The sequence below is a fragment of the Aurantiacibacter flavus genome, assembly GCF_039710615.1.
Classification (GTDB): Bacteria; Pseudomonadota; Alphaproteobacteria; order Sphingomonadales; family Sphingomonadaceae; genus Alteraurantiacibacter; species Alteraurantiacibacter flavus.
Genome location: NZ_JBDLBR010000003.1, coordinates 217,969 through 329,093, shown reverse-complemented (window position 1 = coordinate 329,093; position 111,125 = coordinate 217,969). Strand labels below are relative to the sequence as shown.

Here is a 111,125-nt window from a genome sequence, read left to right as displayed (position 1 = left end):
AGCGTGTTGCGGATCCACGGGCCGGTGCTGACGTGGTCGATGTCGAGCAGGTCAAGCTGGTCGATCCCGGCAGCGTCGATCTTCTCGAGATTGTCGGGCGTCACTTCCTCGCCCGCCTCGATGTAGATGCGGCCGGTGCTGTCTTCGACCAGATCCTGGCTGGCATAGCGGCCGAAGATTTCCTCGGTCGGGATCAGCAGCGTTTCGAGGCCGTCCTTGGCCGCCTTGTTCGCAGCGCGCGGGCTGACCTTCTGGCCAGCCGGGAACACTTCCTCGCCGGTCTTCGCGTCAACCAGGGCAAAGCCCGGCTTCTGACCGCGCCATTGCTCGGGCACGAACGGGATTTCCCAGCCGCCCTCGCCACGCTTCCAGGTCACAGTGTTGTAGAAGTGCGCGAGGATTTCTTCGTGATCGAGGCCCAGCGCATAGAGCAGCGCGGTGACCGGCAGCTTGCGCTTGCGGTCGATGCGGACGTTCACGATATCCTTGGCGTCGAACTCGAAATCGAGCCACGAACCGCGATAGGGAATGACGCGCGCGGCGAACAGGAACTTGCCCGAGGAGTGGGTCTTGCCGCGGTCATGGTCGAACAGGACACCCGGCGAACGGTGCATCTGCGACACGATCACGCGCTCGGTGCCGTTGATGATGAAGGTGCCGTTGCCCGTCATCAGGGGCATGTCGCCCATGTAGACGTCCTGCTCCTTGATATCGAGGACCGAGCGGGTTTCGGTTTCCTGGTCCACCTCGAACACGATCAGGCGCAGCGTGACCTTCATCGGCGCGGCATAGGTGATGCCACGCTGGCGACATTCGACGATGTCGTACTTCGGGTCTTCCAGCTCGTAATGCACGAAATCGAGCTCGGCGGTGCCGGCGAAGTCGCGAATCGGGAACACCGAACGCAGCGTCTTCTCAAGGCCCGAAACATAGCCGATCGAAGGATCGGACCGCAGGAAGAACTCATAGCTCTCGCGCTGAACCTCGATCAGGTTCGGCATCTGCACCACTTCGTGGATGTCGCCGAAAATCTTGCGGATGCGCTTTGCCTTGCTGCCAGCCTTCGCCGGTGCGTTCGCCTTGGTCGCCATAGGGGACTTGTGCCTCTTGCCTTGAAATTTCGAATCGGGCGGGAGGGCCATGAGACGACGAAAAGCCACAAGGCCAGCCACCACTACCGGTGGCCGCATTGCAGCGTTCCCTCAGGTCTCACGGATTGCCGGAGCTTCCTTCCGATGCGCACCCCCGCGTAAGGCGCGCCTTGCTCGAAGCTTTCGGTGTGGAGGCGATATAAGGCGCGGCCCCGCCGCCGTCAAGCAGGGCCGGTGGCGGCCCTCTGCGCGCCCCGCCGCGCAAGGCCGTTGCCACCGGGGCGGAGCGCGGCCATGCTTGCGCCAGCCTTGCCATCGCACGGAGGTGCGCTTGCCTATCAGCCTTGCCGGGATCGTTGCGCTGCTTGCGTTTGCCCTCCTCATTTCCACCAACCGCCGGAAGATACGCCCGCGCATTGTGCTTCCGGCTTTCGCCATGCAGGCGGCCATGTCTCTGCTGATTCTGCGCACACCCTGGGGGGCGGACTTCATGGCGGCGCTCACGCGCGGGGCCTCGAACCTGCTCGGCTATTCGCGGGTGGGCACCGGATTTATCTTCGGAAACCTCGCCAGCCCCGAGCTCGGCGGCGCTTCCTTCGCGCTGCAGGCGCTGACCGTGATCATCTTCTTCGCCTCGCTGGTTGCCGTGCTCGACCATATCGGGCTCATCGGCCTGATCGTGCGCTGGGTCGGCGGCGCGATCCGCATGATCACCGGGGTCAGCCGGGTCGAATCGCTAGGCGCGGCAGCCAATATCTTCATCGGCCAGGGCGAGGCGCCGCTGGCGGTGAAGCCCTATCTCGCCAACATGACCCGCTCGCAGCTGTTCGTGCTGATGACCGTGGGCATGACAAGCGTCGCCGGATCGGTGATGGCAGCCTATATCGCGATGCTCGGGTCAAGCCTCGCGCCCTACCTGCTTGCCGCCGCACTGATGAGCGCGCCCGCCGGAATCCTGATGGCCAAGCTGGTGGTGCCCGACGAGGAAGACGAGCCCAGCGAACCCGAGCGGGTGGCAGTGAGCGCCGAAGATGAGGACACCCCCGTAAACGTCATCATGGCCGCCGCAAACGGCGCGATCACCGGCCTCAAATTGGCCGCCGGCGTTGGCGCGATGCTGCTAGCCTTCGTCTCGCTGGTGGCGCTGGCCAACGGTCTGCTCGGTTGGCTGGGCACATCGGCTGGGATCGATGGCCTCACCTTCGAGCGCCTGCTCGGCTATGTGTTCTCTCCTGTGATGTACCTCGTCGGCGTGCCCTGGAGCGAGGCGCCGGTTGCGGGCGGACTGTTCGGGCAGAAGGTGGTGCTCAACGAATTCGTCGCCTTTCTCAGCCTGCAGGAAATGGACGGCCAGCTCGGCCCGCGCAGCACGGCCATCGTGACCTTTGCCCTGTGCGGCTTTGCCAATATCAGCTCGATCGCGATCCAGATGGCGGCCTTCGGCGTACTGGCGCCTTCGCAGCGAGCCAATGTGGCGGCACTGGGACTGCGCTCGCTTGCCGCCGCTTCGCTCGCCAACCTGATGAGCGCGGCGCTGGCGGGGCTGTTCCTGACCGGTGCGTGACCGGAAGCGGAACCGCCGAACGTTATAAACTTGCATCGTTTCCGGAACCATCGGTCCTGCGGGCAGTTTCACCCCAATCCAACCACCCCAGGGGGAACTACCGATGAAGAAGATTTTGCTCGCCGCACCCGCCGTATTGCTCGTCGCTGCCTGCGGCGGTTCGCCGGCTGAAGAGGCCGAAGATGTGCAGGAAGAAGTGATCGAAGCTCAGGGCGACGTGCTCGACGAGCAGGCCGAGGCGCTCGACGCCCAGGCCGACGCACTGGAAGACGCCGGCATGGAAGCCGAAGCCGAGGCCACCGAAGACCAGGCCGAAGCGATGGAAGACGCTGCGGACGAAATGTGATCCCGATTTTGCCACCCGCGGCCACTCGGCGCGCGGCTGGCTCAGTTGCAGGAGAGGAAGGCTCGCCCACGAAGGCGGGCCTTTTCCTTTTTGCGCGGACCCTTGGCGCGCAGCGGACCGGGGCGAATCGCTTGACCTTTTGCGCCATCTCTCTATGAGCCCGCTCCGATCACCTCGTGTGATCATCCGTCCGAGACAGTTGGTGACCGGGATCTGCCGGTCTTAATGTCCAGCCTAGACGGGGACAGAGATTTTCGGGCCAGCCCCTGCGGCTGCTCCCGTTCGCGCTATTCGCGCTCCTCCTTCCCCATCACGGACCAATACCATGCCGCACGAGCGGTGTGGGAGTATGAGCCGGTCGCGGCTCCGCTTTGGCGGGTTCGCGGCCATAGTGAAGGAGTAAGGCATGGATCGTTCGCAGAAAGCCGACGCGGTCGCCCAGCTCAATACGGTCTTCAACGAGGTCGGCGTGGTGGTTGTCACCCGCAACCTCGGCTTGTCGGTGGAACAGACCACCGACCTGCGCAACAAGATGCGTGATGCTGGTGCGTCCTACAAGGTTGCGAAGAACCGCCTCGCCAAGCTCGCCCTGAAGGACACCGACTACGAAGGCATTGGTGAGTATCTCACCGGCCCGACGGGTCTCGCCTGGTCGACCGACCCGGTGGCAGCCGCCAAGGCTGCGGTGGAATTCGCCAAGACCAACGACAAGCTTGAAATTGTCGGCGGTTCTCTGGGCGATGTGAAGCTCGATGAAGCAGGGGTCAAGGCGCTCGCCGCGATGCCCAGCCTCGACGAGCTGCGGGGCAAGATCGTGGGTCTCGTCAACGCGCCGGCAACCAAGGTTGCTCAGCTCGTCAACGCGCCTGCGGCCAAGCTTGCCCGCGTCTTCGGTGCATATGCCGCCAAGGACGCCGCATAAGCGGTTTCTCGCATTTCGAAACGAAACATCTTGGGGCGCATCTTTTTCGCCCCGCCCAATTTGGAGTGAAGCACAATGGCCGATATTGCCAAGCTTGTTGAAGACCTTTCCGCGCTGACCGTCATGGAAGCCGCTGAACTTGCTACTGCCCTGGAAGAAGCATGGGGCGTTAGCGCCGCTGCTGCCGTGGCCGTGGCTGCCCCCGGCGGTGCCGGTGGCGATGCCCCCGCCGCTGAAGAGAAGGACGAATTCGACGTCATCCTCACCGGCGACGGCGGCAAGAAGATCCAGGTGATCAAGGAAGTCCGTGGCATCACGGGCCTCGGCCTGACCGAAGCCAAGGCGCTCGTCGAAGGCGCGCCGAAGGCCGTCAAGGAAGGCGTGAACAAGGCGGAAGCCGAAGAGATCAAGAGCAAGATCGAAGCTGCCGGCGGTACCGTTGAGCTGAAGTAATCATCTGCCCCTCTTGGGCGATTACGCTTCGATCCAAGCGGATCAAACAGAAAGGGCGGCACCACGCGGTGCCGCCCTTTTTTGTTTATCCGGCCTCTTCCGAGGCCGAGGCTGTGCGGCGCCCGAAGGCCGCCACAACCCGTGAACTAAAGCGTTTTCAGATAGGCGGTGATTTCGCCTGCCTGCTGCGCATTGATGCCGGGTGCCGGCATCGAGCCGCCGGGAACAACGGCATGCGGATCGACCAGATAGCGGCGAAGGTTCGCCTCGTTCCAGGTGATGTCGCTGCTCTTCATGCCCGCGCTGTAGGCGAAGCCCGAAACGGCACCGGCCTTGCGGCCAACCACACCAGCGAGCGAGGGGCCGACCATGTTTTGGCCCGGCGTGACCGAGTGGCAGACCGTGCAGATCGTGAAGCTGTCGGGCGGACCAGCGGCCGCAGCAACCTGAGTCGGCGCGGCGCTCGGACGGGCGCTGGCCGATGCGCTCGGCGTAGGCGACGGCGTCGCACTCGCGGTTGCAGCGGGCTCGTCCGCTTCGACTTCGGCGGCATCTTCGTTCGTCGATTCGGCATCAGCGGCCACATCTTCGGGCAGGACTGTTTCAGCCACCGAATCGTCGACCGCGACCTCTTCAACCTCAGCCTCGTTCGCGCTCTCCGGCGGGCCGCCACAGGCGGCGAGCGCCAGGGCCGCAAGCGAAACGGTGGCAAGCGAAATTGCAATACGCATGAAAAGGATACCTCCGACTGTTTGCTCGCCCTTAGGCCGCAAGAGGCACCTTGGGCAAGAGGCCGCAGGTTGACTGTGTCCGCCAAGCCTCTGCTGGCGAAAAATCACGCCGAAATCCCCGCTTTTGTGATTTCGCTTGCAACAATCTTCGCCTATCCGGGCCGGCTGCTTTTGCCATGAGACCCACTGCTCTCCCCTCCACGCCCGGCTGGAAAGCCGAAAGCGCCGAAACCTTCCGCCTCGCGGTGCCGCTGGTGCTCGCCAACCTGCTGCAGATGCTGACCTATGCGGTCGACGTGATCTTCATCGCGCGCCTCGGGGCCGAAGAGCTGGCCGCATCCTCGCTGGCGGTCTCGATCATCGGCTTCCTGCTGTGGAGCCTTTCGGGCCTGACCGGAGCGGTCGCGCCAATGGCCGCCGCCGAGCTGGGCGCACGCGGACCGGCGCTGCGGCCGATTCGGCGCGCGGTGCGCATGGCGCTGTGGCTCGCCATCGCCTCTGGCGCAGTGGCCAGCGTGCTCTGTGCCTTTGCCGAGCCATTCATGCTGCTGACCGGGCAGGAGCCGCAGATCGCTGCGCTCGCAGGCAGCTACATGAACCTGCTGTTGTTCTCGCTCATCCCGGCGGTGGCTGGCAGCGTGCTGCGCAGCTTCGTGTCGACGCTCGGCCGCCCGTTCTTCGCGACAGCGATCACCGGGCTTGGCATCTTCATCAATGCCGCCGCGAACTACGCCTTCATCTTCGGCAACTGGGGCGCACCAGAGATGGGCCTTCAGGGCGCGGCTATCGCCACGCTGCTCACCACCAGCCTCACCTTCCTTGTCTATGTGATCGCCATCGCCCGCGATCCGCGGCTGGCGCGCTATCATGTGTTCGGCTTCTTCTGGCGGGCCGACTGGAAGCGGCTGGGCGAACTGGTGCGGATCGGCACGCCGATCATGCTGACGATCATGGCCGAAAGCGGCATCTTCGCGGCGGCAGCCTTTCTGGTCGGCCTGTTCGGCGCTGCACAGCTGGCCGCCCATGCGCTGGCCCTGCAAATCGCGGCGCTCGCCTTTCAGGTGCCGTTCGGGATCGGCCAGGCGGCGACCATCCGCGTCGGCTATTTCCACGGGGCACGCGATGCACTCGGCGTGGGCCGCGCGGGCTGGACCTCGATCGGGATGTGCCTCGCCTTCGCGGTGCCCTCGGCGCTGGTGTTGATCGGCGCGCCCGAGCTCTTGCTGCGCATCTATATCGACCCCGAGCTGCCCGAAAATGCCGCGCTGGTGACGCAGGCGAGCATCTTCCTCGTGGTCGCCTCGGCGTTCCAGCTTTCGGACGGGTTGCAGGCGGTCGCCGCTGGAGCGCTGCGCGGGCTCAAGGATACGCGCGTGCCGATGTGGATCGCAATCTTCTCCTACTGGGTGCCCGGCTTCGGGCTGGCCATGGGACTTGCCTTCATGCTTGGGCTGGAGGGCGAAGGCGTGTGGTATGGGCTCGCCCTCGGGCTGAGCGTGGCGGCGGTGCTGCTTTTGTGGCGCTGGCACCGGCGCGGGGCGCTCGGGCTGGTCACCTACGCACCGCCCGCTTTGTGACCGCGCAAAATTTTTCCTGACCAAAGGTGTTGACGGCCCGCCAGCCGCCAACCATATCCGCGCCGCTGGCACTCTCGTGGTGAGAGTGCCAATCGACACATCCAACCTTTTTGGGAAAGGTCACACACATGGCATTTCGCCCCCTGCACGACCGCGTTCTGGTTCGTCGCCTCGAAGCTGAGGAAAAGACGGCCGGCGGCATCATCATCCCCGACAGCGCCAAGGAAAAGCCGAGCGAAGGCGAGATCGTCGCCGTTGGCACCGGCGCCAAGGCCGACGATGGCAAGGTCACCCCGCTCGACGTGAAAGCGGGCGACCGCGTTCTGTTCGGCAAGTGGTCGGGCACCGAGGTCAAGATCGACGGTGAAGACCTGCTGATCATGAAGGAAAGCGACATCATGGGCGTGATCGGCTGAGCCGAACCGTCACTGCTTTCCACATTCTAACGATATTCCAGGAGAAACGATAATGGCTGCCAAGGACGTCAAGTTCGGTCGCGACGCGCGCGAACGCATCCTCAAGGGCGTGGACACGCTCGCCAATGCCGTGAAGGTCACCCTCGGCCCCAAGGGCCGCAACGTCGTGATCGACAAGAGCTTCGGTGCCCCGCGCATCACCAAGGACGGCGTTTCCGTCGCCAAGGAAATCGAGCTTAAGGACAAGTACGAGAACATGGGCGCGCAGATGCTGCGCGAAGTGGCCTCGAAGGCGAACGACAAGGCTGGCGACGGTACCACTACTGCCACCGTGCTTGCTCAGTCGATCGTGCGCGAAGGCATGACTGCGGTTGCTGCCGGCATGAACCCGATGGACCTGAAGCGCGGCATCGACCTCGCCGTCAACAAGGTCGTTGCTGACCTGAAGGCCCGCTCGAAGGACGTTTCCGGCTCTTCGGAAATCGCCCAGGTCGGTATCATCTCGGCCAATGGCGACAAGGAAGTCGGCGAGAAGATCGCTGAAGCCATGGAAAAGGTCGGCAAGGAAGGCGTGATCACCGTGGAAGAGGCCAAGGGCCTCGAATTCGAACTCGATGTCGTCGAAGGCATGCAGTTCGACCGCGGCTACCTGTCGCCCTACTTCGTTACCAACCCCGAGAAGATGACGGTCGAACTCGAAAACCCGTACATTCTCATCCACGAAAAGAAGCTCTCGAACCTGCAGGCCATGCTGCCGGTGCTCGAAGCGACCGTTCAGTCCAGCCGTCCGCTGCTGATCATCGCCGAGGACATCGAAGGCGAAGCGCTGGCGACCCTCGTGGTCAACAAGCTGCGCGGCGGCCTCAAGGTTGCAGCCGTGAAGGCTCCGGGCTTCGGCGACCGTCGCAAGGCCATGCTGCAGGACATCGCGATCCTCACCAACGGCGAGATGATCTCCGAAGATCTCGGCATCAAGCTCGAAAACGTCGGCCTCTCGATGCTGGGTGAAGCCAAGTCGGTTACCATCGACAAGGACAACACCACCATCGTCGACGGTGCCGGTGAAGGCGATGCGATCAAGGCCCGCGTCGAGCAGATCCGTGCCCAGATCGAGTCCACGACTTCGGACTACGACCGCGAGAAGCTGCAGGAACGTCTGGCCAAGCTGGCTGGCGGTGTTGCCGTGATCAAGGTCGGCGGGGCTTCGGAAGTCGAAGTGAAGGAGCGCAAGGACCGCGTGGACGATGCTCTGCACGCCACCCGCGCAGCTGTCGAAGAGGGCATCGTCCCCGGCGGCGGCACCGCGCTGCTCTATGCCACCAAGGCGCTCGAAGGCCTTACCGGCGACAACAACGACCAGACCCGCGGTGTGGAAATCGTGCGTCAGGCGATCCTCGCACCCGTGCGTCAGATCGCTGCCAACGCTGGCCATGACGGCGCCGTGGTTTCGGGCAACCTCCTGCGCGAGGGCGACGAGAGCCAGGGCTTCAACGCTGCGACCGACACCTACGAGAACCTCGTGGCTGCCGGTGTGGTCGACCCGACCAAGGTCGTGCGCACCGCGCTGCAGGACGCGGCTTCGGTTGCTGGCCTGCTGATCACCACCGAAGCGGCGATTGCCGAAGTGCCCGAAGACAAGCCTGCCGGTGGCGGCATGCCCGACATGGGCGGCATGGGTGGAATGGGCGGCATGGGCGGCATGGGCTTCTAAGCCTGCCCTGAGCGGGTCGAAGGGCCCGCCACCAGCCGAACACACATATAGGGGCCCGGCGGAGCGATCCGCCGGGCCCTTTTGCTTGGCCACCTGCCCCCCTTGCGATAGCCTCGCGCGATGACAGGGGCCTCGACGCTAAACCAACCGCACCGTGCCATCGGCCTCTCAGGCGCGGTGCTGATCAACCTCAACGGCGTGGTCGGCTCGGGCATCTTTGCCCTGCCCGCGCTGCTCTATGCAGGGGCCGGGGGCTATGCGCCGCTGGTGGTGCTGGCCTATGCGCTGCTCGTGGCCGGGCCGTCGCTGGTCTATGCCCGGCTCAGCACGATGCACGAGCAATCGGGCGGGCCGCAGCTCTATGTCGAGCATGCCTTCGGGCCGTTCGCGGGGTTTCAGGCGGGCTGGTTCCTGCTCGGCCAGAATCTTGCCGCGCGGGCCGCAAATTTCCACGTGCTGGTGAGCTATCTCGCCGCGCTTTTCCCGCTGTTCGACAATCCCGTCATCCGGCTTGGCACCATCGCGGCGCTGATCGCGCTGTTCACAGGGCTTGCCGCAATTGGCACACGCAGCTCGATCCGGGCCTTGTGGCTGGGGACATTGCTCAAGCTCGGGCCGATTGTGTTGATCTGCGGCGCTGGATTGCTCGCCAACGGAGTGCCCAGCACCTTCGCCCTGCCCGAATTCGGCGAGGTCGAATCGATCGCGCTGCTGCTCGCCTATGCCTATTCGGGCGGCGCGCTCTCCACCATGGTGGCGGGCGAGGTGCGCGAGGCACGGCGCACCGTCTATCGCTCGATCTTCGTGAACCTCGCCATGATCGCGCTGCTCTATGCCTTCGTCCAGTGGGCCTATATCGCCATCGACCCGCAGCAGGTGAACGCAGACCGCCCGCTGGCCTCGGCGGGGGAGGCTGTGTTTGGCTCGCTGGGTGTGGCGCTGATCAGCGTGGCGGCGATCTTCTCCACCGGCACCAACCAGCTCAGCTACTTCGTCTCGATGCCGCGCCTGGTCTACGGCATGGCGACGCGCGGCCTGCTACCGGCGGTGCTGGCGCGGATTTCGCAGCGCTTCGGCACGCCTGCCCCGGCCATTATCGCCTATGGCATGATCGTCCTCGCGCTGGCGCTGAGCGGAACCTTCGCCACGCTTGCCACCTATATGGTCGCGCTTGAGACGCTGGTGATCATCCTCACCGTGCTGGCGCTGCCGATGCTGTGGCGCGCCGGGGAAGACCGCCCGCAAGGCGCGATGCTCATCGTGTGGGCCGCGCTGGTGGTGTTTGCGCTGGTATTCAACCTCTGGCTGCTGGCGCAAGTGCCGCTGTCCTCCGCTCTGCCGACGCTCGGGGTGTTGGCGGCTGGCACCGCGCTATACTTCCTTGCCACCCGTCGCCGCTGAGCTTGCGCTTTGTCTGTTTCGGACTAGCCTCCCCCTCAACAACAACGAGAGGGGATACGAAATGCGCAAACTTATGTTCGCGGCGCTGGCCGCCACGGCTCTGGCCTCCTGCGGCAGCGAAGAGCCCACGCCCGAGCCTACGCAAGATCCGGCCCGCCAGTATATGCAGGCCGTTACCGACATCTCGCGCGGCGACGATCAGCAGTACGACGCCAAGCGCAAACCCGCCGAGCTGCTCGCCTTCGCGCAGATCGACAAGGGCGAGGCCGTGGGCGACTATATCATGGGCGGCGGCTATGTGACGCGCCTGCTCGCCACCGCCGTGGGGGCCGACGGCAAGGTCTATGCCTTCCAGCCGACCGAGTTCATCGACTTTCGCCCAGAATATGCCGATGAGCAGGACGCTGCGGTCGCTCCCTACGCCAACGATCAGGGCGAACCGGTACACGTGTTCCCCCTGCGCGGCCCCATCGCCGAGCCGGGCTGGCCCGAGCCACTCGACACGATCATCACGGTCATGAACCTGCATGACCTGTTCGTCCCCGAAATGCCCGAAGGCACCGCCGAGAAGGCGATTTCAAACCTCTATGCTTCGCTCAAGCCCGGCGGCACGCTGGTGGTGGTCGACCATGTCGCGACCGATGGAGGCGGCCTCGATGCGGCGGGAAAACTGCACCGGATGGACGCCGAACTGGCGCTCAATGCACTGACCGCCGCCGGCTTCGTGCTGGAGGAGGAAAGCGACCTTTACGCCCAGCCCGACGATCCGCACGACGCCAATGTCTTCGACGATGTTATCCGCGGCAACACCGACCAGTTCGCCTGGCGCCTTCGCAAGCCCGAATAAGGCGCTGGCAGCGACCATTAAGCGGAAAATCTCGGACCCCTTCGGCCTGCCGACCGTTGATTACGGCACAGCAGACCGAAGGAGAGACCCGATTATGAAGTGTCCGCACAAGGCCCATGTCGCACTCGTCGATGGCGAGCGGTTCGTGCTCGCGCGTAACGAGGGCCAGCTGTTCGAACCGAAGCTGAGCGTGGTCGCCACGCCCGAGCTGGAAACGACGAACTACAGCGCCGGCGTGCGCGATCAGGATGACGCCGGACGGCGAAGCGGCAGCAGCGATCTGGAAGAGCTGGCCCATGCCGCAGCAGTCGCCGAATGGCTTAACGGGCAGGCTATCGACGGCAAGTTAGGCGAGATCATCATCGTTGCCGATCCCAAGTCGCTGGGCGAAATGCGGCGACATTATCACAAGGAGTTGCAGTCCTGTCTGATCGGCGAGATCGACAAGGCAATCGCCAACGAAAAGCTCGAAGCCGTCGCCCAGGCGATCGAGCGCGCGTGATTCACAAGCTGATTCGCAAGGGGCCGATAAACAGCAATTTATCGGTCCCTGCTATCACATTCCCGTCATTCCGACGAAATTTCGGCTCGATTCGTCGTACCGTGGGATTTGCGGCCCTCCTTGTTAAGGTATCGACAAGGCGTCACGTGGAAACTCACTATATGACCAGAAACCTGATTACCCGCCTCGCAGCCATCGCCTCGCTCGCCGTCGCGCCGCTTTCGGCGGCGCAGGCAAATAATTTCGAGAACGCGTTCGACAGCGCGTTCGGCACCGAGATACGCGAGCCGCGCGAGTTCAATCCCGACTATGCCGATCCGCTCGCTCGCCAGATCGCCCAGCTTGCCGATGGCAGCGAGGGCCGGATCGGCGTCGCTGCGCTCGATCTTTCGACCGGGCGCGAGATTTCGATTCTCGGCGATCAGCGCTTCCCCATGGCCAGCACCAGCAAGATCGCCATCGCCGCGACCTATATGGAAGGCGTGGAACAGGGAAAATGGAGCCTGACCAGCGAGTTTCCGCTCCTGTGGTCGGTCCGCTCGACGCCGTTCTCCACCGCCACCGCGCCGGTGCGCAAGGGCGAGTATATGTCGGCGCTACAGCTCATTGACCTGATGCTCACGCGCAGCTCCAACCCGGCCACCGATGCGCTGCTGGCAGCGGTCGGCGGGCCGGATGCCGTGAACGACTGGGTTCACCGTGCCGGGCTCGAAGACTTCGAGCTGACCCGCGATATTGCCACGCTGGTGCGCGACGATGGCGAATTCGATCCCGCCCAGCATATCGACATGCGCGATAGCGCCACGCCCGAAACCATGGTGGAGCTACTGACCGGACTTTATCAGGGCCGGTGGCTCTCGGCGGAAAGCCGCGAGGTCATTCTCGATGCGATGGCGCGCTGCCGCACGGGCGTGCGCCGTATTCGTGGCCAGATGCCCGACGATGTGAGCGTCGCGCACAAGACCGGCTCGCTTAACAACACATCAAGCGACATCGGCATCATCACCGCGCCCGATGGCCGTTCCTACGTCGTGGCAATCTATGTCACCGGGCAAGGCTCGCGCGGAAACCGCGAGCAGCGTATCGCCTCGATCGCACGCGCGATCTACGATGGCTATTCGTCCACCGGCCCGCAATTCGCCAACGCTTCTTACGGTAGTGCTGCAAACGCGAACTAAAGCGCCGCTTTAGCCCGGGCCGTGATCGGCCAAGGTCACATTTAACGCCCACAAACGAAAAGGGGCGCGACCCGCAGGTCGCGCCCCTTCGCGTAACACGCTGAGTAAGAAATTACTCGGCAGCGCTGTCCACGGCTTCAGCAGCCGAGTCGACCATTTCCATGGCGCTGTCAGCAGCCGAATCAACCATTTCCATGCCAGCGTCGGCAGCCGAATCAACCATTTCCATGCCGGCGTCGGCGTTGGCTTCGGCGTCAGCCATCGAGCTGTCGACGGCTTCGTCGGCGCCTTCCGAGCAAGCCGAAAGGGTCAGGGCAGCGCCAGCAGCGGCGGCGGCGAGGATGATCTTGCGCATAATAATAAATCCCCAAAAACAGAGAAATCATGGCCAGGCAGGTGCCGGGCCAGAGCGGCAAAGCGCTCGCTCTGATTGCCCCAATAAGGCCACAATCTGCCCCGCGCAAGAAGATTAGGGCAAGAATGCGGCGAGCTGAGTGCCAAATGTGGCTGAAATATGGCGCAAATGGCGCAAATCCGCCATTCCTCATACGCCACATTCTTTGCGGCTGACCGGCCTCGAACCGCGTGCTAGCACCGCGCTCATGGCCGAAAAACAACATCTCTATCTGGTCGACGGTTCGGCCTATATCTTCCGCGCCTATCACCGGCTCCCTCCGCTCACCAACCCCGAGGGCACGCCCGTGGGCGCGGTCTATGGCTATACCACCATGCTGTGGAAGCTGGCCGACGATCTCGACAAGGCGGTGGGGCCGACGCACATGGCGGTGATCCTCGACAAGTCGAGCCACTCGTTCCGCAACGACCTGTACGACCAGTACAAGGCCAACCGCCCGCCCCCGCCCGAAGACCTGCGCCCACAGTTCCCGCTGATCCGCGACGCCACCCGCGCCTTCTCGCTGCCCTGCATCGAGGAAGAAGGCTACGAGGCCGACGACCTGATCGCCTCCTATGCCCGCGCCGCGCAGCGCGAAGGCTGGGACGTGACCATCGTCTCCTCCGACAAGGACCTGATGCAGCTGGTGGGCGAGGAGAACGGCGCGCGCATCGACATGCTCGACACCATGAAGGACGCGCGGATCTACATCCCCGAGGTGGAGGAAAAATTCGGCGTCGGGCCGGAGCTGGTCGGCGACGTGCTCGCGCTGATGGGCGACAGCGTCGACAACATTCCCGGCATCTACGGCATCGGCCCGAAGACCGCGACCAAACTGATCGCCGAGAACGGCTCGCTGACAGCGGCGCTCGATTCAGCGCCGGAGATGAAAAAGTCGAAGCTCAAGGAGCGGCTGCTCGAAGGGCGCGACATGGCCATGCTCAGCCGCGAGCTGGTCGAACTGAAGAGCGACTGCGCACTGCCGGTGCCGCTCGAAGACATGAAGCTGGGCGGCATTCCCGCCGATCCGCTGGCCGAGTTCCTCTCGCTGCACGGGTTCAACTCGCTGCTCAAGCGGCTCGGCGCTGGCTCGGGCAGCCCCGGCAGGCCCACCAACCTCAATCCCGTCACGGCCGATCGCCCCGGCGAGGCCGCTTCGGCCAGTGGCAATGCGCAGGACTTGCCCGAGTGGCCCGCGGTCGACCGTTCGGCCTACGAATGCGTGCAGACGATGGAGCGGCTCGAACACTGGATCACCCGCGCCTTCGCCGCGCGCGAAGTGGCGGTGGACACCGAGACCTCGGCGCTCGATTCGATGCAGGCCGATTTGGTCGGCGTCAGCCTCGCGCTTGGCCCGAACGATGCCTGCTATATCCCGTTCGCCCATGGCGGCAGCGACATGTTCGATGAAAAGCCTGAGCAGATTGCGCTTGATGAGGCGCTCGCCGCATTGAAACCGCTGCTCGAAAGCGATGCCGTCCTCAAGGTCGGGCAGAACATCAAGTACGACATCACCGTGCTCGCACGCCACGGCATCACGGTCGCGCCGATCGACGATACCATGGTGATGAGCTTCGCGATGGACGCGGGCCGCTCGGAAGACGGGATCGGCGGCGGCCACGGCATGGACGAACTGTCCGAACGCCACCTTGGCCACACCACCATGAAGTTCAAGGACGTCTGCGGAACGGGCAAGAAGGCGATTCCCTTCGGCGAAGTCGCGTTGCCGCAGGCGACGCAATATGCAGCCGAGGATGCCGACGTGACCTGGCGGCTCCACCAGATCATGCGCCACCGCCTGCCCGGCGAAGGCGCGACCCGGATTTACCAGCGCGTCGACCGTCCGCTGATCGCCGTGATCGCTGGGATGGAACGTGAGGGCATCAAGGTCGATCGCGCGGCGCTGGCCAAGCTGTCCGAGCGCTTCGCCACCGAGATCGCGCGGATCGAGAGCGAGGTCCATGAGCTGGCCGGGCAGGAATTCACCATCGGCAGCCCCAAGCAGCTAGGCGATATCCTGTTCGACAAGCTCGGCTACAAGGGCGGGCGCAAGGGCAAGAGCGGGCAATATTCGACCGATCAGGCCATTCTCGAAAAGCTTTCGGGTGAAGGCGCGGAGATCGCCGACAAGGTGCTTGAGTGGCGCCAGCTATCGAAGCTCAAGTCGACCTATACCGACGCCTTGCAGGCCGCGATCAAGCCGAACACGGGCCGCGTGCACACCAGCTACAGCCTCGTCGGCGCACAGACCGGGCGGCTTTCCAGCACCGATCCGAACCTGCAGAACATCCCGATTCGCACCGAGATCGGGCGCGAGATTCGCAAGGCTTTCGTGGCGGACGAAGGCAACGTGCTGCTGGCGGCGGACTATTCGCAGATCGAGCTGCGCCTCGCCGCGCATATGGCCGACGTGCCCGCACTGAAAGAGGCCTTCGCCAACGGAGAGGACATCCACGCCCGCACCGCGCAGGAGATGTACGGCGAAGTCACTCGCGACACCCGCGCCGCCGCCAAGACGATCAACTTCGCGATCCTTTACGGCATTTCGCGCTGGGGTCTGGCGGGCCGGCTGAAGGTCGAGCCCGACGAGGCGCAGGCGATGATCGACCGCTATTTCCAGCGCTTCCCCGGCATCCAGCGCTACATTGCCGAGACGCTCGAAAGGGTGCGCGAAAAGGGCTATTCGGAAACACTGTTCGGTCGCAAGACCTGGTTCCCGCGCATATCCTCGAAGAACCAGGCCGAGCGGCAAGGCTCCGAGCGCGCCGCGATCAACGCGCCGATCCAGGGCACCTGCGCCGATATCATCAAGCGGGCCATGGCCCGGATGATGCCCGCTCTGGCCGAGGCAGGCCTTCCGCAAGTGCGGATGCTGTTGCAGGTCCACGACGAACTCGTTTTCGAACTGCCCGAAGGCGACGTGGAAGCCGCCAGCGAGGTCATTCGCGAGGTAATGGAGGGCGCCGCTGCGCCTTCGGTGAGCATCAGCGTTCCGCTCGGGGTCGAGATCGGCCACGGGACAAGCTGGGACGCCGCGCACTAGGCGAAGGCGCAGGCCCGGGTTGATGTTGCAGCGCAACATGCTTAGCTTGGCGCAATGCAACAGCTAGCCGACAGGTTCTCCGTAAGCTGGCCGCAGATTGGCGAGGCGCTGATTTACGGGTCCGTCGGCATTGCCGTGGCCCTGATCGTGCACTGGCTGATCTTCGGCGTCCTCACCCGCATCACACGTTCAAGCAAGAGCCTGTCCGACGGAGCAATCGTCAGCTCGCTGCGCAGCCCGTCGCGCTGGTCGATGGCCGCGCTTGGCCTCGTGCTGGCCGCGCGCGAGACGGCTGTGCTCGAGAGCGCGTGGGAGAAAATCGCCGGCTTCGTGATGCCCGCGCTGATCGGATGGATGGCGCTGGCAATCATGCGCGCACTGGTGAAATCGGCGGAGATGCACCTCGACCTCGATGTCGAAGATAACTTGCGCGCGCGCCAGCGGCAGACGCGGCTGCGCATCCTGTCGCGCATCGGCACCTTCGTGGTGATCTTCATCACCGTGGGCCTGATGCTGCTGTCGATCCCCGGCGTGCGCGATATCGGGGTGACGCTGATGGCCTCGGCGGGCCTCGCTGCACTGGCCGTGGGCGCGGCGGCGCAACCGGCGCTGAAGTCGCTGATCGCGGGCGTGCAGATGGCGCTGACCGAGCCGATCCGGCTGGGCGATGCGGTAATCGTCGGCGGCGAATGGGGCTGGATCGAGGATATCCGCACCACCTACGTGGTGGTGAAGGTGTGGGACGAGCGGCGGCTGGTGGTGCCGACCTCCAAGTTCCTCGACGAGATTTTCCAGAACTGGACCAAGACCACCGCGCAATTGCTGGGCACAGTCTATCTCTATGTCGACCCGGCGACCAGGCTCGACCCGATCCGCGAGAAGTTCCTCGAGCTGGTGGAGAGCAACACCCGCTGGGACGGGCGCGTGAAGCACATGCAGGTGACCGACCTGACGCGCGACGCCATCGAGGTCCGCCTGCTGATGACGGCGAAGGATTCGCCCACGCTTTACGACCTGCGCTGCGACGTGCGCGAGGCGCTGATCCAGTGGCTGGCCGCCGAAATGCCCGAGGCGCTGGTGCGCAGCCGCGTTATCTCCGTGGGCGCGGATGGCCAGCCGCTGGGCGCGCCCTCGGCGGAGGCGCTTGCGCAGATGGGTGGGGAAGGTTGAAGCTTATCTGGTGACGTCCGTTTGCGACCCGAGTTCTGCCGTTGAGATGCCAAGGCCGCCGCCTTGGACACGGTCTCTTAAGACACACCCAAATATAGACGCATCATGTCAATGCTTATCCAGCAGGCCGAGCTGCCCTGTCGCGCGCAAACCGAGCCACCGCCGACCTTGCTGGGAGGCCAGCCTGCTAGGATCGATCCGCTACTCGACCGTGCCATGGCCTCGGCTAAGGTGGGGGCTTGGTCCTGCAACCTTTCCGACAACAGACTGATGTGGACCATGGGTGTCTACGATATCTTCGGGCTACCACACGAAACCGCTGTCGATCGGCGACAGGTGCTTGATTTCTACACCGAGGAGTCCCGCGATGAGCTGGAAAGGCTTCGCGCCGAAGCGATAGATCAAGGCGGCATCTTCATTCTCGATGCTCAAGTTAAGCGTCCGGATGGTGAAATGCGGTGGATGCGTATCCACGCAGAGATGGTCCGTCCGGCCGACGCCGCTCCCATCCTCCATGGGTTGAAGCAGGATGTAACCGAGGAAAAGCTGCGTTCGGAGGCGCTGCGGCGCCTGGCTGAGAACGACGCGCTTACCGGCCTCGCCAACCGCGCTATCTACGAAAGCCGTTTCCTTAATGCGGGGCGCACTCGCTCAGCCGTGACATCACTCGGCGCGCTTGTTCTTTTCGATCTGAACGATTTCAAGGGGATCAACGACCGATGGGGCCATTTGGCGGGAGATGCCTGTCTCAAGGTATTCGCGGAACGGTTGTCCTCGTTCTTTCCAGATGCACTGCTGACCGCAAGGATCGGCGGCGACGAGTTCGCGGTGATCCTTGACAATGATGAGCCAGCAGAGGCAATTGAGGCGCGCGTCAACCGCTCCCTGATCCGCTTGCGTGCACCCATTCTGTGGCAGGAGCACATGTTCACCGTCAGCGCCTCAAGCGGTATCGCGTTTCCCACCGATCCCTATTTCTACGATGCCGAAGAACTGTTCGTCAGGGCTGACGCGGCTCTTTACGCCACCAAAAGAAGTTTTCGGCGAAAGCGGGAATCTAACCGCTGTTGAAACCGGGCATAGCTTCTGATCGATCCACTCGACGCGCAAGGCCACGCTCGCAAGCATCTGCTGCGTCGATCCGCAGAGGCATCGTTCTTCGGCGAATTTGCGTTTTACCATCGAGCACGCCCTAAGAAGGCTATCCGCTTTCCACCCCACTTCGAACAGCGAGCATCGCCAGCCAGCCCGCCACAGGCAGGGCCAGCTGGCGCTCACTCGCTAATGCTTCGAATCGCGCGTGCTCTCCACCATGCCATCGGTGATGAAGCCGATCGGACGCACCTCCAGCGCCTTGCGCTTCAGCTCGCCCTTCATCTTCGCATATTCGGCGTCCATCTGCGGCGTTACCGTGGGGCGCGAAGCCTTGAGGGCTTCGGCGAAGTCTGCCGCACTCACCGTGTCGGGCGCAGTGCTCGACCGGCGGATGGCGGCAAGACCGGCCCGGCGCACCACATCCTCGAGGTCCGCGCCGGTGTACCGCTCGGTCTCGCCTGCCAGTGCGGCAAGGTTGACGTCGTCGGCCAGCGGCATGTTGGCGGTGTGGATCTTGAGGATATGCTCGCGGCCAGCCTCGTTGGGTGCGCCGACATAGACCAGTTCGTCGAACCGTCCGGGCCGCAACAGCGCCGGATCAACCAGCGTCGGGCGGTTGGTCGCGCCGATCACCACGATGGACGACAACTCTTCCATCCCGTCCATCTCGGCCAGGATCGTGTTGACCACGCGCGCCGTCACCTGCGGCTCGCCCGCACCTGAGCCACGCGCCGGGACCAGCGAATCGATCTCGTCGATGAAGATCACGCAAGGCGCCACAGCCCGCGCACGGGCGAACATCCTGGCGATCTGCTGCTCGCTCTCGCCATACCACTTGGACAGAAGGTCGCTCGACTTCATCGAGATGAAGTTCGCCTCGGCCTCCTTGGCCACGGCCTTGGCCAGCAGGGTCTTGCCGGTGCCGGGCGGGCCATAGAGCAGGAAGCCCTTGGCCGGGCGAATACCCAGCCGCTCGAAGGCCTGCGGATTGCGCAGAGGCAGTTCCACGCCTTCCTTGAGCGATTCGATAGCTTCATCAAGGCCGCCCAGATCGGACCAGCCGACCTTGGGCGCCTGCACCATCACCTCGCGCATGGCGCTAGGCTGCACGCGCTTCAGCGCCTCGCGGAAGTCGCCCTTTTCGACGCACAGCTCTTCAAGAACCTCGGCCGGAATCTCGCGCGCGTCGAGATCGAGCTTCGGCATCAACCGCCGCACCGCCTCGATAGCCGCCTCGCGGGTGAGCGCGGCAAGGTCGGCCCCCACGAAACCGTGGGTCGAACGCGCCAGCTCCCTGAGGTCCACGCCCTCACCCAGCGGCATGCCGCGGGTGTGGATCGCCAGAATCTCACGCCGCCCCCCCTCGTCAGGCACGCCGATCACGATCTCGCGGTCGAAGCGGCCGGGGCGGCGCAGCGCCTCGTCCACCGCATCGGGGCGGTTGGTTGCGGCGATCACCACCAGATTGGTGCGACTTTGCAAGCCATCCATCAGCGTCAGCAACTGCGCCACAAGCCGCTTCTCGGTTTCGCCCTGCGTGCGCTCACGCTTGGGCGCAATCGAATCGATCTCGTCGATGAAGACGATGGCAGGCTGGGCGCGCTCGGCTTCTTCGAACACCTCGCGCAGGCGCGCCTCGCTTTCACCATAGGCCGAGCCCATGATTTCCGGGCCGTTGATGGCGAAGAACTCGGCATCACTTTCGTTGGCGACAGCCTGCGCGAGCCGCGTCTTGCCGGTGCCGGGCGGGCCATGCAGCAACACACCGCGCGGCGGATCGACGCCCAGCCGGGTGAACAGCTCGGGATAGCGCAGCGGCAGCTCGACCATCTCGCGCAGCTGCTTGATGGTGTCTTCCATGCCGCCGACATCGTCGTAGTTGACCGTGCCGCGCCCGCGCTTGGGCTCCTCGAATTCGGCGCGCAGTTCGATTTCGGTGTCGGCGTCGATGGCGACGATGCCCTTCGGGCTGGTCGAGACGACCTGCAGGCGGATTTCGGTCAGTGCGTAGGCTGGGGTGTTGAACAGGCGGCGCACTTCGGGCGGCACGTTCTGGACCGGCTGCTGGCCATGGGTCGCGACAAGGTCGCCCGCAGTCAGCGGCTTGCCCGCGAACACACGCTTCAGGGCCTCCGTCGGGCCTTGCAGGCGCATCTGCTTTTGCGCAGGCGCGAAAACCACACGAGTGGCCGCGCGCGGCTGGGCGCGACGCACCACGACATGTTCGCCCGAACCGGCTTCGGCATTGCCGCGCTGGAGGCCGTCGAGCCGGATCACCTCCAGGCTCTCGTCTTCGGGATAGGCGGCCATGGCGATGGCGGCGGTGGTGCGCTTGCCCTCGATCTCGACCGGATCGCCTTCGGTTATGCCGAGCGCCTGGAACGCCGAGCGCGGCATCCGCGCAACCCCACGGCCCGACTCCTCCTGCCGCGCTGCCGCGACCTGCAATCGCGCCGTGCCCGCTGCGGTGTCGAGCGTGTCTCCATCTGCCATGCTGTGAAAAGCCTTCCCGTTCGCTACTGATGTCAGAAAGCTAGGAAGCGATGCAGCCCATTGCAAACGCGCCGCCGGCAGGCACGCCCGAGAGGGGCAGAAAAAAAGCCCGGCTGTTGCCAGCCGGGCTTGGAAAGTCTTGGGAGAGGATGCCTGAAAGGCAGTTCGTATTTGCAACCGACCGCACCATTTCGCAAGTGCGAAAAGCGCAAGGCGAGTTGCATGGAACGCAACATTGCTCGGAATGCGCACTCCTGCTCTGTTGTTGTGCCTCTTCGGCAAGGCGCGTCCGACCGATTACCTGCCAATCGGGCATTAAAGGGAGATTTTTTGCTGCAGCACGGTATCGAAATGCCTATGACGCATAACCAGTCGCCCAAGATGAAAACCAACGCTTCCGGAGCAGCCTGTGAACAAACTTTATCCTTCTGCCGAAGCTGCGCTTTCGGGCCTGCTGCATGACGACATGCTGATCGCCTCAGGCGGTTTCGGCCTCTGCGGCATCCCAGAACGCCTGCTCCAGGCGATCCAGGCATCGGGGGTGAAGGGCCTTACCTTCGCCTCGAACAATGCCGGGATCGACAACGAAGGCATCGGCATGCTGCTGCGCACGCAGCAGGTGAAGAAGATGATCGCCTCCTATGTTGGCGAAAACAAGGAGTTCGAGCGCCAGTATCTCTCGGGCGAGCTGGAGGTGGAGTTCTGCCCGCAAGGCACGCTGGCCGAGCGGATGCGCGCCGCCGGGGCGGGCATACCCGGGTTCTACACCAAGACCGGCGTCGGCACGCTGGTGGCCGAAGGCAAGGAGGTGAAGCAGTTCCCCAATCGCGAGGGCGAAATGGAGGACTTTATCCTCGAACGCGGCATCTTTGCGGACCTCTCGATCGTGAAGGCGTGGAAGGCCGATGAAACCGGCAACGTCGTGTTCCGCAAGACCGCGCGCAATTTCAACGTGCCCGCCGCCACCTGCGGCAAGGTCTGCGTGGTCGAGGTGGAGGAGGTGGTGCCGGCGGGCACGCTCGATCCCGACCAGATTCACCTGCCGGGCGTTTACGTCCAGCGCATGATCGTGGGCGCGCCCTACGACAAGAAGATCGAATTTGTGACCACCCGCGAAACGGAGATGGGATGATGACCATGCATGACGGCCTGACCAAGGGCTGGACCCGCGACCAGATCGCCGCCCGCGCCGCCAGAGAGCTGGAAGACGGCTTCTACGTCAACCTCGGCATCGGCATCCCCACACTGGTGGCGAACCACATCCCCGACGACATCCACGTCACGCTGCAAAGCGAAAACGGGATGCTCGGGATCGGCCCCTTCCCTACCCCCGACAAGGTCGACGCCGACCTCATCAATGCTGGCAAGCAGACGATCTCGGAATTGCCCCACTCGGCCTATTTCGATTCGGCGCAGAGCTTCGCGATGATCCGCGGCGGCCATATCGACCTCACCGTGCTGGGCGCGATGGAGGTCTCCGAAGGCGGTGACATCGCCAACTGGATGATCCCCGGCAAGCTCATTAAGGGCATGGGCGGCGCGATGGACCTCGTCGCGGGCGTAAAGAAGATCATCTGCGTGATGGAACACGTCTCCAAGCACGGCGATCCCAAATTCATCCCCGAATGCTCGCTGCCGCTGACGGGCAGGAACGTGATCGACATGCTGATCACCGACCTTGCCGTGTTCCAGAGGCCCGACCATTCCTCGCCGTTCAAGCTGATCGAGCTGGCACCGGGCGTGACCGCAGACGAGGTGGCGGCGAAGACGACCGCCCACTACGTCACCTGACCCGCGCATGACATACACGCTGATCACGGCCAACCGGAACTATTCGAGCTGGTCGCTGCGCCCCTGGGTGCTGATGAAGGCGCTCGGCATCGCGTTCGAAGACCGGATAGAGCCGTTCACAAAGCCGGTGAACTATGAGGCCTTCCGCGAATTCTCGCCCACCGGACAGGTGCCGGTGCTGCTCGATGGCGAGCGGACGGTATGGGATTCGCTCGGCGTGGTGCTTTATCTTGCCGAGCGCCATCCCGGCGTCTGGCCGCAAGACGAAGCGGCGCGCGCCTTCGCCATGTGCGGGGTAGCCGAGATGCACGGCGGCTTTTCCCCCTTGCGCAACGAGTGCCCGATGAACGTCGGAGTACGGGTCAACAAGGGTCGGCTATCCCCGGCGTTGGCGAAGGACGTGGCGCGGCTGCGCGAACTGTTCGAAGAAGGCCTCGATCGCTTCCGCGGGCCGTGGCTGGCAGGGCAAGTGTTCACCGCGCTCGATGCTTTCTTCGCGCCGGTCGCCTATCGCATCCGCACCTATGGCCTGGATGTCGGCCTGGGCGCGGCTTGGGTCGATCAGATGCTTGCCCATCCGGCGATGCACGAGTGGGAACAGGCTGCGCTTGCCGAGAGCTGGCGCGAAGCGAGCCACGAGGAGGAACTGGCGGCCTCGGGCACCCTGACAGCGGACTATCGCCAGCACGCTTAGGCCATGTCCTAAGGTAATTGTTATAGGGCATTGCATTTCTGCGCGGTGCCATGCGACAAGGCGGCAAAAGGGAGAGAGGACCCGCCACCGCATGTTTACGCGCAGCAAATCGCCATGGCTGGCGCTCGTCGTCATGGCCGGCATCACGACCATCGGATTTATCGACCGGATCGTGGTCAACGTGCTGGTCGAGCCGGTCAAGGCCGAGTTCGGGCTCAGCGATAGTCAGGTCTCCTTGATGGCGGCGGCCTTCACCGTGCTCAACATCTTTGCCGGCATCCTCATCGCCCGCAAGGCTGAGAGCGCCACACGCACGCACCTGATCGCGCTGGGCACGGTGATCTGGTCGGCCGCCACGGCGCTGTGCGCAGCGGTGGGAAGCTGGTTCCAACTGCTCGCCGCGCGCATGGGCGTTGGGCTTGGCGAGGCGATTGGCCTGCCTTCGGTGCAATCGGTGGTGGCCGACTATTTCCCCCCGCGGCGGCGCGGATTCGCGATGTCGGTGCTGATGATTGCGCCGCCGCTCGGCGCGCTGATCGGCTATGTCGGTGGCGGGGCCATCGCGCAGGACTTCGGCTGGCGCTACACCTTCCTGATTGCCGCCATTCCCGGCTTGGTGCTGGCGCTGCTCGTATGGCTGTTCGTCTCCGAGCCCCGACGCGGTGTCCACGATGCGGGCGGCGCCGAGGCGCTGGGCGATGACGTGCCCAGCTTCCGCGAGGTGCTCGCTCGCCTGCTGGCGCTCCCCAGCGCACGCAACATGATCTTCGGCTCCACCTTTGCCGCGATGCTCGGCTTCGGGATGAACTACTTCTTCACCTCGCTGATGATCCGCCGGTTCGGGCTCGGGCTGGCCGAAGCGGGGATGTATTCGGGCCTGATCGCCAGCGCGCCGGCGATGTTGTCGGTGCTGGTCTCGGGCTGGCTGGGTGACAAGTTCGGCGAGAAGACCCCGGCGGCCTATGCGCTGGTGCCTGCTGTCTGCCTTCTGCTTGCCGCGCCCGCCTACCATTTCGGGCTCAGGCTGGAGGAGCTTAGCCTGCTACTGGCGGCGGTCAGCGTGGCGACTTTCCTCGGCTTCGGCTATCTCGGCATCACCTATGCCGCACTGCAAAACCTTATGCATCCGCGCATGCGGGTGACGGGCTATGCGGTGCTGCAGGTGTTCTATGGCGTGGCAAGCGCGGTCGGGCCGATCATCGTCGGCACGCTCAGTGACACGCTAAGCGCCGAGCTGGGGCCGGAGCAAGGGCTGACCATGGCCATGGCCTTTACGGGTGCGCTCTATGTGATCGCATCCGGGCTCTATTTCCTCGCCGCACGCACCTCCGCGCGCGATCTTGAACGGGTCAACGCGGCAGCCTGAACGGGAGCGGCCTTAACGCCGCAAGCGAGCGCCACAGCCACTCGGCGGGGCCTTGCCGGAAGTGCCTCAACCACAGCGGCGAGACGACCAGCATCAACGCCACCGGGATCAGCCCGAGCGCGAGCGCCTGCCCGCGCGAGACCATGCCAAACAGACCGACGCCCCATGCCGCGAACAGGGCGGCGAAGACAAGGCTGGTGCCGAGGTAGTTGGTCAGCGCCATCCGGCCCACTGCGGCCCAGCGGCGGGTGGAGGCGCGCCCGGCCAGCGGCCCGCCGAACATGGCCATGGCGAGCGCGGCATAGGCGACGCCCAACAGCAGGTCGAACGGTGCGGAGAGGACCAGCGCATTGAAAGCGGTGACGATCGCGTTGAACCCTGTGACAATCGACCACGCGGCCATGGCCGCCAGAGCGACAAGGCTCGGCAGGCCCAGCCACGCGGCGAGCCTCAACAAGCGCCGCTGCGGCCACTCGCCCGCGAGCAGGCCGCTGCGCCAGGCCGCCACGCCCGCCAGCATGGCCGCGAGCGTGGACGGAATCTGCGCGACGATGGAGGCGAACTGCACAGGCCAGTCGTTCGCGCGCCGCGCGATCCGTTCGGGCAGGCTCTCCTGCCATTGCGCGATGCTGGCGGCGATCACCTGCGGATCGGCGCCAAACCGGCGCTCGACATCGGCCATGCCGGACATATCGAAGGTGAGCCCCGTCGCCAGCGCGTGCCAATATCGCAGCCAGCCCCAGGCAACATAGCCCGACACAGCCAGTTGCCCGGCAATCAGAGCCGCCGCTCCGGCCAGTAGCAAGCGCAGCGGCAGGCGAATGAGCAAGGGCAGGAGGCAGCCGATCACGGCATAGGTTCGCAGCACATCGTTATTCGCGAGCAGCACCGCATGGGCCATCGCGATCACGAACAGCGCCGCCATCCGGGCATAGTGCGCGCGCCACGGATGCGCACCGCCGCGCTCGATCAGGATCGTCACGCCGGCACCGAACATCATCGCGAACAGCGTGCGGAACTTGTCCTCGATCAGCAGGAAGCTCAACGCCCACAGCACGGTGGCGAGCGGCCCTTCGCCGCCATAGGCGCGCGGGTTGATATAGGCGGCGGCGGGCATCGCATAGGCGATGACATTCATCGGCACGATCCCCGCCACGGCCACGCCGCGCAGGGCATCGAGCGCCGCGATACGGTGGCGGATCATAGAGCCCGCCACCGCGCGTTCCTCAGGCGAGCGCAGCCTTGAGATCGTCAACGAGGTCGGTCTTTTCCCAGGGGAACAGATCGCCCTCAGCCTGCCGACCGAAGTGGCCATAGGCAGCCGTCTGGCGATAGATCGGCTTGTTGAGGCCGAGCCCGGTGCGGATACCGCGCGGGGTCAGCCCGCCGAGACGGGCCTTGGCGACTTCCCACACGGCTTCTTCGATCTGCTCGTCGGCCACGGTGCCGGTGCCGCTGGTGTCGATGTAAAGCGAGAGCGGCTCGGAAACGCCGATCGCGTAGGACACCTGGATCGTGCACATCTTGGCAAGGCCAGCGGCAACCACGTTCTTGGCGAGATAGCGCGTCACGTAGGCGGCCGAACGGTCGACCTTGGTCGGGTCCTTGCCCGAGAAGGCCCCGCCGCCATGCGGAGCAGCACCGCCATAGGTGTCGACGATGATCTTGCGCCCGGTGAGGCCGGCGTCGCCATCGGGACCGCCGATCTCGAACTTGCCGGTCGGGTTGATGTGATAGACGGTCTCGTCGGTGAGCAACTCGGCGGGGATTACCGAGGCAATCGCGCCCTTCACATAGTCGCGCAGCTCGGCATATTTGGCTGCATCGCCGCCGCTCTTGCCGTCCTTTTCCCAGGGCTCGCAATAGTCCTTGGCGTGCTGGGTCGAGACCACGATCGCGGTGGCGCAGACCGGCTTGCCCTCGGCATAGCGCAGCGTCACCTGGCTCTTGGCATCGGGCTCGAGGAAGGGCGCTACTCCCGAGTGGCGGTCTTCGGCCATCTTGTGCAGGATCTTGTGGCTGTAATCGAGCGTGGCCGGCATCAGATCGTCGGTCTCGTCGTTGGCGTAGCCGAACATGATGCCCTGATCGCCCGCGCCTTCGTCCTTGTTGCCGGCGGCATCAACGCCCTGCGCAATATCGGCACTCTGCGGGTGGAGGTGATTTTCGAAGGTCAGGTTCTGCCAGTGGAAGCCGTCCTGCGCGTAGCCGATTTCCTTGACCGTCTGGCGCACGACACGCTGGATTTCCTCCTGCGCGCCCGGCTCCCAGTTGCCGTTGGTATCGATCATGCCCTTGCCGCGCACCTCACCGGCCAGCACCACAAGCTGGGTGGTGGTGAGCGTTTCGCAGGCAACGCGCGCCTCGGGGTCTTTCGACAGGAACAGATCGACGATAGCGTCGGAAATCTGGTCGGAGACCTTATCCGGATGGCCTTCGGAAACGCTTTCGGAGGTGAAGAGATAGGTGGCACGCATTGTCGATAGAGCTCCCGTGAGACTATGTTTCGCTTTGGCGACGAGCGGCTCTAACCGGCTCGTCGTCGCATGGCAATCAGCCCTGCAAGTAAGGCCACTGCTGCCCATGCCAATCCCAAGGCATTGCCAAACCGGGAAAACAGCGTGGGCGCAGCGGCGGCGGGCACCTTTCCATCGATCCGCCCCTCAATGCGCATCCCCAGATGCTGGCGTACCACGCCGTGCGCGTCGATCACGCCGCTGATGCCGGTGGTGGTCGAGCGCAGGACCGGCAGCCCCTCTTCGATTGCGCGCATCCGCGCCTGGGCGAAGTGCTGCGGCGGGCCGAAGGCGCCGAACCAGCCGTCGGTCGAATCGTTGAAAATGTAATCAGGCCGGGTGCCTTTCTCGACCACTTCGCCCGAGAACACGATCTCGTAGCAGATCTGGATCGCCGCCTTGCCATAGGCCCCCAGATCGAGTGTGCGCAGCCCCGGTCCCGGCCAAAAATCAATCGCGCCGGGCACAAGCCGCGACAACCCCAGCGGTTCGAGCAACCAGCGCATCGGCAGATATTCGCCAAAGGGCACCAGGTGCGCCTTGTAATAGCTGCCGACGATGTGCCCCTGGTCGTTAAGCACGGTCACCGCATTGCGCGCCCCCAGCGCCCGGGTCAGGCCGTCCTTTTCGCCGATCTCCAGATCGACCGCGCCGGTCATCAGCAGGGAATTCTCGCCTATTACACCGGCCAAACGCCGCCGCGCCAAAACCGGGCTGCCAAAGGCCGTGGTGCTGTCATAGTAGCGCTGCGGATAGCCTTCGCGCAGGTAGTCGACCATCCCGCTTTCGGGCCAGAGCACTATGCGGCGCTCACCGGGTGTCTTCGGCAGCGAATTGGCCGCGAGACGTCGGAAATGGTCTTCGTAAAGCGCGGGCTCGTGGACATCGCTCTGTTCGATATCAGGCTGAGCGATGGTGAGCGAAAGGTCAGTTTCGCGCAAGGCGGGTTGCGGCAGATACATTCCCGCCGCCAGCACCGCCACACCGCTCGCAAGCACGGCCCAACGCCGCGCCCGAGCCGCTGCGACCAGCGCCCAGCCAAGCAGCATGGCAAAGCCCGACAGCGCATAGGTGCCCATGATGGGAGCCAACAGCGCAAGCCCCGGCCGCTCGAACGGGCCGAGCAGCACCATTGCAAAGGGGTTCCACGCATAGCCGGTGAAAACCCAGCTGCGCAGCCATTCGGCCACGATCCAGCATCCAGCGAAGACCAGCGCAAAGTCCCAGCCCGGCCCCTTGCGGGCTAAGGCTCGGGCAGCACCCGCGGCAATCGCCGGATAGATTGCGAGGTAGACCGACAGCAACGGCACCGCGAGCCAGCCAAGCACCGTGGGCATTTCGGCCTGATAGGTAAAGGCCGTGGCGATCCAGCTGTTGCCGAACGTGAAATGACCCATGCCGAATAACCAGCCCAGCAGGGCAGCTTCGCGCCAGCCCGAAGTCCGGGCGACGATCAACGCGAACAGCCCGGCGGCCAGCAGCGCCAGCGGCCACAGCCCGAGCGGCTGAAATCCTGTGGCGGCGAGCACGCCAAGAGCAAGCGCCCACCAACCGGCACGGCGCGGCTGGCTTGCAAGCAGGACCAAGCCGCCCTCAGCCTGCGGTGTGGACACGGCCATCGCCGAGGTCAGCCGACGGCTTCGAGCGCCTCTTCGCCGCCGTCGTCACGCGGGGTGCGCGGACGACGGGCGCGGGTTGCGCGCGGCTTGGCCTTGGGCTTCTCGGCCTTGCCATCGTCGGCAGGCTTCGCGTCGTCCGACTCGCTGTCGTCATCATCGGAGTTGCGGGCGATAGCGGGCGGCAACATGCCGGGATCGAGGCCGTTGTCCTCGTCCTCATCGCTCTTGCCGTCATCGCTATCGTCGCTCTCGGCAGCGCGGGTGCGGCGGCGTGGCGCAGCCTTCTTCGCCTTGCGTTCGGCGCGGGCGGGGGTGAACGGGTTCTCACCCTCGTCTTCGTCGCCCTCCAGCCCCTCGTTGCCTTCCTCGGAGCTCTTGTCCGATCCGCCTGAGGGCCGTTCGCGGCGCGAGCGGCGGGCGTTGTCGCGGCCACCATCGCGCTTGTTCTGCTCGTCCTCGCTGCGCTCGTCCTCGTTCTCGTCGTCCGAGTCGCGGTCGTTGCTGTTGCGGGCGCGCTGTTCGTCCTTCTGCGCCTTGGTATCGGCGATGACGCGGAAATAATGATCCGCGAACTGAAGGTAGTATTCGGTCTGCACCCGGTCGTCATTCAAGGAGGCGTCGTGCGCCAGCTTCTTGTACTTCTCGAGCATCTGGGGCGCATTGCCGCGAGCGCGCGAATCGATCCGGTTGTTCGCGTTTCCACCATTTCCGCCACCGCGATTGTTATTACCGCGACCGCGCCGACGATTGTTGTTTCGATTTTGATTCAAGAGAAATCCGCTTCCTCAATTCGGCCAAGTCTGAAAAGCTGTTCCATGTTGAAAGCTAGTCTGCCCTGCGGCCACATGACCCTTTGTGCTGGCACCACCCGTGGTGCGCATTCCCGCTGTTATTCTTCTGCCTGCGCTGCGATCAGGCAGCATTTGCAGAGAATGTCTGGGTTGGCCTGTCAGGAGCAGGAATTATCCTCTGCACCCAAGGCTTGAAGAAATGGTTAGAGGTTCACGACGCCTTTGCCAAGCCCCTATCGCAGGATCAATGCACGCGGCCGGTCGGCAAGATCGCGGCGCAGCTCGGCGGCAAAGCCTGCGGCCTCGGCCAGCAGGCTCACCGCTTCGGCCTGCTGCCAGCCGATCTCGAACACAGCCAGGCCGCCGGGAGATAGAAGATCGCCCAGCTGCGGAATCAGCAGGCGATAGTCGTCGAGCCCTTCGGCTCCGGCAAACAGCGCCTCGGCAGGCTCCCAATCGCGCACTTGGCGGTCGAGTGTGGCATCGGCCTCGACATAAGGCGGATTGGCAATAACGAGATCGAAGCGACCGAGATTGTCGGCCCAGCTTGGCTTGCTCCAGTCCGCCGCGAGCACCTGCGCCCGCTCCGCCAGACCGAGCGAGGTGGCATTGGCCTCTGCGCAGGCCCGCGCCACTGGCGAAGCGTCGATACCGATGCCGCACGCGCCGGGGCGCTCGGCCAGAAAGGTCAGCAACAGCGCGCCAGAGCCTGTACCGCAGTCGAGCACCCGCGCATTGGGGCGAGCACTGTCGAGCGCAGCCTGCACGGTCGTCTCGCTGTCGGCGCGCGGGATCAGCACGCCGGGGGCAACCGCAAAGGGGCGGCCGTAGAACTCCTGTTCACCGATGATGTAGGCGACCGGCTCGTGCGCCGCGCGCCGCTCAATCATCGCGGCAAAGTGGTGCGGCTCCTCCGCCTGCATGTGGCGCAGGAAAAGGTCCGAACGGCTGATGCCCAGCAGATGCGCCATCAGCAGCTCGGCATCGAGACGGGCAGTATCGCTGACCTCGGCCAGCCGCGCCGCCGCCGCGCGCAGCGCCGCGCCGATCGTGCTCATTCACCCATCGCGGCGAGCCGCTTGGCCTCGTCTTCCGCCGTCAGCGCGTCGACCACTTCGCCCAGCGCCGTGCCCGCCAGCACCTCATCGAGCTTGTGCAGTGTGAGGCCGATGCGGTGGTCGGTCACGCGGCCTTGCGGGAAGTTGTACGTGCGGATGCGCTCCGAGCGGTCACCGCTGCCGACCATCGCCCGGCGCGCCGCGGCTTCCTCGCCCTGCGCTTCCTCGCGCATTTTTTCATAGAGCCGCGCGCGCAGCACCTGCATCGCCTTGGCGCGGTTCTTGTGCTGGCTGCGCTCGTCCTGCTGGATCACCACAAGGCCGCTCGGCAAGTGGGTGATCCGCACGGCAGAATCGGTGGTGTTGACGTGCTGACCGCCCGCCCCGGAGGCGCGATAGATGTCGATCTTGAGGTCATTGTCGTTGATCTGGACATCGACCTCGGTCGGCTCGGGCAGCACGGCCACGGTCGCCGCCGAGGTGTGGATGCGTCCGCCGCTTTCGGTGACCGGCACGCGCTGGACGCGGTGGACGCCGCTCTCCCACTTGAGCTTCGCGAACACCCCCTGCCCGGTGACGTTGGCGACGATTTCCTTGAACCCGCCCGCGTCGCTGGCGTTCATCGAGACCGGCTCGACCTTCCAACCGTTCTCGCTGGCAAAGCGTTCGTACATGCGGAACAGGTCGCCCGCGAACAGCGCGGCCTCGTCGCCGCCGGTGCCGGCGCGGATTTCGAGCATGGCGGGCCGCTGGTCGGCCTCGTCCTTGGGCAGCATGGCAATGGCGAGCGCGTGTTCGGCTTGCGGAAGTGCCTTTCTTAGATGGTCGAGTTCGTCCTCGGCCATGGCCTTCATCTCGGGATCGGCGAGCATCTCGGTCAGCCCGGCGATCTCCTCGCGCATGGCTTGAACCTCGCTGGCGGCCTTGGCGACCGGCTCCAGCTCGGAATAGTCGCGGCTTGCCTGCACGAAAGCCTCGCCCTCGAGCTGGCCCGAGGCCATGCGCGCCTCAAGCTCGGCGAAGCGTTCGGTGATCTGGCGGAGGCGTTCTTCGGGTATCTGCACTGCTATCTCTTACAACGTCATCCCGGACCTGATCCGGGATCCCGCTTGTTTAGGCGCAGGCGGGAGAAAAGGAAGCTGGACCCCGGATCAAGTCCGGGGCGACGATGGTGGCTAATTGATCGCAGCGACGATCCGACTGGTATCACCCTCGCCAGACATGCCATGATAGCCGCTCTCGTTCACGCGCAAGATGTGCTGCGGGTTCTGCTTTACCGTCTTGTCATAACGCTTTTTCACCGAACCGGTGGCCATGATATCGGCAACTACACCTGCAGCACGCAGCTTGGCCAACAGTTCGTTAGCAGCGGCAAGGCCGTCGTCATGCTCGACGAGTACCATCGCTTCGAGCACGGGCTCCACCTTCTCGCCCACCAGCATCGCCAACCGCTCGATCCCCGCCGCCCAGCCCACCGCCGGAGTGGGCGCGCCGCCAAGACTCTCCATCAGGCCATCGTAACGCCCACCGCCAAGGATCGTGCTTTGCGAGCCTAAGGCCGCAGCCGCCGCCGAACCCTCGTCAGGAATAAACTCGAAGGCGGTGTGGCGATAGTAGTCGAGCCCGCGCACGAGGCTTTCCGCGCGCGCCCACTTCACGCCCGCCGCATCCAGCCCGCTGGTCACGGCATCAAAGAAGGCGCGTGCGTCGTCCGACAGGAACTGGTCGATCCGCGGCGCATCGCCGACGAACTTGCAGTCGCGCGGGTCTTTCGAATCGAGAATGCGCAGCGGGTTCTTCTCCAAGCGCTCCTGCGAATCCTCGCTCAGCTCGCCGCGCACCGCCGCAAAGTACTCGATCAGCGCCGCGCGCCAGGCTTCGCGGGAATCGCCGTCGCCCAGCGTGTTCAAATGCAGCGTCACACCCTCGATCCCCAGCTCCTTCAAAAGCTGGTCGGCCATGGCGAGCAATTCCACATCGGCCTGCGGCTCGCCCGCGCCCAGAATCTCGGCGTCGATCTGGTGGAACTGGCGGTAGCGGCCCTTCTGCGGCCGCTCGTAGCGAAACAGGGCCCCGTGCGTCGCCACCTTCAGCGGCGCGTGCTGCTGCCAGCCGTTGGTGAGGAATGCGCGCGCGATTCCCGCCGTGAACTCGGGGCGCAGCGTGAGCGATTCCCCGCCGCGATCCTCGAACGAATACATCTCCTTCGAGACCACGTCGGTGGTCTCGCCGATAGCGCGACTGAACACCTCGGTCTTCTCGAACACCGGCATCTCCACCCGGCGGAACCGATACAGCTTGCGTACGCGCTCGAAGGTCTCGACCACGAAGGCGAAGGCCTCGGCGTCGGGTCCGAAAATGTCCTGCGTGCCGCGAATGGCCTGCGGCGTTTTGATCTTGCTCATGGGACGCGGCACTTACGCCGCGCCCCCGCAACGCGCAACTACTCCGCCGCCTCCATGAACCTCTCGTCGATGCTCTGCTCGGCTTCCCAGCTCTTCACCTCGGGCATGACCTTCTCGGCGAACAGATGAATCGCACGCACCGCATCGTCATTGGGCATGCCGCCGAAGTGGAGGTGCGGGAAAAAGCCCTGCGGGTTGTAAATCTCCTTCAGCTCCCACATCCGGTCGAGAATCTGCTGCGGCGTGCCGGTCACGGCGTTCTGGCCGAACTTCTCGCAATAGGCGTCGATCTCCGCTTCCGAGTGCAGCATCATCTTCTCGTAGTGCTCGTAGCCCGTCACCTTGGCGAAGGCCCCCGGCCGATCGAGCGAATAGTTCTTCACCGCGGCACGCATCGTGGCGGCGAGATACTTGCGGCCCTGCTCCTCGGCATAGGCGCCATCTTCGTGGATGTAGAAATTGCCCGAGACCATCGGCGGTGGCGGCTCGCTGCCTGCTCCGTGCACCTCCTGCCACACCTCGCGATACTGGTCGGGCGGCGTCTCGGCCCCGCGCTGCGGCAGCATCAGCACCATGTTGCCGAACCCGTGCCGGGCGGCGGCATACATCGAGCTGCCCGATAGCGAGCCGCAGAACTTGCGCCCGGCAAAGCTCTTGATCGGGCGCGGGCGCAGCTCGCTGCGCGGGATGGAGCCATAGGCGCCCTCGCCCTCCAGCACGCCCGTCTCCAACGCCCGGATCACCACGTCGAGCGTATCGTTATAGAGCGCGCGGCTGTCGTTCTGGTCCACGCCGAGCCCGGCAAATTCGTGCGGCGCCAGCCCGCCGCCGAAGCCGAGGATGGCCCGCCCGCCCGACAGGATATCGAGGTTGACGATCTTCTCCGCCAGCCGCGCCGGGTTGTGCCAGGGCACGATGATGCACTGGGTGCCGAGCTTCACATGACGTGTGCGCCCGGCAATATAGGTGAGCAGCTGAAGCGGATCGTTCGACATCGAATAGTCGGAGAAGTGATGTTCGGTGATCCAAACCGAATCGTATCCCAGTTCGTCTGCCAGGATGAGGTTTTCCACCTCGTTGCGGATGAATTGATCATCCGAACCATGCGGGCCGCCCTGAAAAGCGAAGCCGCTCGCCAAACCTACGTGCATCGATTCTCTCCTGATTTTATTAGTATGCGAAGAGAGTGCCGCATTCCGGGTCACAGGGCAATTGCCTCTCGCATTCGCATAAGCCATCGGCTAGTCGGCTGCGCGCATTCACCAGAGAACACTCAAGTCTTGCCCGCTTTCTTCACCAGAGGAACCTCATTTTCATGCGTATCGAACACATCCCCACCGGCGATAATCCGCCCGAAAGCCTGAACGTTCTGATCGAGGTGCCGGTCGGCGGGGAGCCGGTGAAGTATGAATTCGACAAGCAGTCAGGCGCGCTGTTCGTCGACCGCATCCTCCACACACCGATGCGCTATCCGGCCAACTACGGCTTCGTGCCGCACACGCTTTCGCCCGACGGCGACCCGCTCGATGCGCTGGTCGTGGCGCGCAGCCCGTTCATTCCCGGCTGCGTGGTTCGTGCCCGCCCGATCGCAGTGCTGAACCTCGAAGACGAGCACGGCGGCGACGAGAAGCTGCTATGCGTGCCGGTCGATTCGACCTTCCCCTACTACCGCGACGTCACCGAAAAGGGCGATCTGCCCGAAATCGTGCTGATGCAGATCGAGCACTTCTTCACCCACTATAAAGACCTCGAGAAGGAAAAGTGGGTGCGCGTGGGCACATGGGGCGGTGCCGAAGAGGCCCGCCAGGTGGTCCTCGAAGCGATCGAACGCTACAACAACGCCAAGTAATCCTGTATATCAGGCAATCACGAAAAGGGGCCGGAGCTGAACTCCGGCCCCTTTTTCATTCCACGGGCCGAGAAGTATCGAGCAGGTCGTTGTCGGCCGGAGTGGTGGCGCGCTCTTCCTCGACCATGCGCGCGATCTCGTCCTGCGGGCCGAGGTCTTCGGCCTGGCTTGCGACCGGGGCGGGAACGGGCGCAGGCGCCGCTGGAGCGGGGCTGGCCGGCTCGGCGCGGCGGGTGCTCTGCAAGGGCAGCGGCTCGGTGCGCTGGTCGAAGCGCAGGCGATAGATCGGCTCGGGCAAGCCAAAGCCCGCCCCTTCCAAAGCCGCCTTCACCTCGAGGATCGCGCGGCTGCGGGCACGATACCAGTCGCTTGCACGCTGGTCGACCCAGCCGAGAAAGCGCACCTGCACATTCGAATCGCCCACATCCACCAGCCGCGCTTCCGGCCCCGGGTCATCGAGCACGAAGGGCAGACCAGCCAGCACCTGCCGCCCCAGCACGCGCGCGGCCTCGACATCGTCGTCGGCATCGACGCCGAGCACGAAATCGAACCGCCGCTGCGGGTTGGTGGTGAAGTTGAGAATCACCGCCTTGAACACCGTGGAGTTGGGAATGCGCAGGTGGTTGCCGTCGAGCGTCATCAGGATGGTGGCGCGGCTGGTGAGGCGCACCACGCGGCCCTCGCGGTCGTCGATCACCACCCAGTCGTTGGGGCGGAACGGCTGGCGCAGGCTCAGCATCAGCGAGGCGACATAGTTCTCGACCGTGTCGCGCATGGCAAAGCCCAGTGCCACGCCGATCACACCCGCCCCGCCGAGCACCGCGCCCATCAAGGCCCCGGCCCCGATCATGTCGAGCGCCACCACCACGCCGCCGAGCACGAAGATGAAGCGCAGCGCGCTGGATATCAGTTCGGCAAGGAAGGCATTGGGCATGACCCGACGCCAGAAGCGGCCAAAAGACGCGAGCAGATAGCCGAAAGCGCCGATGGCCAGCCCGGCGAGCACGGCAATACCCACCAGCGGCAAGCTGCGCAGCAGGCCGGTCAGACGATCCTGCAGGCCCTGCGCCTCGGCCCCGACATCGATCGAGACATCGCGCTCGATAAGGTTCTCGACCGTCACCACGCCATCGACGCCCGTTGCAATTGCTTCAGCCCGCGCGATAGCGGCATTGTCTGGCGCGAGGCCGCCAAGCGTTACCACGCCTTCACTGGCGCTGACCTCGACCCCGGCAAGGCTCGGCACATTGGCGAAGATGTCGGACAGGCGGGCTACGATCCGCTCGTCCTGATCGGCTTCGCGCTCGAGCGCTATCGGAGCGACAGGAGGCGTCGGCTCGCCCCCATCCGGAGCGCCAGTTTCCTCGCCGGTGAAGACCTGCGCACCGCTGACCGGTGCAGCCATGCCGGGGGCGGACAGAATGGCCAGAGCCAGCACGGCGAAAAGCCTGGCGAAAAGCGTGTGAACGAACGTCATCGCCAAGGGTCTAGCAGACAATCGCGCGATGCCCAGCGGCACCGGTGGGTGCTCAGAACAGCGCCAGCATTGCCTTGGCAAAAAGGGTCAGGATCACCGGCAGGGCGAGCGCGCCGGCCCAGATCATCGCCACGTCGCGGCGGAAAGCACCGGCCAGTGCCGGATCGCCCGCTTCCACGTCGCTCAGACCTTCCCAACGCTTCTCGAACCAGCGGCAGGCGGGAATGATCGCGGCGACCAGCACGATGAGCGAGAAATAGGGCAGGATATTGCCGTTGCCCGTCTTCAGCGCGCCCATGGTAACGAAAATATGCAGGCCGGTGTAAACCAGCAGCGCGAAGGCGACATGGTCGCTGATCCGCTTGCGGTAATCGATTGCGCCTTTCGCGTGGCCGTCTGGTGCGGCCCGTTTGCGAGCGAGGCTGTTTGCCGGAACGTCGACCATGACGTGCTCCTTTCCCACTATCTGACCAAGCTGTCAGATTCGCGGCATTCTTGCAAGCCTATCAACCATATGTTCAATCACCTGCCTTAGGTGATGGCGAATGGCCATGCACGAACCCTGCCAATTGCCCTTCAATGGCACACAATTCATGCTAGAGGGCAGACATGAGCGCGACTGACGACAGCACCATCGACCCGCGGGATCTGGCCGAAAGCATGCCCGATGGCCCCTCCAACGCCGCCCCCGATCTGCCGCCGCAGGGCGGGCTCGAAGTGGTCTCCATCGCCAAGAGCTACGACAAGCGCAGCGTCCTGTCCGACATCTCGCTGACCGTGGCGAAGGGCGAGGTGCTCGGCCTGCTCGGGCCGAACGGCGCGGGCAAGACGACGTGCTTCTATTCGATCATGGGGCTGGTGAAGCCCGACTCGGGCCGCATCCTGATGGATGGGATCGACGTCACCAAGCTGCCGATGTACCGCCGCTCGATCCTTGGCCTCGGCTATCTGCCGCAGGAGACCAGCATCTTCCGCGGGATGACGGTCGAACAGAACATCATGTGCGTGCTCGAAATGGTCGAGCCCGACAAAGAGGTGCGCAAGGCAGAGCTGGAGCGCCTGCTCGAAGAGTTCCACATCACCCGCCTGCGCGACAGCCCGGCGATGGCGCTTTCGGGCGGCGAGCGGCGGCGCTGCGAGATTGCCCGCGCGCTGGCGGCAAACCCCTCGATCATGCTGCTCGACGAGCCCTTCGCCGGGATCGACCCGCTCTCGATCAGCGATATTCGCGGGCTGGTGAAGGATCTCAAGAGCCGCGGGATCGGCGTGCTGATCACCGACCACAATGTGCGCGAGACGCTCGACATCGTCGACCGCGCCTGCATCATTTACGGTGGCCAGGTGCTGTTCGCGGGCTCGCCGCAGGAGCTGGTGGCGGACGAGAACGTGCGCCGCCTCTATCTCGGCGAGGATTTTGCGCTTTGATCAACCGGCCAATCACCGCTCGTCCTGAGCCTGTCGAAGGACCGCTTTTTCTTCGGGCACAACCCGTGAAGGAAGGGCGACCCTTCGACAGGCTCAGGGTGAGCGGGCGTTGAGAGAAACACCATGGCTCTAGGGCCAAGGCTCGACCTCAGGCAGTCGCAATCGCTGGTGATGACGCCGCAGCTGCAGCAGGCGATCAAGCTGCTGGCGCTGTCGAACCTCGAGATCGAGACCTTCATCGGCGAGGCGCTCGAAGCGAACCCGCTGCTCGAAGCAGGCCAAGTGAGCCGCGAGGACGGCAGCGACGCCCCCTCCGGCGAAACCCCGTCCGAGCCCACCACCTCCGACGACCTCATCCGCGAAGGCGCGGGCGAGGCCGATGCCCCGCTCGACCTCGACCCGACCGCGCTCGACAGCGACCGCGATACCGGCGACGGAGACAGCGGCGGTGACCGGGGCGACTGGTCGGCCAACGACTTCGGCGCAGGCGCCGGCGAAGCGCCCGACCTCGAAAACCGCAGCGACGATGCCACCTCGCTCGCCATGCATCTGGAAGCACAGGTCGGCTCGGTCGCGCCCGCTCCGCAGGTGGCCTTCGTCATGCGCCACATCATCGGCATGCTCGACGAGGCGGGCTACCTCACCGCCTCGCTGCGCGACCTCGCCAGCGACCTCGGCCTGCCCATCGCCGAGGTCGAGCACGCGCTCGAACTGGTGCAGATGCTCGAACCGACCGGCGTTGGCGCACGCGGCTTGAGCGAATGCCTCGCACTGCAGGCGAAGGAGGCCGACCGCTACGATCCGTGCATGGAAGTGCTGATCAACAACCTCGAATTGGTCGCCAAGGGCGCCTTCGCGCACCTCCGCCGCATCTGCGGGGTCGACGAGGAAGACCTGGTCGACATGCTCGGCGAACTGCGCAGCTACGATCCGCGCCCCGGCCTGCAATTCGGCGGCTCGGCCAGCTCGGCGGTGGTGCCCGATATCCTGCTGACACCGGGCCGCGACGGCGGCTGGGACATCCAGCTGAACGAGGACACCCTGCCCCGCCTCGTGGTCAACCGTGGCTACTATCTCGAAGTGCGCGGCGGCTGTGCCAGCAAGGAGGCGCGCGGGTGGCTGTCGGAAAAACTGGCCGATGCCAACTGGCTGATCAAGGCGCTCGACCAACGCCAGAAGACGATCCTCAAGGTCGCCGCCGAGATCGTGAAGCAGCAGGACGGGTTTTTCCGCCGCGGCGTCTCCGAACTGCGCCCGCTGACGCTGGCCAGGGTGGCCGAGGCGATCGAGATGCATGAGAGCACGGTCAGCCGGGTGACGAGCAACAAGTACCTCCACTGCGAACGCGGCACCTTCGAGCTGAAGTATTTCTTTACGTCAGGCGTAGGAGGCGGCGCGGACGGCGAAGGCGCGAGCGCCGAGGCGGTTAAGGCCCGCATCAAGGCGCTGACCGACGCGGAAGATCCCGCGAAGATCCTCTCCGACGATACGCTGGTGGACATGCTCAAGGCGGAAGGCTTCGACCTCGCCCGGCGCACGGTAGCGAAATACCGCGAGGCTATCGGGATCGGGTCGAGCGTGCAGCGAAGGCGGGCGAAGAAGCTGGCGGCTATGGGGTGATCTTGTTGGCCGTTCACCAGCCTATGTAGAGCAATAGGGCGGCGGGACACCCGCCGCCCTATTTTCAACTCCGGGCGCTAGCCTGTCGCCCGGACATCATTGTTACCGCTGAGGTGCGCCATCAGGAATGGGCTCGCCGGTGATGTCATCCACACCGTCCCCATCCTCGTCAACCGGGGCAGGCGCGGGATCGGCCGGGGGCGGCGGCGCTGCCTCGGTCGGCATTGGCTCGGGTGCTGGATCGGCGGGAACGGCCGTATCCGGGCCGTCAGTGTCTTGCGCGTAAAGGGCCGTGCCGCCCATTGCGAGGGTGAGGGCGAGCGTGGCGCTGGCGAAAGTTGCAGACATCTTTTTCATTGGTCTCTCCTTTGTATTCGTAGCCAGTGACTGGCCTGAGACCTCATTGACTTGCGACAGGACTTTTGGCTCCCCGAATTGAGGCGAAATGATGGCAATAATCGGCCATCCGTTTGGGTTAATCCGGGGTTCAGCACAGAATTGCGGTGAACCGAAAAATGGGGCTGTGAAGGAGCGCGAAGAAGCTGGCGGCTTTGGGGTGACCTTGCCGCATGCACCAATAGTATGATACATTCCCAGTCATGAGCACGATCCGCAAGACCATCACCCTGAGCGACAAGCAGGACGCCTGGATCAAGTCGCAGATCGCGCGCGGCGCTTTCACGAACGACAGCGAATATATCCGCGACCTTCTCCGCCGCGATCAGGAAGCGCAGGACAAGCTTGCCAACCTGCGTAGTGCCATCGCCGAAGGTCTCGACAGCGGCGTGAGTGCGCGTTCGCTCGACGAGATATGGGCGGAGGGTGAGAAGCGCGCACGCGCCTCCGATGCGTGAACTGCACCTCAGCCGCAGGGCTGACAACGATCTGCTCGACATAGCGCACTATACCGTCGTCGAATTCGGCCCGGAGCAGGCGCGCAAGTATCGCGATCAGTTCCGCGCCTGCTTCGCCTCATTGCTCGACAATCCGCTCTTGGGGCGCAGTGCGGAGGATATTGCGCCGGGGCTGCGCCGCATCCGTCAGCAGGCGCATGTGGTGTTTTACGTCCCGTCCGACGCGGCCATCCTGATTGTGCGTGTGCTGCATCACAGCATGGATTTCGAGCGGCACTTCTGAGACATGCGCAAAGATTGGAAGATGGCCCCCGGATCAAGTGTGCAAGCACAGCTTCGCTTCTCGGGGTGACGAGACTAAGGAATATGCGAAAGCAAAACGCAAAAGCCCTTAGCCAAAACGCGAGCGCAGCGAGGACAAGCCTGTCCTGAGCCTTTCGAAGGAGGCGAACGCCAGCCCGGAGGGGCAGGCATGAAGCCAAAAACTGTCACTCAAAAGACTCATGCGAAAAGTCTTAACGGGGGTAACGCGTTATTAACCTTTTTTGGTGACAAGTTGCGTGGTTAATTTACGGCAAGAAGCCCACTAAGGGGTTCATTCCGCAGCAATTGGGGTGTGACGAACATGCGCGTTCTGTTGATCGAAGACGAGCCGACGACCGCCAAAGCCATCGAGCTGATGCTCACGACCGAAGGCTTCAACGTGTACTCGACCGACCTGGGCGAGGAAGGCCTCGATCTCGGCAAGCTGTATGATTACGATATCATCCTGCTCGACCTGAACCTGCCCGACATGCACGGCTACGATGTGCTCAAGAAGCTGCGTGTCGCCAAGGTGCAGACGCCGGTGCTCATTCTCTCGGGCATTTCCGAAATGGATTCGAAGATCCGCTCGTTCGGCTTCGGCGCTGACGACTATGTCACCAAGCCGTTCCACCGCGACGAGCTGATCGCCCGCATCTATGCCGTGGTGCGCCGTTCGAAGGGCCACAGCCAGTCGATCATCCGCACCGGCAAGCTGGCGGTGAACCTCGATGCCAAGACCGTGGAAGTCGATGGCGCGCGGGTGCATCTCACCGGCAAGGAATATGCGATGCTCGAGCTGCTCTCGCTGCGCAAGGGCACCACGCTGACCAAGGAAATGTTCCTCAATCACCTGTATGGCGGGATGGACGAGCCGGAACTGAAGATCATCGACGTGTTCATCTGCAAGCTGCGCAAGAAGCTTTCGAGCGCGTGCGGCGGCGACAACTATATCGAGACGGTCTGGGGCCGCGGCTATGTGCTGCGCGATCCCGATGAAGAGACCTCGGGCGAATCCGAAGCAGCCTGAGTTAAGGTTATCCGGTCCCCCAAGTGGCGCCCCGTCGGTTCATGCTGACGGGGCGTCCGCTTGTTGGAGATCGGTCGGACGGCCAGCCAAAGAGGCCAGATCAAGTCCGCTCGGTTCCTGGAACAGCCGCAGGCCAAATTCGGGCAGGATCGCGATCAGGTGATCAAACAGGTCGGCCTGGATGGCTTCGTATTCGGGCCAGTCTGTGGTGCCGGCGAAGCAGTAGACTTCGAGTGGCAAGCCCTGCGGGGTCGGCGGCAGTTGGCGGACCATCAGGGTGAAGCCCTTGCTCGCCACCCGCGGATGGGCGCGTAGCCAGGCGATAACGTAGGCGCGGAAGGTGCCGATATTGGTGAACCGCCGCGCGTTGACGGGATTAACGTCGCCAGAGATTTCGCGGGCGTTCCATTCCTCGATCTCGTCATTCTTGGCCGCGAGGTAGGGCTGGAGCACACGGAAGCGGTGGAGGTCTGCCACCTCCTGGTCGGTGAGGAAACGGATCGCGTTCTGGTCGAGCGGGAGCGCGCGCTTGATCCGCCGTCCGCCCGAATCCTGCATCCCGCGCCAGTTGCGGAAACTGTCGGAGATCAGCTTGTGCGTCGGAATGGTGGTGATGGTCTTGTCGAAGTTCTGCACCTTCACCGTGTGCAGTGCGATGTCGATCACGTCGCCGTCGGCGTTCATGCCGGGCATTTCGATCCAGTCGCCCACACGCAGCATGTCGTTGCTGGAAAGCTGCACCGAGGCCACCAGCGACAGGATCGTGTCCTTGAACACCAGCATCAGCACCGCCGCCATCGCGCCAAGGCCCGACATCAGCAGCAAGGGCGATTCGCCGATCAGCACGGCGATGCCGAGGATTGCCCCCGCGCAATAAACGACGATTTTGAGCACCTGCAGATAGCCCTTGATCGGGCGGGCTCTGGCTTCCGGGCGGCGGCGATACAGCTCTTCGAGATAGTCGAGCGACTTGCTGATCGCCATCGCCACCGCGAGCACGATGCAGCAGCGCGCGACGGCGATGATCACCGAGTCGAGGTCGTCGGGCACGAAAGGCACCAGCTCGATCCCGCGCGACACGACCAGCAGCGGGATCACCTTGGCAAGGCGGGCGACCGCACGGTCGGCGGTCTTGCTGCGCGCGTCGAGGAACGGCGTCGCCATTCTCAACAGAACATGCTTGATCAACCAGTCGACCGCGAAAGCGACAAGCGCAAGCATCGCGAGCCCGATCACCGTCTGCAAGGCGGGCGCGAGCTGGGCGAACTGGTCAAGGAGTGTCTGCATGGCGGAAGGAGAGCTAGGGACTGGAACGTCCCAAACCAACCCCTGCCCGCATATGCGGCATAGCAGGGCACTGGACAAGACCGCGCAAATCCGCCTAGCGGGCCCGCCATGAGTGCACACAAGGAAGGCGATCCCACCACGCTGAAGCGGCTTTATGGTCGCAGCCAGGGCAAGAAGCTGCGCGCCGGGCAGCAGGAGCTGGTCGACACGCTCCTGCCCCGCATCGCCGTGCCCGAAGAGGGGCCGATCACCGCCGAGCGTCTGTTCGGGCACGACTGCCCGCTGCATTTCGAGATCGGCTTCGGCGGCGGCGAGCACATGGCCTACCGCGCCGACCTTCTGCCCGACCATGGCTTCATAGGGGCCGAGCCCTTCATCAACGGCGTGGCCCAGGCGCTCAGCCATATTCACGAAGGCAACCTGGGCAATGTACGCGTCCACAACGGCGATGCGCTGCAAGTGCTCGAACGCATCCCCGATGGCTCGCTGACCATGCTCTATCTGCTCCACCCGGACCCCTGGCCGAAGGCCAAACATGCCAAACGCCGGATGATGAACGACGGCCCGGTGCAGATGATCGCCGACAAGCTGAAACCCGGCGGCGAGTTCCGCTTCGGCACCGACCACCCGGTCTATGTTCGCCACGCGCTGATGGTGATGCAGCGCTTCACCGACCAGTTCGAATGGCAGGTGACAGGCCCGGAGAGTTTCCAGAACCGCCCCTCGGGCTGGCCCGAAACGCGTTACGAACACAAGGCCCGCACCACTTACGGCCACGAAGTCTGGTATTTTCGCTGGAAGCGCACTGAGGCGTAGCTTCACGTTGATTTTTCGGCCTTTTCCCAGGCCTTACTGCGCTACACTAGCAGTCTCTTGGCGGCTTTTTCCGCTTCGGTGATTGCTGGAAAGCACCTGCTGGAGGCTCGAAAATGGCTACAGGAAGAATAGGTAAGCGCGCGGTAGAACCGATGCGCTCGGTCGGCGTTGTCGGCTTCTTATGGGACAAGGATATCAAAAGGCTTCGGCATGAAGGTCACTTCATCCGGCGCGGCATCCTGCGTCCTGCAATATCGAATGGGTGGGCGTGAATCCAAGACGCGCCGGTATACGATCGGCGGACATGGTTCTCCCTGGGCACCTGCTGCGGCACGAGCAGAAGCTGAGCGGCTCAGTTTTCTCATTGCGCAGGGTAGCGATCCTTACCGAAGCGGAAAGTGCCGCGATCCTCGTAGAACAACCCGCCACGCACCGCGACATCGCCGCCGAGCGGCGCATTGACCTGCGCCGAATCGCCGAAACGGTCCTGGCGATCAGCTTGACCTGTCCGTCAAGGCAGCGCTGGTCGGGCTTCTTGGTAATAGAGTTGAACAAGCCGCCGGGCGCGCCGGGGCCGTAGAGCATGCCGGTGGGCCCTTGAGGAATTCGACCCGCTCGACATTGAACAGTTGCGGCACCGGGAAGCCGGTGTAGGGATCGCCGCGCAGCCCGTTGTAGAGATCTCTTCCTGGCGAAATCCACGCGCCGTGACGCCAGCGTAGCTGAAGAAACCAACCCCCGAAATGTTGCGATAAAGGTCCTGCGCATCGCGCGCGCTGATCCTCGATCAGCTGTTCCGTGATAGTCGTAATAACCTGGCTCGCCTGGAGCGGTGAGGTGGCTAGCTTACCAAACGTGATTTCTTCAACCCGGTACAGCTTTTGCGCAAGCCCGGTGACGATAATCGTACTCTGTGCCTCGGCTGCGGGAGGTACATCGGCAGGATATGTCTCACCTGTAGATGAACTTTCAGTCGGTGCCAGCACAGGCGTGGTCATGAGGCTGCTTGCGAGCAGCACGAACTTCAGGCGAGAAAACACGGATGCAGACACAAACCCCTATTTGCGAATCGCTCGCAGAGGGATGCGGATTTTATGCAATTGCAACTCAATCTTTATACGTCCGACTGCGCCAACAAAGCGACCATTGCCACTGAGGCAGATGTAGTTGTCGTCGCCACCCGTTTGGATCGCTTGCAACGTGCTGGTTCGCCGCGTTTCGCCATGCCTTCAAGCCTACGTGCCAGCATATATGACAGCACCCCCCCTCAAGGTTTGTGCAGGTGCATCGAGTCCAGCAGTGCTCCAGTTGCATCATAGGCGCGGTAAGTCAGGTCAACCCCGTCGACGTCGATCACTTGGTAGGCCTGCGTGCGCTCGGCAGTGCGGCGCGCCCAGACAAGATCGGCGACTTCGTACATTTTCGGACCTGCTACCGAAACTACATAGGTCGTGCCCGCATCGTCGGGCGATGGGCCATCAGGGCCTATCGCACCACGCGCATAGCCGTGATCGTGCCCCTGAAGCACAAGATCGACACCATATCTGTCGATCAGCGGCTTGAGTGCCGACCGCACCTTGGGGTTGTCGCGGTCAGGGTCGCTCGAAAAGAGCGGGAAGTGCAGGAACAACACCGTCCAGCGGTTGGGATTATCACGCAGAAGCTCGTCGAGCCATGCTATGGTTTCCGCGCGCGCCACCTCGTTCCTATCAAGCTGAGGGGAGTCAATCGAGATCAAGCGTAGCCCCTGGTAATCGGTATACCAATGGGTTTCGAGTGCTTCGGGAACTGAGGGCGGGCCGTTCTCGGGCAGGGTAAACTGCCGCCGCCACTGGCTGGTGACTGAGGATCCCGCTCGCGCAGCGCCATCCCGGCCATATTCATGATTGCCCGGTGTCGGCATTTGCGGCGTCTGGGAATAAAGGAACCCGCCCGCTGCAAACCATTCGCCCCATTCGCGGTCCGAGTTGTGACGATTGATCAGATCGCCTGCATGGATGGTGAAGGCCGCATCGCCCGCCGTTCGAAAGGCCATGCGCAGCGTTCGCGATGCCTGCGAGAGGACATCGTTTTGCATATCGCCCATATAAATGAAGCGAAATGGCTTCGCGTCGACCGCCGCAGTCCGAAACTGGAACCATTCGGACCAGCGCGCGCCATCGCCCACACGATAGGCATAGACCGTATCGGGTTCGAGCCCGGTCAGCACCGCCGAATGATAGGCGGCCGAGAACGCCGGGTCTTCCTCGATTGCGAAGGTGGCATCATCGGTAATTGCCTCCTGCGTTTCGGGGTCTTGCACGAAGTCCGGGCCGGGGGTCGCGCGGGCATATTGCACCAGCCCGGCAAGGCCCGGCGCGCTGCGCCAGGTGATCGCCATTTCATGCGCGGTATCGGCGGTGAGGTTGAGAACGATCCGCTCGGGCTGGGCGGTGGCCGGGGCAAGCACCGGGGGCGCCACGTCCTGCGCCGCCACCGGGGCGGCGCAGGTTGTGAGAAGGGCGGCGGCGAAGAGAGCTTTACGAATGATCATGATCGGCTCCATCAGAAGATCAGGTTGAAGCCGAGCGAGATCGTTCGCCCGTTTTTGATGTAGGCGCGGCTGGCCCCTTCGCTGCTCGACACGGTTTGCCAGTAGGTGTGCGCATCGAACAGGTTCTGCACCTGCAGCTGCACCGACGACTTCTTCAGGAAGCTTCGACGGAAGGTCAGATCGACGAAGCTGTAGGCCTGCTCGTAAGGATCGTTGCCGAAGTCGTTGATGCCGGACATGAACCGCGATTGGTAGTTCCACGCGCCATAGACTTCCCAGCCATTGCGCTCCCAGAACAGCTGGAGGTTGGCAATGGTCTCGGGCGTTTCCATCAGCGGCAGGGTGTAGCCCTCGGGATGCCACGACAGCCCCGTCGCAGCCTTCGAGCGTTGCAGGGTGACGTTGCCGCCAATGCCGAGCGAACCGAGCACGCCGGGCAGCCAGTGCAGCAGTTGCTGGCCACTGATTTCCACGCCGTAAACCTCGGCCCACTTGCCGTTGTTGGGCCTGGTAATCGCGACGCCTTCCGGGTTCACGTTCATGCCCGCTGTGCCGTTACGAATGTTGCTGGAGGACGAACGGAACAGGAAGTTCTCGATATCCTTGTAAAACACGGCAATCGAGTAAGCGCCGGTGGTGCCGTTGTAGCGTTCGAGCGAGATGTCGAAGTTGGTGGACCGCAGCGGCTCGAGATCGGGGTTGCCCATCTCGATCCCGGTCAGGATCCACTCGCTGGTGGGGTTCTCCACACCGTCACCATCGGGATCGCGATCGTAAGAGTATTCGCGGGCCGAGCTCATGCGGGCGATGTCGGGCCGGGCAAAGCTGGTCCAGATCGCCGCACGCAGCTTGGTCTTACGGTCGATGTCGTAGTTGACGTGTACCGAGGGCAGCCAGTTGGTGAAGCTGGTGCGGTCGCGAGTATAGCGCTCGCCGTTGACCGGGTCGGTGTTCCAGGCGTCGATGGTGTTGCGCGTGTTCTCCATTCGGACACCGGCGATGATCTGCGCCCGCCCGACATAGGCGGTGCCCATCAGGTAGCCCGAGATCACCCGCTCCTCGAAGGTGAAGCTGTCCTCGTCCGAGATCTTCGCCTGCGAGGGATCGACTGCGAAGCCATCGAACAGGCTGCTCTCGCCATTTTCGGCGCGTTGCAGCTCGGCCATCATGGCATCGTTGTCGAGCGTGGTGCCGAGGCGATAGTCGCCGGTGTAGGCTCCGCCGAACAGGCTGGTGATCTCTTCGCCATAAAGGTCGGAGAAGTCGGCCAGCGTGCCGTCGGAATTGAGGTCGAGGAATGAGCCTTCATAGGTGTGGCGGCGCGAATTATAGTACTTGGCGCCGGTGCGGATCGTGTCCAGCAAGTCCGAACCGATCTCCCATTCGAGGTTGGCCTGACCCTGCCACAGCTTCTCGCTCGATCCGCCGATTTCGCCTTCCAAGCCGCTGAAGTCGTATTCGGACGGGTCCTGCACCCCGGCAAGCCCGGCCGGGTTCAGCAACCACTTGGGAAAGCGCGTATCTTCCGACGCCGAAAACAGCACACCGCGATTGCCGAGCCAGCCATATTTGTCGCTGCGGAATTCCAGCTCGTAGCCATCGTCGAGGTTGTCTTCGGACTGCGAGTAGGAGACGTCGTAGTCGATCGTCACCGCGTTGAAGCGCGAGACGCCGCCGAAGTTGGCGGAGGCGAGGCTGCCGGTCTCGTTCGAGCCCTCCCAGAACCGGCGCAGGCGGAAGCCCGCCGGATCCCAGGTGCCCGACTTGCCGGCAAGACTGTAGGTCGAGCGTTCCGAACGGTCGGCATCGGTGATGCGGCCGTCCTTGTCGCGGTCGACGATCTGGTCGGTGGTGTAACCGTAGATCCGGCCCAGATCGTCGTCGAAGCCGATGACGGTGTCGTCCGGCTGCACGAGGTTCGCCTCGTCACGGTTGACCTGCGAGAGGCGGGCCGAATTGCGGCGGGTGTCGTTACGGAAGTTCAGGCGGTTGAGAAACTGCGTCTTGCGGAACTTGTTATACTGACCGCGCACGTGAAGGTCATGGTTGTCCGAGCGGAAATCGAGGCTCGAATTGACGCCCCAACGCTCTACCTCGGTCTCGCCGAAGCCCAGGTTCATGCCGCGCAGCACGAAGCGGTTGGGGTCCCAGCCTAGCGTTTCGCTGTCTTCATACCAGGTGTCGGGCTGGTTATCGCCATCGACGCCGTTCTGTTCGAACCGCGACTGGCGGCGGCTCCAACTGCCCGAAACGAACAGGCCGAGCTGGTCCGAAAACTGGCGCGAGGCTGCGCCCGAGAACTGGCCGCTGAACGGGTTGTCGTACTTGTCGAGCATGCTGACTTCGCCCGACAGGCGCAGGTAAGTCGGGTCCTGATCGAAGGCCGTGGGGGTGGAGATATCGACCGAACCGCCCAGCGCGTCGCCGTCCCGATCGGGCGTGAGCGTCTTGAAAACGGTGATTTCCTTGATCCCGTCCGGCGGCAGGACCGAAAGGCGAACGCCGCGATAGAACACGTCGTCGCGCGAGCCGGCGCCTCCAAGGCGCACGCCGTTGATCGAGTAGTTGTTCAGCTCGGTCGAGAGGCCGCGCACGGTGATGCGGTCGCCCTCGCCGGTGGTGGCATCGCGCACCGCGTTGACGCCGGGCAGGCGGGCCAATGCTTCGGAAACGTTGTTTGCGGGCAGGTCGCCCATGTCATCGGCGCTGATGGTGTCGGAAATGACATCTGAATCGCGCTTCTTGCCGAGCGAGGCCTGTACGGCTTCGAGATAGCCGGTCACGACGATCTCGTTGCTGTCGCCCGGTTCCACGGTCTGCCGGGGGTTGGCCGAGGCACGGGCGGGGGTTGTGCGGGCTGGTGCAGCGGCAGTCGGCTGCGAAGCGCGCTCCGGGGCAGGGCCAGCAAGGGTGACGATAATGGTCTGCCCCTGTCGACGCGTTTCGACACCGGCACCCGACACAATCCGGGCGAGCGCCATTTCGGGGCTCAGCCTGCCGGCGACCGCGCGGCTGGTGCGACCACGCAGCACGTCGGAAGAAGCGGCGACCTGAATGCCGGTGACGCGCGAATAGGCCCGCAGCGCGCTGGCCAGATCCTGTGCCGGGATCGAAAAGGTGTAAGCACTTCGCCCCGAGGCATAGGCCGGGGTTGCGGCTATGGTGAGCGGAAGGATGGCGCACGATAGCGCAAGCGCCGAAAGTGTGGCGCGACGAGATTTTGAGCGAAACATTATTTCCCCTGTCCTTGTGCTTGAAAGCATCTGGATGACGGTGGGAAAGATAAAAACCCGACAAAATATTTTTGTTACAATTATGTGAAGTTATTGCATAAATTCGATGTATCTGCTTGCTACCGTCAAGAGCGCGAGACGACCAATTGCTTCCCATCGTCTTGCCAGCGTAGTCCATGGATCGCTGCGAGCGTGTCGAGCACTTCGCGAGGGCTCCCCAGCTGGAACCGGCCAGAGATCCGTAGCGCTCCTATGTCGGGATCGGCCAGCAAGATCGGTCGGTCGGACTTGCGGTTCAGCTGCTCGATCAGATCGTCGAGCGGGGTGTCGTGCGCATCGAACCAGCCCTCGCGCCAGCCCGGTCCGTCGCCTTCCACATCGTCGAGGCTGCGCATGTGCGAGCCCATGATGGCCACTCCGACGCCCGCAGGAACTCGCCATTCACCATTGCCGGCCTCGACGTTTACGAGGCCGCGATAGACGCGCACCTCGCGCTCGCCGTCGTCGCGCAGATTTATGTCGAAGGCAGTCCCAAGCACCGAGACGCTGGCGCCGCCGGTATCGACGGTGAAGCTTCTCAGCGTTTCATGCGCGACATCGAAATAGGTCTCGCCGCGCGCGATTGTCACCGTGCGTGCCCAAGGCGTGATGCGCACCGATAGCTTTGTCCCGCCGCTGAGATGCAGGCGCGACCCGTCGGCAAGATCGACGATCCGATCCTCGCCGCGGGGCGCTGCATATTCGGTGACGGGGGCAAGGGTTCCCTGCGCGAATAGCACAACCGGCGGGATCACCATGAGCGCGATCGCCGCCAGTTGCGAACCACGCTTCAGCGAAGCGATCGCTCGGGGCGCGGTTTGTTCGTTGGCCTCGGGCAGGTCGTGCTGCCCCTCGTCGTTGTCGTTATGCGGCACGCCAGCTTCGAGCGCCCCGGCAAGGCCATCGGATTGCCACACCGCCGCCAGACGCGCATAGCTTTCGAGGTGCCGGGGATCTTGCCCAACCCAGCGGTCAAATTCCGCTGCGACCTCGCTATCGAGCACCGGGCGGCTCATCTTTTCGATCCAGATCGCTGCCTGGCTCTCGAGATCTGGCGTATCTCGCAGTATCATCCGTCCCATCCTGGCCGGTCAATGCCAGCCTTCTCCATTGCGCGGCGCAGGTCGACCAGTCCGCGAGTGATATGTTTTTCCACCGCCTTAGGGCTTAGCGACAATGCCTCGCCAATCGCCTGGCAGCTTTCTTGCCGCAACCGACGCCGCACCAGCACCTCTCGACGCAGCCGGGGCATGCGGTTCAGGCACCGCTGGAACACCTCGATTGCCCGGCGAGAATCAACCACGCGGTCGAGCGATGGAGCGTCGCCAAGGATTTCGCAGTCCAATGCCAGCCCGTAGCGGCTGTCCCGGCGGTGCCGATCCACCAGGAGATTGTCCGCAATGCGGAAACCTAAGGCAAAGGGACTGACGATCTCCTTCTCGCGGCTGATCGCGATCAGCCGTGCAAGCGTCTCCTGTGCAATATCTTCCGCTATATCGACGTGCGCACCTTGCGCACGCAAATAGCGCAAAAGCCCCGCTTGGACGTGAGCCCAATCCAAGACCCGCCCAGATTCGCCGGTGACAAGCGATGTGGTCTCATTACGCAGCAGAAGTCGCCCCTTCGGGATCATCGACGGAGCCGCTGTCGCTAATAAGAAAACATGACAGTTAGGCGAAACGTATCCCGGTCAGCTGCGCATAAAGGCGCTGTGCCGCCTCAAGGCTGCCGCAGAAGGATTCTATGTCGAACCGGAATTGGGGCAAGGATGGCCCGAGAGCCGGGTCCATGCAGCGATAAACATCTGCTTCGTACGTGCTTGCCATCACATTCCCTGCCCTCACAATTCGATAGCGGTCTTTCTGAAGCTGTCGGGACCCCAGCTAAAAGCATAAGCCGCAGGCAGCTCGTCGAAGTCGAAAGTCCTGCCGATCGGCGGCTTTACGCCATGCACTTCAACGAAGGCATTGAGCTTTTCTGCCATGTGGCGCGACCCGCAGAAGATGCCGCGCAGCGACCCGCCTTTCAGCATCAGGGGATGCGTATTGAGCGGGTCGCCTTCTGCCAGAACGCCGATCAGGGCAATCTCGCCATCGAAGCTAAGCGCCTCCGTCGACTGCCGTTGAAATACTTTCCCTGCGCGCCGGCGAAATCGTAGTAGTTAATCGACCACGCGCGCGACGCGATCAGCACTTCGCCGGAGCCGGCCGAGGGATCGGGCAACTCTGCCAGATAGAGCTCATCGAAGCCCTGCGAACCAGCTGGCAGTATCCATGCGCTTATTATTCTTTCCGTTCAGGCGGTTTGCCTGCCATCTTTTCAGTCGCCGGCCTTATCCGCCGGCAGGGCAAAGGTGACGTAACGGCTTGGCCCCGGTTCGGGGAGGCCAAGCCCGTCGGCAAAGAGCCCCATGCCGCCCACGGGCACGGTGATGAACTGCCGCCCGTCCGCCTCGTAGATTGCCGGCACGCCCTCGGTCGCCGCGTCGAACCGGTGTTCCCACAGGACTTCTCCGGTATCGGCGTCGCGCGCGCGGAAGGCGCGGTCCGTTGCCGTGCCAACGAACAGCAGGCCGCCGGCAGTCGCCACGGGGCCGCCGCGCGGTGTTTGCGACCCGACACCGGTAACGCCCTGCTCTTCCAAAGTCATGATCTCGCCATTCGGTATGCGCCAGATCTGTTCGCCGGAGTTCATGTCGTAGGCCGTCAAGAACGAAAACGGCGGCTTGATCGCCACCATACCGTTCGACTGCAGCAGGAAGTTGGTCGGCCAGCGATAAGGAATGATATCCTCCCCCTCGCCATTGGGCATTGCGTCCTTCGCTTCGGGACGCACGTCGGGGTTAAGCTTGACGAGAAGCGGCAGTTCGCGGCTGACCACGTAAATGCGTTGACGCTCGGGATCGGAGGCGACATTGCCCCAATTCGCCCCACCATTGGCCCCGGGAAAACTGATCGTACCGCGCGTGCTGGGGGGAACGTAGGGCCCTTCTTCCCAGCGAGAGGTTGCAAACAGTTCGCGCAGGGCCTGCTGATCCTCCTCGGGCAGCAGCGGATTGATGTCATCCGGCGTGAAGCTCATGCGCGTGTAGGGCAGCGGCCAGGTCGGGATCGGCTGGGTCGGGGAGGCCTTTTCGCCCGGAATGTCGGATGCTGGAACAGGCGTTTCCACGATCGGCCAGACCGGCTCGCCAGTTCGCCTGTCCAGGACGAACAGCCAACCCTGTTTCGTCGGCTGAACCAGGACCGGAATCCGTTCGCCGATCGCAGCACCTTCTTCGGGACCGCCGCTTTTGGTGATTGTCATCAGCTTGGGCGCCGTGGGCAGATCGAAGTCCCAGATGTCGTGGTGCACGGTCTGGTAGTGCCAGACGCGCTCACCGGTCTGGGCATCGAGCGCCACGATCGAGTTGGCGAACAGATTGTCGCCCTCGCGATTGCCGCCGAAATAGTCGTAACGCGCGGTGCCGGTGGGAATGTAGACCAAGCCCAGCTCGCTATCGACCGTGCTTTCCGACCAGTTGTGGACACCGCCGAACTTGCTGCGATCGGGCGCGTCGGGCCAGGTGTCGGCGCCGAACTCGCCTTCGCGCGGAACCACATTGAAAGTCCACTTCAACGCGCCGGTCACCACGTCATAGGCATGGATGTTCGCTGGCGCGGACGCGTAATCATAGGCGCCTGCTGGCAGGGAGACGATAATCGTATCGCGATAGATGCGCCCCGGATTATCGGTCTGAAGCGGGCTGCCCGGTGTGGCGATATCGGCTGGCAGGGCGTCGCGCAAATCGACGCCGCCATCATTGCCGAAGTCTTCGATCACCTGGCCGGTCGCGGCATCCACTGCGCGAAGCATGCCATTGTTGATGATCAACAGACGCTCGTCCGCGCCATCGTCGCTGCGCCAGTAATTAACGCCGCGCATGCCGATGCGCCCTTCGAGCTCGCTACGCCACAACTCGGCGCCCGTCGCAGGATCGAGCGCCGCGAGTTGCCCGCCGCCGTGAAGGACATACATCCGCCCGCCTGCGACCACCGGATTGAAACGCGGCGGTTGCCCCTCGCCAGTGGCATATTCCCAGACCACTTCGAGTTGAGCGACATTCGACCGGTCGATCTGGTCGAGCGAGGAATATTGCGCGCTGTCCGCCCCGCCCAGATAGGCATCCCACCCGGCATAGTCGAAGTCCTCCACCGGCAAACCCGTGGACCCTACGCCGATTGCCGGCACTTCGACGACAGTGGAGCAGGCGGAGAGCAAGGCAATCAGCCCCAGCGAGAACAGCGATCTTTTCATTCTGTACTTTCAGGGGGTTTGGCCAGTTCGGCGCGCAAGGCGTCTGCCAGTCGTGCCGCGTCGAGCGTGTCGGGATAGTGCGCTCGGTATTGGAATTGTGGGTCCATCAGATAGGCAAGCGAGGAGTGCGGCATATCGTAGCCTTCCGGATCGTCGGGGTCGGCTACCTTCGTGGCGAACACCTTGAAGGCAGTGCGAACTTCGTCGATGTCTGCGCGACTGCCTGTGAGCCCGGTAAAGCGTGGCCACCCGTTCTCCAGGAAGGCCCGCATCACCTCCGGCGTGTCGCGCTCGGGATCGACCGTGATGTAGAGCGGCCGGATAGCCTCGGCCTGCCCGCCCAGCAGATCCAGCGCTTCGGAAATCCGCGTGAGGGCGCGCGGGCACACCATCTTGCAATGGGTGAAGCCGAAGAAGATCAGTGCAAACCGCCCTTCGTGGTCCGCCTGGGTAACCGGTTTGCCAAAGTGGTCGGTGAGTTCGAAATTGCCGCCTATTGCTGTGCTGGTCACGACGCCCTGTCCGGCACTAATTGCAGATCGGTTTGCCTCTCGATTGTCATGTGCAGTTCGATGCGCTCGCCTTCCGCCGCTTCCAATACGTCGCCGTCGCGCAGGATCGTGCAGCGGCCGCCACCGGGGTTGGCGAGGACCAGCCTTGCTTCAACGCCGTCTCTCACTGCGGGGCGCAGCGTGAGCGACAACGTAACCTCGTCGTCGTCATAACGCGCCTGCAGGACATCCACTTCGAACGGACATTCGGCCAGATGTGGCTGGCGAAAATGCTCCTCTCCCCAAGGATGGTTATACAGCTTCCAGAGCCCGTCGGGCACGTTGAGCCGGGCATATCCGGCCAGCACATTGCCCATCAGCGGCTCGACGAAAGTGAGGTTGCCATCCTCGTCATAGCTGCGGTCGTTGCGCGGATAGTACAGCCCACCCTTTTCCCAGCTCGGGTTCATGTGCGTATCGGCATGGGCGAGCATGCCGGACAACGTGTTTTCGTCGCCCAGCTCGGACAACCACATCAGCACCGTTCCGAAATCCGGCGTCGACCATTGCACCGCCAGTTCGTCCAGCGCCGCTTCCTCGCCGACCTGCTCATAGGACTCCGCAGTGCCCGGCAACATCGCCAGCGGGCGAAGCGAGATGGTGCCGTCCTCAGCCGTCTTGAGTGCATGATAGACCTGGCTGCGGCGATGCTCGCGCACGAACTCGCGGTTCCAGGCGTGCATGATCGCGCCTGTGTGCGAATCCGTGGCGGGACCGCCGGGGACGAGCACATTCTGCCGCATCATCAGCATCATCGGCATCGTGCCGGGCCGATCCAGCACATCGCGGTCCGCCCAGGCCTGGCGGTATCCGGCTGCGGCTTCCTCGGCGATGCTCGTGCCCTTGCGGATATCGTGGAAGCGGAAGCCCAGCATCGGAAACTGGTTGCACACCAGAAAGATGCAATTGGGCTCGCAAGCAACGCCCAGCCAGCCATTCTCGACCATCTGCCAGTAGATGATGTCGTTGATCGAGGAGAAGTCGTATTCAAACTCCATCTCCTCGCCAACGAACAGCGGCGAGTGGCGAATGGTCAGCCCGCCTTCGCGCTCGTAACGGTCATCATCGAACAGCACGCCATACATCCCCGCCATGGCATGCAGGTGGCCGGAATACATGATGTTCTCTTTCACCACCGGATCGTGCCACTGCTCGCGGCGTTCTTCGAGATCCGGATCGATCCGCTTGTCGGACTGGCTCGCTTCGTACCAATAGCCCCAGACCTCGCGCCGACGCATCTTGCGGATCGCGGCCTGCATTGCGTCCCTAAACACGCACGGTGCGGCGGGCAGGTGGTGATAATGCGCAAGGCCCAGCGCATAGACGATATGGCCAAGCTGGTAGCGGTAAGAAGACAGACCTTCCTGCCCCGCTTCCATCGAATCCATATGCGACCAGTCGCCATCGGGCTGCGCCATCAGATTGCGCATATGCCGGATGTGCCCTGCCTGCTTGTCGGTCAGCATGGCTCAGATTTCCGTCAGTTCGTACATTAGCGAGCGCGCAGGCGTGGGTGAATAGTTGGGAACATCGGCTCCGGCTGCTGCAGCTTCTGGCGTCGCGAGAGCGGCCATCAAAGCCTCTTTGCTTTCGTAATCGGCCTCGAACACGCAAAAACAATCGAGGTCGCCGTTGATCGTGATGTCGGGCGCAAAAGCGTAACCGCGCCGGATCGCTCCGGGAACATTTGCGCCGAGCGGCAGATGCACATCGACGAAGTAGCGTTTGAACTCCTCTGGATCTTCGGGCCACGGATAGAGATTGATGAGACGGTACATGCGGAATCCTTCCAGTCGAGTTCGCCGGGTCAGAGGCGTTCGATGATTGATGCGCCGGCGAGGTTGATATCGAGGCGCGTCCAGCTCTCCTGAATCTTCCCGCGCACCGGCAACTGGTGCCACGGGTCGAGGTCGGACACGCCGGTGTAGTGGCAATTGCCTTCGCCCAGCCACGCGAACTTCGGACGGCATTCGAGTTCGCCAAGAACCAGTTCCGCCAGCGAATAGGGCTCATCGGGATCGGGGCTCTGGATGACCCGCAGGTTCAGCCCCTTGAGCATGAAGCTCTCGGGTATTTCCATCGGGCTGATGCCGCGGAAGACGCCGTTCATGATCCTTAGGCCCTGCGGCCGTTCGTAATACATGCCGACGAGGTCTTCGTGCTTTTCGAACGTAATGTGACCGATCTTCTTGGGAAAGCCGTAGCCTTCGCGCCCCGCCATCAATGCAATGCTCTGGCTGACGCCCGCCTGCGTGAAGTAAGCGTATTCCTCCCCGTCATAGACGACGCTGATGCATTGCAGAATCTCGCGATAGGGGCCGCCGGTGCTCCATTCGTAATCCGCAAAGATCAGCCGGACATGAGTCGGGTCGGTCAGTTGGAGCTGTTCCGGCACGATGGCGGCGGCGGCCTCTGGATCGGTGCGATACTCGAACGTGTACCAGTCCGCATTGCGCCAGTAGGATGGCTTCTCGACATAGGCGGCCGATTGGACCGGCATGGTGAGGCCGAACTGCTCCTTGGTGAGCCTGCCCTGCATGTTATCTCCTGTAATCGGGAGTCTTCGACCTATTCAGCGGCTTCGACGAACGCTGTCGCGCTAGCATCGGCTGTTGCCTGCCTGGTAGGAAACGGCTCAACTGGCGTACCTTCTTCCCGCATCAACTGTGCCATTAGTTGCCGGAACATGCCCGGCCCCTTGTCGGCATCAATCCAGGCCATTCGTTCGCCTGGATGGTGGTCGATAATCTTCTGCTGCGCTTCGATCATGTCGAGGTCTTCATCGAAAGCCGCGCTGGCGACCTTCCACATGCCTTCCGCTTCGTCGTCGGTCACATCAGCCTTGCGGGGGCCGGAGGAGAAGAAATAGCGCGTGGTCCGCTCGGTCATTGGGGTAACAGCCTGGCAGCTGGTATTGTCGCTGAGCGGTTCGACATCGGCGGGCGGCGTGCCAAAATCGCATTTCTCGGCCGTTCCTGCCGGATAGGTCGCCACGCGCGAAATAAAGACGCCCGGCACGACGTAGTCGAGCCGCGACCAGACATCGCCCGTCCCGCCCGACTTGGCTTGGATTACCGCCCGGCCGAAATCGCCGACACGCCAGTTTTCATAGCGCACGCCGGTCTCGATCCGCTTGCCAGCAGAACCGCCTGCGGACTGGCCCGTCTTCTTGTCCCCCGGCTCACCTTCGGGCGGGGCGGCTAGCGTTTTTTCGTGCAGGAAGCCGACGTGCGACAAGTCGAGCAGATTGTCGCTGATCAGCGCATGATGCGCTTGGTAATCGAGCTGGCCGGTCTTGAACCGGCGCGCCGGTTCATCCAGGTAGCCGCAATCGGGGATTGCCGCCGGGTCCGCCAATGCCGGATCACCCAACCAGATCCACGCCCATTGGTGTCGCTCGACCACCGGATAGGGCTGCAGACAAAGCTGCGGCGAGATCTTTTCCTGCCCCGGCACCTCGACGCAGCCCCCCTCGGCGTCGAACTTGACACCATGATACATGCAGCGGAGGTCGTCGCCTTCGAGCCGCCCTTTCGAGAGCGGGGCCCAGCGATGCGGGCACCGATCGGGCAATGCCGTGAGCGCGCCATCCTTCTTGCGGAAGAATACTACCGGCTCGCCGGCGATAGTTCGCGCGGCGAGCTCGCCGGGTTCAAACTCGGTCAACCAGCCAGCGACATACCAGACGTTCTTCAGAAACATCCTGTTCTCCTCTGCAGTCATGTACCGCGCAGGGGTTCTAGGCGCCCCGTCATCGCCCCCATGTACACCTCTAACGATTTCGAGTCAAAAGCATGCAATGGGCGAGGGACACACGTGATATCTGTCCAAGCGTGGTGCCCGCTTTGCATTCCAGACAAGGTTTTCGTACCGCCTTTGGCGTGGGGTAATGCACCCTGACAGACACCTGATTTTATGGGGCGGATCGGATTGACGAAAGAAGGCTCATCAGAACCGATCGATCTGGCGGATCGGCATGAGGCCTTCGAAGCGCATATGTATTCGCCCGCCCACCTTATCGCGCGTGCGAACCAGATGGTAAGCGCGGGATATCTGGGGCGGTGCCGTTCGGACGGGTTGAAGCTCACCTTGCCCCAATTACTCTATCTGTGCGCCGTAGCCGCCAATCCCGGCGGCCATCAGGCAGCAGCGGCCCGAATGGTGGGGATGGACACGCCCACCGGCGCGCTGGTGATCTCCGCCCTCGAACGCAAAGGGCTGGTCGAACGGCTCCAGAGCGACACCGACAAACGCCGCAAGAACGTATATTGCACGCGGGAGGGTGAATGCGCCCGGACCAGAGGACACGCGCTTTTCGCCGCTTCCACGCGCGACTTTATGGAGCCTGCCTCACGCTCGGATCGCCGAGAGCTCCAGAGAACACTAGAGATAATTGCAGCGCACAAGGAGTCCGCGCCCCCTCCCTTGTGCGATGCCGACGGCAAGCCGATCACGGTCCCTGGCTACCTGCCGGCAGACGTTCTTCCAGGTTACCTCTTTGGTCGCTGTCTGCAGATCGCGGTCGCGCTTGTCACACCGGCGCTTGCCCCGTTCGACCTTACTATTCGGCAATATGTCGTGCTCGCGATGCTTGGCATAATTGGCCCGTGCAACATGACCTTGCTCACCCGGGCTATGGGATCCGAACGCTCAGCGATGGCCGTGGTCCTGCCTACGCTCAAGGAGCGCCGACTGCTTAGCATCCATCGCGAAACCGATCGTTCGCTGTCCATCGCACTGACCGAATCCGGGCGCGTACTTCTCGCCCGGGCAAGACCAGTCGCTGAAGCCGCCAATCGACATATTGCCTCAGGTCTTGACGACGCCGAGAGACAGCATTTTGCCGGAACGCTAGCAAGAATCCTCGACCACCGCGGCGAACTCCTCAGGTTCGAGGGTGTGGCGGCAGCTTGAGAGGACAGGATCTCAATGCGAACTGCTCAAGTCGGCGCTCAAGCGAAAAGGGAATTGAATGATCAAGAGGGCGCTGTCGTTACTCGGCGTGCCTCACATAGGTGTCGAACCAGTCGAACGCCTCGGCAAGCGTGTGCAGGCGACTTTCGCGCGCGACATAGGCGTGATCCTCGTAGGGCATCATCTCCAGCTTGGCGGTCGCCCCCAGCCCCTTCAGCGCGTGATAGAAACGCTGCGACTGGATCGGATAGGTGCCGGTGTTGCTGTCGATCTCGCCGTGGAACAGCAGGATCGGCTCGTTGATGTCGGGCGCATGCATGAAAGGCGACATCGCATAGTAGACCTCGGGCACCTCCCAGTAGGTGCGCCGTTCGCGCTGGAACCCGAACGGGGTCAGCGTGCGGTTATAAGCTCCGCTCAGCGCATAACCGGCGGCGAAGATATCGCTGTGCGCGAGCAGGTTCGCAGTCATAAAAGCGCCGTAGCTGTGCCCGGCGATACCCACCGTCGAGCGCTCGGTGACGCCCGCGTCGACCAGCATATCGACCGCCGCCTGCGCATTGGCGACCAATTGCTCGACATAGGTGTCGTTTGCCTCAAGTCCGCCGACGATCGGCATCGCCGCATCGGCCAGCACCGCATAGCCCTGGGTGAGGAACAGCAGATAGTCGCTCGACACCCGGTTCGAGCGGCCCGAATAGCGATAGGGCGAACCGCGCACCTGCCCCGCGCCCTGCTTGCTCGCAAACTCGCGCGGGTAGGCCCAGACGATTGTCGGCACCTTGTCGCCCTCGCGGTAGTTCGGCGGCAGGTAAAGCGTTCCGCTCAGCGGCACGCCATCGGAGCGGGTGTAGTTCACCAGCTGCTTGCTTGACCAGCTCAGCGCATGTTCGGGCTGCGCGATCCGGGTCAGCGCCATTTGCGAACCACCGGCAAGGTCAAGCATGCGGTAGTTCGCAGGCGTGGTGCCCGTTTCATAGCGAGTGACGATCCGGCGCGCGTCATCGTCAAGCACGGCGACGACCGTCTCGTAGCTTTCACCCTCGGTTGAGAACAGCCGTTCGGTCTGCCCGGTGGCGAGGTTGAAGCGGTCGAGGAACGGGTGGTCGCCCGCTGGGGAGCCGCCCTCACCCGTCAGATAAATCCAGTCGCCGTCCTGACGCAGCAGCGCGCCGCCCGCCAGCGTGACAGGTTCGCCCGGATCGCCATACCAGTCGTCCGAATTGTGCGACCACAAGAGACGCGCTTCGGAGCCATTCGCAGTGGCATCGGCAAGCCACATCTGCGTGTCACGCGTAGCCCAGCTGAACTGCCCCGCCATCACCTTCTCGCCTCGCGCGGTGAAGGCAAACTGCCCCCGCGAACCGCCGTCGGGCGCGGTCGGAACGATGCGGTCCTCGGTGCGCAGAATTTCGCGCGGATCGTCGGTGAAGGGAGCTTCGAGCACCAGCAGGCGGTCGCGATAGTCGGCCTCGACCGCCGGATTGCCCGCGTCGAGCGGCTCGACATAGACCAGCGCGGCGAGCGACGAAGGCCGCCATTGGTGCCAGCGCTCGCCCGGTTGCGCCCAGCCCATGTTTTCAGGGCCAGCGGTGTTGAGCGGCAGGCTGGCAAGCTCGCGCACCAGCGTTCCATCAGCCGCCAAAATATCGACCTGCTTGGGGAACCGGCTGGCGGGCACGAGATAGGAATAGGGCCGCACGATCCGCGTGGCGAGCACATAGTCCCCATCTGCCGAAGGGGTGAGAGCCTCGTAAATGCCCGGTTCGCCGAAGGGCTTTTGCTCGCCGCTGGCGACATCGACCATCATCGGCTGCGCAGTCATGTAATAGTCGAACAGGCGCTCGTCGTATTCGTCGGTGAGCAGGTTGGTGTAGGTCCAGACCGGGGCCTTCTCGCCATCGGTCTGCTGCACGGCAGGCCCCGTTGGCACACCGCGCTTCGGCGCAGGGCCACGGTCGGCGGGGACGAACTGGCAGAGAATACGTCGGCTGTCGGAAAGCCACGTGCAAGGCGCATCGGACGAAGAGGCAATACTGCTGGCGACATTGATCGAGGGGCCGGTAAGGCGGCGCACCGTGCCGTCCGTCGCATTGGCGAGCCACAGCTCGATGCCGTGGTCGGCGGTGTGCAGGAAGGCAAAGCTCTCGCCATCGGGCGACCACATGGGCGGCCCGAGGTTCGTTGCCGGCGCGGCGAGATCGCGCTCTTCGCCGGTGCGCAGGTTGATCAGGTGATAGCTCGTGCCCCGCCCGGTATAGGTCGAGTGCCGGTCATAGACCTTGGTGTCATAGGGCCCGTTGGTTTCGACATTCACGCGCACCCCGCCAAGACGCACCATCTCCACGGCACGTTCGGCTATTCCCGGCATGCCCTGCAACGTGGTCAGCACCATCCAGTTGCCATCCGGGCTGGCGCTGGCGGCAGGCGGCGGCGGGATGTCGAGAATGGCGCTCGCCTCGGCCGAAGGCTCGCGATAGCCCTCCTGCGCGACGGCAACACTGGGCAGGATCGCTCCGCTTACGGCGAGAACAAGCGCAAGAATGCCGGTGAGTTTCATGGACAATGGCTCCGGAACCGGGTGGCGACACCGCCGAGACGGCGCGAAATCAGCGTAGGATGCGGCGGCGGCCCCGCTGAAGGACCAGCCGCCGCATCAGCGGTCTATCAGAAGCTCTTGGTGAACCCGAGATAGAAGAACGTGCCGACGTTATCGAACAGCGACGCGCCCGAGGCCCCCGTATAGGTCGAGGGGGTGCGCGGCGGATGCTCGTCGAACAGGTTGTTCACGCCGAACTGCACGGTTTCTCCACTGTCGAAGTCGTAGGAGAACGACAGATCGTGGTAGAACCGTTCGTCGACGGTCACCCCGCCATAATATTCATCGCTGCGCTGCACGTTGATCTTCGAGCTGCCGATGTAGCGCACCGTCCAGTTCGCACGCAGCCCGCCCAGCGAATAGCCAAGGTTGAGGTTGCCGCGCCAGGTCGGGTTGCCATACTCGCCGTCGCTGATGAGGAGCGTGTCGAGATCGGTGGTGTCGACCAGCTCTTCCAGCTTGTCGAGATAGGTGGCGGTCAGCCGCATATCGAGACGGCCCGGCAGATCGGCGGAAATCCGGTCGAGATAGGTGCGATAGCTTGCCGCCATGTCCAGACCGCGCGCTTCGAGCGCACCGATGTTCACCTGACGCAGGTCGATCGACGAGATCACATAGGGATCGCTGATGCCCGTGAAGTTGCCGCGCGTAACAAGCGGACAGAACGGGTTGTCGATCGTTTCGGAATCGACGCACTTGTCGACGATGTCGTTGCCGCTGAGGGTCTGGATCGCGTCATCGATCTTGATCGTCCACCAGTCAGCCGAAAGCCGCAGGCCATCGAATGGCGACGCGACCACACCGAAGGTCCACGAATTCGAGGTCTCTTCCATCAGGTCGGGGTTGCCGCCAAGCCGTGTGGTCAGCGCCAGCGACGATGCCGGGTCGACCCAGCCAGCGGGGATGCCCAGCGCGCGGCAGTTCGCCTCACGGTTGGGATTGAGGTTGATCTCCGCCGCATCGCACGGGTCGGCGGTAATGTTCAGCACGCCCAGCGTTTCGGGCGCGAAGAACTCGACCAGCGTCGGCGCGCGCACGCTGCGCGAGCGGGTGACGCGGAAGGTCAGATCGTCGATCGGCGCCCATTCGCCAGCCAGCTTCCAGGCCCAGGTATCGCCCACGGTGTCATAGTGCGAATAGCGCGCGGCGCCTTCGAACTGCAGCGACTTGCCGATGATGCTGTCCCTGAGGACCGGCACGACCAGCTCCACGAAGGCTTCCGACACATCGCTGCTGGCATCGACCTCGCCGCCGCCATTGTCGGTGCGGTACAGCAGGCCGCGCGAGCCCAGCGCGTCATCGACACTCTTGAGCGAATCCTTGCGGTACTCCGCGCCCAGCGCCACGCCGAGCGGCCCCGCCGGAAGTTCGATGGGGGTGCCCGTTACCTGGAAACCGGCGAGGAACTGTTCGTTGGTGACGTCGCGCTGGAAAGTGGCCTCGAAATAGGACTTTTCCTCGTCGGTCAGCATGCCGTCGAAGACGCTGATCGGCGTGCAGCCTGCATCGCGCGCTGCTTCGCTGCGGCATACGATGTCGCCCGAAACCGGATCGCGCACGGCATCGACCGCCTCGTAGAAGCGGCTCTCGATACGCGAGTTGCCGCGCTTGTAGCGCTGGTCGCGCCGCCCGTACTGGGCAAAGGCCGTCCAGTCGAAGCTGCCAAGCTCGCCGCGCAGTCCGCCAGCGATGGTGTAGGTCGTGCGCCGGTTGCCGTGCTCGCGGTTGCCGTAGATGTATTCGCCTTCGTAGCCCACCTTGATCGACGACAGGTTGTTGGCATCCATCAGTGCGGTGACTTCATCAGGCAGCGTGGGATTGTCGCGGCTGAGGGTCAGCGCGGAATCGAAGAAGCCCTGGCCGTTCGTTTCGCTCTCGGCGAAGGAGAACTCGAAATCGGTGAAGGCGGTGATGCCGCTGGTCAGCTCGTACTGAAGGCCGGCGATGGCGGAAACGGCCTCGCGCGGATTGCGCAGGTTGCGCTCGCGCGTGTCATAGCCAAAGTCGCCGCCGACACATTTCGAGCCGTAGCAGGTGATATCGTCGGGCTGCTCGATCAGGCCCTGATCGTAGAAATAGCGCTGCCCACCGACTACGAAGGTCGGCTCGTAGGGCGTAGTGATCGTGCGCGGATTGTTGATGACGATGCGATCAGGAATCCCGTCGTTGGGGCCGGTGTTGTCGGGGTTGGTCACGAAGTCCAGCTCACCCGCGCCGTAGGTATAGCTGCGATCCGCGTAGCGCAGCGTGTCGCTCTTGCTGTAGGTGAGGCCGAAGCGCGCCGATCCGCGCCCGTCGTCGAACTGGCCGCCGCCGCTGGCCGAGACCCGGTAGGTTCCGGCATCGCCGCGCGACGACAGACCCAGGCGGCCCGACAGGGTCAGGCCTTCCATATCGTCCTTGAGCTTGATGTTGACCACGCCCGAGACGGCGTCCGCACCATAGACGGCCGAGGCGCCGCCGGTGATGATGTCGACACCCTCGATCATCGAGGTCGGGATAGCGGAGACGTCGACCTGCGCCCCATCGCGCGAGCCGGACACGCGGCGGCGACCGTCAACCAGCACCAGCGTGCGGTTTTCACCCAAGCCGCGCAGGTTGATGAAGGTGGCGCCGATGTCGCGCTGGAAGGTGTCGTTGCCCGCCCCGAGGCCCACCGAAATCTGCGGGCTCTGCATCAGCACTTCGCCGATGTCGTTGAGGCCGGTGTTCGAAATCTGCTCCGCAGTCACGACCGTGGTCGGGGTCGGATTGTCGAAGCCGGTGCGGGCGATGCGCGAGCCGGTGACGACGATGCGGCCTTCGGTCTCTTCGCTGGCGGCTGCGGTGCTGGTTTCCGGGGCGTCCTGCGCATGAGCAATGGACGGAGCAAGGCACAGCGCCAAAGCTGTACCGCCGACCAGAAGTCGTTTCAAATCCAAGCCTGATTCGCCAATGGCGGTGCGATTGAGCCCCGAATACCTCATAATTATCTCCGTTTTGAAACCTTATCGATCCGAGAGACAGTCTTGCGACAAAGGAAAGCCCTGCGAAGCAATATTGGTTCGCGTACCTATAACCATGCGTTATGATGCGAGCTTCGGTGCGACCCCTCAGCTGACGCCAGATCTGCCAGACTGGCGCGCTTACTGGAGGTCGGTGCTTCCTGCCAGCGAGGCAGGACGACTATCCTCGGTTCAAATTCCATGCCGTTTGGTTATGCTGCCTGCGGTTGCACCTGGCACGGAGCCCAATATGCGTTTGCGGCACATCGAAGTTTTTCACGCCGTTTACGAGAATGGCTCGATCAGCGGCGCGGCGCGCATGCTCAATGTCTCGCAGCCGTCGGTCAGCAAGGTGCTGCGGCACGCCGAAGATCAGCTGGGATACGAGCTTTTTCAGCGCACCAAGGGAAGGCTTGTCGCCACCCCGCAAGCGCATGAGCTCTTCTCCGAAGTGGCCGAGGTCTACACCAGCCTCAGCAAGCTGAGCCGCACCGCGCACAACATCGGCAACCGCAAGGGCGGACATTTGCGCATCGCCGTCCTGCCTGCCATCGGCCTGGCGGTGGCCCCGCGCGCAATTGCCCGGTTGTGCGAAGGCAACGCGGAGATCACCTCCGAGATCACCACGCTGCACAGCCGCGAGATGGATCGCTTCCTGCATGAGCGCGCCTGCGACGTCGCGGTCGGCTTTCGGCTGAACAGCAATGCCGGGATCGCGCAGACCGAGCTGGGGCGGCCAAGGCTCGTGCTGGTGACCCCGCACGATGCTTTCGGCCCCCCTGACCAGCCCGTCGCGATCGAAGACCTGCATGAGGTCAACTTCATCGGTGTGCGCGATAGCGGCCCCTTGGCCGATGCCTTCGTGAACGAACTGAACCGCTACGAAGTCGCCCCGCGCGAGGTCGTCACCTCGCACACCTATTATGCCGCGCTGGCGCTGGTGCGCGAAGGGATGGGGATCACGGTCGCCGACGAATATACGGTCTCGGCCCTGGGCACGCCGGACCTGTCTTACTACCAGCTGGTGCCGAACGTGCAGGCGCCGATTTATGCGGCCACGCTCGAGAACAGCCCGAACGCCGACCTCGCCGACCGCTTTATCGAAAACCTGCGCGCGGCGCTCACGGAGCTTTCCGGCCCGAACACGCCCGAGCAGGCCGCGACGCCATAACGCAGAGCTATGACTCGGTTGACGACTTGACATTGTAATGCGGTTTTTGCGCCTGCACTCCTTGGGTTCGAGATCGCCATAGCAAGTTAAAGGAGACGGCAAGTTGGCAACGGCCACCCGAACACAGCCAGCGTCCAGGCCCTGTTTGCTCGCGGCTGCCGCTCTGGGCGTGCTTGGCGCTCCTGCTGCGGCGCAGACCTCGGATGCCGCCATTCGCGCGGCTCTGAGCGATCCCGCGCACAATGTGGCGCCCGGTTGCGTCGCCGGCACCTTTGCCCATGGACAGCCAACCGGGCTGGTGGCGCAAGGCTATGCCGACCTTGCCGAGCAGCGGCCGCTCGATGGCGACAGCCTGTTTTATGCCGCCTCGATCTCCAAGCAGTTCACCGCCCTTGCCGCGGCAACGCTTGTCGCGCGCGGCGAGCTTTCGCTCGGCGACGATGTGCGCCAATACCTGCCCGAACTGCCGGCCTACGAAGCGCCGGTGACGGTTGCGATGCTGATGCATCACACCTCGGGCATTCGCGATTCGTTGGGCCTGCTGCGCATGGCGGGGGTCAGCGATGTCGGAACAGCATCGAAGGACGAGGCGCTCGGCCTGCTGTTCCGGCAACAGCAGACGCAGTTCACCCCTGGCACGCAGTACAAATATTCAAACGGCGGATATCTTCTGCTGGCCGAGATCGTCGAGCGCGTCTCGGGTGAGGCCTTTGCCGACTATGCCCAGCACGCGATTTTCGATCCGCTGGGCATGGAGCGCAGCTTTTTCCTCAACGACAATAGCCCCGCCAAAGGCACCTTCGCCCATGGCTATGGGCCCGAGGGCGACGGCTTTGTCCTGCGTGACAGCTTTCCGCGGTTCAGCGGCTCGGGCGGGCTGATGCTGTCGATGAACGACCTTGCCCGCTACGAATACGATATCGAGCAGGGCCACCGGGTCTGGACCCCGGAGGTGACGCAGATCATGCTCGCGCCGGGCCGCTATACAGATGGCTCGCTGATCGATGACGGCGGGGGCCTCGCCTATGCCGGCGGCCTGCACCTTGGCGAGAAGGGCGGCCAGCAGGTGATCGTTCACACCGGCTCGGCCGAGGCGTTCAAGCACGCCTATCTGCGCCTGCCCGGCCAGCACAGCGCCTTTGCCGTGCTCTGCAACCGGGGCGACTGGAAGGCCACCGACCGGCTGAAAGCGGTGATGGCGGCAAGCGATGTGCGCTATCCGGGCATGCCGTTGAGCAGCCCTGAGGGCCGGTTCTATTCCTCCGAGCTGAACACCTACTTCCGCCTCACGCCGGTGGATGACGGCATCGCGGTGGAGGTGACTTCTCCGTTTATCGCCGCGCCGGTGGTCCAGCATTACGAGGCCGACGACGATGGCGGGTTTCATCATGAGACCATGTCCATCGCCACGACCGACAATCCCGATCACCTGCGGCTGAAGCGCGGCACCACCGCCGAACTCACCCTCACCCGCGTAGACCAAGGGGCAGGGCAATGAGCTTCGCCAAGACCATCGGAGCAACCTTAGCCCTCCTCGCCAGCACCGGCCTTGCCGGATGCGCCACCGCGCAAGGTCCGCTGCCCGACGCAACGGTTCTCGCGGGCGGCACGATCTACGACGGCAGTTCGGACACGCCCGTTATCGGCGATGTCGTGATCAGCGGCGACGAAATCGTCTACGTCGGCCCGAGCCGCGCTGCGCCCGCCGGGGCCCGCGTGATCGACGCCAGCGGCATGATCGTCGCGCCCGGCTTCATCGACCCGCATACCCACGCCCAGCGCTTCCTCGAAGCGACTGACAGCGAAGGCCGGTTGAACCTGCCGTGGCTGATGCAGGGCGTGACCACCATCTTCACGGGCGTCGATGGCGGCGGCACGCCCGAGGTCGGGGCCTTTCTCGATGACCTCGAAGAGCGCGGCTTCGGCACCAATGTCGCGGCCTATGTCGGCTTCGGCCCGGTGCGCCGCGCGGTGCTGGGCGATTCGGGCCGCGCCCCCGACGAGGCCGAGCTGACCGCGATGAAAGCGCTGGTCGCCCAGGGCATGTGTGAAGGCGCGCTCGGCCTTTCGACCGGCCTCTACTACGTGCCGCAGAACTTTGCCCGAACCGAAGAGGTCGTGGCTCTGGCGCGCGAGGCAGCGCTGCGCGGCGGTATCTACGACACCCACCAGCGCGACGAAGCCACCTATACCATCGGCGTCGAGCAATCGGTGCAGGAGGTGCTGACCATCGGGCGCGAGGCCGGGCTCCCCGTCCACATCGCGCATATCAAGGTGCTGGGCGTCGACTTGCACGGCACCTCGGGCACGATCATCCAGGCGATCAACCGCGCCCGCGCCGAGGGGCAGGACGTCACCGCCGACCAGTATCCGTGGGAAGCTTCGGGCACCAGCCTGCAGGCCGCGCTGCTGCCGCCGTGGTCGCAGGAAGGTGGGCGCGAGGCTCTGCTGACGAGACTTGCCGATCCGGCCGAGCGCGGAAAGATCGAAACCGAGATGGCCGAGAACATGCGCCGCCGTGGCGGGGCTCAATCGTTGCTGCTGGTGGCGCAGGGCCACGAGTGGACCGGCCGGCGGCTCGACGACGTAGCCGCGCAGTGGAACGTCGACCCGATCACGACAGCGATCCGCATCATCGAGGACGGCGACCGCAGCGGCAAAACCGTCTCGTTCAACATGGCCGAGCGCGACATCACCGCCTTCATGCGCGAGCCGTGGGTCGTCACCAGCTCCGATGGCTCGGAAGGCCACCCGCGCATGTATGCGACCTTCCCCCAGAAATACCGCAAATATGTGCAAGAAGCAGCGGCCATCGACCTCGCCACCTTCATCAACAGCAGCACCGGCCGCACCGCTGACATGTTCGGACTGACGGACCGGGGTCACCTGAGGGCGGGCTACAAGGCCGATGTCATGATGTTCGATCCCGCACGCTACGGCCCGGTCGCGACCTATCTCGAACCGCGCGAGCTGAGCGAGGGCGTGGAGGCGCTGTTCGTGAACGGCAAGGGCGTCATTCTCGATGGCGCGCCGACCGGTGTCGCTGCGGGGCAAGCGCTGCGCCATCGCCCGCCGCCCGGATCCTGCCCGAGCTGAAGCAATCCGTCTGCCCGGCGCGGACCACGCGCTGACCGAACGACATAATGAGGAAACAGATGACCCAACCGCAGCCGGAATCCGGCCGAACACGCGCGCACCCAGCGGGCACGGCCGGACCCGAGGCCGACATCATGGTGCTGGGCGCGGGCGTCGTCGGCGTCACCACCGCCTATGCGCTGGCCCGGCGCGGCTATTCGGTGGCGCTGGTCGACCGCGCTGACGGTCCCGCGCAGGGCAGCTCGTTCGCCAACGGCGCACAGCTCTCCTACGCCTACACCGACGCGCTGGCACAGCCCGGCCTGCTTGCCTCGATTCCCGCCATCGTCGCCGGGCTCAATCCCGCGTTCCGCATGCGCTTTTCGCTCGACCCGGATTTCCTGCGCTGGAGCCTGGCATTCCTGCGCAATTGCACCAAGGCGCGCTTTGCCGAGAACACCCGCGCCGCGCTGGCGCTGGGGCTGGAATCGCGGCTGGCCATGGCCGAGCTACGGGAAGAGCACCGCTTCGATTTCGGGCACACCCGCCCCGGAAAGATGCATATCTTTCGCGACGAGGCCAGCCTGCAAGGCGCACGCGATGCCATGGCGATCAAGCAGAAAGCCGCCATCGCACAAGAGCTGCTGAACCCGGCACAGGCCATTGCGATAGAACCCACCCTCAGCGAAATCGGCAGCTTTGCCGGGGCCTTGTGGACCCCTTCCGAAGAGGTGGGCGATCCCTATCGCTTCTCGCTCGGCCTGCTCGACGTGCTCCGCAAGCACTATGCGGTGAAGATGGCCTTCGGGTTCACCATTGCCGCAGTGGAAGAGCATGACGGCAACGTCACCGTCCGCAACCGCGAGGGCATGAGCCTGTCGGCCCGCAACGTCGTGGTCTGCCTCGGAGCTGAGGCATCGGCGGTGCTTGGCTCAATGGGCATTCGCGCCCCGATCCTGCCGATGAAGGGATACAGCTTCACCGCCCCGCCCGGACCCGATGCGCCCAGTGCCAGCATCACCGATTCAGCGCGCAAGATCGTCTGCTGCCGTCTGGGAGATTCCATGCGCGTGGCGGGGCTCGCCGAACTGAACAACCGCGATCCGCAGCCCGATCCCGCGCGGCTGCAGCTGCTGATCGACAATGCCCGGGCGGCCATGCCCAAGGCAGCCGCTTATGACGAGGCAAGCGCAGGCTGGGCTGGCCTTCGCCCGATGACAGCCAATTCCAACCCCATCATCAAGCAGGCCCGCAAGCGCGTGTTCGTGAACATCGGACACGGAATGCTGGGCTGGACCTTTGCCGCAGGCACCGCCGAACGGGTCGCCGCGCTGGTCGATGCCACGGCCGACATACCCCATCACCAAAAGGAGTTCGTTTGAATGAGCCCGCCCTCTGCCCCGCCGCTCAGCCGCTATCGCCGCGCGGGCGATCTTGTCTTCACCTCGGGCCAGCTTCCCCGCATGGCCGACGGTTCGATCATTCCCGGCGACATCGAAGCCCAAACCCGCCAGGCGCTCGCCAACCTCGAGGCGGTGCTGGCGGAGGCCGGCGCTCGGCTCGATCAGGTGGTCAAGGTCACCGCATGGCTTACCGATACCTCGCTCATGCCCGGTTTCAACGCCGTCTATCGCGAGGTCTTCGCTGCCCCCTTCCCCAGCCGCTCGACGGTGATTTCGGGCCTTGTGGCAGGCGATGTCGAGATCGAGGCGGTCGCCTGCCTCACACCGGACGGCAATTGATCCGACGAAAAGGCACCTTCGGCTTGGCCACCGCAATTGTCACAAGCGCGAACGGCCTGCGATAACCCAGGCCTATGGCCGACATGATTGTTTGAAGTCTGATGACCCGGCCGATTGCTGTCTAATCGCTCTGAAACCGCCCCCATCACAAGGAACACCTTAGACGATGCTACGCGCCTGGTTCGCTTCTGCCCTGTGGAAACGCGTGTTGTTCGCGATGGTCTGCGGGGTCATCGTTGGCAGCCTGATGGGGGAGAGCGCGGAATCGCTCAAGTGGATCGGCGACCTGTTCATCCGCGCGATCAAGATGCTGGTCATCCCGCTGATCTTCTTCTCGCTGGTTTCGGGCATGACGGCGGTGGGCGACATCGGCCGCCTGGGCAGCGTGGGCGGCAAGGCGCTGTTGATCTTCATGACCACCGCGCTGATCGCGGTGTCGCTCGGCATGGGTCTTGCAACGCTGTTCCAGCCGGGAGTCGGCCTGGAGATCAGCCTATCTGCCGAAACCGAGATTCCGCCTGCGCCCGATCAGTCGCTGATCGAGATGATCATCGCTCTGGTGCCCGACAACCCGATCATGGCCATGGCCGAAGGCGCGGTGCTGCCGGTGATCATCTTCTCGGTCCTGCTTGGCATGGCGATCCTCGCCTCGGGCGAGGAAGGCGCGCCAATTGCCAGGGCGATGAACGCGGGCTCGGTGGTTATGCAGAAGATGACCATCTTCGTGATGGAGCTTGCCCCGCTTGGCGTCTTCGCGCTGATTGCATGGGTGGCGGGCACCTTCGGCTTCGAGGCGCTGATCCCGCTGAGCAAGCTGGTGGCGCTGAACTACGGCGGCTGCGCGATCATCCTGCTGGTGGTCTACCCGCTGATCCTGCGGCTGATCGCGCGCCTGCCGGTGATCGACTTCTACCGCGGCATCATCGACGCGCAGGCCGTGGCCTTCTCCACCGCGTCATCCAACGCGGCTCTGCCGGTGACGCTGCGCTGCGTGGAGCGCAACCTCGGCGTTTCGCATGCAGTGGCCAGCTTCACGGTGGCACTCGGGGCCACGATCAACATGAACGGCACGGCGATGTATCTCGGCGTCATCGCGCTGTTCGGCGCGCAGGCCTACGGGATCGAGCTGAGCTGGGTCTCCTATGGCCTGATCGCGCTCACCTCCACGCTCGGGGCGATTGGCGCCGCGGGCGTGCCGGGATCGGGGCTGGTGATGATGAGCCTCGTGCTTTCGTCGATCGGCGTCCCGCTTGAAACAATCGCCTTCGTCGCCGGGATCAATCACATTCTCGACATGGCCCGCACCATGACCAACGTATCGGGCGATGCCGTAGTCGCCGTAGCAGTCGGGCGCCTATCGGGCGAAATCGACGTCGAGGAATATGTGTCGGCTGACGATGTCTGACGCTTTTCCCCTCTCAATCCCAGCAAACTGGAGAACCTCATGAAGCCTTTCGTCCCGCTAGCCCTGGCGGCCCTGTGCCTGCCGTGCATTCCCGCCGCCGCGCAGGAGGCGTTCGATCCCGCCGCTGCCGTCGATGCCGAATTCGACCACACCGCGAGCATCGCCCAGCAGATCTGGGACTTTGCCGAGCTTGGTTACCTTGAGCGGTCGTCCTCGAGCCTGCTGCAATCCGAAATCGAGGCCGAGGGTTTCACGGTCAAAGCGGGCGTCGCGGACATCCCCACCGCCTTCATAGCCGAGTGGGGCGAAGGCGGCCCGGTGATCGGCGTGCTGGCCGAATTCGACGCGCTGCCCGGCATTACCCAGTCCGCCGAGCCGACCCGCGATCCGATTGCCTCCAAGCATGCAGGCCACGCCTGCGGGCACAACCTGTTCGGAGCCGGTTCGCTGACCACGGCCATCGTCCTCAAGCGCTGGCTTGAGGCGACCGGCACGCCGGGGCGGATCCGGTTCTATGGCACGCCCGCCGAAGAGGGCGGCTCGGGCAAGGTCTACATGACCCGCGCGGGCCTGTTCGACGATGCCGACTTCGTCCTCGACTGGCATCCGGGCGACCGCAATGCCGCTCCGTCATCGAGCAGCCTTGCCAACCGCTCGGCCAAGTTCCGCTTCCACGGGATTTCCTCGCATGCATCCTCCGCGCCTCAGAACGGGCGTTCGGCGCTCGACGGGGTGGAGGCGATGAACATGATGGTGAACATGATGCGCGAGCACACCAGCATGGATACGCGCATCCACTATGCCATCACCGATGGCGCCTCCGCACCCAACGTGGTGCCCGACTTCGCCGAGGTGTTCTATTACGTCCGCCATTCGGACCCCGACGAGGTCCGCGCACTGTGGCCGCGCATCGAGGGCGCCGCCAAGGGCGCGGCCATGGGCACCGGCACGACGGTGGAATGGGAGATCATCCACGGCAACAATCCGACCCGGCCCGTCCCCACGCTTCAGCGCCGGATGACGCAGATCCTCGAGGAGATCGGCGGCATCAGCTACTCGGCGGAAGAACAGGCCTGGGCCCAGACCTTGCGCGAAAGCCTTGGCGAAGATGCGCCCCCGGTTACGGCTGCCGAGACGGTCGCGCCCTATGCGGTCATCACCAACTATGGCTCAACCGATGTCGGCGATGTTTCGAGCGCAGTCCCGACCGTCAGCGTGCGCACCGCAACCTGGGTGCCGGGAACGAGCGCCCACAGCTGGCAGGCGGTCGCGGCGAGCGGCATGTCGATCGGGTTCAAGGGCGCAAACCATGCCGCCAAGGCGATGGTGCTGATGGGCGTCGAACTCTATTCGAACGCCGACCTGCGCGAGCAGGCCAAGACCGAGTTCACCTATCTGCTCGGGCCGGATTACCAGTATGAATCTCTTCTAGGCGACCGTGAGCCGCCGCTCGACTATCGCCAGTAAGGACAGGCGGTCGCCCTGACCGTCAAAACTACAAGTCCCCCCGTTCGGGCAGGGAGCCACAACCGGCTCCCTGCCCGAATTCGATTTAGCCCAGCACCCCGGCGCTCGCCAGCACGGCCAGCGTCAGGATATCGGGTGCGATCGAGGTCATCGGCGCAATCTGGACGGGCTTTTCCGAACCGATCAGCATCGGCCCGATGGTCGCATCGCCGCCCAGTTCGCGCAGCAGCTTTGCCGACAGGTTTGCGCTCTGGAGGCCAGGCATGATCAGCACGTTGGCCGGGCCCGACAGGCGGCTGAACGGATAGAGCTTCATCACCTTGGGGTTAAGCGCGGCATCGGGCGCCATCTCGCCTTCATACTCGAAACCCGGCTCCTCGGCATCGAGGATCGCCACGGCGTCGCGGATGTTCTCCAGCCACTGGCCCGAGGGGTTCCCGAAGGTGGAGTACGACAGGAAGGCAACGCGCGGTTCGTGCCCCATGCGGCGCGCTACAGCGGCAGTTTCCTTGGCGATGTGCGCCAGTTCCTTCGCCGTGGGCCGCTCGTTCATGGTGGTGTCGGCAAGGAACGTGGTGTGGTTCTTGCCGATCATCATGTGCACGCCGAAGGGGATCGCGCCCGGCTTCGGATCGAGCACGCGGGCAATTTCGCGCGCGGTCTGGCTGAAGGTGCGGGTGAGGCCCGAAATCATCCCGTCGCCATGGCCGAGCGCCACCAGCAGCGCGGCGAACACGTTGCGCTCTTGGTTGACCATGCGGCGCACATCGCGCTCGGTATAGCCGCGACGCTGGAGGCGCTTGTAGAGGTACTCCACCATCGGCTCGATATGCTGCGAAGTGTAGGAGTTCTCGATGATGTAGCTATCGGGATCGTCCACCGCGAGTTCGACCAGCTTCTCGCGCACCTTCTCGGTGCGGCCGACGAGGATCGGCGTGCCATAGCCGAAATCGCGGAACTGGATCGCAGCGCGCAGGGCCACCTCTTCCTCGGCCTCGGCGAAGACCATCCGCCCCGGATTGGCCTTGGCCAGCGAGTAGATGTTGGTGAGCGCCGCCGTGGTGGGATTGAGGCGCGCCTTGAGGCTGTGCGCGTAGAGGTCGAAGTCCTCGATCGGGGCCAGCGCCACGCCCGAATCCATCGCCGCCTTCGCCACCGCTGAAGAAACAACCTCGATCAGGCGCGGATCGAACGGGGCGGGGATGATGTAATCGGTGCCGAACTGGTGGTTGATGCCATAGGCCGCCGCAACCTCCTCGGGCACTGGCCTACGCGCGAGTTCCGCAATCGCATGGGCCGCCGCGATCTTCATTTCCTCGTTGATCGTGGTTGCCTGCACGTCGAGCGCCCCGCGGAAGATGAACGGGAAGCCAAGCACATTGTTGACCTGGTTCGGATAGTCCGACCGGCCCGTCGCCACGATGGCATCGGGGCGCACGGCCTTGGCCGCATCCGGCGTGATCTCGGGGTCGGGGTTGGCCATGGCGAAGATGATCGGCTGGTCGGCCATGTCCTTCACCCATTCGGGCTTGAGCGCATCCTTGGCCGAGAGACCGAGGAAGATATCCGCGCCCTTCAGTGCATCCTCCAGCGTGCGGCGGTCGGTCTCGACCGCGTGCGCGCTCTTCCACTGGTCGACATTGTCGCGCCCCGGGAAGATCACCCCCGAGCGGTCGCACATCAGCACGTTCTCGTGGCGCACACCCATCGACTTGATCAGCGCCGTACAGGCAATCGCCGCCGCCCCCGCGCCGTTGACCACGACCTTTACATCCTCCAGCTTGCGCCCGGTGAGATGGCAGGCATTGACGAGACCCGCCGCGGTGATGATCGCGGTGCCGTGCTGGTCGTCGTGCATAATCGGCACGTTCATCCGCTCGCGCAGTTCCTGCTCGATGATGAAGCATTCAGGCGCCTTGATGTCCTCAAGGTTGATGCCGCCGAAGCTCGGCCCCATCAGCGCCACCGCGTTGATGAAGGCCTCGGGATCTTCGGTATCGAGTTCGAGGTCGATCGCGTCGACATCGGCAAAGCGCTTGAAGAGCACGGCCTTGCCTTCCATCACCGGCTTTGAAGCCAGCGCGCCGAGATTGCCCAGCCCGAGGATGGCGGTGCCATTGGAGATCACCGCAACGAGGTTGGAGCGCGCCGTATACCTTGCCGCCAGCGAGGAATCTTCGGCAATCGCCTTCACCGGCGCTGCTACACCCGGCGAATAGGCCAGCGACAGGTCGCGCTGGGTCGCCATCGGCTTCGACGCCACGATCTCGATCTTACCGGGGCGGATCGTCTCGTGATAAAACAGCGCTTCGCGGGTAGTGAAGTCCTGGTTGGTCTCGTCGTCTTTCACGTCAATCTCCATGTGCTGGCATCGCCATAAAGGGGTGAGCCGCGCGGCGATAGGGGAAAGGCTGTCTGCGAGCCTTTCCGAATCGCCTCAGGCAAGGCTAGGCGTCACCGCGATCATGTCTTCCGCCCCGACCCCGATGATGGCGCAATATCTGGCGCTGAAGAAAGAAGCGGGCGAATGCCTGCTGTTCTACCGCATGGGCGACTTCTTCGAACTGTTCTTCGAAGACGCCCGCCGCGCTGCCGCAGTGCTCGATATCGCGCTGACCACGCGCGGCGAACATGGCGGCGAGCCAGTGCCGATGTGCGGGGTGCCGGTCCATTCGGCGGAAGGCTATCTCGCGCGGCTGATCCGGGCCGGATGCCGGGTGGCCATCGCCGAACAGGTCGAGACGCCCGACGAAGCCAAGGCGCGCGCCAAGCGCGAGGGAACGCCAGTGTCCAAAGCGCTGGTGAAGCGCGACATCGTTCGCTTCGTCACCGCCGGAACGCTGACCGAAGAGGCGCTGCTCGAACCGCGCCGGGCGAACATGCTAGCTGCTGTCTGCGAGGTTCGCGGGGTCTGCGGGATTGCCGCCTGCGATATCTCGACCGGGCGGATGGAGCTGGAAGAATGCGACCCGCTGGCGCTCAATGCAGCGCTGGCGCGGATTGGGGCGAGCGAGGTGGTCGCGCCCGAGGACTGGGGCAGCGCCCCGGCAGAGCACGTAACGCGGCCCGCCGCCGACTTTGCCAGCGAGAAGGGCGAATCGCGGCTCAAGGCGCTGCATCAGGTGGCGACGCTTGACGGCTTCGGCCAGTTCAGCCGCGCGATGCTGGCCGCTGCTGGCGGCCTGGTGGCCTATCTCGACCATGCTGGACGCGGGCAACTGCCGCTGCTGCTGCCGCCGGTGGCCCGCGAAAGTGGCGGACATCTGGCGATGGACGAAGCCACGCGCACCAGCCTTGAAATCCTCGCCAGCCAGTCGGGCGGGCGCGAGGGCAGCCTGATCGCCGCGATTGACCGCTGCTCGACCGGCGCGGGCGCGCGCCTCTTGGCCGACGACCTCGCCGCCCCGCTGGCCGAGGCGGCTGCGATCAATGCGCGGCTGGCGCTGGTTGGCTGGCTCCACCGCGACCCGCTGCTGCGCGGCGACCTGCGCGAGGCGCTTCGCGCCCTGCCAGATATCGGCCGCGCCTTGGGCCGGGTGGTGGCAGGCCGGGGCTCGCCGCGCGACCTTGGCCAGATCCGCGACGGGCTCGATCGGGCACGGCAGATCGGCGAGCTGCTCGCCGGTGCGCCCGACAGCCCGGCCCTGCTCACCAGCCTGCTGCCTTCGCTTGGCGGCCATGCCGAGCTGGTCGACCTGTTGGCGCGCGCGCTGGTCCCCTCACCGCCGACCGAGCGCCAGTCAGGCGGCTATATCGCTTCGGGCTACGACGCCTCGCTCGACGAACTGCGCGACATCTCGGGCAATGCCCGCCGCGCCATCGCTGCGCTGGAAACGCGCTATCGCTCTGAAACCGGCATTTCGGCGCTCAAGATCAAGCACAACGGCGTGCTCGGCTACTTCATCGAAGTGCCCGCGCGCCATGGCGACGCGCTGATGGCGCAGGGCAGCGGCTTCACCCACCGCCAGACCATGGCCGGTGCGGTGCGGTTCAACTCGGTGAGCCTGCACGAGGAAGCCACCCGCATCGCCGAGGCCGGCGGACGCGCGCTCGCCGCCGAGGAAGCCCATTTCGAAGAGCTGGTCGAAGCGGTCGCAACCAGCGCCGAACCCATCGCCGCCACCGCCGCCGCGCTCGCCCGTATCGACGTCGCTGCCAGTCACGCCACCCGCGCGGTGGAGGGCGAATGGTGCCTGCCGCAGATCGCGGAGGGCACAGACCTTGCCATCGAAGCGGGGCGGCACCCCGTGGTGGAGCAGGCGCTCGAACGCGCCGGCGAACGGTTTGTCGCCAACGATTGCACGCTCTCGGCGGCAGACCGGCTATGGCTGGTGGGCGGGCCAAACATGGGCGGCAAGTCGACCTTCCTGCGGCAGAACGCGCTGATCGTGCTCCTAGCGCAGGCGGGCAGTTTCGTGCCTGCGAAGGCCGCGCGGATCGGGCTGGTCGACCGCTTGTTCAGCCGCGTAGGTGCAGCCGACAACCTTGCGCGCGGGCGCTCGACTTTCATGGTCGAAATGGTCGAAACCGCCGCAATCCTCAGCCAGGCGGGCGAGCGCAGTTTCGTCATACTCGACGAGGTCGGACGCGGCACCTCGACCTACGACGGGCTCGCCCTGGCCTGGGCCGTGGCCGAGGCGATCCACGAGACCAACCGCAGCCGCTGCCTGTTCGCCACGCACTATCACGAGATGGCTCGGCTCGCCGAAAGCTGCCCTGCGCTCTCGCTTCACCATGTGCGGGCGCGCGAGTGGAAGGGCGATCTGGTGCTGCTGCATGAACTGGCCGAAGGCGCCGCCGACCGCTCCTATGGCCTTGCTGTGGCCAAGCTGGCGGGGGTTCCCGCTCCGGTAGTCAAACGCGCGCGCGATGTGCTGGCGCGGCTCGAGAAGGGCCGCGACGAGACAGGCGGCCTCGCCGCAGGCCTCGGCGAACTGCCACTTTTTGCTGCCTCGATGGCGCAGGAAGAAGAAGCGCCCGACCCGATACGCGCGCTGCTCGATGAGGTCGATGTCGATGCGCTTTCGCCGCGCGAGGCGCTCGATCTGCTCTATCGCCTGAAACAGGAAGCCGGAACGAGCTGACGCCAGTCAACGTTATAGAAGGTATGCCGGAAAGCGATTCCAACGATCAATCGAACGGCAAGAACGAACTTGCCGAGTTTCGAACCAATCTTGCTGAAGACCGCAATATCATGGCGATGGAGCGCACCTTTGCGGGATGGATACGCACCGCTTTCGCCGCCATCGGCATCGGCATCGGCTTTCGCGCCCTGTTTGGTGAATTCGACCCGCCATGGCTGGCGCGTGCCATCGCAACAGCCTTCATTCTTGCAGGCGCTTGGCTAGCGCTGGTAGCGCAGCACCGTGCGAGCAAGACTCTGTCCCGGCTGGATCCTCACGAACTCGAACGCCTGTCGCCGCCCAACTTCCGCGTGCTGGCATGGTTGGTAGCGGCAGGCGCTCTTGCGCTGACTGCGGGGCTCTGGATCCTTAACGATGGGAGCCTCGGGCCAGGCGGTTAAATCGGCCTAGCTATCGTCTTCAGGGCGGGCCGAAGGTTTGTAGAGACTCTCGTCGTCGTCATGCGCGGGCTCGCCGCGATAGGCATTCATGTCGATCCGGCCTGAGCTTTCCATGTCGCGCATGTGGTCGACCAGGTCCTGAGTGGAATCGCCGAGCACGTCGGTTTCGTTCGGACCCTTGGTGCTTTCGGTGGGGCTGCGCAGCTGCTGACGCAATTCGCCCGCACGATTGGCGACGCTTTGCGCCTGCGTCGAGGCATCGTCCTGCTCGGAATTGTGCACTTCGGGGGCAAGTTCGCTCTTGTCGGTCATAGAATTTCTCCTTTGCCAACAAAACGGACGAGCGGCGCGCACCGTTCCCGACAGGGGCGCACGAAAACCACAAGTTAACCTGCCACTGCTAAGCGCTCAGACCATGCAAGGTGGGTTTCTCAAGCTTGTAGCCGGGGCGCTGGTGATCGGCGCGCTGATGATGTTCGCAGCCCTGCAACTGATCGGCACCGAAACGAACAAGGGGCGCCTCGCGCAGATGGCCGATCAGCCAGCCGCGCCCGAGCCCATGATCCCGCCTAGCGCTGCCCCCATGCCGCCACCGATGTCTCAGCCGACGCCACAAGCCATGCCGGAAACGGTTTACGAGGACGATGGCTGGTATGGCGAAGAGAGCGTCGGCCGGGGCTTCTCCCCCGAACCGTTCGACCCGAGCCCCCAACTCGACGACCTTCCACCCGAAAACCTGCGGTTCGATCCGCTGCCCGAACCAGGAGTGGGCCAGCCCCAGATAGTGGCACCCGATGGCGCTGCGCCTGTTGAGGCACCGACGCAATAACTCAGCGGCGGGCCCCCGGCACCCACAAGACGTCGCCCGCGCCACCCTGATTGGCGAGCCGCGCAAGCACGAACAGATAGTCCGACAATCGGTTGATATAGGCCAGCGCCTGCGGGTTGACCGGCTCCCCTGCCGCCAGCGCCGTCATTGCGCGCTCGGCCTGCCGCGCCGCCGCGCGGGCGAGGTGGAGCCGTGCCGCAGCCTCGCTGCCACCGGGCAGGACGAAGCTGGTCAGCGGGGCAAGCTCGGCATTTTCGGCGTCGATGCGCTGCTCCAGCCACTCGGTCTGGACGGCGACGATGCGCAAGGTCATCTCAGAGGGAGTAAAATCCTCACCCGGCGTGGCGAGATCCGCGCCGAGATCGAACAGGTCGTTCTGGATGCGCCGCAAGTGCTCGGCCAGGCTGCCATCGAGCACGCATATCGCAAGGCCGATGGCGCAATTGGCCTCGTCCACCGCGCCCACGGCTTCCAGCCGCGGGTGATGCTTGGGCAGGCGCGAGCCATCGACCAGCCCGGTCGTGCCATCATCGCCCGTGCGGGTATAGATGCGGTTCAGGCGAACCATGCGCCGCTGCGCAACCAGATCAGCTGTTGATCGCGAGAAGGACCAGAACCGCCACGATGGCGAGCGCCTGATACTTGATGCGCGACATCATGGCCTTGTTCTGCCGCATCTGCAGCTCGGCGGAGTTGGTGCCGCCGTTTTCCAGGTCCACCTTGGTCGTCTGCAGGAACGCAACAACGCCGCGCACCAGACTGACAACCACCATGAGCGACAGCCCGACGATCAGGATAACGAGAAGGACATTCATAAGTCGCTATGTAGGCCCTCTGACAGCGAAATGCCAGCGGGCAGCTTTCCGGCGCGCAGATGCTCGGCCAGCACGCGCCCATCTTCACCCGCTTGCCTGAGTTCGGCGAGCGCGGGCGAACCTCGACGCTTCGCCAGCTTGCGCCCATTTGCGTCGAGCAACAGAGGATGATGGTGCCAGGTTGGAACCGGCAGGCCGAGCAGGGCCTGCAACAGGCGATGGACATGGGTGGAATCGAACAGGTCCATCCCGCGCGTCACCAGCGTCACCCCATCGGCGTTGTCGTCGATGGTCGCGGCGAGGTGATAGCTGGCAGGCGCATCCTTACGCAGGATCACCACATCCCCGAACAGCTCCGGCCGCGCCTGCTGTTCACCCGCCAGTTCGTCTACCCAGGTGAGCGGCCCGGCGATTTCGCATGCCTGCGCCATATCGATCCGCCAGGCGCAGTGGCTGGTATCGCCGATGACGGGATGCTCGCGACAGGTGCCGGGATAGACCTGTGAGCCATCGGGCGCAGTTTCGCGCGCGGCGGCAGCTACTTCTGCGCGGGTGCAGCGGCAAGAGTAGAGCACTCCGAGCGAGCGATAGAGCACCTCCTGCGCCATCCAATCGTATTGGACCACGCGCGTCGACTGCGCGGGCACCTCGTCCCATTCGAGACCCAGCCATGCGAGATCTCGGCGAAATTCGTCTGCCAGTTCGGGCCGCGAGCGGGCACCGTCGATATCCTCGATCCGCAGGAGGAAGCGGCCTCCTCGCGCCACGGCCAGATCGTGCGCAACGATTGCGGAAAAGGCGTGGCCGAGATGCAAGCGCCCGTTGGGGCTGGGGGCGAAACGGGTCACGATCATGTCATCACTCGGCCCCACTCTGCTCTCTCTTGCAGCGCCCATGCCATGCGACTCGCGAAAATTCCTGTGGATTCGATTTTTGTAACAGGCTTGACGCTTTCCTGCGCAAATGCTCCTTTCGACCGCATCAGGGAGGACACAAGCCGTGTTCAATGCCGAACTGATCGAACGGGCCGCGCGCTTCCGCAGCGCCGATGAAGACCCTACGCGCAGGCTTGAATCCTGCCCCGCACTGGTGCTCAACGCGGACTACACCCCGCTCTCTTATTATCCACTCAGCCTGTGGCCGTGGCAGACCGCGATCAAGGCGGTGTTCCTCGAACGGGTGGACATCGTGGCGAGCTACGAGCGCGCGGTGCATTCGCCCTCGCTCGACATGAAAATCCCCTCGGTGATCGCGCTCCGGCAATTCGTGAAGCCGAGCGAATTTCCCGCCTTCACGCGCTTCAACCTGTTCCTGCGCGATCGCTTCGCCTGCCAGTATTGCGGCAGCGAGAAGCATCTCACCTTCGATCATGTCGTGCCGCGCCGCCTCGGCGGGAAGACGACCTGGGAAAACATCACCACCGCCTGCGCCCCGTGCAACATGAAGAAGGGCGGGCGCACGCCGAAACAGGCAGGTATGCGGCTGCAATACGAGCCGATCCGGCCCACCAGCTGGCAGCTGCAGCAGCAGGGCAAGGGCTTTCCCCCGAACTACCTGCACGAAACCTGGCGCGACTGGCTCTATTGGGACATCGAACTGGAGGCCTAAGCCTCTCGCAGCCTATTGCTCGATAACCTGCGTTTGCGGGTGATGCTTGTCGAGATGCTTCTTCACGATCCTGAGGTTACGCGTGTTGGAGCGGAACAGGAAGTCGAACAGGTCGCCCGCCACCGGCACCGCGCCCACCGCGCCATCGAAGGCGACATTGCCCGCCATTCGCATCAGCTTCCACTTCGGCATGCCCAGGTTGCGCGCCTCCCACACGATATAGGCGCCCATCGCCATGCCGATGATGTCGCCCGCCACGGGCACCAGCCCGACCAGCGCATCGAGACCCACCGGGCGATTGAGGCCGGGGATGACGAAGCTGCGTTCGAGCAGAAGCTCCATCGCTTCGATGCGGCGGCGCACCGAATGCGGGTCGTTGCCGAGCGGCAGGTCGGCGGTCATGGGGCGGGGCTTGGTTTGCATCGGCGTCGGCATGGGCATGCTCCTCGCCCTTCTATCTGGGGACCTCGGCCATCGGCGGCAAGGGATGGAAGGCATAGCGGTTGGGCGAGAACCCCTGCGATCCGCTGCGCACCAGTGACCAGCGGATCGGCGCGCCGATCGGGATATAGACGTTCTCGCGCGCCATTTGCAGCTCCGCCTGGGCGATCAGGCTGGCACGCACGATAGGGTCGAGCGCGTTCATCGACTGGGCGACAAAGCTGTCGGCCTGCTGGCTGCACAGGCCCTGGCGCAGCGAGCATGCAAACTGGTTGAGGAACCAGCGCGGATCAGAAAAACGCGCCACCCGGTCGACCAGAACCAGATCGGCCTTGTCCCGGTCTTCCGCCCGTTCGAGCCGGACGTTGATCGTGGCCAGTTGTTCGGCGAGGCCTTGGAGCAGCAGATCAAGTCCCGGCCCCTCGTCGATGGCAAGCGTCAGACGCACTGGGCCCGACGTCTCGCTATCCTGCCGGGCAGTGTACTGCTGCACGCGGGCCCGCGCGGTTTCGCGACGCTGTTCGAGCGACTGATCGGCCCAACGCTCGCCCACCAGGCCTGGGTCTCCAGGCAAACCAGGGGCGACGAGACGCGTGCTTGCCGTCCATCCGCCAACGTTGAAGGGCGCCATCACCGCCGGCCGGTCGAGTGCCATGGCGATTGCCTCGCGCAGGACAGCTTCCTCAAGCAGCCCCTGCGCCTCGCGCACACGCAGGCCAAGCAAACCGATCGCCGGATCGATCTGCAAGGTTCCGCGCGAGAGCGGGCCGATGTCGACCAGCGGCAGGTTGTCGATCCTCCCGCCCAGCACGATGCTGACATCGCCATCGTCGAACATCGCAAGCGCGCGCGGCGCCAGTTCCGACACGAGCAGCAGGTCGCGAACCTCTTCCTGCCATTCCGGAACATCGGGCAGGCCGCGCTCGACTGGCGGCTTGAACCTGAACAGCAGCTCGCCGACGAGCGCCCCTTCGCTCTCATCGGGCTGTTGCGCGGTCCGCTCAACCGTCATCGGCCCCGTGCCCTCGTGGCGCAGCGCGAGTTCGGGTTGTGCAAGCAGAGTGAGCAGCTCGGGCACCGGCGTGGTCAGGCGTATTTCGACCACGCGCCCGGTCATCGCGCGGATTTCGTCGATGGGGGAAAGGTCAAGGCCAAGCGAGGTCCCTCTGAGTGCCCTGAGGTTGCGCCGCAGCTCATCGCGCACCGATTGCGCGCTCATCTCGCTGCCGTCGGCCCACTCGTCCTCGCGCAGCCGGAAAATGAAGCTGAGACCATCGTCGGTGACGATCCAGCGCTCCGCCAGCGCAGGCACGACCTCGCCGCGTGCGTCGAGCGCGACAAGGCCCGACTCGGTCGCCGCGCGCACCAGCTGTGCGCCGCTCGACAGGCGCACCCCCTCGGCCAGCAAGTCTTCCTCATCGCCGATCAAGGCCACCGTGAACTCGCCATCGCCCCCCTGCCCGCAACCCGCCAGCAACAAGGCAAGCGCGCAGGCCAGAGGTCGAACAATCCGACGCACAGCCAGATTTCGGGAGGGGGCAAGAGGGGCCAGCATGGAGGCTGGATTACGCAGCCTGCGCGAAGGCTTCAATGGTAAGGTGAGAATGTGCCTGGAAGGGCAGGAGCTCAGATCTTGCGAAACTGCTCGCCGCGCTTCGCCTGACCAGCGCTGGCGGGCGCTTTGGTACCCAGGGGTTCACGCACTTGCTTGGGGTCGATCTCGTCAAGGAAAGCGATGCCGAAGCGGTTGTCCTGACGCCAGGCCACCGAGCCCTTCACCCAGCCGATATTGCGCAGCTCGACCTCGACCGGAGAGCCACGGCCGACATCGACATCGCCCTCGGCCATCATGCCGCCGGTCGAAAGGTTGCGGACCTTGACCTTGTTGGGATGGTCCACGCCATCAACGCGCACCTGCGCAAGCAGGAACAGGCTGTCGCGATCGACCTGGCGGGTTTCGACGTTGCTCATCGCGCGGATACGTCCCTAATATGCTGTCGCCGCCGAGAACGATTGCCGGTCCGACGGAATTCCTTGATGCAAACGCCAGCGAGCTTGTCTTCACACCCCTAACGAGTGGTTAACCCGACCCCACGCGCGATAAACCTGTCCCATAATGGGTCAATCGTCGCGAGAAATCTTTTCGCGCCGTTCGTGCGCTTCCTGCGCTTCCACGGTCATGGTGGCGATCGGTCGCGCGATCAGGCGGTTGATGCCGATTGGGTCGCCCGTCACTTCGCAATAGCCATATTCACCCTGATCGATCCGGCGCAGTGCGGCATCGATCTTGGAAATCAGCTTGCGCTGCCGGTCGCGTGTACGCAGTTCGATGCCCCAGTCGGTTTCGCTGGAAGCGCGATCGTTGAGATCGGGCTCGCGGATCGGGCCATCCTGCAGGTTCTGCAAAGTGCCCACCGAAGCTTCGAGGATCGAACGCTTCCATTCGAGCAACAGTACCCGGAAATAATTCAGCTGCTTGTCCGACATGTATTCTTCGTTCTCGTCCGGCGCATAGTCGCGCGGCAAGGCCCGCTTGGCCTTGTTGAGAACGTCGATGTCGTCGCCCGTGACAGACGCCATGATTACGTTGCTCCGCACCCAGTATTAAGGACCGCCCATCCTGCGGATCAATCGGGCCGGACCTGCTCGTACAGGTCTCTGTAACGCCAAACTCCTTGGGCTGTCGCTGGGGCGCGCCTATAGTGGTCGCACCCGAGGCAGACAAGCGACAAGTTGACCCTGTCCCGATCTGTCGCGCTGCCATTGGCAAAAAACAGGTCGCGTTAACCATATGTTGACCATGCTCGTATGACCTGCGGGCCATGGTTTCCGGGATCGACCTCCTGGACCTCATGGGGACAATCAATGGAACTTGCGACACAACAAGCCTTTGCCAGCCTTACCCCCGCCGACATCAGCCGGGCGGATGTCATGGTGGCGCAATGCCTTGCCGATGCAGCACAGGGCGATATCGAGGCCTACTTCAGCCTCGGCGTGGCCTTCTCGACCGGCAGCCATGGTATCGATTGCGAACTGATCGAGGCACATAAGTGGTTTAACCTTGCGGCAGCTGGAGGCCACGAAGAGGCCTGTCAGTGCCGCTCTGATGTAGCCAGCGAGATGACCGCGCGCGAAGTGGCAGAAGCCCAGCGACGGGCACGCGAATGGTTGCGTGCCGATTTTCGCAAGTGTGCCTGATCAGCCTTTTTTGAACGGGGTCATTTCCCCCAGCCTCAGCTGATCCAGAGCAATGCCCTGCCGTTCGGCCTCGACGAATTCGGCCACGGCCCGACGAAAGTCCGGGTGGGCGATATAGTGAAACGAGGTGGTGGCCACCGGCTCATAGCCCCGCGCCAGCTTGTGCCCGCCTTGCGCGCCTGCCTCAACCCGTTCGAGACCCAGTTCGATCGCCAGTTCGATGGCGCGATAGTAGCAAAGCTCGAAATGCAGGAACGGCTTGTCGACGAGACAGCCCCAATAGCGCCCGTAAAGCGCGCTTTTTCCGATGAAATTGAGCGCCCCGGCGATCGGATCGCCAGCATCGTCGTGCGCCAATAGCAGCAGAATTTTCTCGCCCATGCGCTCGCCCATCAGGTCGAAGGCAGCGCGGGTGAGATAGGGCGTGCCCCACTTGCGCGCGCCGGTGTCCTGATAGAACAGCCAGAACAGATCCCAGTGCTCGGGCCGGATAGAATCGCCGCGCAGCGTACTGACGGTAATCCCCTCGTTCGCCGCCGCGCGCTCCTTGCGCAGGGTCTTGCGCTTGCGTGAGGACAGTTCCCCCAGAAAATCGTCGAAGCTGGCATAACCGCGGTTGACCCAGTGGAACTGGATATCCTCGCGCCGTAGCCAGCCTTGCTCCTCGAACAGCTCCGCCTGCGCCGGTTCCACGAAGGTTGCATGAGCCGACGACCAGCCGTTGATATCGACCAGCTGCGCCGCCGAGCGCAACAGCGGGCCAGCCAGCGCCGGGTCGCGCAACAGCAGGCGCGGACCGGTTGCGGGGGTAAAAGGTACGCTGATCTGCAGCTTTGGGTAGTAATCGCCGCCGGCCCGCATCCAGGCATCGGCCCAGCCATGGTCGAACACATATTCGCCCTGGCTATGCTGCTTGAGGTAGGACGGCATCGCGCCCAGCAGCGCGCCATCCTCGTCCTCCAGCACGATCGGCGCGCTTTGCCAGCCGGTGCCCGGCCCCACGCTTTCCGAGTCTTCAAGCGCGGTGAGAAATTCGTGGCTGACGAAGGGATTGTCGCTCCCGGCCAGCGCGTTCCAATCGGCCTCCGGTATCGCCCCCACCGAGGGCCGGATTGCTGCGCTGATCTTGCCGCTCGTCATGCCCCCGATCTAGGTACGCGCCTGGAAGGCTGCCACCCCCGCCCCCTCAAGGATGGGCATGGCGCCCGCCTCCAGCGCTGTTTCGAGCGCTGCGGCGCTGTCGACGGTCCAGCTCACCAATGGTGCCTTGCGCGCGATCTGGCGGCGCGACAGCCCGCTGGGCAGGTCGCGCACATCGAGCGCGAGGAAATCGGGTTTCGCCAGTTCTACCGCCAGCCGCCGCTTGATATGCGCTATCAGCGTGGGGCGACCTTCTTCGGTCACAACCAGACCCAGCGGGAACGATGAGCCATGCTTGGTGAACCAGCGCGCCACGCGCGGGTCGAAGCTCATCACGGCGACATCTCCGCCATATCCCTCGCAATCGCGCCGCACCGCCCGGCACAGCGGACCAACCGGGCGATCAGCCTCGGTCTTGAGTTCGAGCAGCAGCGGCACTTCCCCGCCAACCAGCGCGAGCATGTCGCGCAGCGTGGGGATGGTCTCGCTGCTGCCGCGCAGGGTGATCGCAGTCAGCTCGCCCACGCCGCGGTCCGCGAGCAAGCCGCTCTCCTCGGTCAGGCGCGCAAGCTCAGCATCGTGGAACACCATGACGCGCCCGTCGGCGGCCTTGCGCAGATCGCACTCGATCCCGAGCCCGGCCTCGATCGCCGCCCTGAAGGCCGCGAGCGAATTTTCCGGACAGCCATCACCGTGAAGCCCGCGATGGGCATAGGCATGTCGGCCAATCCAGCCGCAGTCCTTTGCCTGTTGCTCCATCGCCGCCCCGATCAGTCTGCTGCCAGTTCAATCACCGCATCGACCTCAACCGCCGCGCCAAGCGGCAGCGCGGGTACGCCGACCGCCGCGCGAGCATGTTTGCCGAGTTCGCCGAACACATCCGCCATCAGCTCGGAGGCGCCGTTGGCGACCTTGGGCTGATCGGTAAAGTCGGCGGTCGAATTGATGAAGGCGCCCAGCTTGACGACGCGGCTCACCCGGTCGAGCGAAATCCCTGCGGCCTCCAGCTGCGCGAGGATCATCAGCGCGCAGGCCCGCGCCGCTGCCGCACCGTCTTCAAGCGACACATCATCGCCCAGCCGACCGGTGACGAGCTTGCCATCGATAAAGGGCAGCTGGCCCGAAACGTGGGCGAGATTCCCGCTCATCACCACCGGCACATAAGCGGCAACGGGCGCAGCCGCAGCCGGCAGGGTGATCCCCAGTTCCGCGAGACGGGCAGCGATGGTCATGATGATGCATTCTCCAATTGGTCGTTGATCCACGGCAAGGCCTCGGCCCAGGTGTCGATGCGCGCATGGGCTGCACCGGCCTGATGCGCGCAGGGCACATGCGGCGCGATTGCCGGTTCGCCGCAAAAGTGCAAGCGGCGTACCGTCGGTACGTGCTCGGAGGCCGACTGGTGATGGCTGGCGATATCGTCGATAAACACCGCCAGGCTCGGGCTGTAGTCCTCAACGATGGCGCTCAATGCCCCGCCTTTCGGGCCCTGATTGGTGAACACCCGCGCCTCGATCCCCAGCCGCTGTAACTGCCGCACCCGCGCTTCCTGCCGCGAATCGATGAGGTTGGTGAGCACGACCACGTCGGCCCGCTCCTGCAATGTATTGATCGCCTCTACCGCCCCGGCAATCGGCTCCTGACTGTCCATCTGGGTATCAAAGAACAGGCCCAGCAGGCGCCACATTTCTTCCTCCTGCAGCGGCTCGGTCTCGCCATGGCGACGCATGGCCTTGGCGAAGGAATGAGTTTCCAGCTCAAGCCCCACCTGATGCTCGGCATCGAGCCACTCGCGAAAGTGGCGGACCATGTGCAGCAGCACCTCGTCGCAATCGGTGACGATGAGCGGACGATTCATTCGGAAACACTCCTGTGGTCAACCAGCACCCCCGGCGCGACGCCCAGCGCATCGGCCGCAGCAACCAGATCGGGTTCGTGCGCGGCCAGAAAATCGAACACCGCCTGATGGGTGGCGCTCTCGCCAATCGCCTCGCGCAAACCATCGGGCGTGAGCCCGGTCAGCGCGAGGAAGCGGTCGGCCCGCGCGCTATCGGCCAGAATCCAGCCCAGCGCTGCCAGCGCGAGCGTTGCCCGGTCGGCTTCCATGGTTGATGAGTCCTTAGGAATTGTCACTTTTCCACAAGCGCGGTAGAGGGAGAGCAGATCGGTCTGGCGAACAACAGGCCGCCATGGGGGCAGCAATGTCAAAACGGATCCTTGTTGTCGAGGATAACGATCTCAACCGCAAGCTGTTCTGCGACGTTTTGCGCGCGGGCGGCTTTTCGGTCGAGCCGGTCGCCGATGGCAAGGAGGCTATTGCCCGCGCCCGCGCTTTCGCGCCCAATCTGGTGGTTATGGACATCCAGCTGCAGGACGTTTCGGGCCTCGACCTGATCGCGCACCTGAAGGGCGACAGCGCGCTGTCGGAAGTCCCCGTGCTCGCGGTCACCGCCTATGCCGGCAAGGGCGACGAGGAGCGCATCCGGCTCTCGGGCGCCGAGGGATATCTGTCCAAACCGGTCAGCATCGGGCCGTTCATGGCTGCGGTTAAGGGGCTGGTAGGCACGAACTAGCCGGTGCCCGATGGCCTCGCCGCCTTGACAAGCACCCGCGCTCGGGCTTTGCCCGGCACCATTGGGGCCATGCGCCCGCGCGTAACAGCAGATAGGACCTTTTCATGGACCGTGCCGAAGTCGACAGCCGGATTCGCACCATCATCGAGCCGTTCAACAAGAAGTCGGTGGAGATCACCGACAGCACCAGCTTTGCCGGCGATCTCGAGTTCGACAGCCTGACGGTGATGGACTTCGTCGCCGCGATCGAAGACGAGTTCGACATCATCATCTCGATGAACCAGCAAGCCGAAATCGAGACCTACGGCCAGCTGGTCGACGCCGTCACCGGCATGCAGGGCAAGTGAGCGCGCAGATGAGCGAAACCATGACCGCCGCCGCGCCTGACCTGTTCGCCAAGTTCGACGAAATCATCCAGATCCGCGAGAACCTGCTGGCGAGCGGGGTGGAAGATCCCTTTTCACTGGTGATGGAGAAGGTGCTCTCGCCGACCCGTGCGATCTGCAACGGGCGCGACACGATCCTGCTCGGCACCTACAACTACATGGGCATGACCTTCGATCCCGACGTGATCGCGGCGGGCAAGGACGCGCTTGACCAGTTCGGCTCAGGCACCACCGGCAGCCGCGTGCTCAACGGCACCTATCAGGGCCACCGCGAGGTGGAAGACGCGCTGCGCGAGTTCTACGCCATGGATCACGCCATGGTGTTCTCGACCGGCTATCAGGCCAACCTCGGGATCATCTCCACCATCGCTGGCAAGGGCGATTACATCGTGCTCGACATCGACAGCCATGCCTCGATCTGGGATGGCTGCGCGATGGGCAAGGCCGAGGTCGTACCGTTCAAGCACAACGATATCGAGGCGATGGAAAAACGGCTCAAGCGCATCCCCGAGGGCGCGGGCATTCTGGTGGTGCTCGAAGGCGTCTATTCGATGCTGGGCGATGTGGCGCCGCTGAAAGAGATGGTCGCGGTGGCCAAGAAATACGGCGCGATGGTGCTGGTCGATGAGGCGCACTCGATGGGCTTTATCGGCGAACATGGCCGCGGCGTGGCCGAGGATCAGGGCGTGCTCGATCAGGTCGACTTCGTGATCGGCACCTTCTCGAAGTCGGTCGGCACGGTGGGCGGGTTCTGCGTATCCAACCATCCCAAGTTCGAGATCATGCGGCTGGTGTGCCGCCCCTATGTGTTCACCGCCAGCCTGCCGCCTTCGGTGGTGGCAACGGCGGCAACTTCGGTGCGCAAGCTGATGCACGCGGGCAACAAGCGCGCGCACCTGTGGGAGAACTCGCGGCGGCTGCACGGCGGGCTGACCGAGCTGGGCTTCACGCTCGGCACCAGCGAGCCGCAGAGTGCAATCGTGGCGGTGATCATGCCCGACCTCCAGAGGGGCGCGTCGATGTGGGAGGCGCTGCTGCACGAGGGGCTTTACGTGAACCTCGCGCGCCCCCCGGCAACGCCTGCGAACATGACGCTGCTGCGCTGCTCGCTGTGCGCCGAACACTCGAGCGAAGAGGTCGAGACGATCCTCGGCATGTTCGAGCGTGCCGGCAAGGCGGTGGGGATTATTTGAGGGCCATTTAATTGTCCTTCGTGTCAGTATTTATGCCGCCCAACAATAGACATTGAAAAATTTTGGTGCGCGTGGCTAAATCCCACCGGATGGTGGTCGCAGGGACTAAAATGTAATGTCACGGAACTTATTGCGCGACTTTTGGCGTATGTCTGCAGCTGGGCTAGCAATCAGTATGCTCGCTGCATGCGGTGGCGATGATAGCGCGGCTGGCGGCACACCGCCTCCACCGCCACCGCCACCGCCTGTTTCTTTTAGCTCGCCTGCCGAAGCCGCCGTCCCCGAAAACACTACCGGCGTAGTCTACACCGCAAGTGCAGATGGTGGAACAGGCGTCATCGAGTTCAAAATCGTCGGCGGGGCAGACGCAGACGCTTTCACCATGACTTCGGCGGGTGCGCTAAGCTTCAATGAGGCACCCAACTTCGACCTCGAGCAGGATGCTGACGGCGACAACGTCTACGCCGTCACGATCGAAGCGCGCGCCGGGAGCCAGAGCGCGACGCTCGCGCTGGCGATAACAGTCACGAATCTGCGCGAGGGCATAGCGGTGACGCGAATCGCCACCGGCTTCACCGACCCGGTCGGCTTCGCACGAACCGGCGAAGCCGCGCAGCTGATCGTTGGCGAACGTGAGGGAACGGCTTGGCTGATCGACGGGAAAACCGGTGCGCGCACGGCGGTGACCGACATCGCCACGGTTGCCGGCACGGAACTGCTAGACATAGCGTTCGGCCCCGCCAACGCTTTCTACAAAGGGCCAATTCTCCTTCGGAAGACAGCGGACAGCATTTACCTGTTCCGACCCAACGTCGGCAGCTTTATCGACGCTGGTTTGGCAACCGGCAACACGACCGATGTGACAGCGTCGGTCTATTTCGCTGCCAATGGTCGATTGTTCGCTGCGGTCGGCGATCCGCGCGGCACCATTGCGCAATCAGACGACAGCTTTTCGCCCGGCGGTTTCGGCAAGTTCTTCGTCGAGGGAAACCCCTATGCCTATGCCAGTTTACGATCGATTCCACTCATCCAAGCTGGCAAAGGTCTCCAGGCACCGACAGCCTTAGACAACTTCAGTGATCAACTTATCCTCTTCGATGGCGGATCGACGAAAGAGCACGAGATCTCCGTGTTCACCCCGACGCAACCATCGCTTAACTTCGGCTGGCCGTTCTACGAGGGCACGGTAGAGTTCCAGAACGGCGCCCCGGGCGGGCTTGTCACTCCCTCGCTGGTCTATCCTCATGGAGACGGTCCGCGCGAGGGGCTCGGCCCCGTTGGCGGCATAGTGTATCAGGGCGCAATTCCCGGCATTGCCGGACATTTTGTCTTTGCCGATCGTGACGGAACTATCTGGTCGATCCCGAGCGAAAAATTGACCGATGCGAAACTGCATCGAGTGGCAGAACTCGAACGGCGCACCGCCGATTTCACTCCGGATATCGGCGCGATCGATCAAATCGTCGAGATGACCGCTGATGCGCAAGGCACACTCTATATCCTTGACGCTGACGGGGAGGTGTTCCGCGTAGATCCCGCCTAACGGCCGCGGGTCTGGCCAATTGTACGACCAGATATCGGCGGATCTGACCCAGTCCTTTCTCTCAATTGCCCAAGGAACATCCAGACCATGTCGTGCGTCTCCTGAGCAAAGGAGAACCACGACATGACCACCAACACCGGCAGCGCCCGCTACGAAGGCCTCGGCAAGAGCGGCAAGGGCCACGTTTCGACCGGCTCAGGCGCGCTGAGCGAGCAGCCCTATGGCTTTGCCACCCGCTTCGAGGACGAGCCCGGCACCAACCCCGAAGAGCTGATTGCGGCGGCCCACGCTAGCTGCTTCACCATGGCGCTGAGCTTTGCGCTCGCCAAGGAAGGCTTCGAGGATGGCACCATCGAAACGCAGGCCAAGGTGAAGCTGGAGAAGGACGGCGACGGCTTCGCGGTCACCCGCTCAGACCTCGTCACCAAGGCCAGCGTGCCCGGCATCGACGAGCCCGTGTTTCACCGCATCGCCAACGAGGCCAAGGCGGGCTGCCCGATTTCCAAGTTGCTCAAGGCCGAAATTACGCTCGACGCCGCACTGAACGGCTAAACCGTCAGAGCTGGTCGAGGCTCGTCACATTCGCGCAGACGTCGGCCGGATCGGCCTTGCCATCATCATGGCCGACCTGCGCGATCAGCACGAAGCCGCCGATCACCAGCACCATAAACAGACCCGTCAGCCAGGCGAGGTACTTGTCGATAAAGGCCTTGATCGGCGCGCCGAACACGCGGAACAGCGCGCCCACGGCCATGAACACCATGCCCCGCCCGGCAATCGAGGCGAGCACGAAGGTGCCGAAGTTCATGGAAATGAATCCGGCGGTGATCGTCAGCAGCTTGAACGGCACCGGCGTGGTGCCTGCAATCACGATCGCCTGCCAGTCGTTCTCGCGAAGGTAGCAGGCGGCTTTGGGAAAGGCCTCGGACAGGCCCAGCACACCGATCAGCCACTCTCCAATCGCCTCATACAGGAAGTGCCCGATGGCATAGCCCGCCATCCCACCGAGCACCGAAAAGACCGTGCAGATCGCAGCAAAGCGGATCGCCTTCTTCGGTTCAGCCAGACACATCAGGCCCAGCAACGGATGCGGCGGGATCGGGAAAAAACTCGATTCGACGAAGGCGAAGAACGCCAGCCATCCCTGCGCGTGGCGGTGCTTGGCCTTGTCCATCGTCCAGTCGTAAAGCGACTGCAGCAGCTTGGTAATCATGCGGTTTCCGGTCCCGAGCCCCGTTGCAGCTATCGCGATTAGGCGAGCGATGCAGCCAGAGCAAGCGGCACGAAATAACCTATATGGCACTTTTATATTGACATCGTAACGCTCTTGGGTTAGCAAAGGACAACATCGCGATAGAGCGAGTCGGCAAGAGGCGGTTCCCACCACGGGGTGCCGCCTTTTTTGATGCTCGCCGCCAGCGCCAACGACGGGATTTTGCATAGATGGCCAAACGCAACTGGGAGACCACCTTCATCAATGAACTGGCAGAGACCTCGAATGTGAAGGCTGCCACCAAAGCCGCCGGGGTAAGCCAGTCGTTGGTTTACAAGCGCCGCCGCCAAAGCGCCGAGTTTGCCGCCCGCTGGTATGCCGCGCTGGCGGAAGGGTACGACAGCCTCGAAATGGACCTGCTCGCCCGCCTGCGCGAGGGGCGGCTGGAGGACGTCGACGAGGATGGCAATAAGCGCAAGTACGACATCGGCACCGCCTTTCGCTGTCTGCTCGCCCACCGCGAGAGCGTGGCGCGTGAGAAAGGCCGCCAGACGTTGCAGGACGAGGTGATCACCATGCGCGAGATCAACGCCAAAATCGACGCCCAGCGCGCCCGCGAAGAGCGCGCCGCCGAGCTCGAAGCCAAGCGCCAGAGCACGTCGCGCGATGGCGAGTAAGCAGCCGCGCGACAGCCGGGGCCGCTGGTTCCGCGCGGGTGGCGAAGGTGGAAGCCACCGGCGGCTGGCGCTCGACAAGACGCTGCTGGCGCACGAACGCAAAGCATTGGGCTCGTGGCACTGGGAGGTCTGGGGACGCGACGAACAACTGCCGCCACCGGGCGCTTGGCGGATCTGGCTGATCTGCGCCGGACGCGGCTTCGGCAAGACCCGCGCGGGCGCGGAATGGGTGCGCAATGTCGCGCGCCACGATGGCACTGCGCGCATCGCGCTGGTGGGCGCTAGCCTCTCGGAGGTGCGCGCCGTGATGGTCGAGGGCGAAAGCGGCATTCTGGCCGCCTCGCCACGCGCGCTGGTGCCCGATTTCGAACCGTCGCTCAAACGGCTGACCTGGCCCAACGGCGCGCAGGCCTTCCTCTATTCGGCGGGCGAGCCCGAAGGCCTGCGCGGCCCGCAACATACCCATGCCTGGTGCGACGAGATCGCCAAGTGGGACAATGCCGGGGGCCGGGCGATGGATTGCTGGGACAACCTGCAACTGGGGATGCGGCTGGGTGAGCACCCGCGCATTCTCGCCACCAGCACCCCGCGCGCGGTGCCGCTGATGCAGCGCCTGCTGGCCGAGGCCGAGCGCGGCGACGGCAGTGTGGCGCTGGCGCGCGGACGCACGGCGGACAACGCCGGGGTACTGCCGACCGCCTATTACGAGGCGATGCTGAGCCAGTTCGGTGGCTCGTCGCTGGGGCGGCAGGAGTTGGACGGCGAAATGCTGCGCGAAGTCGAGGGGGCGCTGTGGACCCGCGCCCTCTTGGAAAGATGCCGCCAGACTCCCCCTCCCCTTGAGGGGAGGGGGCCGGGGGGTGGGGGTACGGCGCCTGCGCGTGGCGACACCGCAGCCCCCCTCCCCACCCCCTCCCGGCCGTGGGAGGGGCTTTCGCGGATCGTGGTCGGCGTCGACCCGCCCGCCTCGGCACGCGGTGACGAGTGCGGGATTATCGTCTGCGGCGTGACGCCCGAGGGCCTTGGCCAGGTGCTGGCCGACCACTCGGTCGGCGGCGCAACGCCCGAGCGCTGGGCCTCCGCAGTGGCCGAGGCCGTACGCATCTGGCGCGCCGACCGCGTGATAGCCGAGGCCAATCAGGGCGGCGACATGGTGCAGAGCGTTCTGCGCGCAGCGGACTGCGCGATGCCGGTGAAACTGGTCCACGCCAGCCGAGGCAAGGCCGCGCGGGCCGAGCCGATTGCGGCTTTGTACGAGGCGGGCCGGGTGCAGCATGTCGGCCAGTTCGCGGCGCTGGAGGACCAGTTATGCGGGTTGCTGGCGGGCGGGACTTATGAAGGGCCGGGGCGCTCGCCGGATCGGGCCGATGCGCTGGTTTGGGCGCTTAGTGAGTTGATGTTGGGGCGGAGGAGGAGGCCGAGGGTGTGGAGTATTTGACTCAATTTGCAGCTTCAATTTGACTTGGAATTTTTACGGCTGTTTCGGATATTGCGTTTAGCTTGAGGATGATTCATATGACCTCAATCTAGGAGAAGCCGCAATGACCGATACGATTGATGCCTCCGGCACGCCCTTCGTGCCGGACGAAACTGATTCCGAACTGGCCGCAACAGCTAGCCGTGAACTCGCGCGGGCCAGCAAGGCCTCCGTCAATGTGCGTTTAGAAGATGGCACCGACCTTCTTCTCCCAAAAGCCGTCACTCCACTATTGATTAAGATTTTGACGGAGATGGCACAAGGTAATGCTGTGACTTTGATTCCTCTTCACGCAGAACTTACGACGCAAGAAGCGGCTAATCTTTTAAACATCTCTCGTCCATATCTAAGCAAATTACTTGAACGTGGTGAGATTGCCCATCATAAGGTAGGCACTCACAGGCGCATCAAATTTACGGACCTAGAGAGCTACAGGATGTCTCGTGAAAAAGAGCGGATCAACAGCCTCAGCGAGTTAGCAAGGCAAGCGCAAGACGAGGGCATGGGCTATTAAGCACTCCCGCTACACTGCTGTTTTTGATGCGTGCGTGTTGTACCCTGCGCCACTCCGCGATTTGTTGCTTGAGTTGTCGTCTTGCACGCTATTTCGAGCAAAGTGGAGCAACGAAATTCATGCGGAATGGATTGATGCGCTGTTGAAAAAGCGCGACGATCTAGACCGTTCCAAGCTTGAGCGCACAAGGGACTTGATGAATTCAGCGATACTGGATTGTCTAGTTGAAGGCCATATGGACCTTGTACCCATACTAGATTTACCTGACCCGAACGATCGTCATGTTCTGGCTGCCGCGATTCACTCTGGTTCAGATGCAATAATCACATTCAACTCCAAGGACTTTCCAGAAGAAGTCCGAGATAGATACGATATAGAAGTCCTCCATCCTGACGATTTCATCAGGTTCCAATTCGACTTCGACAATGCTGCAGTGATCCTTGCAGCGCAAAGATGTAGGGAAAGGCTGAAGAACCCAGCCATCAACGTTTCTCGATATCTTGAAACTCTTGCAAAGCAAGGTCTCACAAAGACCGTAGACGCACTCGCGCCATTCAGTTCGGTCCTCTGAAACCACCCAGTTAAATCTTGCACCGACCGCTTAGACGGATCGGTCAGCTTATCTCGCGCCAATTAACGAGGAAATAGCATGTCCTTCATCGACACGCTCCGCTCCGCCTTCAAGGGCGGGGACGGGGCTCGCGTGCCTTTGGCGCGCAGCTTCACTTCGCCCTGGGCCCTCGCCTACGAGGCCCACACGGGGCGGACCGGCTTCGACTACACCGCCTCCATCCGGCGCGGCTATATCGAAAACCCCGTCGCCCAGCGCGCGGTGCGGATCGTTGCCGAGGGCGTCGGCAGCGCGCCGATGGCCGAGGCCGATCCCAAGGCGCTCGCCCTCGTGCAGGCCACCAGCGCGGGGCAATCGCTGCTCGAAACGCTCGCCGCGCATCTGCTGCTTAACGGCAATGGCTTTGTACAGATCGCCCGCGATGCCTCGGGCAAACCAGCAGAGCTGTTCGCCCTGCGCCCCGAGCGCATGAGCGTCGTCCCCGGCGCCGACGGCTGGCCCGCCGCCTATCGCTACACCGTTGGCGACACCAGGGTCGACCTGCCGCTGGAGGACGAGGACGGCTGGCCCTGCCTGATCCACCTTAAAACGTTCCACCCGACCGACGACCACTATGGCGCGGGCTGTCTCGTGGCTGCCGAACAGTCGGTGGCGATCCACAATGCCGCCGCCAGCTGGAACCGCGCGCTGCTCGAAAACGCCGCCCGGCCCTCGGGCGCGCTGGTTTACGATACGGGCGAGGCCTCCACGCTCACCGGCGAGCAATTCGACCGGCTCAAGGAGGAACTGGCCGCAGCCTATCAGGGCGGCGGCAATGCGGGCCGTCCGATGCTGCTGGAGGGCGGGCTCAAGTGGCAGAGCCTGTCGCTTTCGCCTGCCGACATGGACTTTGCCGAACTGAAAGCCGCCGCCGCGCGTGACATTGCGCTCGCCTTCGGGGTGCCGCCGATGCTGCTCGGGCTGCCGGGGGACAATACCTATGCCAACTACAAGGAGGCCAACCGCGCCTTGTGGCGGCTCACGCTGCTGCCGCTGGCGGCGAAGATCCTCGGCGGGATTTCCGAGGGGCTGCAACCGTGGCTCCCCGGTGTCGCCCTCGCGGTCGATCTCGACCGGGTGCCCGCACTGTCGGAGGATCGCGAGAAGCTGTGGGCACAGGTCACCGGCGCCGACTTCCTGAGCGAGGCCGAGAAGCGCGCCATGCTCAGCCTGCCTCCCGGACCCGAACAAAACACGAACGGAGATAGCCAATGACCCGCGAAGACATGCTCGCCGCGCTCATCGCACAGGCGCAGACCGGCGGTGCCGACCTCGTGACCCTGCGCGCCATCGTGGAGGAGGCGAGCGAGCTGGGCGCGGACCGCGTGCTCACCCGCATCGGCCTGGAGGACGACCACGCGCAGGGCGATATCGACGAACTGCGCGAGCTGCTCGATGCCTGGCGCAGCGCCAAGGCAAGCGCGTGGAAGGCGACCGTCGAATGGGTTGTGCGCGGGGTGCTGGCGCTGCTTCTGGTCGGCATTGCCGTGCGTCTCGGCGTGTTCGGGCTGCTGCGGTGATGGTGCGGCTGGCAGGCTATGCCGCCCTGTTCGACGTGGCCGATGCCGCGGGCGACACCATCCGCAAGGGCGCTTTTGCCCGCACCTTGGAGGACCGGCGCGAGCCGCTGCCGCTGTTCTGGCAACACCGGCCGGAGCAGCAGATCGGCACGGTCGATCTGGCGCAGGAGGATGACAAGGGCCTGCGCGTGATCGCCCGGCTCGACAATCCCCGCAGCCGCGCGGTGAGTGAGCTGCTCGGCAAGCGGGTGAACGGCCTCAGCTTCGGCTACCGTGCGCGCGGTTATCGCCGCACGCTTGATGGCCGTGTGCTCGAAGATATCGACCTGTTCGAGGTGAGCCTCGTGACCCAGCCACTCCAGCCCGGAGCCAGGGTGCATTTCGTCGCCTAGAGTCTGATGACATTAGCCTGATCCACCTTGCTCCCCTCCCCTTGGGGAGGGGCTGGGGGTGGGGGCTCGACGCTGGCTGGCGTAAAACCCCCATCCCAACCCTTCCCCACGGGGAAGGGCTTTGCGGGTCAATGCTATGTCATTCCCGCTCTGGCTTCCCTCAACCCCTACAAAAATCCCCTCTGACCAGCCCCACACTCGGGGGCGGTCTCATTTCTCGTGCCCCCAACCGAAAAGGGAAATTGCTGCTATGGATATGGAAATCGAAACCGAAGTGATCGCGCAGAGCTTCGATCTGGTCTCACGCCAGGACGAAGCCGAGAAGGCGATCAAGGTGCTGCGCTCGGACGTCGACGAGGTGAAGGCCCGGCTCGACCGTGTCAGCCGCGCCGCTTCGCGCCCCGCGCTTGATGGCGTGGTGAAGACCGAAAGCCCCGAAGTGAAAAGCTTCGTCACCGGCTACCTGCGGCAGGGCCGCGAGGCCGAGCTCAAGTCGCTTTCGGGTCTCACGCCGGGTGACGGCGGCTATGCCGTGCCGCGCGAGATCGACGCGATGATCGCCAGCGAGCTGAAAAACATCTCGCCGATCCGCCAGATCGCGCAGGTCGTGCAGGTCGGCAGCGCCGGCTATCGCAAGCTGGTCGCCACCGGCGGGGTCGCCTCGGGCTGGGTCGGCGAGGGCGATGCTCGTCCCGAAACCGCCAGCCCGACCTTCGCCGAGGTCGCCCCGCCATCGGGCGACCTCTACGCCAACCCCGCCGCCAGCCAGGCCATGCTCGACGATGCCGGGTTCGACCTCGAAGGCTGGCTCTCCGCCGAGATCGCGGTCGAGTTCGCCGCTGCCGAGGGCTCTGCCTTCGTGGCGGGCACGGGCGTCAACCAGCCGCTCGGCTTCCTTGCCTCGGCCACGTCGATGGCGGGAGATGCGGTGCGCCCCTTCGGCAGCCTGCAATATATCGGCTCGGGCGATGCCTCTGGCTTCGATGCCAACCCGGAAAGCCGGCTGATCGACCTCGTCCACACGCTCAAGGCCGGCCACCGGCAGGGCGCAAGCTGGGTGATGAACTCGGCCACGCTGGCCGAGGTGCGCAAGATGAAAACCAGCGACGGGGCTTTTTTGTGGCAGCCGGGCCTCGTCGAAGGCCAGCCCGACCGTCTGCTCGGCTATCCGGTGGTCGAGGCCGAGGACATGCCCGATATCGCGGCGGACCAGTTCCCGATCGCCTTCGGCAACTTCCGCAACGGCTACCTCATCGCCGAACGCTCGGCGACGACGATCCTGCGCGATCCGTTCACCAACAAGCCCTTCGTCCACTTCTACGCCACCAAGCGCGTGGGCGGGCAGGTGCTGGATAGCGCCGCGATCAAGCTGCTGAAGATCGAGGCCTAAGCGCCTTCGATCCGCCGGGCGGTGCCAGCCTCAGGCACGCCCGGCGCCCGTGCGCGCCCGCTAACCGCGAGCCACTCCCCCCTCCTCGCCGGAGCGGGCGCGCCTTTGTTCTTGCCGAGACACAGGAGACCGCCATGCAGCGGCAACTCGTCACGCCACCTGACCTTGCCGGAGCCGCGCTCACCGAGCTGAAGGCCTGGCTGGCAATCACCACCGCGCGCGACGACGCGGAGCTGACCCGCCTGCTCGCCGCCAGCCTCGCCACCTGCGAGGCCTTCACCGGCAGAATCGCGCTGGAGGCGACCTACGAAGAAATGCGCGAGGCCAGCACCAGTTGGCAGACGCTCGACCTGACGCCCGTGCGTGCAATCCTCGCGGTGGAGACGCTGGCGAGCGATGCCTCGCGCACCACGCTGCCGCCGACCGGCTATCTGGTCGACATCACGGCGCGGGCGGAGGGCCGATTTCGCCTCGCCGTGCCGGTCAGCGAGAAGCGGCTGGTGGTTCGCTACACAGCCGGTCTCGCCGCCGACTGGGACCTGCTGCCCGCCGACCTGTGCCACGGCGTGCTGCGCCTTGCCGCACACCACTTCCGCGCCCGCGAGGACGACAGCGCCAAGACCGCCCCACCCGCCGCCGTCGCGGCGCTGTGGCAGCCCTGGCGGCGGATGCGGTTGGCATGATCGCGGCGCAAATCCCCGGGCTCGCCGGGCTTGCGCGGGCGCTCGAACGGCGGGCGCGCAATCGCGCGCTGGCACTAGTCGCCGAGCGCCACCTCAACGCCGCCACCGACGAGCAAGCCTGGCGCCGCGCCGAGTGGCTGTGGCCGACCTTCACATCGGAGCAGTAACCCATGGAAAGTGCCTTGCGCATTGCGCTGATCGACTGGCTGGCAAGCGATCCGCTGCTCAATTCCATCACCGAGGAAGTGCCCACCCGCACCAGCGCGCCCTGGCTTGCCATCGCCACCAGCGCCAGCATCGACTGGAGCACCAAGGACCGGCGCGGGCGCGAGGTGCGCGTGGCGCTCGAACTGCACCTGCGCGGCGAGGAGGCGGGCGAAAGCGCCGACCTCGCCGCGCAGGTCGCCGACCGGATCGACACCATGCCCGCCGTGCACAGCAGCTTCCGCCTCGTCTCGACGCAGTTCCTGCGCGGGCGCGCCGAACAGCGCGCGAACCTCAGGCGCGCGGTGCTGCTCGAATACCGTTTCCGCCTTTTCGAAGCCTGATTTCATTCACGGAGAACCTGCCCATGACTGCCCAAAAAGGCTCTGCCTTCCTGCTCAAGATCGGCGACGGCACCGGCTCGCCCGCCTATGCCACCGTCGCCGGGCTGCGCACCACTCAGCTTTCCATCAACGGCGACGCGGTGGTCGTCACGCACAAGGAATCGGGCGGCTGGCGTGACCTGCTGTCGGGCGCAGGCACGCGCTCGATGTCGGTCAGCGCGGCGGGGATTTTCCTCGGGTCGAGCGCCGAAGCCGCCGTGCGCGCCCATGCGCTCGCTGGCACCATCGAAGACTACGAGCTGAGCTTCGAGGACGGCGAGAAATTGCGCGGGCGTTTCCTCGTCCAGCGGCTCGACTATGCGGGCGATTTCAACGGCGAGCGCAACTATACGCTGCAGCTCGAAAGCTCCGGTCCGGTGGTCCCGGCATGAGTCAGGCTCGCCACAATCCCGCACGCGGCGAAGCCACGCTGGTGGTGGCAGGCAGGCCCCTGCTGCTGCGCCCCAGCTTTCAGGCACTGGTGCTGGCCGAGGAAGAGCTTGGCCCGCTGTTCGCGCTGGTCGAGCGGGCGGGCGAGGGCCAGGTGCGCCTGTCCGAGATCGCCGCGCTGTTCTGGCACTGCCTTGCCGAGCAAGGCGATGCCACCCGCGAACAGGTGGGCGAGGCGGTGATGGCGATGGGCCTTGCCGCCGCCGCTGCACCCTTGCGAACCATTCTGCGCCAGATCCTGCAAGGCCGCCCATGAGCGAGCACCTCTCCGACAGCGCCCTGCGGCTGTGCGGGGAGCTGTGCCGGTCGCTGGGCTGGCCCCCGCAGGATTTCTGGCAGGCAACCCCAGCGGAACTTTTCTGCATTTTCGCAAACCAAAATGGCGATCCGGCCGAGGGCCTAACGCGCGGCGAGCTGGCCGCATTGCTGGAGCAAGACAGGCATGACTGACGATCTCGAACCGCTGCTGGTGGAAGTGCGCGCCAGCACCAGCGATTTCCGCGCCGACATCGAAACCATGCGCGCGAGCGTCGACAGCTCGCTCGTGGGCGGGTTCGAAAAGGCCGGGTCGGTGCTCGAACGCGGGCTGCTCGGCGCGATTCGGCGCGGCAGTCTCGGCTTCGACGACCTCAAGCAGGTCGCCCTGCGCGCGATGAGCGAAATCGCCGCCAGCGCCGTGCAAAACGGCCTCGGCGCGCTGTTCGGCGGCGGCCCGGCAAAAGGCGCGAGCGGCGGGCTTGGCGGCCTGCTCGGAAATACGCTCGGCGCGCTGCTGGGCCTTCCGGGGCGCGCCACCGGCGGACCGGTCGCGCCCGGAACGCCGTTCCTCGTCGGCGAGCGCGGCCCCGAGCTGTTCGTGCCGACCTCGGCGGGCCGGGTCGAGACGCTCGCCCCGCAAGGCCGCGGCAAGGACGTGCGCGTGTCGATCAATCTCGCCGCTGAGCGCGGCACCGACAGTCCGGCAATGTTGCGCCGCTCGTCGCGCCAGGTCGCCAGCGCTGTCGCCCGTGCGCTGCGCGGCGCCTGAGGGAGGAAACCACATGGCATACTGGCTGGCGCGCAAGCGCAACGGACAGGACTTCGACTATCTCCAGCGGTTCGACCCGCGCTTCTGGACCGTCGACTTCCCCCGCCCTGAAATGGCGAGCCTCACCACCATCGCGCACGATGGGCTGCGCATCGACTGCGAATTTCACCACCGCGACGCGCTCGCCGGACTGATCTGGGAGAGCGAGGACCGCTACGATCACCCCCTGCTCGCCTATGCGACCGACCGTGACTATGCGCACACCAGCCTGCGCTTCCGCTGGCGCTCGGCGGGCGTGGTGGCGCTCGATCAGGTGCACGGGCCGACGCTCACCATCGAGGGGCGCGATGCCTCTGGCGCGGCGCGCACCTGGTATGTGCGGCTGTGGAACTACGCCGAGGGCGCGCCCGACGATGCCTCGGTGATGCTGCCCTTTTCCGAGCTGCGCGAAGGCTGGCTGGCCGACGGCGATGCGGTCCATCCCTCCGATATCGACCGGATGTTCATCTCGCTGGTCCCGCCGGGCCACGATCCCGCTGATCACACGCTGCTGCCCGCGCGCGCCAATGGCTGGGTCGAGCTGACCGGCATCGCCTGCGAAGGCCACCGGGCGATGGTCAAGCTGGGCGACGTGGTGGTGCCCCCGCACGATGTCGGCATGGCGACGGCCTACGACGACAGCTACAACCTCACCCCAGCGCGGGTGCTGCGCAATGTGCTCGGCCTCGGCTATCGCGGGGCGATCGTTCACTATGTGGGGATGAGCCACTTCTACCGGCTCGCCCGCCAGCCGGGCGGCGAGCTGCTGGTAGCGCAACCGGCGCAGCTTTGCACCCCGTGCGAGGCATGGCACCGCGCCTTTTTCGCCGAGTGCGCGCGACTCGATTACCAGCCGATTGTCTCGCTGTCCTACGAGCTGTTCGCCGAGCACTGCCCGCCCGAATGGAGCCAGCGCGCTTACGACGGCTCGCGCGCGCTGACCGGGTGGGAGCCGCCCTCCACCCTGCTCTCGCCAGCGAACGACACGGCGATGGCTTACCTGCGCACGGTCGCCGGGGCGTTTACCGCGCTGGTGGTGGACGAAGGCCTGTCCGTCCACTTCCAGATCGGCGAGCCATGGTGGTGGCTCACCTTCGATGGCCACATCTGCCTCTATGATGACGCCGTGATCGCCGCGCGCGGATCGGCCCCCGAAATCCCCGACCTCACCGCCCCGCTCGACGCGGCGCAGCTCGACCTGCTCGACTGGGCCGGGGCCACGCTGGCCGCCTCCACCGCCGCGCTGCGCGACCATGTCCGCACTGCAGCGGGCGGCACCGCGACGGTCTACTTGCTCGTCTTCACGCCCACCTTGCTTGACCCCGCCCGCCCCGAGCTGTGCCGCGCCAGCCTGCCCGAAGGATGGGCCTGGCCTGCCTACGACCGGCTTCAGGTCGAGGACTACGACTGGCTCACCGCCCGTGCCGAAGGCGCACGCCGCGTTGCCTACGACATCGTGCAGGCACGGCTGCGCTATCCACTCGACGTGCAGGACTATCTGGCGGGCTTCGTGCTCAACGAAGCCGATGCCGAAAGCTACTGGCAGCGCATCGACCGTGGCCTCGACGAGGCCCGTGCGCGGGGGGTGGAGCGCCTGTTCGTCTGGGCGCTGCCGCAGGTCACGCGCGACGGATACACCCGCCTTCCTTCCAGCGAGGACACCTCCATGCAAGCCTTCGACGACGTTCTCTATCCACTCGCGCCGGGCCGCGATGTCGCAGTGAGCCCTGAGTTCTCGACCTCGGTGGCGCTCACCGCATCGGGCTTCGAGCGGCGCAACAGCCACTGGAGCGACGCGCGCCTGCGCTATGATGTCGGCCCCGGCATCCGCTCGGAAGCAGAGCTTGGCGTGCTGCTCGAATTCTTCCGCGCCCGGCGCGGGGCGGCGCGCGGTTTTCGCCTCGCCGATCCGTTCGACTTCAGCTCCAACGGCCAGACTGGCACGCCCACGGCCAGCGACCAGCTGCTCGGCCTGGGCGATGGTGAGACGGTCCGCTTCCAGCTTGCCAAGCGCTATGGCGCGGGGGGCGACCCGCAGGTCCGCCCGATCACCCGCCCGCGCCTTACCACGGTCGTGGTCAGCCTCGATCATGTCCCGACAAGCGCCTGGACCTGTGAAGAAGGTGGCTGGATCACCCTGGCGAACGCTGCGCCCGCTGGAGCCGAAGTGCGCGTCGGGTTCCTGTTCGACGTCCCCGTCCGCTTCGCCGAGGACCGGCTCGACATCTGCGCCAGCAACTTTGCCGCAGGGGAAGCGCCATCGGTACCGCTGATCGAGATTCGGGAGGCGACATGAGCCGGATCTTCTTTGCCGAGCCGCTCGAAACGGTAGCGACCTACTGGCGGATCATGCGGCGTGACGGGGTAACGCTCGGCTTCACCAGCCACAACCGTGACCTCGCCTTTTCGGGCATCATCCATATGGCCGCGCCGGGTATGGTCCCCTCCTCGATACGCCGCTCGGCCGATCTGGCGAGCGAACTGGTCGAGATGGAGGGCATCCTCTCGCACGGGGCGATCACGCCCGCAGACCTCAGGATGGGCCGCTATGACGAGGCAACCATCGAAGTAGGCGTGGTCGACTGGGAGAGCCTTGAGCACGCGGCCCTGTTTGCGGGCGAGGTCTCCAGCGTCACCGAAAACGGTGAGAGCTTCGAGGCCAGCCTGCAATCGGCCAAAACACTGTTCGAACGCGACCTCGTGCCGCGCACCAGCCCCACCTGCCGCGCCCGATTCTGCGACCGGGACTGCGGGCTCAATCCCGCGCGCTTCACCCATCTGGTTCGCGTTACGGCGATCAATGGCGAAACCGGCTCGATCAGCTTCTCGGGCCTACCCGCGCCCGACATGATCGTTGGCGGGCGGCTGCGCTGGATCGACGGGCCGCAGGCGGGCGTCGCGATGCGGATCATGGCCGCCTCCGGCTCCGAACTGACGCTCGACCGCGATCTTGCAGCCGGACTGGCGGCAAGGGACCGCGCAGAGGTACTCGAATCGTGCGACCACACGATTGCTACCTGCGCCGCGCGCTTCGGCAATGCCGCGAATTTTCGCGGCGAGCCGTTCATGCCCGGCAACGACTTGCTCACCCGCTACGGCACCGGGGGCGCGTGATGGCGGACGGAAGCCAGCTCCTCGCAGCCGCGCACGCGCTGGTGGGCGCACCTTTCCGTCTCGGCGGCATGTCCCGCGAACAGGGAATCGACTGCGTGGGGCTGGTGGTGCTGGCCCTGCGCGCGCTGGGCCGCGATGCCGGGCCGCTGCCGCCCTATCGCCTGCGCCAGACCACGCTCGCCGGCTTTGCCCCGGCGCTCGCCCACTCAGGCCTGCGCGACGTGGCAGACGCCATCCAACCCGGCGACGTGCTCGCGCTGCGCCCCTCGCCGTCGCAGCTGCACCTCGCCATCGCTGGCGAGGGCGGCGCCCTCGTCCATGCCCATGCCGGTCTGCGCCGGGTCGTCCACGGCCCGCGCCCGGCCGAATGGCCGCTGCTGCGTAGCTGGCGGCTTGCCCCAAGCGGAGACTGACCATGGCCACCCTTATCCTCACCACGGTCGGCACCGCGCTCGGCGGCCCGATTGGCGGCGCGCTCGGTTCGCTGCTCGGCAACCAGATCGATCGCGCGGTGTTCAAGCCCGGCGGCCGCGAAGGCCCGCGCCTCAAGGAGCTGGCCGTCACCAGTTCGAGCTACGGCACCCCGATCCCGCGTTATTTCGGCACCATGCGCGCGGCGGGCAGCGTGATCTGGGCGACCGACCTCGTCGAAACCAGCGAGACCACCGGCGGCGGCAAGAGCAGCCCCTCGGTCAAGACCTACAGCTATTCGTGCAGTTTCGCCGTGGCGCTGGCGAGCCGTCCGATTGCCCGCCTAGGCCGGATCTGGGCCGATGGCCGCCTCCTGCGTGGCGCGGCGGGCGATCTCAAGGTCGGCGGGGTGCTGCGCGTGCATCAGGGCTATGGCGACCAGCAGCCCGATCCGCTGCTCGCCAGCGCCGAGGGTGCGCTTTGCCCTGCTTTCCGGGGCCTCGCCTACTGCGTGTTCGAAAGCCTGCAACTGGCCGAGTTCGGCAACCGTATCCCGACGCTCGCCTTCGAGATCACCAGCGATGACGGCGAAGTCAGCCTCGTCGAACTGCTGGAGCCGCTGGAAGCCGGTGCTGCAATCACGCGCGGGCTCGAAGGGCTGGGCGGATTTTCCGACGAGGGCGGGCCGGTGCTGGCATCGCTCGAGCTGCTCGACCGGGTCTATCCGCTGGCCTGCGATGTCGGCGCGGGACCCCTGGCGATCCGACCACGCGATCCTGCCGCCGCGCCCACCGCGACCCTGCCTGAGGCCGTGGTCGACCCCGCCAACGAAAGCTTTGGCGGGGCCTATGGCCAGATGTCGACCCGCCGCACCGATCACAGCAAGCTGCCCTCGGCCATGCGCTACTACGATGTCGCGCGCGACTATCAGCCCGGCCTGCAACGCGCAGGCGGGCAGGCCCCTGCGGGCCAAAACACCGTCATCGACTTCCCCGGCGCCTTGCAGGCGGGCACCGCGCTGCACCTGATCGAGGCCATGGCCACACGCGAAGGCGTGGCGGGCGACCGCCTGCAATGGCGCATGGCCGAGCTGGACGCGCGGATCGCCCCCGGCGCTCTGGTCGCCGTGCCCGGTCGCCCCGGTAAGTGGCGGGTGGAAAGCTGGGAATGGCGCGACACCGGCGTCGAACTCGAACTGACTCGCGAGCCGGGCGCGGCGCTCCCCCCGGCGATCGGCGATCCGGGCCGCAATCTCGAAACGCCCGACGAGGTGGCCACGCCAACCGTGCTGATGGCGAGCGAACTGCCGTGGGACGGGCTCGGCTCGCGCGACGAGCGGCAGGTGATCGCCGCCGCCAGCTCCACCACCAGCGGCTGGACCGGAGCCATGCTCTATGCCGACCACGGCGGCAGCCTGTCACCGCTCCGAGGCACCGGGCGGCAACGCGCGGTTGTCGGCACGCTGTCGAGCCCGCTGCCACCCGCCGACCCGGCGATTATCGACCGGACGGCGACTATCGACGTCACTCTGGCCTCGTCCGATTTCGAACTGGCCTCGCGCCCGTTCGAAAGCCTCGCGGCGGGGGCTAACCGGTTGCTGGTGGGGGCGGAGCTGCTGCAGTTCGCCCAGGCTGAAAGCGTCGGCGGCGCTGTCTGGCGGTTGTCCGGGCTGCTGCGCGGGCGCGGCGGCACCGAAGCGGCGGCGCTTGCGGGCACGGCGGCGGGGGCGAACGTAGTCCTGCTCGATGAAAGACCGATCCGGCTTGAGACCGCCGACCTCGGCACGGCTGCGGGGGTTGCCGCCATCGGTCTCGCCGACGACGTGCCCGCTGTGGCGACGATTGCCAATGCCGGGCTGACCCTGAAGCCGCTGGTGCCGGTCCACCCGCGCGTGACCGTGGCCGCCGACGGCAGCGCAACGCTGAACTGGACCCGCCGCGCGCGGGGAGCCTGGAGCTGGAGCGGCACGGTCGAACCGCCGCTCGCCGAGGAGTTCGAACGCTACACGGTTGGCCTTGGCGATACAGTCCTGCCCGAGGCCCTGTGGGAAGTGACTGCGCCCGCGCTGCAATTCTCCTCCCCCGACTGGTCCGCCCTGCACGCCGAGCACTCCGGCAAAGCGCTGTGGGTGCGCCAGGTCGGCAACAGCGCCCGCTCCGATCCGCTCTATCTCACAACCCTTGCTTGAGGTGACCTATGCCCGATCCAATCACGTTCACGAACGCCAGCGCGCGGCTTGGCCTGCCCTTCCTGTTCACCGCGCAAGCGCAGAAGGAGTTCACTGTCAACGAAGCGCTCGCCCGGCTCGATAGCTTACTGCACATCGCCGTCGAAGGAACGGCGGATGCACCGCCTGCGAGTCCGGTTGAAGGCGAGGCCTGGCTCGTCCAGGCCGCGCCCACCGATGAATGGGCGGGTCATGCTGACGAAATTGCTTGCCGGCAGGCCGGAAACTGGCTGTTCCAGCAGCCGCTGCCCGGAATGCGGATCTATGATCGATCGGCGGGGCAACAGGCGATCTACAATGATGGCTGGAGCCGCGCTTCTGACGTTGCCTTGCCGAGTGGTGGTGTAACACAGGACAGCGAGGCGCGCACCGCGATCGCGGGCCTCATCGCGGCGCTCGTGGCGGCAGGAATTCTCGTCTAACTACCAATGCGCGCGACGGCTGCAGGATAAAGCCGCAAGCCGGCGAGCAGGCAGAGGCACGCCGGGATCGCTGCCACCAAGCTCATCATCACGCCGAGGCCAAGGTCGCCGGTCCGCTCCGACACAAGGCCCACCGCGAAGGGTCCGAAGCATAGCCCGACCAGCGTCGGCCCGAGCAGGAACAACGCCGATGCCCGCCCGCGCATCCGTTCGTCCACCAGCGCCTGACTGGCCGAAGCGCAGGCGCCAAGTGCAGAAGATGTGGCGAGCTGGGTCAGAAAATTGCAAGCGAGAAACAGCGTCTGATTGTCGGTCATATAGCCGATCAGGACGAGCGGAACCGGCAGGACAACCGCCACGCTGGCGACCAACACCCGTCCGCTCACCGTATAGCGCAACAATGCATCGGCCGCCCATCCGCCCGCAAGAATGCCGAGGAACCCGCCAAGCGCGTTGGGAGCGCCGATCAGCACGCCCAACTCAGCCTTACCCAAGGCGAAGGTTCGTTCGGCATAAGGCGCGGCCCAATAGGTCACCGAATAGCCGACGTAAGACGTGCAGGCATAGATGCCTACGATGGCGAGGAAGGCCCCGCTTCCCCACGTCTGCATATGGCACTCCGGGTCGGCGCGGCGGGTGTGGCTTACCCAGCTGAACACCGCATAATAGGCCACGCCGATGAGCGCGAACTGCTCCACATTGCCGAGCATCAGCGCGAGCGCGGCGCATATCAGCGCGATCAGGGCCGCGCCCGACAGATTGAGGGCCAGCGCCCTGCCCCCTTCGCGCGCCGCGCCAATCGCGGCGAAAGGCGGGATGATCAGTGCGCATTGCTCCAGAAATGTCCTGAAGGCTCCGGCGGAGTCGACCGTTTTTCCTCGCTCCGGCTCGCGCAGGGTCAGCAGCCAAACGGCCAGCACCAGGCCGGGCGCACCGACGATAATGAACGCGGCCTGCCAGCCTGCAAGGCCGAACGGAGGATGGTCCGGAAAGGCCGCTGCCCAGCTTTCGACAATGAACCCACCCAGCCATAGCGACAGTCCGCTGCCGACGAACAGGCCCGCCGAATAGATCGCGATGGCCCGCGCGCGCATGTCGGCGGGAAACCAGTCGGCAATCAGCGAATAGGCGCAAGGATTGGCCGAGGCCTCGCCCACGCCGACCCCGATCCGCGCCATGGCCAGCTGCGCATAGTTGCGTGCAAGCCCCGACAGCATCGTCATTGCCGACCACAAGGCGAGCCCGAAGCTCAGCAGGCGCAAGCGGTGCGTGCTGTCG

General features: G+C 64.5%; 110 protein-coding genes (2 of these 110 only partly in view). 64 read left to right on the top strand and 46 right to left on the bottom strand.

All coding sequences use genetic code 11. The annotated features are described in order from the left end of the window. Positions 1-1,091 carry the 5' portion of a DNA-directed RNA polymerase subunit beta gene (rpoB, locus tag ABDJ38_RS10685; protein WP_346785083.1) on the bottom strand. Its footprint begins 3,079 nt before the window's first position, so 1,091 of the gene's 4,170 nt are visible here — the first part of the coding sequence; the start codon lies at positions 1,089-1,091; its stop codon lies off the left edge, out of view. A 325-nt stretch (positions 1,092-1,416) separates the two neighbouring features. Between rpoB and ABDJ38_RS10680 the strand changes: the two genes are divergently transcribed. From ABDJ38_RS10680 to rplL, 4 genes are all read left to right on the top strand, one after another. Next, positions 1,417-2,655 carry a NupC/NupG family nucleoside CNT transporter gene (locus ABDJ38_RS10680; protein ID WP_346785082.1) on the top strand — a complete coding sequence of 413 codons (1,239 nt, stop codon included), beginning with the start codon at positions 1,417-1,419 and terminating at the stop codon, positions 2,653-2,655. 103 nt (positions 2,656-2,758) lie between these two features. After that, complete coding sequence (locus tag ABDJ38_RS10675; RefSeq protein WP_346785081.1) at positions 2,759-3,001, top strand: hypothetical protein; 243 nt, start codon at positions 2,759-2,761, stop codon at positions 2,999-3,001. Between the two features lie 406 nt (positions 3,002-3,407). Beyond that, the gene (rplJ, locus tag ABDJ38_RS10670; RefSeq protein WP_346785080.1) at positions 3,408-3,923 is read left to right on the top strand and encodes a 50S ribosomal protein L10; all 516 of its coding nucleotides are present in this window, start codon (positions 3,408-3,410) and stop codon (positions 3,921-3,923) included. Positions 3,924-3,998: 75 nt separating this feature from the next. Further along, complete coding sequence (gene rplL, locus ABDJ38_RS10665; RefSeq protein ID WP_137680286.1) at positions 3,999-4,376, top strand: 50S ribosomal protein L7/L12; 378 nt, start codon at positions 3,999-4,001, stop codon at positions 4,374-4,376. A gap of 146 nt (positions 4,377-4,522) precedes the next feature. Here rplL and ABDJ38_RS10660 read toward each other — a convergent pair whose 3' ends face one another. Continuing rightward, positions 4,523-5,107, bottom strand: coding sequence for a c-type cytochrome (locus ABDJ38_RS10660; RefSeq protein ID WP_346785079.1), 585 nt, complete (start codon positions 5,105-5,107; stop codon positions 4,523-4,525). Between the two features lie 176 nt (positions 5,108-5,283). Between ABDJ38_RS10660 and ABDJ38_RS10655 the strand changes: the two genes are divergently transcribed. The 7 genes from ABDJ38_RS10655 (at position 5,284) to bla (ending at position 12,739) form a co-directional block, all read left to right on the top strand. Continuing rightward, positions 5,284-6,684: an MATE family efflux transporter gene (locus ABDJ38_RS10655; protein ID WP_346785078.1), complete on the top strand. Its 1,401-nt coding sequence runs from the start codon at positions 5,284-5,286 to the stop codon at positions 6,682-6,684. Positions 6,685-6,812: 128 nt separating this feature from the next. Then, entirely contained in the window at positions 6,813-7,100 is a 288-nt protein-coding gene (gene groES / locus ABDJ38_RS10650) for a co-chaperone GroES (RefSeq protein ID WP_346785077.1), read from the top strand. A 52-nt stretch (positions 7,101-7,152) separates the two neighbouring features. Next, a complete protein-coding gene (gene groL / locus ABDJ38_RS10645; RefSeq protein WP_346785076.1) occupies positions 7,153-8,811 on the top strand; it encodes a chaperonin GroEL in 1,659 nt (552 codons plus the stop codon). 120 nt (positions 8,812-8,931) lie between these two features. Beyond that, on the top strand, positions 8,932-10,212 hold the full coding sequence (locus tag ABDJ38_RS10640; protein ID WP_346785075.1) for an APC family permease: 1,281 nt from the start codon (positions 8,932-8,934) through the stop codon (positions 10,210-10,212). A 61-nt stretch (positions 10,213-10,273) separates the two neighbouring features. Continuing rightward, a complete protein-coding gene (locus ABDJ38_RS10635; protein ID WP_346785074.1) occupies positions 10,274-11,059 on the top strand; it encodes a class I SAM-dependent methyltransferase in 786 nt (261 codons plus the stop codon). Positions 11,060-11,153: 94 nt separating this feature from the next. After that, on the top strand, positions 11,154-11,561 hold the full coding sequence (locus ABDJ38_RS10630) for a baeRF12 domain-containing protein (protein WP_346785073.1): 408 nt from the start codon (positions 11,154-11,156) through the stop codon (positions 11,559-11,561). 161 nt (positions 11,562-11,722) lie between these two features. Further along, entirely contained in the window at positions 11,723-12,739 is a 1,017-nt protein-coding gene (gene bla / locus ABDJ38_RS10625; RefSeq protein ID WP_346785072.1) for a class A beta-lactamase, read from the top strand. 112 nt (positions 12,740-12,851) lie between these two features. Here the strand turns inward: bla and ABDJ38_RS10620 are convergent, their stop codons facing one another. Further along, the gene (locus tag ABDJ38_RS10620) at positions 12,852-13,094 is read right to left on the bottom strand and encodes a hypothetical protein (protein WP_346785071.1); all 243 of its coding nucleotides are present in this window, start codon (positions 13,092-13,094) and stop codon (positions 12,852-12,854) included. A gap of 247 nt (positions 13,095-13,341) precedes the next feature. Between ABDJ38_RS10620 and polA the strand changes: the two genes are divergently transcribed. The 3 genes from polA to ABDJ38_RS10605 all read left to right on the top strand — a co-directional run bounded on the left by polA (position 13,342) and on the right by ABDJ38_RS10605 (position 18,417). Further along, entirely contained in the window at positions 13,342-16,176 is a 2,835-nt protein-coding gene (polA, locus tag ABDJ38_RS10615; protein ID WP_346785070.1) for a DNA polymerase I, read from the top strand. A 54-nt stretch (positions 16,177-16,230) separates the two neighbouring features. Further along, entirely contained in the window at positions 16,231-17,346 is a 1,116-nt protein-coding gene (locus tag ABDJ38_RS10610) for a mechanosensitive ion channel family protein (protein ID WP_346785069.1), read from the top strand. 105 nt (positions 17,347-17,451) lie between these two features. After that, positions 17,452-18,417 carry a diguanylate cyclase domain-containing protein gene (locus ABDJ38_RS10605; RefSeq protein ID WP_346785068.1) on the top strand — a complete coding sequence of 322 codons (966 nt, stop codon included), beginning with the start codon at positions 17,452-17,454 and terminating at the stop codon, positions 18,415-18,417. Positions 18,418-18,627: 210 nt separating this feature from the next. Here the strand turns inward: ABDJ38_RS10605 and ABDJ38_RS10600 are convergent, their stop codons facing one another. Beyond that, entirely contained in the window at positions 18,628-20,934 is a 2,307-nt protein-coding gene (locus tag ABDJ38_RS10600) for a CDC48 family AAA ATPase (RefSeq protein WP_346785067.1), read from the bottom strand. A 409-nt stretch (positions 20,935-21,343) separates the two neighbouring features. Here ABDJ38_RS10600 and ABDJ38_RS10595 point away from each other — a divergent pair, with 409 nt between their 5' ends. The 4 genes from ABDJ38_RS10595 to ABDJ38_RS10580 all read left to right on the top strand — a co-directional run bounded on the left by ABDJ38_RS10595 (position 21,344) and on the right by ABDJ38_RS10580 (position 24,785). Continuing rightward, positions 21,344-22,066 (top strand): CoA transferase subunit A, encoded by a 723-nt coding sequence (locus tag ABDJ38_RS10595; protein WP_346785066.1) that lies wholly within the window; start codon positions 21,344-21,346, stop codon positions 22,064-22,066. A 5-nt stretch (positions 22,067-22,071) separates the two neighbouring features. Continuing rightward, positions 22,072-22,725 carry a 3-oxoacid CoA-transferase subunit B gene (locus ABDJ38_RS10590; protein ID WP_346785327.1) on the top strand — a complete coding sequence of 218 codons (654 nt, stop codon included), beginning with the start codon at positions 22,072-22,074 and terminating at the stop codon, positions 22,723-22,725. A gap of 7 nt (positions 22,726-22,732) precedes the next feature. Further along, complete coding sequence (locus ABDJ38_RS10585; RefSeq protein ID WP_346785065.1) at positions 22,733-23,419, top strand: glutathione S-transferase family protein; 687 nt, start codon at positions 22,733-22,735, stop codon at positions 23,417-23,419. Positions 23,420-23,510: 91 nt separating this feature from the next. After that, positions 23,511-24,785 (top strand): spinster family MFS transporter, encoded by a 1,275-nt coding sequence (locus ABDJ38_RS10580; protein ID WP_346785064.1) that lies wholly within the window; start codon positions 23,511-23,513, stop codon positions 24,783-24,785. Here the strand turns inward: ABDJ38_RS10580 and ABDJ38_RS10575 are convergent. The 8 genes from ABDJ38_RS10575 to ABDJ38_RS10540 all read right to left on the bottom strand — a co-directional run bounded on the left by ABDJ38_RS10575 (position 24,769) and on the right by ABDJ38_RS10540 (position 34,325). Next, on the bottom strand, positions 24,769-26,040 hold the full coding sequence (locus ABDJ38_RS10575; RefSeq protein ID WP_346785063.1) for a DUF418 domain-containing protein: 1,272 nt from the start codon (positions 26,038-26,040) through the stop codon (positions 24,769-24,771). The two genes, ABDJ38_RS10580 and ABDJ38_RS10575, sit on opposite strands and share 17 nt — an antisense overlap. Then, positions 26,012-27,262: a methionine adenosyltransferase gene (gene metK / locus ABDJ38_RS10570; protein ID WP_346785062.1), complete on the bottom strand. Its 1,251-nt coding sequence runs from the start codon at positions 27,260-27,262 to the stop codon at positions 26,012-26,014. The genes ABDJ38_RS10575 and metK overlap by 29 nt, the downstream gene beginning before the upstream one ends. Positions 27,263-27,312: 50 nt before the next feature. Next, the gene (gene lnt, locus ABDJ38_RS10565; protein WP_346785061.1) at positions 27,313-28,920 is read right to left on the bottom strand and encodes an apolipoprotein N-acyltransferase; all 1,608 of its coding nucleotides are present in this window, start codon (positions 28,918-28,920) and stop codon (positions 27,313-27,315) included. An 8-nt stretch (positions 28,921-28,928) separates the two neighbouring features. Beyond that, positions 28,929-29,690, bottom strand: coding sequence for a DUF4167 domain-containing protein (locus ABDJ38_RS10560; RefSeq protein WP_346785060.1), 762 nt, complete (start codon positions 29,688-29,690; stop codon positions 28,929-28,931). 254 nt (positions 29,691-29,944) lie between these two features. Then, complete coding sequence (gene prmC / locus ABDJ38_RS10555; protein WP_346785059.1) at positions 29,945-30,769, bottom strand: peptide chain release factor N(5)-glutamine methyltransferase; 825 nt, start codon at positions 30,767-30,769, stop codon at positions 29,945-29,947. Then, the gene (gene prfA, locus ABDJ38_RS10550; protein ID WP_346785058.1) at positions 30,766-31,833 is read right to left on the bottom strand and encodes a peptide chain release factor 1; all 1,068 of its coding nucleotides are present in this window, start codon (positions 31,831-31,833) and stop codon (positions 30,766-30,768) included. The genes prmC and prfA overlap by 4 nt, the downstream gene beginning before the upstream one ends. A 111-nt stretch (positions 31,834-31,944) precedes the next feature. After that, the gene (hisS, locus tag ABDJ38_RS10545) at positions 31,945-33,174 is read right to left on the bottom strand and encodes a histidine--tRNA ligase (RefSeq protein ID WP_346785057.1); all 1,230 of its coding nucleotides are present in this window, start codon (positions 33,172-33,174) and stop codon (positions 31,945-31,947) included. 38 nt (positions 33,175-33,212) lie between these two features. Then, positions 33,213-34,325 carry an LLM class flavin-dependent oxidoreductase gene (locus ABDJ38_RS10540; RefSeq protein WP_346785056.1) on the bottom strand — a complete coding sequence of 371 codons (1,113 nt, stop codon included), beginning with the start codon at positions 34,323-34,325 and terminating at the stop codon, positions 33,213-33,215. A gap of 164 nt (positions 34,326-34,489) precedes the next feature. Between ABDJ38_RS10540 and ppa the strand changes: the two genes are divergently transcribed. Beyond that, positions 34,490-35,023: an inorganic diphosphatase gene (ppa, locus tag ABDJ38_RS10535; RefSeq protein WP_346785055.1), complete on the top strand. Its 534-nt coding sequence runs from the start codon at positions 34,490-34,492 to the stop codon at positions 35,021-35,023. A gap of 55 nt (positions 35,024-35,078) precedes the next feature. On the opposite strand, the gene ABDJ38_RS10530 is transcribed toward ppa, so the two are convergent. Further along, the gene (locus ABDJ38_RS10530; protein ID WP_346785054.1) at positions 35,079-36,500 is read right to left on the bottom strand and encodes a mechanosensitive ion channel family protein; all 1,422 of its coding nucleotides are present in this window, start codon (positions 36,498-36,500) and stop codon (positions 35,079-35,081) included. 52 nt (positions 36,501-36,552) lie between these two features. Next, the gene (locus tag ABDJ38_RS10525) at positions 36,553-36,945 is read right to left on the bottom strand and encodes a hypothetical protein (RefSeq protein ID WP_346785053.1); all 393 of its coding nucleotides are present in this window, start codon (positions 36,943-36,945) and stop codon (positions 36,553-36,555) included. Between the two features lie 215 nt (positions 36,946-37,160). Between ABDJ38_RS10525 and lptB the strand changes: the two genes are divergently transcribed. After that, positions 37,161-37,925, top strand: coding sequence for an LPS export ABC transporter ATP-binding protein (lptB, locus tag ABDJ38_RS10520; protein WP_346785326.1), 765 nt, complete (start codon positions 37,161-37,163; stop codon positions 37,923-37,925). 123 nt (positions 37,926-38,048) lie between these two features. Next, positions 38,049-39,545, top strand: a complete 1,497-nt coding sequence (rpoN, locus tag ABDJ38_RS10515; RefSeq protein ID WP_346785052.1) for an RNA polymerase factor sigma-54 — start codon at positions 38,049-38,051, stop codon at positions 39,543-39,545. Positions 39,546-39,647: 102 nt separating this feature from the next. Here the strand turns inward: rpoN and ABDJ38_RS10510 are convergent, their stop codons facing one another. Then, positions 39,648-39,902, bottom strand: a complete 255-nt coding sequence (locus ABDJ38_RS10510; protein WP_346785051.1) for a hypothetical protein — start codon at positions 39,900-39,902, stop codon at positions 39,648-39,650. A 242-nt stretch (positions 39,903-40,144) separates the two neighbouring features. Between ABDJ38_RS10510 and ABDJ38_RS10505 the strand changes: the two genes are divergently transcribed. The 3 genes from ABDJ38_RS10505 to ctrA all read left to right on the top strand — a co-directional run bounded on the left by ABDJ38_RS10505 (position 40,145) and on the right by ctrA (position 41,732). Then, positions 40,145-40,399, top strand: coding sequence for a type II toxin-antitoxin system ParD family antitoxin (locus tag ABDJ38_RS10505; RefSeq protein ID WP_346785050.1), 255 nt, complete (start codon positions 40,145-40,147; stop codon positions 40,397-40,399). Then, on the top strand, positions 40,392-40,682 hold the full coding sequence (locus tag ABDJ38_RS10500) for a type II toxin-antitoxin system RelE/ParE family toxin (protein WP_346785049.1): 291 nt from the start codon (positions 40,392-40,394) through the stop codon (positions 40,680-40,682). Before ABDJ38_RS10505 ends, ABDJ38_RS10500 begins: the two co-directional genes overlap by 8 nt. Positions 40,683-41,024: 342 nt before the next feature. Further along, on the top strand, positions 41,025-41,732 hold the full coding sequence (gene ctrA, locus ABDJ38_RS10495) for a response regulator transcription factor CtrA (RefSeq protein ID WP_346785048.1): 708 nt from the start codon (positions 41,025-41,027) through the stop codon (positions 41,730-41,732). Positions 41,733-41,771: 39 nt separating this feature from the next. On the opposite strand, the gene ABDJ38_RS10490 is transcribed toward ctrA, so the two are convergent. Next, entirely contained in the window at positions 41,772-43,019 is a 1,248-nt protein-coding gene (locus ABDJ38_RS10490; protein WP_346785047.1) for a mechanosensitive ion channel family protein, read from the bottom strand. Positions 43,020-43,127: 108 nt separating this feature from the next. On the opposite strand from ABDJ38_RS10490, the gene trmB reads away from it, so the two are divergent. Next, on the top strand, positions 43,128-43,835 hold the full coding sequence (gene trmB / locus ABDJ38_RS10485) for a tRNA (guanine(46)-N(7))-methyltransferase TrmB (protein ID WP_346785046.1): 708 nt from the start codon (positions 43,128-43,130) through the stop codon (positions 43,833-43,835). A gap of 210 nt (positions 43,836-44,045) precedes the next feature. After that, positions 44,046-44,297 (top strand): integrase arm-type DNA-binding domain-containing protein, encoded by a 252-nt coding sequence (locus tag ABDJ38_RS10480; protein WP_346785045.1) that lies wholly within the window; start codon positions 44,046-44,048, stop codon positions 44,295-44,297. Between the two features lie 32 nt (positions 44,298-44,329). On the opposite strand, the gene ABDJ38_RS10475 is transcribed toward ABDJ38_RS10480, so the two are convergent. The 12 genes from ABDJ38_RS10475 to ABDJ38_RS10420 all read right to left on the bottom strand — a co-directional run bounded on the left by ABDJ38_RS10475 (position 44,330) and on the right by ABDJ38_RS10420 (position 58,189). After that, positions 44,330-44,833 (bottom strand): hypothetical protein, encoded by a 504-nt coding sequence (locus ABDJ38_RS10475; protein WP_346785044.1) that lies wholly within the window; start codon positions 44,831-44,833, stop codon positions 44,330-44,332. A gap of 269 nt (positions 44,834-45,102) precedes the next feature. Continuing rightward, positions 45,103-46,368: a purple acid phosphatase family protein gene (locus tag ABDJ38_RS10470; RefSeq protein ID WP_346785043.1), complete on the bottom strand. Its 1,266-nt coding sequence runs from the start codon at positions 46,366-46,368 to the stop codon at positions 45,103-45,105. An 11-nt stretch (positions 46,369-46,379) separates the two neighbouring features. Next, positions 46,380-49,601: a TonB-dependent receptor gene (locus ABDJ38_RS10465; protein ID WP_346785042.1), complete on the bottom strand. Its 3,222-nt coding sequence runs from the start codon at positions 49,599-49,601 to the stop codon at positions 46,380-46,382. A 125-nt stretch (positions 49,602-49,726) separates the two neighbouring features. After that, positions 49,727-50,713, bottom strand: a complete 987-nt coding sequence (locus ABDJ38_RS10460) for a FecR family protein (protein ID WP_346785041.1) — start codon at positions 50,711-50,713, stop codon at positions 49,727-49,729. Further along, a complete protein-coding gene (locus tag ABDJ38_RS10455; protein ID WP_346785040.1) occupies positions 50,710-51,273 on the bottom strand; it encodes an RNA polymerase sigma factor in 564 nt (187 codons plus the stop codon). Before ABDJ38_RS10455 ends, ABDJ38_RS10460 begins: the two co-directional genes overlap by 4 nt. A gap of 207 nt (positions 51,274-51,480) precedes the next feature. After that, positions 51,481-51,672 carry a hypothetical protein gene (locus tag ABDJ38_RS10450; RefSeq protein ID WP_346785039.1) on the bottom strand — a complete coding sequence of 64 codons (192 nt, stop codon included), beginning with the start codon at positions 51,670-51,672 and terminating at the stop codon, positions 51,481-51,483. 287 nt (positions 51,673-51,959) lie between these two features. Beyond that, a complete protein-coding gene (locus ABDJ38_RS10445; protein ID WP_346785038.1) occupies positions 51,960-53,936 on the bottom strand; it encodes an outer membrane protein assembly factor BamB family protein in 1,977 nt (658 codons plus the stop codon). Further along, a complete protein-coding gene (locus ABDJ38_RS10440) occupies positions 53,933-54,448 on the bottom strand; it encodes an SCO family protein (RefSeq protein WP_346785037.1) in 516 nt (171 codons plus the stop codon). Before ABDJ38_RS10440 ends, ABDJ38_RS10445 begins: the two co-directional genes overlap by 4 nt. Next, on the bottom strand, positions 54,445-55,953 hold the full coding sequence (locus ABDJ38_RS10435; RefSeq protein ID WP_346785036.1) for a linalool dehydratase/isomerase domain-containing protein: 1,509 nt from the start codon (positions 55,951-55,953) through the stop codon (positions 54,445-54,447). The genes ABDJ38_RS10440 and ABDJ38_RS10435 overlap by 4 nt, the downstream gene beginning before the upstream one ends. A gap of 3 nt (positions 55,954-55,956) precedes the next feature. Then, complete coding sequence (locus ABDJ38_RS10430; protein ID WP_346785035.1) at positions 55,957-56,265, bottom strand: EthD family reductase; 309 nt, start codon at positions 56,263-56,265, stop codon at positions 55,957-55,959. A 29-nt stretch (positions 56,266-56,294) separates the two neighbouring features. Then, positions 56,295-57,026 (bottom strand): acetoacetate decarboxylase family protein, encoded by a 732-nt coding sequence (locus ABDJ38_RS10425; RefSeq protein WP_346785034.1) that lies wholly within the window; start codon positions 57,024-57,026, stop codon positions 56,295-56,297. Positions 57,027-57,055: 29 nt separating this feature from the next. Further along, positions 57,056-58,189 carry a Rieske 2Fe-2S domain-containing protein gene (locus ABDJ38_RS10420; RefSeq protein ID WP_346785033.1) on the bottom strand — a complete coding sequence of 378 codons (1,134 nt, stop codon included), beginning with the start codon at positions 58,187-58,189 and terminating at the stop codon, positions 57,056-57,058. 228 nt (positions 58,190-58,417) lie between these two features. Here ABDJ38_RS10420 and ABDJ38_RS10415 point away from each other — a divergent pair, with 228 nt between their 5' ends. Further along, positions 58,418-59,401, top strand: a complete 984-nt coding sequence (locus ABDJ38_RS10415) for a MarR family winged helix-turn-helix transcriptional regulator (protein WP_346785032.1) — start codon at positions 58,418-58,420, stop codon at positions 59,399-59,401. 79 nt (positions 59,402-59,480) lie between these two features. Here the strand turns inward: ABDJ38_RS10415 and ABDJ38_RS10410 are convergent, their stop codons facing one another. Then, positions 59,481-61,961, bottom strand: a complete 2,481-nt coding sequence (locus ABDJ38_RS10410; RefSeq protein WP_346785031.1) for a S9 family peptidase — start codon at positions 61,959-61,961, stop codon at positions 59,481-59,483. A gap of 107 nt (positions 61,962-62,068) precedes the next feature. Next, entirely contained in the window at positions 62,069-64,915 is a 2,847-nt protein-coding gene (locus tag ABDJ38_RS10405; RefSeq protein ID WP_346785030.1) for a TonB-dependent receptor, read from the bottom strand. A gap of 319 nt (positions 64,916-65,234) precedes the next feature. On the opposite strand from ABDJ38_RS10405, the gene ABDJ38_RS10400 reads away from it, so the two are divergent. From ABDJ38_RS10400 to ABDJ38_RS10370, 7 genes are all read left to right on the top strand, one after another. Continuing rightward, complete coding sequence (locus ABDJ38_RS10400) at positions 65,235-66,155, top strand: LysR family transcriptional regulator (protein ID WP_346785029.1); 921 nt, start codon at positions 65,235-65,237, stop codon at positions 66,153-66,155. A 145-nt stretch (positions 66,156-66,300) separates the two neighbouring features. Next, on the top strand, positions 66,301-67,653 hold the full coding sequence (locus tag ABDJ38_RS10395) for a serine hydrolase domain-containing protein (protein ID WP_346785028.1): 1,353 nt from the start codon (positions 66,301-66,303) through the stop codon (positions 67,651-67,653). Next, positions 67,650-69,251: an N-acyl-D-amino-acid deacylase family protein gene (locus tag ABDJ38_RS10390; RefSeq protein ID WP_346785027.1), complete on the top strand. Its 1,602-nt coding sequence runs from the start codon at positions 67,650-67,652 to the stop codon at positions 69,249-69,251. The genes ABDJ38_RS10395 and ABDJ38_RS10390 overlap by 4 nt, the downstream gene beginning before the upstream one ends. A gap of 59 nt (positions 69,252-69,310) precedes the next feature. Continuing rightward, on the top strand, positions 69,311-70,612 hold the full coding sequence (locus ABDJ38_RS10385; protein ID WP_346785026.1) for an FAD-dependent oxidoreductase: 1,302 nt from the start codon (positions 69,311-69,313) through the stop codon (positions 70,610-70,612). Further along, a complete protein-coding gene (locus ABDJ38_RS10380) occupies positions 70,613-70,972 on the top strand; it encodes a RidA family protein (RefSeq protein ID WP_346785025.1) in 360 nt (119 codons plus the stop codon). A 166-nt stretch (positions 70,973-71,138) separates the two neighbouring features. Next, positions 71,139-72,377, top strand: a complete 1,239-nt coding sequence (locus ABDJ38_RS10375; protein ID WP_346785024.1) for a dicarboxylate/amino acid:cation symporter — start codon at positions 71,139-71,141, stop codon at positions 72,375-72,377. A gap of 39 nt (positions 72,378-72,416) precedes the next feature. Next, a complete protein-coding gene (locus ABDJ38_RS10370) occupies positions 72,417-73,844 on the top strand; it encodes an amidohydrolase (protein ID WP_346785023.1) in 1,428 nt (475 codons plus the stop codon). 85 nt (positions 73,845-73,929) lie between these two features. Here the strand turns inward: ABDJ38_RS10370 and ABDJ38_RS10365 are convergent, their stop codons facing one another. Continuing rightward, positions 73,930-76,206: an NADP-dependent malic enzyme gene (locus ABDJ38_RS10365; protein WP_429771107.1), complete on the bottom strand. Its 2,277-nt coding sequence runs from the start codon at positions 76,204-76,206 to the stop codon at positions 73,930-73,932. A 103-nt stretch (positions 76,207-76,309) separates the two neighbouring features. On the opposite strand from ABDJ38_RS10365, the gene mutS reads away from it, so the two are divergent. Further along, a complete protein-coding gene (gene mutS, locus ABDJ38_RS10360) occupies positions 76,310-78,928 on the top strand; it encodes a DNA mismatch repair protein MutS (protein WP_346785021.1) in 2,619 nt (872 codons plus the stop codon). Between the two features lie 23 nt (positions 78,929-78,951). After that, positions 78,952-79,368, top strand: coding sequence for a YidH family protein (locus tag ABDJ38_RS10355; RefSeq protein WP_346785020.1), 417 nt, complete (start codon positions 78,952-78,954; stop codon positions 79,366-79,368). Positions 79,369-79,374: 6 nt separating this feature from the next. On the opposite strand, the gene ABDJ38_RS10350 is transcribed toward ABDJ38_RS10355, so the two are convergent. Further along, the gene (locus ABDJ38_RS10350; RefSeq protein ID WP_346785019.1) at positions 79,375-79,680 is read right to left on the bottom strand and encodes a hypothetical protein; all 306 of its coding nucleotides are present in this window, start codon (positions 79,678-79,680) and stop codon (positions 79,375-79,377) included. A gap of 103 nt (positions 79,681-79,783) precedes the next feature. Here ABDJ38_RS10350 and ABDJ38_RS10345 point away from each other — a divergent pair, with 103 nt between their 5' ends. Next, positions 79,784-80,197 (top strand): hypothetical protein, encoded by a 414-nt coding sequence (locus tag ABDJ38_RS10345; RefSeq protein WP_346785018.1) that lies wholly within the window; start codon positions 79,784-79,786, stop codon positions 80,195-80,197. A 1-nt stretch (position 80,198) separates the two neighbouring features. On the opposite strand, the gene ABDJ38_RS10340 is transcribed toward ABDJ38_RS10345, so the two are convergent. From ABDJ38_RS10340 to gluQRS, 3 genes are read right to left on the bottom strand one after another with little or no spacing between them, the layout of a single operon-like run. Further along, positions 80,199-80,765 carry a cob(I)yrinic acid a,c-diamide adenosyltransferase gene (locus ABDJ38_RS10340; protein WP_346785017.1) on the bottom strand — a complete coding sequence of 189 codons (567 nt, stop codon included), beginning with the start codon at positions 80,763-80,765 and terminating at the stop codon, positions 80,199-80,201. Positions 80,766-80,784: 19 nt separating this feature from the next. After that, on the bottom strand, positions 80,785-81,012 hold the full coding sequence (locus ABDJ38_RS10335) for a hypothetical protein (protein ID WP_346785016.1): 228 nt from the start codon (positions 81,010-81,012) through the stop codon (positions 80,785-80,787). Beyond that, positions 81,009-81,866 carry a tRNA glutamyl-Q(34) synthetase GluQRS gene (gluQRS, locus tag ABDJ38_RS10330; protein WP_346785325.1) on the bottom strand — a complete coding sequence of 286 codons (858 nt, stop codon included), beginning with the start codon at positions 81,864-81,866 and terminating at the stop codon, positions 81,009-81,011. Before gluQRS ends, ABDJ38_RS10335 begins: the two co-directional genes overlap by 4 nt. Positions 81,867-82,011: 145 nt before the next feature. Here gluQRS and ABDJ38_RS10325 point away from each other — a divergent pair, with 145 nt between their 5' ends. Next, positions 82,012-82,620, top strand: coding sequence for an HNH endonuclease (locus ABDJ38_RS10325; protein ID WP_346785015.1), 609 nt, complete (start codon positions 82,012-82,014; stop codon positions 82,618-82,620). Positions 82,621-82,632: 12 nt separating this feature from the next. Here ABDJ38_RS10325 and ABDJ38_RS10320 read toward each other — a convergent pair whose 3' ends face one another. The 4 genes from ABDJ38_RS10320 to dksA all read right to left on the bottom strand — a co-directional run bounded on the left by ABDJ38_RS10320 (position 82,633) and on the right by dksA (position 85,641). Then, entirely contained in the window at positions 82,633-83,055 is a 423-nt protein-coding gene (locus tag ABDJ38_RS10320) for a DUF4112 domain-containing protein (RefSeq protein ID WP_346785324.1), read from the bottom strand. Positions 83,056-83,074: 19 nt separating this feature from the next. Next, positions 83,075-84,580 carry an ABC transporter substrate-binding protein gene (locus tag ABDJ38_RS10315; protein WP_346785014.1) on the bottom strand — a complete coding sequence of 502 codons (1,506 nt, stop codon included), beginning with the start codon at positions 84,578-84,580 and terminating at the stop codon, positions 83,075-83,077. Positions 84,581-84,687: 107 nt separating this feature from the next. Continuing rightward, positions 84,688-85,032 carry a PilZ domain-containing protein gene (locus ABDJ38_RS10310; protein WP_346785013.1) on the bottom strand — a complete coding sequence of 115 codons (345 nt, stop codon included), beginning with the start codon at positions 85,030-85,032 and terminating at the stop codon, positions 84,688-84,690. A gap of 150 nt (positions 85,033-85,182) precedes the next feature. After that, on the bottom strand, positions 85,183-85,641 hold the full coding sequence (gene dksA / locus ABDJ38_RS10305; RefSeq protein WP_346785012.1) for an RNA polymerase-binding protein DksA: 459 nt from the start codon (positions 85,639-85,641) through the stop codon (positions 85,183-85,185). A 285-nt stretch (positions 85,642-85,926) separates the two neighbouring features. Here dksA and ABDJ38_RS10300 point away from each other — a divergent pair, with 285 nt between their 5' ends. Beyond that, positions 85,927-86,259 (top strand): SEL1-like repeat protein, encoded by a 333-nt coding sequence (locus ABDJ38_RS10300; protein ID WP_346785011.1) that lies wholly within the window; start codon positions 85,927-85,929, stop codon positions 86,257-86,259. On the opposite strand, the gene ABDJ38_RS10295 is transcribed toward ABDJ38_RS10300, so the two are convergent. The 5 genes from ABDJ38_RS10295 to ABDJ38_RS10275 are packed head-to-tail and all read right to left on the bottom strand — an operon-like array spanning position 86,260 to position 89,505. Beyond that, positions 86,260-87,399, bottom strand: a complete 1,140-nt coding sequence (locus tag ABDJ38_RS10295) for a GNAT family N-acetyltransferase (RefSeq protein ID WP_346785010.1) — start codon at positions 87,397-87,399, stop codon at positions 86,260-86,262. 9 nt (positions 87,400-87,408) lie between these two features. Beyond that, entirely contained in the window at positions 87,409-88,158 is a 750-nt protein-coding gene (locus ABDJ38_RS10290) for a glycerophosphodiester phosphodiesterase family protein (RefSeq protein ID WP_346785009.1), read from the bottom strand. Between the two features lie 11 nt (positions 88,159-88,169). Next, positions 88,170-88,631, bottom strand: a complete 462-nt coding sequence (locus ABDJ38_RS10285) for a RidA family protein (protein WP_346785008.1) — start codon at positions 88,629-88,631, stop codon at positions 88,170-88,172. Then, a complete protein-coding gene (locus tag ABDJ38_RS10280; RefSeq protein WP_346785007.1) occupies positions 88,628-89,257 on the bottom strand; it encodes an HAD family hydrolase in 630 nt (209 codons plus the stop codon). The genes ABDJ38_RS10285 and ABDJ38_RS10280 overlap by 4 nt, the downstream gene beginning before the upstream one ends. Beyond that, positions 89,254-89,505, bottom strand: coding sequence for a DUF3572 family protein (locus tag ABDJ38_RS10275; protein ID WP_346785006.1), 252 nt, complete (start codon positions 89,503-89,505; stop codon positions 89,254-89,256). Before ABDJ38_RS10275 ends, ABDJ38_RS10280 begins: the two co-directional genes overlap by 4 nt. Positions 89,506-89,600: 95 nt before the next feature. Between ABDJ38_RS10275 and ABDJ38_RS10270 the strand changes: the two genes are divergently transcribed. The 5 genes from ABDJ38_RS10270 (at position 89,601) to ABDJ38_RS10250 (ending at position 93,646) form a co-directional block, all read left to right on the top strand. Continuing rightward, on the top strand, positions 89,601-89,972 hold the full coding sequence (locus ABDJ38_RS10270; protein WP_346785005.1) for a response regulator: 372 nt from the start codon (positions 89,601-89,603) through the stop codon (positions 89,970-89,972). Between the two features lie 104 nt (positions 89,973-90,076). Beyond that, positions 90,077-90,319, top strand: a complete 243-nt coding sequence (locus tag ABDJ38_RS10265; protein ID WP_346785004.1) for an acyl carrier protein — start codon at positions 90,077-90,079, stop codon at positions 90,317-90,319. An 8-nt stretch (positions 90,320-90,327) separates the two neighbouring features. Next, on the top strand, positions 90,328-91,551 hold the full coding sequence (gene spt, locus ABDJ38_RS10260) for a serine palmitoyltransferase (RefSeq protein WP_346785003.1): 1,224 nt from the start codon (positions 90,328-90,330) through the stop codon (positions 91,549-91,551). A 550-nt stretch (positions 91,552-92,101) separates the two neighbouring features. Then, complete coding sequence (locus ABDJ38_RS10255; protein WP_346785002.1) at positions 92,102-93,094, top strand: PQQ-dependent sugar dehydrogenase family protein; 993 nt, start codon at positions 92,102-92,104, stop codon at positions 93,092-93,094. Between the two features lie 123 nt (positions 93,095-93,217). Further along, complete coding sequence (locus tag ABDJ38_RS10250) at positions 93,218-93,646, top strand: OsmC family protein (protein WP_346785001.1); 429 nt, start codon at positions 93,218-93,220, stop codon at positions 93,644-93,646. Positions 93,647-93,650: 4 nt separating this feature from the next. Here ABDJ38_RS10250 and ABDJ38_RS10245 read toward each other — a convergent pair whose 3' ends face one another. After that, positions 93,651-94,307 carry a YqaA family protein gene (locus ABDJ38_RS10245; RefSeq protein WP_346785000.1) on the bottom strand — a complete coding sequence of 219 codons (657 nt, stop codon included), beginning with the start codon at positions 94,305-94,307 and terminating at the stop codon, positions 93,651-93,653. Positions 94,308-94,537: 230 nt separating this feature from the next. On the opposite strand from ABDJ38_RS10245, the gene ABDJ38_RS10240 reads away from it, so the two are divergent. From ABDJ38_RS10240 to ABDJ38_RS10145, 20 genes are all read left to right on the top strand, one after another. Beyond that, entirely contained in the window at positions 94,538-94,984 is a 447-nt protein-coding gene (locus tag ABDJ38_RS10240) for a hypothetical protein (protein WP_346784999.1), read from the top strand. Beyond that, positions 94,974-96,422, top strand: a complete 1,449-nt coding sequence (locus ABDJ38_RS10235) for a DNA-packaging protein (protein ID WP_346784998.1) — start codon at positions 94,974-94,976, stop codon at positions 96,420-96,422. Before ABDJ38_RS10240 ends, ABDJ38_RS10235 begins: the two co-directional genes overlap by 11 nt. Before the next feature lie 103 nt (positions 96,423-96,525). After that, positions 96,526-96,975: a helix-turn-helix domain-containing protein gene (locus ABDJ38_RS10230; protein ID WP_346784997.1), complete on the top strand. Its 450-nt coding sequence runs from the start codon at positions 96,526-96,528 to the stop codon at positions 96,973-96,975. Further along, complete coding sequence (locus tag ABDJ38_RS10225; RefSeq protein WP_346785323.1) at positions 96,971-97,546, top strand: VapC50 family PIN domain-containing toxin; 576 nt, start codon at positions 96,971-96,973, stop codon at positions 97,544-97,546. Before ABDJ38_RS10230 ends, ABDJ38_RS10225 begins: the two co-directional genes overlap by 5 nt. 78 nt (positions 97,547-97,624) lie before the next feature. Further along, positions 97,625-98,800 carry a phage portal protein gene (locus ABDJ38_RS10220; protein ID WP_346784996.1) on the top strand — a complete coding sequence of 392 codons (1,176 nt, stop codon included), beginning with the start codon at positions 97,625-97,627 and terminating at the stop codon, positions 98,798-98,800. After that, a complete protein-coding gene (locus ABDJ38_RS10215; RefSeq protein ID WP_346784995.1) occupies positions 98,797-99,105 on the top strand; it encodes a DUF6127 family protein in 309 nt (102 codons plus the stop codon). The genes ABDJ38_RS10220 and ABDJ38_RS10215 overlap by 4 nt, the downstream gene beginning before the upstream one ends. Further along, the gene (locus tag ABDJ38_RS10210) at positions 99,105-99,497 is read left to right on the top strand and encodes an HK97 family phage prohead protease (RefSeq protein ID WP_346785322.1); all 393 of its coding nucleotides are present in this window, start codon (positions 99,105-99,107) and stop codon (positions 99,495-99,497) included. Before ABDJ38_RS10215 ends, ABDJ38_RS10210 begins: the two co-directional genes overlap by 1 nt. 250 nt (positions 99,498-99,747) lie before the next feature. Then, the gene (locus tag ABDJ38_RS10205; RefSeq protein ID WP_346784994.1) at positions 99,748-100,887 is read left to right on the top strand and encodes a phage major capsid protein; all 1,140 of its coding nucleotides are present in this window, start codon (positions 99,748-99,750) and stop codon (positions 100,885-100,887) included. A gap of 134 nt (positions 100,888-101,021) precedes the next feature. Further along, entirely contained in the window at positions 101,022-101,570 is a 549-nt protein-coding gene (locus tag ABDJ38_RS10200; RefSeq protein ID WP_346784993.1) for a head-tail connector protein, read from the top strand. Beyond that, positions 101,567-101,737, top strand: a complete 171-nt coding sequence (locus ABDJ38_RS10195; protein WP_346784992.1) for a hypothetical protein — start codon at positions 101,567-101,569, stop codon at positions 101,735-101,737. The genes ABDJ38_RS10200 and ABDJ38_RS10195 overlap by 4 nt, the downstream gene beginning before the upstream one ends. Positions 101,738-101,740: 3 nt before the next feature. Further along, on the top strand, positions 101,741-102,118 hold the full coding sequence (locus ABDJ38_RS10190) for a DUF3168 domain-containing protein (protein ID WP_346784991.1): 378 nt from the start codon (positions 101,741-101,743) through the stop codon (positions 102,116-102,118). A 23-nt stretch (positions 102,119-102,141) separates the two neighbouring features. Further along, positions 102,142-102,549 (top strand): phage major tail protein, TP901-1 family, encoded by a 408-nt coding sequence (locus ABDJ38_RS10185; protein WP_346784990.1) that lies wholly within the window; start codon positions 102,142-102,144, stop codon positions 102,547-102,549. Further along, the gene (locus ABDJ38_RS10180) at positions 102,546-102,863 is read left to right on the top strand and encodes a gene transfer agent family protein (RefSeq protein WP_346784989.1); all 318 of its coding nucleotides are present in this window, start codon (positions 102,546-102,548) and stop codon (positions 102,861-102,863) included. The genes ABDJ38_RS10185 and ABDJ38_RS10180 overlap by 4 nt, the downstream gene beginning before the upstream one ends. Continuing rightward, positions 102,860-103,057: a phage tail assembly chaperone gene (locus tag ABDJ38_RS10175; RefSeq protein WP_346784988.1), complete on the top strand. Its 198-nt coding sequence runs from the start codon at positions 102,860-102,862 to the stop codon at positions 103,055-103,057. Before ABDJ38_RS10180 ends, ABDJ38_RS10175 begins: the two co-directional genes overlap by 4 nt. Beyond that, positions 103,050-103,634 (top strand): tail tape measure protein, encoded by a 585-nt coding sequence (locus ABDJ38_RS10170; protein ID WP_346784987.1) that lies wholly within the window; start codon positions 103,050-103,052, stop codon positions 103,632-103,634. Before ABDJ38_RS10175 ends, ABDJ38_RS10170 begins: the two co-directional genes overlap by 8 nt. A gap of 13 nt (positions 103,635-103,647) precedes the next feature. Continuing rightward, on the top strand, positions 103,648-105,969 hold the full coding sequence (locus ABDJ38_RS10165; RefSeq protein ID WP_346784986.1) for a DUF2460 domain-containing protein: 2,322 nt from the start codon (positions 103,648-103,650) through the stop codon (positions 105,967-105,969). After that, entirely contained in the window at positions 105,966-106,787 is an 822-nt protein-coding gene (locus ABDJ38_RS10160) for a DUF2163 domain-containing protein (RefSeq protein WP_346784985.1), read from the top strand. The genes ABDJ38_RS10165 and ABDJ38_RS10160 overlap by 4 nt, the downstream gene beginning before the upstream one ends. Beyond that, the gene (locus tag ABDJ38_RS10155) at positions 106,787-107,200 is read left to right on the top strand and encodes an NlpC/P60 family protein (protein ID WP_346784984.1); all 414 of its coding nucleotides are present in this window, start codon (positions 106,787-106,789) and stop codon (positions 107,198-107,200) included. Before ABDJ38_RS10160 ends, ABDJ38_RS10155 begins: the two co-directional genes overlap by 1 nt. Before the next feature lie 2 nt (positions 107,201-107,202). Further along, complete coding sequence (locus ABDJ38_RS10150; protein ID WP_346784983.1) at positions 107,203-109,386, top strand: GTA baseplate fiber-binding domain-containing protein; 2,184 nt, start codon at positions 107,203-107,205, stop codon at positions 109,384-109,386. An 8-nt stretch (positions 109,387-109,394) separates the two neighbouring features. Next, positions 109,395-109,847 (top strand): DUF2793 domain-containing protein, encoded by a 453-nt coding sequence (locus ABDJ38_RS10145; protein WP_346784982.1) that lies wholly within the window; start codon positions 109,395-109,397, stop codon positions 109,845-109,847. Here the strand turns inward: ABDJ38_RS10145 and ABDJ38_RS10140 are convergent. Then, positions 109,844-111,125, bottom strand: the 3' portion of a protein-coding gene (locus tag ABDJ38_RS10140) for an MFS transporter (RefSeq protein WP_346784981.1). It continues 233 nt past the right edge of the window; the window shows 1,282 of its 1,515 coding nt (coding positions 234-1,515); its start codon lies beyond the right edge, outside the window — the gene reads right to left on this strand; it ends in the stop codon at positions 109,844-109,846. The two genes, ABDJ38_RS10145 and ABDJ38_RS10140, sit on opposite strands and share 4 nt — an antisense overlap.

What these genes read in the sequence shown, in the direction of transcription:
- ABDJ38_RS10660 (WP_346785079.1), bottom strand. Translation starts at nt 5,107, where the DNA reads ATGCGTATTGCAATTTCGCTTGCCACCGTTTCGCTTGCGGCCCTGGCG.
- ABDJ38_RS10290 (WP_346785009.1), bottom strand. Translation starts at nt 88,158, where the DNA reads ATGGAGCAACAGGCAAAGGACTGCGGCTGGATTGGCCGACATGCCTAT.
- ABDJ38_RS10655 (WP_346785078.1), top strand. Translation starts at nt 5,284, where the DNA reads ATGAGACCCACTGCTCTCCCCTCCACGCCCGGCTGGAAAGCCGAAAGC.
- ABDJ38_RS10215 (WP_346784995.1), top strand. Translation starts at nt 98,797, where the DNA reads ATGACCCGCGAAGACATGCTCGCCGCGCTCATCGCACAGGCGCAGACC.
- ABDJ38_RS10585 (WP_346785065.1), top strand. Translation starts at nt 22,733, where the DNA reads ATGACATACACGCTGATCACGGCCAACCGGAACTATTCGAGCTGGTCG.
- ABDJ38_RS10410 (WP_346785031.1), bottom strand. Translation starts at nt 61,961, where the DNA reads ATGAAACTCACCGGCATTCTTGCGCTTGTTCTCGCCGTAAGCGGAGCG.
- ABDJ38_RS10525 (WP_346785053.1), bottom strand. Translation starts at nt 36,945, where the DNA reads ATGGTCGACGTTCCGGCAAACAGCCTCGCTCGCAAACGGGCCGCACCA.
- ABDJ38_RS10425 (WP_346785034.1), bottom strand. Translation starts at nt 57,026, where the DNA reads ATGCAGGGCAGGCTCACCAAGGAGCAGTTCGGCCTCACCATGCCGGTC.
- ABDJ38_RS10385 (WP_346785026.1), top strand. Translation starts at nt 69,311, where the DNA reads ATGACCCAACCGCAGCCGGAATCCGGCCGAACACGCGCGCACCCAGCG.
- ABDJ38_RS10580 (WP_346785064.1), top strand. Translation starts at nt 23,511, where the DNA reads ATGTTTACGCGCAGCAAATCGCCATGGCTGGCGCTCGTCGTCATGGCC.
- ABDJ38_RS10250 (WP_346785001.1), top strand. Translation starts at nt 93,218, where the DNA reads ATGACCACCAACACCGGCAGCGCCCGCTACGAAGGCCTCGGCAAGAGC.
- ABDJ38_RS10590 (WP_346785327.1), top strand. Translation starts at nt 22,072, where the DNA reads ATGCATGACGGCCTGACCAAGGGCTGGACCCGCGACCAGATCGCCGCC.
- ABDJ38_RS10195 (WP_346784992.1), top strand. Translation starts at nt 101,567, where the DNA reads ATGATCGCGGCGCAAATCCCCGGGCTCGCCGGGCTTGCGCGGGCGCTC.
- ABDJ38_RS10175 (WP_346784988.1), top strand. Translation starts at nt 102,860, where the DNA reads ATGAGCGAGCACCTCTCCGACAGCGCCCTGCGGCTGTGCGGGGAGCTG.
- ABDJ38_RS10350 (WP_346785019.1), bottom strand. Translation starts at nt 79,680, where the DNA reads ATGACCGACAAGAGCGAACTTGCCCCCGAAGTGCACAATTCCGAGCAG.
- ABDJ38_RS10265 (WP_346785004.1), top strand. Translation starts at nt 90,077, where the DNA reads ATGGACCGTGCCGAAGTCGACAGCCGGATTCGCACCATCATCGAGCCG.
- ABDJ38_RS10180 (WP_346784989.1), top strand. Translation starts at nt 102,546, where the DNA reads ATGAGTCAGGCTCGCCACAATCCCGCACGCGGCGAAGCCACGCTGGTG.
- ABDJ38_RS10620 (WP_346785071.1), bottom strand. Translation starts at nt 13,094, where the DNA reads ATGCGCAAGATCATCCTCGCCGCCGCCGCTGCTGGCGCTGCCCTGACC.
- dksA (WP_346785012.1), bottom strand. Translation starts at nt 85,641, where the DNA reads ATGGCGTCTGTCACGGGCGACGACATCGACGTTCTCAACAAGGCCAAG.
- ABDJ38_RS10430 (WP_346785035.1), bottom strand. Translation starts at nt 56,265, where the DNA reads ATGTACCGTCTCATCAATCTCTATCCGTGGCCCGAAGATCCAGAGGAG.
- ctrA (WP_346785048.1), top strand. Translation starts at nt 41,025, where the DNA reads ATGCGCGTTCTGTTGATCGAAGACGAGCCGACGACCGCCAAAGCCATC.
- ABDJ38_RS10610 (WP_346785069.1), top strand. Translation starts at nt 16,231, where the DNA reads ATGCAACAGCTAGCCGACAGGTTCTCCGTAAGCTGGCCGCAGATTGGC.
- ppa (WP_346785055.1), top strand. Translation starts at nt 34,490, where the DNA reads ATGCGTATCGAACACATCCCCACCGGCGATAATCCGCCCGAAAGCCTG.
- ABDJ38_RS10420 (WP_346785033.1), bottom strand. Translation starts at nt 58,189, where the DNA reads ATGTTTCTGAAGAACGTCTGGTATGTCGCTGGCTGGTTGACCGAGTTT.
- ABDJ38_RS10345 (WP_346785018.1), top strand. Translation starts at nt 79,784, where the DNA reads ATGCAAGGTGGGTTTCTCAAGCTTGTAGCCGGGGCGCTGGTGATCGGC.
- ABDJ38_RS10470 (WP_346785043.1), bottom strand. Translation starts at nt 46,368, where the DNA reads ATGATCATTCGTAAAGCTCTCTTCGCCGCCGCCCTTCTCACAACCTGC.
- ABDJ38_RS10540 (WP_346785056.1), bottom strand. Translation starts at nt 34,325, where the DNA reads ATGCACGTAGGTTTGGCGAGCGGCTTCGCTTTTCAGGGCGGCCCGCAT.
- lnt (WP_346785061.1), bottom strand. Translation starts at nt 28,920, where the DNA reads ATGGCCGTGTCCACACCGCAGGCTGAGGGCGGCTTGGTCCTGCTTGCA.
- ABDJ38_RS10675 (WP_346785081.1), top strand. Translation starts at nt 2,759, where the DNA reads ATGAAGAAGATTTTGCTCGCCGCACCCGCCGTATTGCTCGTCGCTGCC.
- ABDJ38_RS10600 (WP_346785067.1), bottom strand. Translation starts at nt 20,934, where the DNA reads ATGGCAGATGGAGACACGCTCGACACCGCAGCGGGCACGGCGCGATTG.
- ABDJ38_RS10160 (WP_346784985.1), top strand. Translation starts at nt 105,966, where the DNA reads ATGAGCCGGATCTTCTTTGCCGAGCCGCTCGAAACGGTAGCGACCTAC.
- ABDJ38_RS10235 (WP_346784998.1), top strand. Translation starts at nt 94,974, where the DNA reads ATGGCGAGTAAGCAGCCGCGCGACAGCCGGGGCCGCTGGTTCCGCGCG.
- ABDJ38_RS10240 (WP_346784999.1), top strand. Translation starts at nt 94,538, where the DNA reads ATGGCCAAACGCAACTGGGAGACCACCTTCATCAATGAACTGGCAGAG.
- ABDJ38_RS10455 (WP_346785040.1), bottom strand. Translation starts at nt 51,273, where the DNA reads ATGATCCCGAAGGGGCGACTTCTGCTGCGTAATGAGACCACATCGCTT.
- ABDJ38_RS10295 (WP_346785010.1), bottom strand. Translation starts at nt 87,399, where the DNA reads ATGACGAGCGGCAAGATCAGCGCAGCAATCCGGCCCTCGGTGGGGGCG.
- ABDJ38_RS10630 (WP_346785073.1), top strand. Translation starts at nt 11,154, where the DNA reads ATGAAGTGTCCGCACAAGGCCCATGTCGCACTCGTCGATGGCGAGCGG.
- ABDJ38_RS10145 (WP_346784982.1), top strand. Translation starts at nt 109,395, where the DNA reads ATGCCCGATCCAATCACGTTCACGAACGCCAGCGCGCGGCTTGGCCTG.
- trmB (WP_346785046.1), top strand. Translation starts at nt 43,128, where the DNA reads ATGAGTGCACACAAGGAAGGCGATCCCACCACGCTGAAGCGGCTTTAT.
- metK (WP_346785062.1), bottom strand. Translation starts at nt 27,262, where the DNA reads ATGCGTGCCACCTATCTCTTCACCTCCGAAAGCGTTTCCGAAGGCCAT.
- ABDJ38_RS10190 (WP_346784991.1), top strand. Translation starts at nt 101,741, where the DNA reads ATGGAAAGTGCCTTGCGCATTGCGCTGATCGACTGGCTGGCAAGCGAT.
- ABDJ38_RS10605 (WP_346785068.1), top strand. Translation starts at nt 17,452, where the DNA reads ATGTCAATGCTTATCCAGCAGGCCGAGCTGCCCTGTCGCGCGCAAACC.
- rplJ (WP_346785080.1), top strand. Translation starts at nt 3,408, where the DNA reads ATGGATCGTTCGCAGAAAGCCGACGCGGTCGCCCAGCTCAATACGGTC.
- ABDJ38_RS10245 (WP_346785000.1), bottom strand. Translation starts at nt 94,307, where the DNA reads ATGATTACCAAGCTGCTGCAGTCGCTTTACGACTGGACGATGGACAAG.
- ABDJ38_RS10500 (WP_346785049.1), top strand. Translation starts at nt 40,392, where the DNA reads ATGCGTGAACTGCACCTCAGCCGCAGGGCTGACAACGATCTGCTCGAC.
- ABDJ38_RS10210 (WP_346785322.1), top strand. Translation starts at nt 99,105, where the DNA reads ATGGTGCGGCTGGCAGGCTATGCCGCCCTGTTCGACGTGGCCGATGCC.
- ABDJ38_RS10390 (WP_346785027.1), top strand. Translation starts at nt 67,650, where the DNA reads ATGAGCTTCGCCAAGACCATCGGAGCAACCTTAGCCCTCCTCGCCAGC.
- ABDJ38_RS10640 (WP_346785075.1), top strand. Translation starts at nt 8,932, where the DNA reads ATGACAGGGGCCTCGACGCTAAACCAACCGCACCGTGCCATCGGCCTC.
- ABDJ38_RS10165 (WP_346784986.1), top strand. Translation starts at nt 103,648, where the DNA reads ATGGCATACTGGCTGGCGCGCAAGCGCAACGGACAGGACTTCGACTAT.
- ABDJ38_RS10465 (WP_346785042.1), bottom strand. Translation starts at nt 49,601, where the DNA reads ATGTTTCGCTCAAAATCTCGTCGCGCCACACTTTCGGCGCTTGCGCTA.
- ABDJ38_RS10230 (WP_346784997.1), top strand. Translation starts at nt 96,526, where the DNA reads ATGACCGATACGATTGATGCCTCCGGCACGCCCTTCGTGCCGGACGAA.
- ABDJ38_RS10155 (WP_346784984.1), top strand. Translation starts at nt 106,787, where the DNA reads ATGGCGGACGGAAGCCAGCTCCTCGCAGCCGCGCACGCGCTGGTGGGC.
- ABDJ38_RS10320 (WP_346785324.1), bottom strand. Translation starts at nt 83,055, where the DNA reads ATGCCGACGCCGATGCAAACCAAGCCCCGCCCCATGACCGCCGACCTG.
- ABDJ38_RS10185 (WP_346784990.1), top strand. Translation starts at nt 102,142, where the DNA reads ATGACTGCCCAAAAAGGCTCTGCCTTCCTGCTCAAGATCGGCGACGGC.
- ABDJ38_RS10220 (WP_346784996.1), top strand. Translation starts at nt 97,625, where the DNA reads ATGTCCTTCATCGACACGCTCCGCTCCGCCTTCAAGGGCGGGGACGGG.
- ABDJ38_RS10510 (WP_346785051.1), bottom strand. Translation starts at nt 39,902, where the DNA reads ATGAAAAAGATGTCTGCAACTTTCGCCAGCGCCACGCTCGCCCTCACC.
- ABDJ38_RS10205 (WP_346784994.1), top strand. Translation starts at nt 99,748, where the DNA reads ATGGATATGGAAATCGAAACCGAAGTGATCGCGCAGAGCTTCGATCTG.
- ABDJ38_RS10370 (WP_346785023.1), top strand. Translation starts at nt 72,417, where the DNA reads ATGAAGCCTTTCGTCCCGCTAGCCCTGGCGGCCCTGTGCCTGCCGTGC.
- ABDJ38_RS10355 (WP_346785020.1), top strand. Translation starts at nt 78,952, where the DNA reads ATGCCGGAAAGCGATTCCAACGATCAATCGAACGGCAAGAACGAACTT.
- ABDJ38_RS10400 (WP_346785029.1), top strand. Translation starts at nt 65,235, where the DNA reads ATGCGTTTGCGGCACATCGAAGTTTTTCACGCCGTTTACGAGAATGGC.
- rpoN (WP_346785052.1), top strand. Translation starts at nt 38,049, where the DNA reads ATGGCTCTAGGGCCAAGGCTCGACCTCAGGCAGTCGCAATCGCTGGTG.
- ABDJ38_RS10445 (WP_346785038.1), bottom strand. Translation starts at nt 53,936, where the DNA reads ATGAAAAGATCGCTGTTCTCGCTGGGGCTGATTGCCTTGCTCTCCGCC.
- groES (WP_346785077.1), top strand. Translation starts at nt 6,813, where the DNA reads ATGGCATTTCGCCCCCTGCACGACCGCGTTCTGGTTCGTCGCCTCGAA.
- ABDJ38_RS10505 (WP_346785050.1), top strand. Translation starts at nt 40,145, where the DNA reads ATGAGCACGATCCGCAAGACCATCACCCTGAGCGACAAGCAGGACGCC.
- ABDJ38_RS10170 (WP_346784987.1), top strand. Translation starts at nt 103,050, where the DNA reads ATGACTGACGATCTCGAACCGCTGCTGGTGGAAGTGCGCGCCAGCACC.
- mutS (WP_346785021.1), top strand. Translation starts at nt 76,310, where the DNA reads ATGTCTTCCGCCCCGACCCCGATGATGGCGCAATATCTGGCGCTGAAG.
- ABDJ38_RS10200 (WP_346784993.1), top strand. Translation starts at nt 101,022, where the DNA reads ATGCAGCGGCAACTCGTCACGCCACCTGACCTTGCCGGAGCCGCGCTC.
- ABDJ38_RS10380 (WP_346785025.1), top strand. Translation starts at nt 70,613, where the DNA reads ATGAGCCCGCCCTCTGCCCCGCCGCTCAGCCGCTATCGCCGCGCGGGC.
- lptB (WP_346785326.1), top strand. Translation starts at nt 37,161, where the DNA reads ATGCCCGATGGCCCCTCCAACGCCGCCCCCGATCTGCCGCCGCAGGGC.
- ABDJ38_RS10150 (WP_346784983.1), top strand. Translation starts at nt 107,203, where the DNA reads ATGGCCACCCTTATCCTCACCACGGTCGGCACCGCGCTCGGCGGCCCG.
- ABDJ38_RS10275 (WP_346785006.1), bottom strand. Translation starts at nt 89,505, where the DNA reads ATGGAAGCCGACCGGGCAACGCTCGCGCTGGCAGCGCTGGGCTGGATT.
- ABDJ38_RS10335 (WP_346785016.1), bottom strand. Translation starts at nt 81,012, where the DNA reads ATGAATGTCCTTCTCGTTATCCTGATCGTCGGGCTGTCGCTCATGGTG.
- ABDJ38_RS10340 (WP_346785017.1), bottom strand. Translation starts at nt 80,765, where the DNA reads ATGGTTCGCCTGAACCGCATCTATACCCGCACGGGCGATGATGGCACG.
- ABDJ38_RS10530 (WP_346785054.1), bottom strand. Translation starts at nt 36,500, where the DNA reads ATGACGTTCGTTCACACGCTTTTCGCCAGGCTTTTCGCCGTGCTGGCT.
- ABDJ38_RS10280 (WP_346785007.1), bottom strand. Translation starts at nt 89,257, where the DNA reads ATGAATCGTCCGCTCATCGTCACCGATTGCGACGAGGTGCTGCTGCAC.
- prmC (WP_346785059.1), bottom strand. Translation starts at nt 30,769, where the DNA reads ATGAGCACGATCGGCGCGGCGCTGCGCGCGGCGGCGGCGCGGCTGGCC.
- hisS (WP_346785057.1), bottom strand. Translation starts at nt 33,174, where the DNA reads ATGAGCAAGATCAAAACGCCGCAGGCCATTCGCGGCACGCAGGACATT.
- ABDJ38_RS10460 (WP_346785041.1), bottom strand. Translation starts at nt 50,713, where the DNA reads ATGATACTGCGAGATACGCCAGATCTCGAGAGCCAGGCAGCGATCTGG.
- ABDJ38_RS10270 (WP_346785005.1), top strand. Translation starts at nt 89,601, where the DNA reads ATGTCAAAACGGATCCTTGTTGTCGAGGATAACGATCTCAACCGCAAG.
- groL (WP_346785076.1), top strand. Translation starts at nt 7,153, where the DNA reads ATGGCTGCCAAGGACGTCAAGTTCGGTCGCGACGCGCGCGAACGCATC.
- gluQRS (WP_346785325.1), bottom strand. Translation starts at nt 81,866, where the DNA reads ATGATCGTGACCCGTTTCGCCCCCAGCCCCAACGGGCGCTTGCATCTC.
- spt (WP_346785003.1), top strand. Translation starts at nt 90,328, where the DNA reads ATGAGCGAAACCATGACCGCCGCCGCGCCTGACCTGTTCGCCAAGTTC.
- ABDJ38_RS10310 (WP_346785013.1), bottom strand. Translation starts at nt 85,032, where the DNA reads ATGAGCAACGTCGAAACCCGCCAGGTCGATCGCGACAGCCTGTTCCTG.
- ABDJ38_RS10480 (WP_346785045.1), top strand. Translation starts at nt 44,046, where the DNA reads ATGAAGGTCACTTCATCCGGCGCGGCATCCTGCGTCCTGCAATATCGA.
- ABDJ38_RS10365 (WP_429771107.1), bottom strand. Translation starts at nt 76,206, where the DNA reads ATGGAGATTGACGTGAAAGACGACGAGACCAACCAGGACTTCACTACC.
- ABDJ38_RS10450 (WP_346785039.1), bottom strand. Translation starts at nt 51,672, where the DNA reads ATGCTGAAAGGCGGGTCGCTGCGCGGCATCTTCTGCGGGTCGCGCCAC.
- ABDJ38_RS10635 (WP_346785074.1), top strand. Translation starts at nt 10,274, where the DNA reads ATGCGCAAACTTATGTTCGCGGCGCTGGCCGCCACGGCTCTGGCCTCC.
- polA (WP_346785070.1), top strand. Translation starts at nt 13,342, where the DNA reads ATGGCCGAAAAACAACATCTCTATCTGGTCGACGGTTCGGCCTATATC.
- ABDJ38_RS10285 (WP_346785008.1), bottom strand. Translation starts at nt 88,631, where the DNA reads ATGACCATCGCTGCCCGTCTCGCGGAACTGGGGATCACCCTGCCGGCT.
- ABDJ38_RS10490 (WP_346785047.1), bottom strand. Translation starts at nt 43,019, where the DNA reads ATGCAGACACTCCTTGACCAGTTCGCCCAGCTCGCGCCCGCCTTGCAG.
- bla (WP_346785072.1), top strand. Translation starts at nt 11,723, where the DNA reads ATGACCAGAAACCTGATTACCCGCCTCGCAGCCATCGCCTCGCTCGCC.
- ABDJ38_RS10475 (WP_346785044.1), bottom strand. Translation starts at nt 44,833, where the DNA reads ATGACCACGCCTGTGCTGGCACCGACTGAAAGTTCATCTACAGGTGAG.
- rplL (WP_137680286.1), top strand. Translation starts at nt 3,999, where the DNA reads ATGGCCGATATTGCCAAGCTTGTTGAAGACCTTTCCGCGCTGACCGTC.
- ABDJ38_RS10435 (WP_346785036.1), bottom strand. Translation starts at nt 55,953, where the DNA reads ATGCTGACCGACAAGCAGGCAGGGCACATCCGGCATATGCGCAATCTG.
- ABDJ38_RS10375 (WP_346785024.1), top strand. Translation starts at nt 71,139, where the DNA reads ATGCTACGCGCCTGGTTCGCTTCTGCCCTGTGGAAACGCGTGTTGTTC.
- ABDJ38_RS10300 (WP_346785011.1), top strand. Translation starts at nt 85,927, where the DNA reads ATGGAACTTGCGACACAACAAGCCTTTGCCAGCCTTACCCCCGCCGAC.